At 43.8% G+C, this 115,343-nt stretch carries 88 protein-coding genes and 4 pseudogenes (1 of these 92 running past the window's edge); 49 read left to right on the plus strand and 43 right to left on the minus strand.

Annotated features, from left to right (window positions below; genetic code table 11):
* Positions 1-29 precede the first annotated feature (29 nt).
* Positions 30-2,855 carry a serine protease gene (locus AM228_RS04445; protein ID WP_054464910.1) on the minus strand — a complete coding sequence of 942 codons (2,826 nt, stop codon included), beginning with the start codon at positions 2,853-2,855 and terminating at the stop codon, positions 30-32.
* A gap of 190 nt (positions 2,856-3,045) precedes the next feature.
* Positions 3,046-3,579: a COP23 domain-containing protein gene (locus AM228_RS04450; RefSeq protein WP_054464911.1), complete on the minus strand. Its 534-nt coding sequence runs from the start codon at positions 3,577-3,579 to the stop codon at positions 3,046-3,048.
* 84 nt (positions 3,580-3,663) lie between these two features.
* On the opposite strand from AM228_RS04450, the gene AM228_RS04455 reads away from it, so the two are divergent.
* Positions 3,664-3,816 (plus strand): hypothetical protein, encoded by a 153-nt coding sequence (locus AM228_RS04455; RefSeq protein ID WP_156331531.1) that lies wholly within the window; start codon positions 3,664-3,666, stop codon positions 3,814-3,816.
* Between the two features lie 858 nt (positions 3,817-4,674).
* On the opposite strand, the gene AM228_RS04460 is transcribed toward AM228_RS04455, so the two are convergent.
* The 5 genes from AM228_RS04460 to AM228_RS04480 form a co-directional block, all read right to left on the minus strand.
* Positions 4,675-5,808 carry a trypsin-like peptidase domain-containing protein gene (locus tag AM228_RS04460; protein WP_054464913.1) on the minus strand — a complete coding sequence of 378 codons (1,134 nt, stop codon included), beginning with the start codon at positions 5,806-5,808 and terminating at the stop codon, positions 4,675-4,677.
* An 84-nt stretch (positions 5,809-5,892) separates the two neighbouring features.
* Positions 5,893-7,023 (minus strand): nicotinate mononucleotide-dependent phosphoribosyltransferase CobT, encoded by a 1,131-nt coding sequence (cobT, locus tag AM228_RS04465; RefSeq protein ID WP_054464914.1) that lies wholly within the window; start codon positions 7,021-7,023, stop codon positions 5,893-5,895.
* 327 nt (positions 7,024-7,350) lie between these two features.
* A complete protein-coding gene (locus AM228_RS04470) occupies positions 7,351-8,133 on the minus strand; it encodes a DUF2232 domain-containing protein (protein ID WP_054464915.1) in 783 nt (260 codons plus the stop codon).
* A 172-nt stretch (positions 8,134-8,305) separates the two neighbouring features.
* The gene (locus AM228_RS04475) at positions 8,306-8,797 is read right to left on the minus strand and encodes a universal stress protein (RefSeq protein ID WP_054464916.1); all 492 of its coding nucleotides are present in this window, start codon (positions 8,795-8,797) and stop codon (positions 8,306-8,308) included.
* A gap of 506 nt (positions 8,798-9,303) precedes the next feature.
* Positions 9,304-10,014 (minus strand): Crp/Fnr family transcriptional regulator, encoded by a 711-nt coding sequence (locus AM228_RS04480; protein ID WP_054464917.1) that lies wholly within the window; start codon positions 10,012-10,014, stop codon positions 9,304-9,306.
* A gap of 101 nt (positions 10,015-10,115) precedes the next feature.
* On the opposite strand from AM228_RS04480, the gene AM228_RS31825 reads away from it, so the two are divergent.
* The 5 genes from AM228_RS31825 (at position 10,116) to pgsA (ending at position 16,389) form a co-directional block, all read left to right on the plus strand.
* A complete protein-coding gene (locus AM228_RS31825; protein WP_156331532.1) occupies positions 10,116-10,373 on the plus strand; it encodes a hypothetical protein in 258 nt (85 codons plus the stop codon).
* Positions 10,349-10,483: a hypothetical protein gene (locus AM228_RS36010; RefSeq protein WP_255353149.1), complete on the plus strand. Its 135-nt coding sequence runs from the start codon at positions 10,349-10,351 to the stop codon at positions 10,481-10,483. Before AM228_RS31825 ends, AM228_RS36010 begins: the two co-directional genes overlap by 25 nt.
* Before the next feature lie 410 nt (positions 10,484-10,893).
* Positions 10,894-14,238, plus strand: coding sequence for a hypothetical protein (locus AM228_RS04490; RefSeq protein WP_054464919.1), 3,345 nt, complete (start codon positions 10,894-10,896; stop codon positions 14,236-14,238).
* Positions 14,239-15,074: 836 nt separating this feature from the next.
* Positions 15,075-15,692 carry a sugar transferase gene (locus AM228_RS04495; protein WP_231636627.1) on the plus strand — a complete coding sequence of 206 codons (618 nt, stop codon included), beginning with the start codon at positions 15,075-15,077 and terminating at the stop codon, positions 15,690-15,692.
* Between the two features lie 163 nt (positions 15,693-15,855).
* Positions 15,856-16,389 (plus strand): CDP-diacylglycerol--glycerol-3-phosphate 3-phosphatidyltransferase, encoded by a 534-nt coding sequence (pgsA, locus tag AM228_RS04500; protein ID WP_054465048.1) that lies wholly within the window; start codon positions 15,856-15,858, stop codon positions 16,387-16,389.
* A gap of 85 nt (positions 16,390-16,474) precedes the next feature.
* Here the strand turns inward: pgsA and AM228_RS04505 are convergent, their stop codons facing one another.
* The 3 genes from AM228_RS04505 to AM228_RS04515 form a co-directional block, all read right to left on the minus strand.
* The gene (locus AM228_RS04505) at positions 16,475-17,413 is read right to left on the minus strand and encodes an NAD-dependent epimerase/dehydratase family protein (RefSeq protein ID WP_054464921.1); all 939 of its coding nucleotides are present in this window, start codon (positions 17,411-17,413) and stop codon (positions 16,475-16,477) included.
* A gap of 205 nt (positions 17,414-17,618) precedes the next feature.
* The gene (locus tag AM228_RS04510; RefSeq protein WP_054464922.1) at positions 17,619-18,053 is read right to left on the minus strand and encodes a hypothetical protein; all 435 of its coding nucleotides are present in this window, start codon (positions 18,051-18,053) and stop codon (positions 17,619-17,621) included.
* Complete coding sequence (locus tag AM228_RS04515) at positions 18,050-19,219, minus strand: AAA family ATPase (RefSeq protein WP_054464923.1); 1,170 nt, start codon at positions 19,217-19,219, stop codon at positions 18,050-18,052. The genes AM228_RS04510 and AM228_RS04515 overlap by 4 nt, the downstream gene beginning before the upstream one ends.
* 412 nt (positions 19,220-19,631) lie before the next feature.
* Here AM228_RS04515 and AM228_RS04525 point away from each other — a divergent pair, with 412 nt between their 5' ends.
* The 5 genes from AM228_RS04525 (at position 19,632) to AM228_RS04545 (ending at position 25,145) form a co-directional block, all read left to right on the plus strand.
* Complete coding sequence (locus tag AM228_RS04525) at positions 19,632-20,300, plus strand: hypothetical protein (RefSeq protein ID WP_054464925.1); 669 nt, start codon at positions 19,632-19,634, stop codon at positions 20,298-20,300.
* Positions 20,301-20,718: 418 nt separating this feature from the next.
* Positions 20,719-21,021, plus strand: coding sequence for a hypothetical protein (locus AM228_RS04530; RefSeq protein ID WP_072160652.1), 303 nt, complete (start codon positions 20,719-20,721; stop codon positions 21,019-21,021).
* A 544-nt stretch (positions 21,022-21,565) separates the two neighbouring features.
* Entirely contained in the window at positions 21,566-22,141 is a 576-nt protein-coding gene (locus tag AM228_RS04535; RefSeq protein WP_199317283.1) for a metal ABC transporter ATPase, read from the plus strand.
* Between the two features lie 63 nt (positions 22,142-22,204).
* Positions 22,205-24,568, plus strand: a complete 2,364-nt coding sequence (locus AM228_RS04540) for an HAD-IC family P-type ATPase (protein WP_054464926.1) — start codon at positions 22,205-22,207, stop codon at positions 24,566-24,568.
* Between the two features lie 241 nt (positions 24,569-24,809).
* Positions 24,810-25,145, plus strand: coding sequence for a DUF5132 domain-containing protein (locus tag AM228_RS04545; RefSeq protein ID WP_231636612.1), 336 nt, complete (start codon positions 24,810-24,812; stop codon positions 25,143-25,145).
* A gap of 80 nt (positions 25,146-25,225) precedes the next feature.
* On the opposite strand, the gene AM228_RS04550 is transcribed toward AM228_RS04545, so the two are convergent.
* Positions 25,226-25,450, minus strand: coding sequence for a FeoC-like transcriptional regulator (locus AM228_RS04550; protein WP_054464927.1), 225 nt, complete (start codon positions 25,448-25,450; stop codon positions 25,226-25,228).
* Positions 25,451-25,811: 361 nt separating this feature from the next.
* Between AM228_RS04550 and AM228_RS04555 the strand changes: the two genes are divergently transcribed.
* A complete protein-coding gene (locus AM228_RS04555) occupies positions 25,812-27,371 on the plus strand; it encodes a sodium:proton antiporter (protein ID WP_054464928.1) in 1,560 nt (519 codons plus the stop codon).
* A 4-nt stretch (positions 27,372-27,375) separates the two neighbouring features.
* Here AM228_RS04555 and AM228_RS04560 read toward each other — a convergent pair whose 3' ends face one another.
* On the minus strand, positions 27,376-28,065 hold the full coding sequence (locus AM228_RS04560) for a TrkA family potassium uptake protein (RefSeq protein WP_054464929.1): 690 nt from the start codon (positions 28,063-28,065) through the stop codon (positions 27,376-27,378).
* Positions 28,066-28,110: 45 nt separating this feature from the next.
* Between AM228_RS04560 and AM228_RS04565 the strand changes: the two genes are divergently transcribed.
* Entirely contained in the window at positions 28,111-28,668 is a 558-nt protein-coding gene (locus tag AM228_RS04565) for a DUF3124 domain-containing protein (protein ID WP_054464930.1), read from the plus strand.
* Between the two features lie 299 nt (positions 28,669-28,967).
* Here the strand turns inward: AM228_RS04565 and feoB are convergent, their stop codons facing one another.
* From feoB to AM228_RS31830, 3 genes are all read right to left on the minus strand, one after another.
* Positions 28,968-31,301 (minus strand): Fe(2+) transporter permease subunit FeoB, encoded by a 2,334-nt coding sequence (feoB, locus tag AM228_RS04570; RefSeq protein WP_054465051.1) that lies wholly within the window; start codon positions 31,299-31,301, stop codon positions 28,968-28,970.
* 68 nt (positions 31,302-31,369) lie between these two features.
* Complete coding sequence (locus AM228_RS04575) at positions 31,370-32,179, minus strand: FeoA family protein (protein ID WP_054464931.1); 810 nt, start codon at positions 32,177-32,179, stop codon at positions 31,370-31,372.
* Positions 32,180-32,879: 700 nt separating this feature from the next.
* Complete coding sequence (locus AM228_RS31830) at positions 32,880-33,032, minus strand: hypothetical protein (protein WP_156331533.1); 153 nt, start codon at positions 33,030-33,032, stop codon at positions 32,880-32,882.
* A gap of 436 nt (positions 33,033-33,468) precedes the next feature.
* Between AM228_RS31830 and AM228_RS04580 the strand changes: the two genes are divergently transcribed.
* The gene (locus AM228_RS04580; protein WP_054464932.1) at positions 33,469-34,224 is read left to right on the plus strand and encodes a phycobilisome rod-core linker polypeptide; all 756 of its coding nucleotides are present in this window, start codon (positions 33,469-33,471) and stop codon (positions 34,222-34,224) included.
* A 234-nt stretch (positions 34,225-34,458) separates the two neighbouring features.
* Here the strand turns inward: AM228_RS04580 and AM228_RS04585 are convergent, their stop codons facing one another.
* From AM228_RS04585 to AM228_RS04625, 10 genes are all read right to left on the minus strand, one after another.
* Positions 34,459-35,406: an RluA family pseudouridine synthase gene (locus AM228_RS04585; protein ID WP_054465052.1), complete on the minus strand. Its 948-nt coding sequence runs from the start codon at positions 35,404-35,406 to the stop codon at positions 34,459-34,461.
* A gap of 250 nt (positions 35,407-35,656) precedes the next feature.
* Positions 35,657-36,850 (minus strand): ATP-binding protein, encoded by a 1,194-nt coding sequence (locus AM228_RS04590; protein ID WP_054464933.1) that lies wholly within the window; start codon positions 36,848-36,850, stop codon positions 35,657-35,659.
* 170 nt (positions 36,851-37,020) lie between these two features.
* Positions 37,021-38,127 carry a glutamate 5-kinase gene (gene proB / locus AM228_RS04595; RefSeq protein WP_054465053.1) on the minus strand — a complete coding sequence of 369 codons (1,107 nt, stop codon included), beginning with the start codon at positions 38,125-38,127 and terminating at the stop codon, positions 37,021-37,023.
* A 63-nt stretch (positions 38,128-38,190) separates the two neighbouring features.
* On the minus strand, positions 38,191-43,752 hold the full coding sequence (locus AM228_RS04600; protein WP_054464934.1) for an AAA family ATPase: 5,562 nt from the start codon (positions 43,750-43,752) through the stop codon (positions 38,191-38,193).
* A 328-nt stretch (positions 43,753-44,080) separates the two neighbouring features.
* A complete protein-coding gene (locus AM228_RS04605; RefSeq protein ID WP_054465054.1) occupies positions 44,081-45,760 on the minus strand; it encodes an AarF/ABC1/UbiB kinase family protein in 1,680 nt (559 codons plus the stop codon).
* A 213-nt stretch (positions 45,761-45,973) separates the two neighbouring features.
* A complete protein-coding gene (locus AM228_RS04610; protein ID WP_190877660.1) occupies positions 45,974-48,028 on the minus strand; it encodes a GAF domain-containing sensor histidine kinase in 2,055 nt (684 codons plus the stop codon).
* Complete coding sequence (locus AM228_RS36015; RefSeq protein WP_255353150.1) at positions 48,028-48,159, minus strand: hypothetical protein; 132 nt, start codon at positions 48,157-48,159, stop codon at positions 48,028-48,030. The genes AM228_RS04610 and AM228_RS36015 overlap by 1 nt, the downstream gene beginning before the upstream one ends.
* 397 nt (positions 48,160-48,556) lie before the next feature.
* Entirely contained in the window at positions 48,557-49,339 is a 783-nt protein-coding gene (locus tag AM228_RS04615; RefSeq protein WP_054464936.1) for an MBL fold metallo-hydrolase, read from the minus strand.
* A gap of 172 nt (positions 49,340-49,511) precedes the next feature.
* Complete coding sequence (locus AM228_RS04620) at positions 49,512-51,767, minus strand: CHASE2 domain-containing protein (protein ID WP_054464937.1); 2,256 nt, start codon at positions 51,765-51,767, stop codon at positions 49,512-49,514.
* Between the two features lie 25 nt (positions 51,768-51,792).
* The gene (locus tag AM228_RS04625; protein WP_054464938.1) at positions 51,793-52,578 is read right to left on the minus strand and encodes a DUF928 domain-containing protein; all 786 of its coding nucleotides are present in this window, start codon (positions 52,576-52,578) and stop codon (positions 51,793-51,795) included.
* A 113-nt stretch (positions 52,579-52,691) separates the two neighbouring features.
* On the opposite strand from AM228_RS04625, the gene AM228_RS33975 reads away from it, so the two are divergent.
* Positions 52,692-52,934, plus strand: a complete 243-nt coding sequence (locus AM228_RS33975) for a hypothetical protein (protein WP_190877664.1) — start codon at positions 52,692-52,694, stop codon at positions 52,932-52,934.
* Positions 52,935-53,349: 415 nt separating this feature from the next.
* Here the strand turns inward: AM228_RS33975 and aguB are convergent, their stop codons facing one another.
* Positions 53,350-54,210 carry an N-carbamoylputrescine amidase gene (gene aguB, locus AM228_RS04630; RefSeq protein WP_054464939.1) on the minus strand — a complete coding sequence of 287 codons (861 nt, stop codon included), beginning with the start codon at positions 54,208-54,210 and terminating at the stop codon, positions 53,350-53,352.
* A 99-nt stretch (positions 54,211-54,309) separates the two neighbouring features.
* Between aguB and AM228_RS04635 the strand changes: the two genes are divergently transcribed.
* A complete protein-coding gene (locus AM228_RS04635) occupies positions 54,310-57,753 on the plus strand; it encodes a DEAD/DEAH box helicase (protein ID WP_054464940.1) in 3,444 nt (1,147 codons plus the stop codon).
* A gap of 8 nt (positions 57,754-57,761) precedes the next feature.
* Complete coding sequence (locus AM228_RS04640; RefSeq protein ID WP_054464941.1) at positions 57,762-61,508, plus strand: ATP-dependent helicase; 3,747 nt, start codon at positions 57,762-57,764, stop codon at positions 61,506-61,508.
* A 201-nt stretch (positions 61,509-61,709) separates the two neighbouring features.
* Here the strand turns inward: AM228_RS04640 and AM228_RS04645 are convergent, their stop codons facing one another.
* The 3 genes from AM228_RS04645 to AM228_RS04655 all read right to left on the minus strand — a co-directional run bounded on the left by AM228_RS04645 (position 61,710) and on the right by AM228_RS04655 (position 63,843).
* A complete protein-coding gene (locus tag AM228_RS04645; protein ID WP_054464942.1) occupies positions 61,710-62,588 on the minus strand; it encodes a class I SAM-dependent methyltransferase in 879 nt (292 codons plus the stop codon).
* 3 nt (positions 62,589-62,591) lie between these two features.
* Positions 62,592-63,464 (minus strand): HEXXH motif-containing putative peptide modification protein, encoded by an 873-nt coding sequence (locus tag AM228_RS04650; protein ID WP_054464943.1) that lies wholly within the window; start codon positions 63,462-63,464, stop codon positions 62,592-62,594.
* 196 nt (positions 63,465-63,660) lie between these two features.
* Positions 63,661-63,843, minus strand: a complete 183-nt coding sequence (locus AM228_RS04655) for a hypothetical protein (protein WP_156331535.1) — start codon at positions 63,841-63,843, stop codon at positions 63,661-63,663.
* A gap of 193 nt (positions 63,844-64,036) precedes the next feature.
* Here AM228_RS04655 and AM228_RS04660 point away from each other — a divergent pair, with 193 nt between their 5' ends.
* Complete coding sequence (locus tag AM228_RS04660; protein ID WP_054464945.1) at positions 64,037-65,407, plus strand: NB-ARC domain-containing protein; 1,371 nt, start codon at positions 64,037-64,039, stop codon at positions 65,405-65,407.
* 520 nt (positions 65,408-65,927) lie between these two features.
* Here AM228_RS04660 and AM228_RS34895 read toward each other — a convergent pair.
* The 4 genes and pseudogenes from AM228_RS34895 to AM228_RS04675 all read right to left on the minus strand — a co-directional run.
* Positions 65,928-66,110, minus strand: a pseudogene (locus tag AM228_RS34895) (DNA-binding protein); the annotation flags it as partial.
* A gap of 110 nt (positions 66,111-66,220) precedes the next feature.
* On the minus strand, positions 66,221-66,649 hold the full coding sequence (locus tag AM228_RS04665) for a putative toxin-antitoxin system toxin component, PIN family (RefSeq protein ID WP_197285219.1): 429 nt from the start codon (positions 66,647-66,649) through the stop codon (positions 66,221-66,223).
* Complete coding sequence (locus AM228_RS04670) at positions 66,636-66,857, minus strand: hypothetical protein (RefSeq protein ID WP_054464947.1); 222 nt, start codon at positions 66,855-66,857, stop codon at positions 66,636-66,638. Before AM228_RS04670 ends, AM228_RS04665 begins: the two co-directional genes overlap by 14 nt.
* A 603-nt stretch (positions 66,858-67,460) precedes the next feature.
* Positions 67,461-67,658 carry a hypothetical protein gene (locus AM228_RS04675; protein ID WP_054464948.1) on the minus strand — a complete coding sequence of 66 codons (198 nt, stop codon included), beginning with the start codon at positions 67,656-67,658 and terminating at the stop codon, positions 67,461-67,463.
* A gap of 46 nt (positions 67,659-67,704) precedes the next feature.
* Between AM228_RS04675 and AM228_RS31840 the strand changes: the two genes are divergently transcribed.
* Positions 67,705-67,869, plus strand: a complete 165-nt coding sequence (locus tag AM228_RS31840) for a hypothetical protein (protein ID WP_156331536.1) — start codon at positions 67,705-67,707, stop codon at positions 67,867-67,869.
* 355 nt (positions 67,870-68,224) lie between these two features.
* Here the strand turns inward: AM228_RS31840 and AM228_RS04685 are convergent, their stop codons facing one another.
* From AM228_RS04685 to AM228_RS04695, 3 genes are all read right to left on the minus strand, one after another.
* The gene (locus AM228_RS04685) at positions 68,225-69,631 is read right to left on the minus strand and encodes an NAD(P)(+) transhydrogenase (Re/Si-specific) subunit beta (RefSeq protein WP_054464950.1); all 1,407 of its coding nucleotides are present in this window, start codon (positions 69,629-69,631) and stop codon (positions 68,225-68,227) included.
* 5 nt (positions 69,632-69,636) lie between these two features.
* Complete coding sequence (locus AM228_RS04690; RefSeq protein WP_054464951.1) at positions 69,637-69,930, minus strand: NAD(P) transhydrogenase subunit alpha; 294 nt, start codon at positions 69,928-69,930, stop codon at positions 69,637-69,639.
* Between the two features lie 139 nt (positions 69,931-70,069).
* Entirely contained in the window at positions 70,070-71,215 is a 1,146-nt protein-coding gene (locus AM228_RS04695; protein WP_054464952.1) for a Re/Si-specific NAD(P)(+) transhydrogenase subunit alpha, read from the minus strand.
* An 876-nt stretch (positions 71,216-72,091) separates the two neighbouring features.
* On the opposite strand from AM228_RS04695, the gene AM228_RS36020 reads away from it, so the two are divergent.
* The 16 genes from AM228_RS36020 to AM228_RS04760 all read left to right on the plus strand — a co-directional run bounded on the left by AM228_RS36020 (position 72,092) and on the right by AM228_RS04760 (position 86,220).
* Positions 72,092-72,226, plus strand: a complete 135-nt coding sequence (locus AM228_RS36020; protein ID WP_255353151.1) for a hypothetical protein — start codon at positions 72,092-72,094, stop codon at positions 72,224-72,226.
* A gap of 19 nt (positions 72,227-72,245) precedes the next feature.
* Positions 72,246-72,818 carry a DUF2808 domain-containing protein gene (locus AM228_RS04700; RefSeq protein ID WP_054464953.1) on the plus strand — a complete coding sequence of 191 codons (573 nt, stop codon included), beginning with the start codon at positions 72,246-72,248 and terminating at the stop codon, positions 72,816-72,818.
* Between the two features lie 115 nt (positions 72,819-72,933).
* Positions 72,934-73,071: a 50S ribosomal protein L34 gene (rpmH, locus tag AM228_RS29175; protein WP_072160654.1), complete on the plus strand. Its 138-nt coding sequence runs from the start codon at positions 72,934-72,936 to the stop codon at positions 73,069-73,071.
* An 84-nt stretch (positions 73,072-73,155) separates the two neighbouring features.
* Positions 73,156-73,566, plus strand: coding sequence for a ribonuclease P protein component (rnpA, locus tag AM228_RS04705; RefSeq protein WP_054465055.1), 411 nt, complete (start codon positions 73,156-73,158; stop codon positions 73,564-73,566).
* A complete protein-coding gene (locus AM228_RS04710; protein ID WP_054464954.1) occupies positions 73,556-73,948 on the plus strand; it encodes a PH domain-containing protein in 393 nt (130 codons plus the stop codon). Before rnpA ends, AM228_RS04710 begins: the two co-directional genes overlap by 11 nt.
* 347 nt (positions 73,949-74,295) lie before the next feature.
* Positions 74,296-75,441: a membrane protein insertase YidC gene (gene yidC, locus AM228_RS04715; protein ID WP_054464955.1), complete on the plus strand. Its 1,146-nt coding sequence runs from the start codon at positions 74,296-74,298 to the stop codon at positions 75,439-75,441.
* An 8-nt stretch (positions 75,442-75,449) separates the two neighbouring features.
* Positions 75,450-75,923: a R3H domain-containing nucleic acid-binding protein gene (locus tag AM228_RS04720; RefSeq protein ID WP_054464956.1), complete on the plus strand. Its 474-nt coding sequence runs from the start codon at positions 75,450-75,452 to the stop codon at positions 75,921-75,923.
* A gap of 129 nt (positions 75,924-76,052) precedes the next feature.
* Complete coding sequence (locus tag AM228_RS04725) at positions 76,053-76,565, plus strand: DUF177 domain-containing protein (RefSeq protein WP_054464957.1); 513 nt, start codon at positions 76,053-76,055, stop codon at positions 76,563-76,565.
* A gap of 171 nt (positions 76,566-76,736) precedes the next feature.
* Positions 76,737-78,251 (plus strand): AAA family ATPase, encoded by a 1,515-nt coding sequence (locus AM228_RS04730; protein ID WP_054464958.1) that lies wholly within the window; start codon positions 76,737-76,739, stop codon positions 78,249-78,251.
* 22 nt (positions 78,252-78,273) lie between these two features.
* Positions 78,274-78,729: an SH3 domain-containing protein gene (locus AM228_RS04735; RefSeq protein WP_054464959.1), complete on the plus strand. Its 456-nt coding sequence runs from the start codon at positions 78,274-78,276 to the stop codon at positions 78,727-78,729.
* Positions 78,730-79,158: 429 nt separating this feature from the next.
* Positions 79,159-80,121 carry a MoxR family ATPase gene (locus tag AM228_RS04740; protein WP_054464960.1) on the plus strand — a complete coding sequence of 321 codons (963 nt, stop codon included), beginning with the start codon at positions 79,159-79,161 and terminating at the stop codon, positions 80,119-80,121.
* Positions 80,122-80,427: 306 nt separating this feature from the next.
* Complete coding sequence (locus AM228_RS04745) at positions 80,428-80,748, plus strand: CVNH domain-containing protein (RefSeq protein ID WP_054464961.1); 321 nt, start codon at positions 80,428-80,430, stop codon at positions 80,746-80,748.
* Between the two features lie 256 nt (positions 80,749-81,004).
* Complete coding sequence (locus AM228_RS04750) at positions 81,005-82,357, plus strand: DUF58 domain-containing protein (protein WP_054464962.1); 1,353 nt, start codon at positions 81,005-81,007, stop codon at positions 82,355-82,357.
* Positions 82,354-84,414 carry a transglutaminase domain-containing protein gene (locus tag AM228_RS04755; protein ID WP_054464963.1) on the plus strand — a complete coding sequence of 687 codons (2,061 nt, stop codon included), beginning with the start codon at positions 82,354-82,356 and terminating at the stop codon, positions 84,412-84,414. The genes AM228_RS04750 and AM228_RS04755 overlap by 4 nt, the downstream gene beginning before the upstream one ends.
* Before the next feature lie 245 nt (positions 84,415-84,659).
* Complete coding sequence (locus tag AM228_RS33980) at positions 84,660-84,833, plus strand: hypothetical protein (protein ID WP_190877677.1); 174 nt, start codon at positions 84,660-84,662, stop codon at positions 84,831-84,833.
* Positions 84,834-85,074: 241 nt separating this feature from the next.
* Positions 85,075-86,220: a peptidoglycan-binding protein gene (locus AM228_RS04760; protein ID WP_054464964.1), complete on the plus strand. Its 1,146-nt coding sequence runs from the start codon at positions 85,075-85,077 to the stop codon at positions 86,218-86,220.
* 109 nt (positions 86,221-86,329) lie between these two features.
* Here the strand turns inward: AM228_RS04760 and AM228_RS04765 are convergent, their stop codons facing one another.
* The 4 genes from AM228_RS04765 to AM228_RS04780 form a co-directional block, all read right to left on the minus strand.
* Entirely contained in the window at positions 86,330-86,785 is a 456-nt protein-coding gene (locus AM228_RS04765) for a Fur family transcriptional regulator (protein ID WP_054464965.1), read from the minus strand.
* A 253-nt stretch (positions 86,786-87,038) separates the two neighbouring features.
* Positions 87,039-88,283 carry an RNA polymerase sigma factor SigC gene (gene sigC, locus AM228_RS04770; protein WP_054464966.1) on the minus strand — a complete coding sequence of 415 codons (1,245 nt, stop codon included), beginning with the start codon at positions 88,281-88,283 and terminating at the stop codon, positions 87,039-87,041.
* A gap of 584 nt (positions 88,284-88,867) precedes the next feature.
* Positions 88,868-89,860, minus strand: coding sequence for an SPFH domain-containing protein (locus AM228_RS04775; protein WP_054464967.1), 993 nt, complete (start codon positions 89,858-89,860; stop codon positions 88,868-88,870).
* A gap of 154 nt (positions 89,861-90,014) precedes the next feature.
* On the minus strand, positions 90,015-90,443 hold the full coding sequence (locus AM228_RS04780; RefSeq protein WP_231636614.1) for an NfeD family protein: 429 nt from the start codon (positions 90,441-90,443) through the stop codon (positions 90,015-90,017).
* Between the two features lie 342 nt (positions 90,444-90,785).
* Between AM228_RS04780 and AM228_RS04785 the strand changes: the two genes are divergently transcribed.
* The 8 genes and pseudogenes from AM228_RS04785 to AM228_RS34900 all read left to right on the plus strand — a co-directional run.
* Positions 90,786-92,765, plus strand: a complete 1,980-nt coding sequence (locus AM228_RS04785; protein WP_054464969.1) for a protein phosphatase 2C domain-containing protein — start codon at positions 90,786-90,788, stop codon at positions 92,763-92,765.
* Between the two features lie 47 nt (positions 92,766-92,812).
* Entirely contained in the window at positions 92,813-93,289 is a 477-nt protein-coding gene (locus AM228_RS04790) for a hypothetical protein (protein WP_054464970.1), read from the plus strand.
* Positions 93,290-93,960: 671 nt separating this feature from the next.
* Positions 93,961-94,179, plus strand: coding sequence for a gas vesicle structural protein GvpA (gene gvpA, locus AM228_RS04795; protein ID WP_054464971.1), 219 nt, complete (start codon positions 93,961-93,963; stop codon positions 94,177-94,179).
* 119 nt (positions 94,180-94,298) lie between these two features.
* Positions 94,299-95,567, plus strand: coding sequence for a hypothetical protein (locus AM228_RS04800; RefSeq protein WP_054464972.1), 1,269 nt, complete (start codon positions 94,299-94,301; stop codon positions 95,565-95,567).
* A gap of 283 nt (positions 95,568-95,850) precedes the next feature.
* Complete coding sequence (gene gvpN / locus AM228_RS04805) at positions 95,851-97,296, plus strand: gas vesicle protein GvpN (protein ID WP_054464973.1); 1,446 nt, start codon at positions 95,851-95,853, stop codon at positions 97,294-97,296.
* 2 nt (positions 97,297-97,298) lie between these two features.
* A pseudogene (locus AM228_RS04810) lies at positions 97,299-97,535 on the plus strand (gas vesicle protein); the annotation flags it as partial.
* Between the two features lie 1,210 nt (positions 97,536-98,745).
* Positions 98,746-100,206, plus strand: a pseudogene (locus AM228_RS04820) (IS66 family transposase).
* Between the two features lie 782 nt (positions 100,207-100,988).
* Positions 100,989-101,208: pseudogene (locus AM228_RS34900) on the plus strand (hypothetical protein); the annotation flags it as partial.
* Positions 101,209-101,489: 281 nt separating this feature from the next.
* Here the strand turns inward: AM228_RS34900 and AM228_RS04825 are convergent.
* On the minus strand, positions 101,490-101,813 hold the full coding sequence (locus AM228_RS04825) for a hypothetical protein (RefSeq protein ID WP_054464974.1): 324 nt from the start codon (positions 101,811-101,813) through the stop codon (positions 101,490-101,492).
* 663 nt (positions 101,814-102,476) lie between these two features.
* Here AM228_RS04825 and AM228_RS31850 point away from each other — a divergent pair.
* The 6 genes from AM228_RS31850 to recF all read left to right on the plus strand — a co-directional run bounded on the left by AM228_RS31850 (position 102,477) and on the right by recF (position 109,980).
* On the plus strand, positions 102,477-102,782 hold the full coding sequence (locus AM228_RS31850; protein WP_156331538.1) for a hypothetical protein: 306 nt from the start codon (positions 102,477-102,479) through the stop codon (positions 102,780-102,782).
* 419 nt (positions 102,783-103,201) lie between these two features.
* Complete coding sequence (locus AM228_RS04835; protein ID WP_054464976.1) at positions 103,202-103,492, plus strand: hypothetical protein; 291 nt, start codon at positions 103,202-103,204, stop codon at positions 103,490-103,492.
* Between the two features lie 1,176 nt (positions 103,493-104,668).
* Positions 104,669-104,887 (plus strand): hypothetical protein, encoded by a 219-nt coding sequence (locus tag AM228_RS31855; protein WP_156331539.1) that lies wholly within the window; start codon positions 104,669-104,671, stop codon positions 104,885-104,887.
* Between the two features lie 536 nt (positions 104,888-105,423).
* A complete protein-coding gene (locus AM228_RS31860) occupies positions 105,424-105,588 on the plus strand; it encodes a hypothetical protein (protein ID WP_156331540.1) in 165 nt (54 codons plus the stop codon).
* Positions 105,589-105,786: 198 nt separating this feature from the next.
* Positions 105,787-108,621 (plus strand): cation-translocating P-type ATPase, encoded by a 2,835-nt coding sequence (locus AM228_RS04855; protein WP_054464980.1) that lies wholly within the window; start codon positions 105,787-105,789, stop codon positions 108,619-108,621.
* Positions 108,622-108,846: 225 nt separating this feature from the next.
* On the plus strand, positions 108,847-109,980 hold the full coding sequence (recF, locus tag AM228_RS04860) for a DNA replication/repair protein RecF (protein WP_054464981.1): 1,134 nt from the start codon (positions 108,847-108,849) through the stop codon (positions 109,978-109,980).
* Between the two features lie 486 nt (positions 109,981-110,466).
* On the opposite strand, the gene AM228_RS04865 is transcribed toward recF, so the two are convergent.
* Both AM228_RS04865 and AM228_RS04870 read right to left on the minus strand, forming a co-directional pair.
* Entirely contained in the window at positions 110,467-111,777 is a 1,311-nt protein-coding gene (locus AM228_RS04865) for a response regulator (RefSeq protein ID WP_054464982.1), read from the minus strand.
* A gap of 3 nt (positions 111,778-111,780) precedes the next feature.
* On the minus strand, positions 111,781-115,343 hold the 3' portion of the coding sequence (locus AM228_RS04870) for a PAS domain S-box protein (protein ID WP_082348744.1). 2,020 nt of this gene lie beyond the right edge of the window; 3,563 of the gene's 5,583 nt are visible here — the last part of the coding sequence; the start codon falls outside the window, past its right edge — the gene reads right to left on this strand; the stop codon is at positions 111,781-111,783.

Consider the following 115,343-nt stretch of genomic DNA (forward strand, 5'->3'; position numbering starts at 1 on the left):
ATCAACAAACAACAATCAACCAACAACAATTACTCTAATTCCCGAATTCTTGCTAAAGCATCTTGATAATCTTCTTGTTTGCCCTGTTGCCGATACAATTCAGCAGCTTGACGAAAACTCTCCAGGGCTTGACGTTTATTTCCCTGTTGGCTATAAATAACACCTCGATTATAGTAAGCATTGGCATCTTCAGGATTAATCCTAATCGCTTGGTTATAATCCGCGATCGCCGAGTCTAATTTTCCTTGGTTGGCGTAGGCAACACCTCGGTTGTTGTAAGCTTCGGCATATTCAGGATTAATCTTAATCGCTTGGTTATAATCCGCGATCGCAGAGTCTAATTTTCCTTGGTCGGCGTAGGCAGCACCTCGGTTGTTGTAAGCATCGGCATCTTCAGGATTAATTCTAATCGCTTGGTTATAATCCGCGATCGCAGAGTCTAATTTTCCTTGGTCGGCGTAGGCAACACCTCGGTTGAGGTAAGCTGAGGCTAATTCAGGATTAATCTTAATTGCTTGGTTATAATCCGCGATCGCAGAGTCTAATTTTCCTTGTTTGTAGTAGGCAAGACCTCGACCGACGTAAGCATCGGCATATTCAGGATTAATCTTAATCGCTTGGTTATAATCCGCGATCGCCTGGTCTAACTTTCCTTGGTCGGAGTAGGCAGCACCTCGACCGACGTAAGCATTGGCATATTCAGGATTAATCTTAATCGCTTGGTTAAAATCCGCGATCGCCTGGTCTAATTTTCCTTGGTTGTAGTAGGCAAGACCTCGGTTGAGGTAAGCAAAAGGGTGAGGTTTGATTTCAATTGCCTGGGTATAAGCGGCAATAGCCTCCTCATACCGCTTTAAATTCCACAAATACAGACCTTTATCCCAATAAAGTACCGCATTCGGGCTTCCCTGCTGGGTACTAATAGCAATAGCCCGGTCTATGGCGGTGACAGCTTCGGAGAATTTCTTTAAAAATGACAATACTCTAGCTTTTTGCTGCCATGCGGGATAAAAGTCGGCTCGATGTTTAATCGCCTGCTCAAAAGAAGCAATAGCCTCTGGATACTTCCTTAAATCTCTCAAAGCCAAACCGCGAGCATACCAAGCTTGGTAAAAATCTGGTTTTCGCTGCACTGCTTGGTCAAAAGCCTGCACTGCCCGTTCATATTCAAATATCCGCCAGAGTTGATTGCCATAATTTACCCAGTCTCCCTCGTCCGCATCTCCCGAAGGCACCGTCGTCGCAAACAAATTCTGCCGGACTTCAGCATCTTCCGGCTGACTCAGCACTGCTACTGGGGTAGTTTCTACCTGCAACCACTTCTCCTGCATTCCCAAACCCTTCGCCAACCCCACAAAGGTACTCACCGGCACGCCGAAACTATAACCCAGCAGCACCTCCGCCAACGCATCTCCATCCGCAGCCGCATGAAAGCCAGTCACTCGTCCTTGACTATCCAACACCGGCCCGCCACTCATTCCTTTATAAGTAATATTGGTATAGACCAACTCATACCCTTGATTCTCTGGATTTGCCTGACTTTGGGCTAAAGACTCGTCATATCTTTCTAATACCGCCCCCATGTCCTTACTCCAAGTAATTCCCCCAGTCAATAACCGGCGATTTTCTTGATTAGCAGGCCATCCCGACACAAACACCCAACGCCGTTCTTCTGTGGGTATGCGATAATTTGCCAGAGTTGCCACCGTATATGCTTGGGGACTGGTAAACTGCACCACTGCCAAGTCCATTGCTTCGCGAGTCTTCACCTCTGTCACCGGATACCGCACCCCGTCCGGTGTCACCACTTGGTAGCTACCTGGTCCACTTACTACATGGGCTGCCGTTGCCACATAATAAGTATTCCCATCTCTAGCCACAATAACTCCCGACCCCGGACCCTTTGCCCCTTCAATTCGCACCGTAATCTTAGCGGCAATAGCATCTACCCTTGCCACCACCCCAGTAAAAGCCCTCTGTTCTGGGGCAACCACGGGGGGATTCTCTTCCGGGGCAGGCACGGGGGCACTGCCCCTACCGCCACTCCCCTGCCCCTCTGCCCCTCCGCTCCCCTGCTCCCCTGCTCCCCTGCTCCCCTGCTCCCCTGCCAGTCCCAAAGCCAACTGCACCGGAATGGCCCAACTTAACCGCCGCATTTCCTCTCGTTGAGCGGCATTAGGTTGCGACCCATCCATAAATGTATAAGCATCGTCCAAAATCGGATAAGCACTCAAACCATTAATCCCAACTACCTCACCCTGTTGGTTTAGCAACGGCCCGCCACTCATACCGGGAATCACCTCATTGCTATATCCCAACTGATAGCCATCAATCAAAGCGCGAGCCGAAAACAGAGACAACTGTCCCTGTGTCACCAAAAAATTCCCCGTCTCTTCAGGAAAACCCGCAGCCCACACCGGCTGTCCCACGGATATATTAGTATTAGCTAACCTAGCCACGGCATAACTCTTGCTACTGCGAAACTGCAACAAAGCCGCATCCAAGCCAACCACACTAGACACCAAAGCCTCTTGCGCTTCATAAACCTCACCGTCGGGGGTTTCCACTCGATACGGCGCCCCCGCAGTCAGCACATGGGCATTAGTCAACACCGTATAAACCCCGTTTTCCTGGGCAATTAAAACCCCCGACCCTCGATTATCCTTAACCAAAACCCGCACCGTAATTGCCCTAGCTGCTTGATAAACCGGGTGATTGGAATTAGTCAAAGGCGCTATTTTGTTAGTAGTTCTATCAGTGACTTGGGCTACCACTGGCTGAGGGGAACTCAACCCCATACCACCGGGCAGAATTAACAAGCCAGCAATAGAAGCGAGGATAGGAAAAAATTTCATAACATTCGTTGTTGGTGGTTGGTTGTTGGTGGTTGGTTGGTTGTTGGTTGTCTTCCTTTGTGTCCCTTCGTGCCTTTGTGGTAAAAATATCTTTTAAACCACAAAGACACAAAGGAACACGAAGGAAATAACAACAGAAACCCCTTTGTGTCCCTTCGTGTCTTTGTGGTAAAAATATCTCTGACCAGAATTACTCCACAGGGGCAGTCCGCAAAAACCGCTCAATATCCACTTGGATATAAACTTGGTCTTCTTGCCCACTTTGGCGAAGCGTTGCCCCAGCGCGACCTTTGAGAACATCGTTAAGCTGACGCAATACCGCCATAGCGTTATCTTCAGGCCGTAAAGTCAGTAACAAATCTTGACAACTCCCTCCTTCTTGTCTGGCAGTGCAAATCGCCCGTTGGCCATTCACCGTGCCATTGGTCAGATAGCGAATACTGCCATTTTCATAAGCCGTCTGAAATCGCGGCGATACCTCTTGACAACGCCGTTCTGGAGTCCATGCGCCATTCCCCAGAGTAGAAGTCCAACGAACAACGGCAATTTTGCCCCGTTCAGTCCAAGCGTAGGTGGTCGGAATTTTTTGATTTGTCGCTTGGTCAAAAGCCTCGCGGCAAATAAACTGTGTTTCGTTAGAACCACTTTGACCCATAGCCGCGCTGCTAGTAACTACCAAAGTGGCAGCCGCAGCGATCGTTGCAGCGAATAGTTTAATCTTCATGGCTATTTTTTTGTGATAAGTATTTTTCTTATTATATATCGATTTTTTGTTGGTTGTTGGTTGTTGATTGTTGGTGGTTGGTTGTTGATTGTTGGTTGTTGGTGGGAACCCAGAAACCGGGTTTCTTTGGTGAATCAAACAGTTAACGGTGGCAAGCAAGCCAGAAACCCGGTTTCTCAGCCCCCACAGCCAACCCAGAAACAACCCAGAAACCGGGTTTCTGTGGTGGATATGTAGGGGCGAATGGCCATTCGCCCCTACTGTTTATTGCGAATAAGAAACCCGGTTTCTGGGGGTTTGGGGGTTGCCTGTGGGGGTAGAGAAACCGGGTTTCTGTGGTGAATATGTAGGGGCGAATGGCCATTCGCCCCTACTGTTTATTGCGAGAAAGAAACCCGGTTTCTTAATCCCAACAACATGCATAATCCCTACCCATCAACAAACAACAAACAACCATCAACAAACAACAAACAACCATCAACAAACAACAAGCAACAATTAGTCAAGAATTCAAGATATTGTTAAGATTTACTACAATTTTATTGATAATTTTCGCAAAAAGCTTGACGAATTTATGGGGGTTGTGTTAAATTAAAAATAGCAAAGTTCGGGGGGATAGTGTGCCTATACGCCAAAAAAACGGCCAAAACCCCGATTATACGGTAATTAAAGCTCTTTTTTGCCCTAATTCTCAGCCTAATGTTTGACAAATTTTAGGCTAAGGCTGGATTGCCTTTTTTTGCACCCCTTGACAAATTTGCTGATTTATGCTTTGGGGTATTTGCATTACAAAGACATATTTGAACCACAAAGACACAAAGGAACACAAAGGAAAGAGAATTGTTGGTTGTTGGTTGTTGGTTGTTGGTTGTTCGTTGTTCGTTGCCCGATTCCCTGGTTCCCAGGGAGACCCTGGGAACCCCAGTAAGCGAGGCAGAGCCTCGTGTGTGTGTCAATCATCAACAAGTAACAGGAGGCAGTAGGGGCGAATGGCCATTCGCCCCTACGAAAGCATTCCCAGGCAGAGCCTGGGAACGAGAGGACTCTGCTCCCCTGCTCCCCTGCTCCTCTGCCCCTCTGCCCCCCTGCCCTTTCTTACTGAGCCGTAGCCCTGATGGTATAACTGCCGCTTTCCCCCGGTTCAAAGGCATTGGCAATTACGGTGTAAGCCCCACTTTCGGGCAAGGTGATGGTAATTCGAGCATTAAAATTACTGGCAGAAATATCATCATTTTGTTCCAATTTACTGCCGTCCGGTTTGAGTAAGAATAAGGTGGAGTCAATTTCTTGACTATTCATTTCTATGGTTACTCGTTGACCGGCTTTGCCCTCAAATCCATAGACTTTATAGTAGCTATTGTCCGGTAAGGTGTTGTCCCCCTGCCCTAAGCGTCCGCTAATCGCTTGCCCGTTCAAAGGTAAGCCTTGAGTTTGATTGTTGGGTCGCGGTTCTTGTCTCTGGCTAGAACGAGGAGCATTGCCTTGATTTAAGGCAACTAAAAACGGCTGGAGTCGGTCGATCGCGATCGCAAAACTAATCCCAATATTGCCCTGACTCCGCCCAATTACACCCTGGTCATTCCTGACTTCTGGAGTAATAATAGAAGTATTCACCCCAATTACTTGCCCTTGAGAATTCAACAATGGCCCCCCAGAATTTCCCGGATTAATGGCAGCATCATGTTGAATTAATCCCCGTCGAGCATCATATCGACTGACTACCCCAGCGGTAAAACTATTGCGATATTCTGCACCGAAAGGAGTACCGATCGCATAAACGGACTGTCCGACGGTAATCGATCCAGAACTAGCTAAAGGCAAGGTCGGTAAATTACTAGCCCCGCGAATTTTCACCGCTGCCAAATCCAAACCATTAGCAGCAAATCCCACAATATCCCCTTGCACTTTTTGTTCATTAGCCAAAACAATTGTCACTGGGGAGGTAGCATTTTGCACCACATGAGCATTGGTAATAATTAACCCATCGCTGCTCACAATAAAACCGCTACCGGAACCGCGATTAGTTTGAATCATTACTACAGCGGGACTCGCTTGTTCATAGATTCTAATTCGTTCTTGTTCGGCGCTATTTTGGGCTAGATTTTGTGCTATAATATCCGTTGGCAAATGATTGGCTTTTGCTACATTTTTATCCGCATTAATAACGGTAAAAGTTAACCCGAAATAGGGTAAAGTTGCTATTATTAATAGACTAATTTTGTGCCACATAATTTTAGTGATTGGTAATTGCCGTAGGGACACGGGCGTTACGCCCATGTCCCTACGATTATGATTACAATTATGCCAATGCAATTAATCCCTGACACAGCGATCGAGCAAGTTTTCGATTAAGTCCAGCATATAAGCTTGATCCCAGTTTTGCCAAAGATGGGCTGCGATCGCACAAGAACCTGCTGCCACCCCTTCCTTAACAAATCCCCGTTCATAAGCTTGCAATTGGGGATAACGAGACTGGGCAAAACTCAAAGTAGTCGCCAATAACGGCACATTGCCCACCAACGAAGCCAAGCCGACCGTATCTCCTGTGGGGTCTTCGGCGACCCACCGGGTCGTCCCCACCACAATATTTTCTGGTCGCCAAGACAGATGATAAGTATGCGCGATCGCCTCAGCCAAGGCATAAACCGCCAGCATTTGCGTCCCCCCGGCCAACATCACTCCCCCATAACGACTAGCCGCGATCGCCATTCCTGCCACAGCCACTTGCATGGGATCGCCCACTGCGGCCACCACCCGCAATGGATCGGCTGCACCCCTGCCCAAAAAAATTCGCTTAGATTCGCTTAGACCTGACCGTTGCCAACCTTGCTCAACAACTTGTAACTTCTGACCATGATTGCAACGGGGATGACTACTATTCACCTTACCCGCAGCAGCAAAGCCCAATCCCAGCAACACCGCCAAAGCCGTAGTAGTACCGCCAACCACGCATTCGCCCAAAATCACATAGTGATGGCCTTCTGCACCTATAGAATCACTCAGTTGCTTGCCCCACTTCAGACCCTGACTCAATAAATGATTCACCGTAGCCAAAGACAAAGCGTTGCCGGTGGTCACACAAGCGGCAGGAGTCCCACCGAGGTCAATATGCGGCACTGGTGGGGCTAATGGTAAACCGGCATTAAAAATATAAACAGGCATTTGCGTGGCTGCCACCACAGCGCGAGAAATCACCACGGGAGAGGCCCCGGCATCTAGGGGTGGCAAGGGATACTTAGGATTAGCCTGTGACCCGTGATATAAAAACTCCGCATCAGCGATCGCGGTAAAGCGGCGATCGGCGGGAGTTGCCCCTGCAGCGGAAATTCCGGGCTGCAACCCCGTCTCCGTAAAGCCCAACACGCAAGCCAAAACCGGGGGACAATGACGATAAACCTCCAACCATTTTTTGGCTTTTTTTCTCTCGGTATAAATTCTAATCATCAGTTCATTTGGTTTATTTATCTAAATATCGGAACACAATTAATGGCACTTTTCGTTTCCCGATGTAAATTCTCGGATTCCCGCATATAGGGAGGAAAGAGAAGGGAGGAAAGAGAAGGGAGGAAAGAGAAGGGAGGAAAGAGAAGGGAGAATATAATTCCCTCTTCCCTCTTCCCTCTTCCCTCTTCCCTCTTCCCTCTTCCCTCTTCCCTCTTCCCTCTTCCCTCTTTTCTCTTTTCTCTTTTCTCTTCCCTCTTCCCTCTTCCCTCTTCCCTCTTCCCTCTTCCCTCTTCCCTCTTCCCTCTTCCCTCTTTTCTCTTTTATCGCCTATTCTTCATCCAGCAAAACTTGCACCCAATTTGGTGGAGGAGGAATTGGATTGCCCAACTTTTCCAATAGCAACGATGCCGTTAAATGAACCGCAAACAGATAAATCAAATTATTCAGAATCACCATAAACACCGCCAAAGCTTGAATAATATATAAACTTGGCTGTGCCAGTAAACCCAAGCGCAGAAAAATCCAATCAACCAATTGGGTCATTTGGGTAGTCAAATACACCCATAAATCTTCACCCAATAATACAGAGAGCAACCAAACCCGAAAAAAGAAGCCAAAAGAACCCACCAAAGTACCCATCCAAATAGAAGCTTCCCAGGTGGCAGCCCGTCGCCACAACCAACCCAGCAAAACCCCTAATAATCCATAAGGCATCACAAATAAAATACTGCGGGTTGGTCCCATCAACACAGAGAGTAACAGTCCAGAAACCAAAGCGGACATCCAGGCCGATCGCTGACCCCAGCGCAAATAAACCAAAGCAATGGGAATGGGGAAAAAGATCCGCAACAGCGGGCCCAAAGGAAAATAGTAATTAATCAGCCAAATTAAACTAGAGGTACTGGCCAAAAAAGCGGTTTCCACCATGCTTAAAGGGGCTTGACCTTTTCGCCGTGACCGAGGGACGGAGTTGCCAGGGTCAATAGAAAGCCCACCAACGCTACCCGGATTAGACTGAGGAGCATTAGTGGGATTAGAGTTAAAGAGATTTTCCCGTTCTGGGGAATTGGCATCACCAGAGGTTGTGCCATCTTCAGGATAATTAATCATGCAAAAAAACAGCCATCAATTAAAGCAGAAAATTAAGTAAAACAAAAAATCAACAGAAATTCGTCAGATCGCCGACCAGACTAATGTATCAAAAATTCCTCAGCGACGGTCAAAACCAACCTAGAAATATGAACCAGACATTTCTATTCCCATATATTCCCAATCCTTGAGACTATGCAGAGAGTTTAGTAGGTTCAATCACCAGAACAGCACATTGGGCATGATGGATCACATAGTTACTGACGCTGCCGATCAAGGCTTCTACCAAGGCACTATGACCTTTTCTGCCAATAATAATCATCGACGCTGACCATTCTTGAGCGGTTTCACAAATAGAGTAACCGGGTTCGCCAATTTTGTATCGATATGAAATATTCAGTTCGTGATTTGTAGCCTGTTCGCACCGATATTTGAGTTTTTCCAGAGTTTCTTGAGTGCTTTGAATCACACGGTCTTGTTGTTGTCGGTAGTTGTAATTAATGTCTTCAATACCTAATCCCATTTCATAAGGAACGGAATTAATTACTTGGACATCATTATGGGGAATACAACGAAATAACATCAATTCAGCTTGATGAATTTTCGCGATTTCTAAGCCTTGTTTTAAGATATATTCGCTGAATTTAGAATCATCGATCGCCAGCACAATTTTTTGAAAAGACATGGGTAAATCTCCTGATGCTTGAAGTTTTTTTGTCAGTTGTAATCAGCAAGTTCAGAGAGAATCCAGTAGAATTTTTAACTAAAATTAACTAGAATTAACTAGGATTAACTAGAATTAACTAGGATTAACTAAAATTAACTAGGATTAACTAGGATTAACTAGAGTTAACTAGAGTTAACTAGAGTTAACTAGAGTTAACTAGAAAAAAATAAAACAACCTCACCCCTGGATCTCTTTAAGCGATGAGCAGGCGGAGGATAACTAAGCATATCTGTTAAAAATTCTTCAGGAATGATTCACACTAATAACTTAACTCAATTACAGCGCCAATAGAGATTTTCGCAGCAAAACTTGACAATTCCTTGGGGCTTCCAGTCAGAAGCCCGGTTCGCTGTAGCTGCTCCTTGAAACCGATGAAATGTCCCACCCGTTCTGGGGGTGGGTGTTTCGGCTGCCGAGCCAGATCGGGAAATAAGGCTGATTGGAAAGAAAATAATTGGCGTGGATTAAACCAGCAAGCGTTCTAAAGCATTTAAATCGGGAATGCAAAGGATGTCGCGATCGCGCTGAATCAAGCCGCGTTTTTCCAGCTTACTCAAAACTCTGGTCACAGTTTCTCGTGCCAGTCCACTCAAACTACTTAACTCCCGGTGAGGTAAATTGGGAATTTCGATCCCGGAATCCGATTGTTGTCCTTGACCATCGGCTAAAAACAATAAAATATCTGCCACTCGTGAGGTACTATCGGACTCTCGCAAGCGCAAGCGACGGTTGACTTGTCGCAATCTTCGTCCCATTAACTGAGCCAAGCGAATTCCGGCCAAAGGTTCCGTATGAATTAATTGGACAAAATCCTGGGCAGGCATATTGCCAATGGTAGTTGGAGCCAAAGTAATCACATCCGTAGAACGGGGTACTTCATCCAATGCCGCCATTTCGCCAAAGAGTTCTCCCGGCCCCAAAATATTCAGGGTTATTTCTTTACCATCTAAATTATAAGTGCGAATTTTCACCCAACCATCTAAAACGAAATACACCGAACCGCCCCAGTCATTTTCCAGCAATATCACCTGGTTGGGGGGATGAGTCCTACTGACAATATGAATGGTTGCTCTTTCGACAATCGGCTCTGGTAAGCCGGTAAAAAAAGGCGTTGCCCGAATTAATTTATCGATCTTGGGATCGATATCTCGCAAACTGCTATATTGATTGTCCATGAAGTCATCCTAAGAGTTAACACACTGGGATAAGTAAATTTGTTTTATAGATAGCAAACCACTCGGCTGGCGAAGTGCCGGAGGCAATCACGGAGGCAGAGATGTCATGGGAGATGTTCATTACTGACTCCTCTGCTCGTCGCCACGGAACAACCATAAGGAGCAATAGTCATCCCCCTGAGAGCAAAAGAGTGGAACATCAAATGGTAATCAAACAGGGATGTTCGATTTTTGCTGACTCTTTCATGGCTGCAATCAAGAACGAAATCACCAATAACGAAATCACAATCAACTACAATGAGCGAGCGATCGCGATTTCTCAAGTACCAAGTTTATGGCAAATTCCTGTCCAATCCTAGAGCCAGTTGAACCCAAGTTTCTGTACCTGAGCGATCGCCGAATTATGCGATCGACCCTGGTTTTCTCCGGGACGCTAACGCGATCGGGCATTCAAGGAGCTAATCGATAATTCGCCAAGGAATCAGAAGATGCTTTTTGCTGCATCTCCCACCGTAATCATAGTAGTCTATAGCTATAGTTAGTCTGTGTATGTTGAATTTCTATACTGCGATCATCAAGATATCCGTACCTGCTATGTACTGGAAACGGCAGATAGATGTGGCACAGAATGATTTATTTTCTCGGGCGGTGGGTTTGGCTTGGTAGGGTTTGCCCTCAACATAGATAATTTTTTAGGACTACCCTTAAATGAATGTGTCAGGGTAGGATAGTGAAGATCAGGGATTTTGGCCTTCACCAGAATCCACCGTTTATCACCCATCTTATAGCCCATCCCAACTAGGCCAAGAGAAAAATCGTGATTTTCTGAATGCTTAGGCTGGGTTCTCTCCATGAACTTTCTAGCAAGAGGTTCTTCCCATGAATTCCGAGCGCGACCAACTCCAAGCACTGATTACCGACATTGATGGAGTCCTAAGAAAAATGAGTTCCCGTATGGCATGGTGGATGTCAGGAGATACTCGACAAATTTTAGAGCGAGTGCGAAATTTTCTGGTCAACTTGGAGCAAAAAAACCAGGTTAATGCCACCTCGTCTCAGGATTCAGCCGCAGCAGGATCCATAGTGGTTCCCGCAGATGCCAACTCTGCGGTGTCTATGACCGGACAAAATCAGGCTACCGCCGCTTGGCAAGCCTTGGCGGGGGAAATGTTTACCCTGCGGACTCAGCTAATGCAGCCAATGGTCGCGGATTTGACGGCGTTGCAAGAGCAAAGGGACAGTCTGCTCAAAGAAATCCAAGAGCTAGAACTGCGCCGACACCATGATTATTCTCTGGCGCAACAACAGGCGAATCAACAAAAAATTATTTCAGAATTTTTGCACGTGCTGATGGGTCGATTACAGGAGAACTTGACCCAATCAGTGACTCAGTTTCTCTCTCATATCGAGTCCCAGGCATTAGCTTATGAGTCGAGAGATCGCGTTGGCAGAGGCACGCTCCCCGGAGATCCTCGCTCATCAATGGGAGAGCGACTTTTGGATCCCCAAGAGCGTCTGGAACACCTGAGAATGCTACAATCGCAGTCCGATCAGTTACTCATTTCTTTGGATAAAAATCTCCGAGTTATTTTTGAGGCCGTGCAAAGAAATGTTCATGCGTATCAAGATTCTTTGTTACAAGAGTTAGAAAAAATGCACCGTTTAGGGCAGCGCAACGAAGTGATTTTGAGCCAATTGGTGTATCAACTTGCTGAACAACTTGGTCAAGAATCTTCCACATCTTCTACATATTTACAACCCTCTCTGAAGTTAACTGAGGAAAAAGAAGCGACAAAATCCCCGGAAGCCGAATCAACAAAAAATCCTCCAGCGTCTCTGCTTTCCCCCAGCAAACCAGAAATTTTCTCGGAACTTATCTCCACTTCTGCGCCAAATAATTTAGGCGATCGGGAAACATATGATTTGCTAGAAGATACTCAAAACAGGGATAGCGATCGCCGCGATATCGACCTGAGTGTTTTTGAGAATTATGATGAGCTTAATTCAGAAGATGATAATATTGATTCAACTGATATTGATTCAGATGATATTAATCTGAATGTTTCTGATAATTCACAGGTCATCGATTCAACAGTTCGAGAGTCTTTGGCATCCCCAGAAGTAGTCCGTTCTCTGCAAAATATCAGCGAAATAATCTCGGAAATAGATTTAGCGGAAGAATTTTCTTCTGAATCATTTGTGAGCAAAGATTTATCAGAATTAACTTCAGAATTAACCTCTGAATTAACTTCAGAATTAACCTCAGACTTGAGCATTCAAGATAGCTATGTCTCATCGCCTCAAGAAAATTTATTAGGCACCGAAGAACCACTGAAGGAAAAGTCAACAACAGAATTGGCAATTGATACCAATATTATACAACAATTAAGTGAGGATTTGCTGAATTTACAAATCCAAGAAGATGAGAAGCTTGACTCAAATTTCGATGCAGCGGATTCAGTAGAATTAACCAGCCCCACTGGGGAAAACTGGGGTTGGGGAGAAGATATTTCCGAACCATCTATGGGCGAAGGCGATCGCATCACATTATCCCCAGAAATAGATTCTCCGGTCACTCCCCCTTCCAAGCAACCACCGACACCAGCCGCAACGACACCAACCGCAGCCCCAGCCGTAGCCCCAGTCAAAATCATCCGCCTCGAAGCTGTATCCCCGGCAACAGCGGCGGAACCAGCGGCGGATCAAGTGGCGGATCAAGTGGCCGATCAAGAGGATATTTTTGCTGACTTCATCAGCGAAGAACCCACTCCTTACCCCAGCCAAGCCGTCACCCTGCCACCCCAAAAAAATATTGAACTAGCAACAGCGGTGGATCAAGCGGCGGATCAAGTGGGCGATCAAGATCAAGTGGCCGATCAAGTGGCCGATCAAGTGGTCGATCAAGAGGATATTTTTGCTGACTTTATCACCGAAGAACCCACTCCCCCTTCCAAGCAACCACCGACACCAGCCGCAACGACACCAACCGCAGCCCCAGCCGTAGCCCCAGTCAAAATCATCCGCCTCGAAGCTGTATCCCCGGCAACAGCGGCGGAACCAGCGGCGGATCAAGTGGCCGATCAAGTGGCCGATCAAGAGGATATTTTTGCTGACTTCATCAGCGAAGAACCCACTCCTTACCCCAGCCAAGCCGTCACCCTGCCACCCCAAAAAAATATTGAACTAGCAACAGCGGTGGATCAAGCGGCGGATCAAGTGGGCGATCAAGATCAAGTGGCCGATCAAGTGGCCGATCAAGTGGTCGATCAAGAGGATATTTTTGCTGACTTTATCACCGAAGAACCCACTCCCACCTCCAAGCAACCACCGACACCAGCCGTAACGACACCAGCCGTAGCCCAAGCCGTAGCCCCAGTCAAAATCATCCGCCTCGAAGCTGTATCCCCGGCAACAGCGGCGGAACCAGCGGCGGATCAAGTGGCGGATCAAGTGGCCGATCAAGAGGATATTTTTGCTGACTTCATCAGCGAAGAACCCACTCCTTACCCCAGCCAAGCCGTCACCCTGCCACCCCAAAAAAATATTGAACTAGCAACAGCGGTGGATCAAGCGGCGGATCAAGTGGCCGATCAAGTGGCGGATCAAGAGGATATTTTTGCTGACTTTATCACCGAAGAACCCACTGCTTTACCTCAACCCACTACTCCACCTCAACCCACTGCTTTACCTCAAAACAAAACACAGCCGATTAAAACGCCGAATGTCAATCGGACAAAACCCCCAGCGGTCATTTCCGGTCAGGCGGTCAAGACGGTTCAAAAGGTTTCCAGTCCTCCAGTTTCTTTACCAGAGTCATCAATTAATGACCTGACCCTCGATGAGGTTTTTACCCAGTTGATCGCCGCTAGTCCAGCGCCGACCACATCCTCCGATTCAGAGGATTGGCTAGAAATCGGCGATGTTAACCCATCACCCTCAGCGATCGCTCCGGCACAACCCGAACCCGTCGATGAGATCAATTCCAGTATTGATAATTTCTTTGCCGGATTGGATCTTTCCACAGAAACTTCACAGAATGAAACATTGAATGATTCTGGGAATCAGGATTTCTCAGATATTGACCGTTGGATCTCGGAGCCAAATTCTGAGCTTAATCTCGAATCAGACGAATCCTCCAAATCAAACCTAGATGACTTTTTTGCCCAATTGAGCGATCTCACTTCGATGACTTCAATTCCTTCTGATGAAGACTTGTTTGGGTAAAACCACCTGGTGGGGACATTTTGTTCCCGAACATTTGACCAGAGGCTAGTCATCCGTATGACTACGGAGTAGCTGAAGATGATTGCGAATTTCCATCATAAATTTTTGTAAAATTCTGCCAATTTGGCAACATTCCCACTGGCAATTGCGGTTTGATCTAGTCAAGTCAAGTCATCCTGGAGACCCTCGCGGTTAGGCGTTGACTTTTGTCTTGCTTTTGTCTCAGTATTTACGCTGATTTATACGGAGATTTTTTGGCCATCTCATTGGTGCCATATGCGAGAATTTGCGGATGGCTAGGATGATATTAAGTTTTTGTACGGATTAAATATTGTTTGGTCTTTCTTGATTAACGGGTTTTAAATCTCCGGCAGAAGAGTCAAAAAAGACAAAGGAAACAAATTTTTGCGATCGGATGGGAAGCCTGAAAATTCTCATAATTCTTCAGATTCCTTATGGATGTCATTAATTATCTAGGTTTCCATAGAAAAAACCGATCTGACCTAGGAGGCATAAACAATCTTGATAATTTTACTTATTTTTTGGTAAAAAAAGAAAAACAAAAACTTACGAATATAACACAAGTAATCAAAAAAAATACTAGCCATCAGACAAGTTCTTAAAAAATTTAAAAAACTTCCGTGGATTTATAAAGATTCAGTAAAATGTCTGCAAAAACAGGGTGAAATCCGAAAAAATACGGATATATTGGCAACAACCAGGAACAAGAATATCTAAAGGATTGGGTTTTAGCCGTGATTACAAGTTCAAAAATACTTACTCCGGTATCTCTAAAGTCATTTCTTTTTGACAAAGGACTTCCGTGCGATCCGGCAATCGGCGAGGTGCATCAGTCAGTGAATAGTCAAATCAAGCGTTTCATCGATATTGTCGGCGCTTTGGTGGGTCTAACTATTACCGCAATTATACTGATACCTTTGGCGATCGCCATCCAAATCGACGATCCAGGCCCGATTCTTTACAGTCAAGTCCGTTGTGGCTATAAAGGTCGCCGTTTCCGAGTGTGGAAATTCCGGTCAATGGTCGTCAATGCTGATAAACTCAAGCATGTAGTAGAAAATCAAGCCAAAGGACTCATCTTTAAAAATACTGATGACCCTAGAATTACCAAGGTGGGTCGTTTTCTGCGTCGCACTAGCTTAGATGAGTTCCCACAGTTCTGGAATGTACTGATGGGTGATATGAGTTTGGTGGGAACTCGTCCCCCGACTCTGGATGAAGTGAGTCAATATCAACCCCATCATTGGCGACGTTTGGATGTGAAACCAGGAATCACTGGTGAGTGGCAAACCCACGGACGTTCTTCGGTAAAAGATTTTGAAGAGGTGGTCAGAATGGATCTGGACTACCAGCACAAATGGTCGGTGTTCTACGATATTGGGCTAATTGTCAAAACTCTAGTGGTGGTTTTAAATAAAGACGGGGCTTACTAAAATCGTCCCTACTTATTCAAGCAAAGATTTATCTCTAAAGATTTATTTCTAAAAATTTCATCGTTGAGAAAAAGTGATAACGTAGGGGCTGTTCTTCGGGCTTGCCCCTTAATTTTTTGTTTTTGTTGTTTTTGATTAATTTCTTTATTTTTGCCAAGTGTCTATTAATCTGCCGAACACCATTTCTTTTTCCCGTCTTTTGGCGGTGCCTTTTTTGCTTTACGGTTTGCACGATCCCACCCCCACGTCTCAATGGATCTGTCTGGGAATTTTTCTGGTGGCTGCCGGGACGGACTGGTTGGATGGTTATTTGGCACGAAAGCTCAACCAAGTCACTGAGTTGGGTAAATTTTTAGATCCGTTGGTGGATAAGTTGTTGGTGTTAGCACCACTGCTGGTATTTATTGAATGGAATGATTTGCCCGCTTGGGGGGTGTTTGTGATTTTGGCGCGGGAGTTGACGATCGCCGGTTGGCGGGTTAACTCCAGTCTCAGCGGCCCGATCGCCGGGGCGAATTTTTGGGGCAAGTTGAAAACGGTTTCTCAAATCGTGGCGATCACCTTATTAATGATTCCCATTGACTCTTGGAATTCTATCGGCGCGATCGCCTTCTGGGTATCCGTCGGACTTACCCTAATTTCCGGTCTGATCTATTTATGGCCACAAAAAAGCCCATCTACTTCATCAGTTAATTGATAATTGATAATTGATAATTATCAATTATCAATTATCAATTAATGCCAACCAACAACCAACAACCAACAACCAACAACAAATATAATTACTTAACGGCTGCCAGAATTTGATCGTCAAGGCTGAAATCTATTTCCGCTTTGTCTTGACCTTTTGCCAGATAATCTGTTTCCAAAGAGTCTCGCAGACCGGAAACTAAATCAAATTCAGGTTGCCAGTTGAGTTCTTGCTTGGCTTTGTGAATGTCGGTAAAAAAGTGCTGCACCCGCATGGGGAAAGCTTTCTGTTTGCCAAAGTCAAATTGTTTTGGATCGTAATGGACAATTTGAATCGAGTCAGGAGATTTTCCTGCCGCCGCCGCACAAGCACGGGCTAGTCCGTCAAAGGTGACACAGCGATCGCCAGAGATGTTATAAATTTGACCGATCGCTTGGGAGTTACCCAGAACTGCTGCCATTGCATTGGCAAGGTCTTGGCAGTGACCGAGTTGGGTGATGTGCATTCCGTTGCCGGGAATAGGGATGGGGCGATCGCGCATAATGCGGTCAAAAAACCAGGCTTCTAGAGGGTTATAGTTTTGCGGGCCGTAAATATAAACTGGGCGAATGGAAGTAAACGGAAGTCCTTGTTTTTCCAGATAACTTTCCGTTTCAAATTTGCCCTTGTGACGACTTTTTGGATCGACCGCATCCCCTTCCACATGGGGCATTTGATCGGATTTAAGATAAACTCCCGCCGAACTGACATAGACAAAATGTTTCACCTTGCCTTGGAAAATTTCTGCTAAGGGTTGGGTATCGCTGAGTTCGCGGCCATTGTTATCAAAAATCGCATCAAAACTTTCATGGGCTAATTTGGTTTTGATCTGTTCTGGGTCGGTGCGATCTCCGTGAATTTGCTGCACCCCTTCCACCGGGGCGGGTTTTTTGCCGCGATTAAATAACACAACTTCATGGCCTTTTTCTACCAAGATTTTTGTTAAATAAACCCCAATAAATCGGGTGCCACCCATAATTAGAATTCGCATAAAACTTTCTCCCAATACTCCAAATAATTAGATGATTTCCGGGTCATTTGCCGATGACTACAAACTTATCATCTTACAGTAATTTTGCAACCAGACCCGATATTTGATGCCTAGGATGTTTCAATGATTTAGTTTGGTTGACGGTTATGGGTGATTCGTGAGTTGTCGTCGCTTTTATGACAAATGCGTAATAAGTAACAAAAAATTAAGATAGAGTAAGTTGTCCAATCACCTTAATCCCTGATTTAGCTAACTTCCTTGCTTGAGAACTGTTTGGTAATATGTGGTTGCCACTAGAGGCAACCCAGTGAAAACTCTTTGGTTCTTGATTTAATTGAGGAGCATCTTGACTCAAAAAATTTTTTAACCAATGAAGCTTATTCAGAACTGACTGAACTTCACTGGTATCCGCAGGATGTACTTCGATAAAATGGGTTTTACCGTCATATCCAATTGCATAGTCCCAGCGGGGTTCGTTGGGATATTTTGATTGAAGTGCCATATCAATATCGACGCGGCCTTCACATTTTTTAGTATCTTCAGGTTTGACTTTACTGCTATTAGAACCTAGAGCTTTTAATCCACTTTTTAAGTAATTTGCTAACAGAGGATTATTCTTGATAGCTTCTGTAAAACTCATGCTTTCTCCTGAATTGCTTGTGACACCACATCAGAGACTTGACTACTAAAGCTGGTCAAGCCACCCCAATTCGCGATCGCCGAGTCATTGGCGAAAGGATCTAACGATGAAATATCTCTCACAAAAACCCCGGTTTTTTCCTGTTGAAAATAGTAAGTAAAAAACTGCTTGTTTTTAACGATATCATCAAATAATATCGTCAACTCTAAAGACTCGTTTACATCAAACAGTTTATAAAAATATTCACTCTGATAATTTTCTTCCTGGAAGCAGCGAATTGCCCAAACTGCTTCCAATAAAATCGGAGAGTGAGTCGAAACGATCACCCGATATCCTCGATGTAGCAGTTCCAAGCACATCATAATTACCGATAAAATTGCTTCGGGATGCAACTCCATTTCTGGTTCTTCTATCACCACCCAATCGATGTTGGATTTTTTCCACGGCGGTGATTTCGGCATCAGCCAGTAAAAGCCCAAAAGTAACGGCATAAATTCTCGTTGTCCAGCCGACCATGCCATGAAAGATAGAGTATTACCTTGCAGATTAAGTAGAATGCGTTTACGCATTCTAATCGTAGTAATTTTTACCTGAGCACCGTGAAAAATACTCCGATCTAAGGCTTCACTCAGATATTGTTTTAATAGACCTTTTTGGGGAAAAATAGGACTGCCTTGATTTCCCCAATCTTTTTGCATCAATAGCCGGAGATGCTCGCTAAAATTTCTCACCACATAAGGATCGCCAATTTCAAAGCTAAGAAACGATCTAGGCCATCCATTGTCCAGGGTGAGTACCCGCTGTGCTGGCATATAAAACAGCTTTTCTTTTGGCTCAATTTTACTTTTTAATAAATCCGCAATATTAATAGATTGTCGATCTAAACAACAATTAGTCTCTCTGCCCCAAATACTACGCATTCCTTCGCCAAAATAAAAGTCAATAAAATTGCCAATATTTTCATGGTTATTTCCGGTATCTGATTCCCATTCATATCCATTTGCTTTGATGTTATTAACAATATATCCACTATCGATCGCTAGTTTTATGGATTGTAATAAAATACTTTTGCCCGTAGCTTGTGGCCCGACCAACAGGGTGAGATACCCAAAGGTGATATCGGCTTTTTTGATTTGGCCTAGATTGGTTATAGAAAATTGCTGCATATTTCTTATGTTTTAAGATTAATTATTTAAATTAATACCAAAAAAAGTAAAAATAAGACTATTGTTATTTTTGACGATCTATTATTCCATTGCTATTGCTAAGGTTATCGCCATAACTGCGTCATATTTTACATAAAAATCATAATTTTTTTGCCTAAAAAATAACTTTAGATATTATTCTAGTATTTTTTTAAGTTTATTGAAATTAAAACTTGAGTTTAATATAGTTTTTTATTATAGCTTTTTTTGAAATAATTTTTGAAAAATTTCTGATTTCGTAATCGATCCCTCCCTGACCCTCTGAACCGCTCCGACCCGATCGCACCTGTGGCTCCTCTCGTTTGATCGATAAAAAAGTTAAAAAATCTGTCAAAACCGCTACAATAAAAAGAACGGGATTCAACATTGGGCCATGAATCAAAAACTTACAGCATCCCCAGTAGCCCGATCGATCGTCGCAGTGGAACCACTGTCTCACGATGGCCGAGAACTAGACTGGGAAGAAGTCAAGGATATCTGGCCAGAATTGCCCCTTCCTTATCGGTTAGTCGATCGCGTCCGGGTCTTGATCGAACGCCGAGAAGCCTTACCCGTCGCGAGAAAAGGCCAAAAACCCAGTTTGGCGATTCCCTTTGCGGATCTGCTGCGCGGAATGGCCGCAATTGCACAGGTAGGATTAGTGGGGGCGATGATATCCAGTATCATTTGGGTTAATGACCGGAAAGAGGCGATCGCCAATCGAATTGCTCATCCCCCACCGTCTAAGACTCGGATCATCTTGTCCAATGATTATGGCAACTACTTTGTTGTTTTTAATCGTCAAGAACGTCCCCACCTCTACTACCGCGTGACCTTGCAAAACCCCCCCAAAGATAAGAAATTATCACTCAGTTGTGATTGGATTGACCCCACAGGTCAAGTCGTACATCAAAACCTCTATCAAACAAAACTGATTAATCATAATGTTTGGATAAGTGCTTGTTCTTACCAATTGGGCGAGAAGGCAAAACCAGGGACTTGGCAGGTGAAAATGTCTTTGGGCGTTCGCCTGCTGACTCAGACTGAATTTATTGTTGAATGAGACAAACCGATTAGCAGATCGACTCCATCATAGCCGAAAAAAATTGATGAATCATCATTATTTTTTGACGGAAATGGCTCTCGTCTGGCTGCTGCAAAAATTTGATAGAATTTGTTTTTTTAGGCAATACCAAGTGATCGTGTATTGCCCATCCGCTAAAAAATAACTCATCAAGGAGTTTTTACCTTTTACTTAACCATAAAAAAAGTTTACCGATTTATTGGTTCAGATTCAGTTTACAGCGCAAATCTGCTGCGAGTAAACCACAGCCCCCTGTAGAGGCGATTCGCGATTCGCCTCTACATAAATATTTTACATAAGTTGTCTGTGGTTTATGAATTTCAAAACCGCTGTAAAATACTCAGTAAATCTGAACCGATCTAAACGCCAAGCACGCCAAATATGGAGGTCATTACAAATGTCATTGGTTCATTTGGATAAGTCGGTTTTGAGTTTTCATCTCAGAGAAATTGTGGAAGATCCACCGGGAAATAATAATTCTGCTGCCTTGTTCGGACTAGGTGCGATCGCCTTTGGCACTGTGGCTTTGCCAGCCATGATTAAATTTGGCCGACCTGTGCTGAAAAACTTAATTAAACCATTTTTAGCTGCTTCACAGTCATCAGATTTTCCCTATTCAAAAATCGAGGCCAAGTTTCCTCCTTCTTGGTCTGAAACTCAAACCGGAGTGCCGCATATTTCCTCAGAGATATCCCCATAGAGGTCGGCATTAACCCAATCATACAAATCTATTGGGTGCAAATTCTTTCTGAGAGATAGAGTCAGAATAAAAAACCTGAGAAACCGGATTTCTTCAAGAAACCCGGTTTGTTTTTATGGCAAATTGGGGTTTTCTCTTCTGAGCAATTAGTCAATAAATCCATTTTGTTGAGATTGAGAGAAATTGTCATTTAAAAAATGCTTGCTGATTTTTATTAATAGGAGTATAATGACAAAATCAAAGGGTAAAATCTTCTCTCTGCAAATCATCGGTCTTTATTCTAGAAAGCCATTTGCCGACTAATGACAATGGCAGAGTCCGATAGCCTACCTAGCGTCCCAGAGTTAATTCGTCTAGCGTCCCGGAGAGAATCATCCAGTTCGTTGCATAATTTAGACGGAGGCTGTCCTCAGTTGTCTAGTTTTGTAATTTAAATTTCGCGCTCTGGGTAGAAAAATTAAGCATTTAGCTGATTAATTTCCTAATAAGACCCATAGTGAAATCAAAATTACCTTCATGGAGACAACCAGCACAGAAACGAGAAATGACCAATGCTATTTACACAAATGGTGCCACCCCTGGGGTCGGTACTAACCAGACTTCTGAAGCCACAACCGATCTCAAAATTAGTGAGTTTTTGGCAGAACATGGGGAAATAGAAATGATTCTCCCAGTTGTGCTGGGATTGATGATTACGAGTCGTTTTCAACTGCGAGGGGCACAAGCGCTGCTGGTGAACTTACTCGTGGCAAGTATTAGCCGCCAGATTTTGTTTAAGCTGAAAAATCCCGAAGCAGATTTGATCGCCGCAACACAACAATTCAGCAGAGAACCCAGCACTCCTACCACTTGGGGCGGCTATGAGGTGATTCATTCGATTCCCGGTCGGGTGCGGCTAAAAATTCCCCAAGACTCGATGAAGGGGACTAAAAAAGATGCTGAATTCGCCAAACGTTTATTACAAGTGCTCAATGATGATGAGTATGTGATTAGTGCGCGGATTAACTACGCTGCCTCTTGTTTGGTGATTAATTACCAAGCGGGGCAACTGGCTGATTGGGAGTTGGGTTTGCGTTTAATGAATTTAATTAAGACCGCTGAAACCGAAGTTCCCGCCTAAATCCCCCTGTAAAATTAGCAAGCCGCCTCAGTTAACTGGGGCGATCTGTAGGAAAAACTGGCCATGACCGATTGTTCTGTACTCCATGTAAGTTCTTTGGTTGGTGGGGTACAAGTGATTCATGCGATTCCGGGACGCATTCGTTTGCGAATGCCTGCTTTATGGAATTCCCAGCCGACGAAAGAACTGACCGATCGCCTCAAAGCCGATCCCCGGATTATCAGCGTGCGGATTAATCAGGCTTGTGCCTCGATCGCCATCCAATATCGCCCGGAAAGTATTGCCGCGATCGCTGCCCCAGATTATTTTTTGCGCTTCTTTGACAACCCATTAATACCGAGAGATTGCTCCGCAAAGCTGCCCGGAACCAATTCTGAACCAGAATGTAACGCCGAATCAGACACCGAAGACGAAGATGAGGGCTGGTCAAGCCTGCGCTTACCGATTCTGGCGACTTTGTTGGCGGTTGCCAGTCAACGCTGGCCCTACCCATTGCTGAAAGTTGCCGCCGCTGGAGTGTTGGGGGCTTGTGTCTTGCCCGTCGTCCAACGAGCCAGCAATAGCGTTTTTGTTGAGCATCGATTGAATATCGACTGCTTAGACTTAATGGCAATTTCCTTAAGTACCATTCAAGGGAAATTAATCACTCCCGCATTGATGATGACCCTTCACGGAATCGGCGATGTCCTGCGGGAACAAACCGCCCGTTCTACGGCGATGCAAACTGCTGACCTGTTGGATACTATTGGTCATTTTGCTTGGGTGGTACGGGAGGATAGAATTGTCAAAATTAAGAGCGACCAGGTACAAGTCGGAGAAATCGTCCAGGTTTACCCAGGGGAACAAATTCCCGTAGATGGCACCGTGCAAGCCGGTGAAGCAACCGTTGACCAACAAAAATTAACCGGGGAATCCATGCCAATTGTGGCGGGAGTGGGGACTTATGTCTATGCTTCTACTTTGGTGCGATCGGGTAAATTAAGGCTGATCGCCGAAAAAGTGGGCAATCAAACCCGGGCGGCAGCATCTCTTGCCCTATTAAGTCAAGCCCCAGTCCATGACACCCGCATGGCGAACTATGCAGAGAAAATCGCCGATCGCCTGATTCTGCCCGTTTTGGTCTTGGGCACAGTGGTCTTGATGACTACCCGCGATCCGGCACGAGTGGCGGCAATTTTTACCCTGGATTTTGTCACCGGAATTCGCGTGTCCATTCCCACCGCTTTCTTAGGGGCATTGAACCATACCACCCGACATGGGATTTTAGTCCGCAGTGGTCGCACCTTGGAACAGTTGGCGGAAGTAGATACGATGGTGTTTGATAAGACCGGAACCCTGACCCAAGGAGATATCCAACTGTCAAACGTGATTTCCGTTGCTGACGGCTTTTCCTCAGACCGAGTGTTAGAGTTGGCAGCAGCAGCAGAACAACGCATTACTCATCCTGTGGCTGAGGCCATTGTCCGGGCTGCCAGCGATCGCGGTCTGACCATCCCCCAACGCCAAGACTGGCATTATGAAGTCGGTAGCGGCGTGCGTACCGAAATCGACGGTCAAACGGTCTTGGTAGGCAACCAGAAACTTTTAGCCGAAGCGGGGATTAATTTGCCAGCCTTAACGGGGATCTCTTGTGCGGGGGTGCAGGGGAGCAGAGGAGCAGAGGAGCCGCCAACGAGCAGAGGTGCAGAGGTGCAGGGGAGCAGAGGTGCAGGGGAGCAGAGGTGCAGAGGTGCAGAGGTGCAGGGGTGCGAGAACCAACCAACAACCACCAACCACCAACCAACAACCACCAACCACCAACCACCAACCAACAACAATCAACAATCAACAATTTATGTTGCCTGTGATGGACAACTGATAGGCCAGATTTCTTATACCGATCCCCTGCGTCCAGAAAGTGCCCCCCTGGTTCGTCGCTTGCGGGACTTGGGCATAGAAGTGCATTTGCTGACCGGCGATTCTCAGATGCGGGCTCAGGCAGTGGGTGAGCAGTTGGGCATTAGTCCCGGTCACGTCCATGCGGAAGCTTTTCCCGAAGAAAAAGCGCGAATTGTGCGAGATTTACACCGGGCAGGCAAAACCGTGGCTTTTGTGGGAGATGGGTTGAATGATTCCGTCGCCTTAGCTTATGCGGATGTCTCGGTGTCCTTCGAGGATGGTTCCCATGTCGCCAGGGAAACCGCTGATGTGGTGCTGATGAATAATGATTTGGAGGCATTGTTAGAGGCGATCGCGATCGCCCAAGATACCCAACGGGTGATTTCCGAAAATACCGTTTTAGTCGTCGGGCCAAACTTACTGGCATTGGGTTTAGCCACTACTGTGGGACTCAATCCCCTCGTCGCCACGATGATTCACAATGGTTCGGCGATCGCTGCTGGTCTGAATAGCCTCCGTCCGTTGATTCAGCATCAGTTAACCGGCTAAATGGCAGAGGGGCAGAGGAGCGGAGGAGCGGGGGAAGAGAGGGTGTAGGGGAAGAAAGTGATGCATTCGTAGGGGCGAATGGCCATTCGCCCGTACAAGTGAAAAGTTATGCATAAATATCACTATTCACTATTCACTATTCACTATTCACTTTTCACTTTTCACTTTTCACTTTCCCCCACACCCCACTCCCCACTCCCCAACCAACAACCAACAACCAACAACTCTCAGGAGAAAAACAATGGAAAACCCCAATCAATATCAAGATCAACTGAATCAACTGAATCAAATACCCCTGGTCAATTCTATGACCAATTTCTACAAAGCCAACCCAACGCGAGCTATTCTGCTGGGTCTTGGGGTGGTGGTGTTGGCACCTACGGTGGTGCCATTGCTCAAACCTATTGCCAAAGCCACCATTAAAACAGGTGTGTCACTTTATCAAAAATCCGTAAGCGCGATCGCGGAAACCGGGGAAGTGATTGGCGATTTAGTCGCCGAAGCCAAAGCCGAGGTACAAGCGGAACAAGAACAAGCGGCTACTATGATCGCGGCAAATTCTACCAATAGAAACTGATCTTTCCCGTCATCACAAAACCCGGTTTCTTCAAAGAAACCGGGTTTTTTCCGGGTTTTTTCCGGGTTTTTTATTTAGCCTTACTCTTTTCCCAACCACTGATAAAATTCGAGACAATCCGGCGCACAGTCGTTACAGTGGCCGCATTTTTGATTCATTTCCAGCTTTTTCACTCGTCCCTTATGGATTAACTTTTGTAACATTCCTCTCAGGGCATTTGCATCTAAGTGAAAATGATTCTCCAAGTCAATCAGGGCAACTTGGTGATGTTCGGCAAGATAGGTTTGAATATCAGTTAAAATCATCAGTTTAAACCTTGTAAATTTGTTCGTAAACTATTGAGGCATGATCAACAATAATTCTATAAACACGATATCAGGAACTTTTTGATCAAAATTTCTTCCTTATTTCTTCCTTTTTGAATCGGATAGCTAGTCCGGGAGTAGTAGGGATTAACGGCTGTTCAACCCTACGAAAATTGTAGAATATCCACTGTCAATCCCAGATTTGCAGAAATACAGCAATTGTCAGAGTTATGAAGTACAAAAAACCCTGTCATTCCCGCGCGGGAATCCAGAAAACCTCTGTACTTCCCGAACGATAATAACCGCTATATTCTTCTAAAATCATTATCCAATATATTAACGATCTAGCATACTAATCAGCATGGATTTTTCCTCCTTAGTCATAATCTTAGTCATTCTTTTATTGGTCGCAACCAGTGTCGCACTTCTATCTCGTTGGATTCGAGTTCCTTATGTCACAGGTTTAGTTGTAGCTGGTTTAGCCATCACCGAAATACTGCCTAGACCCATCGGCTTTAATGATTCCTTAATTTTCAACGTTTTTCTGCCTATTCTGGTCTTTGAAGCGGCAATCAATACAGATATTAGTCGCCTACGCAGTACCATTAAACCGATCGCCATGCTGGCGGGTCCTGGTGTTATTCTATCATCTCTTATCACTGCCTTAATCTTGAAATTAGGCTTAGGATTTAATTGGACTTCTGCACTATTAGCCGGGGTCATCTTAGCCATCACCGATACAGTTTCGATCATCGCCGTATTTAAAGAAATCTCCGTACCCTCTCGACTTTCCACCATTGTACAAGGAGAAAGTTTAATGAATGATGGGGTTGCCCTGGTCTTATTTAGCCTGATTTTGCAAGTACATCAAACAGGTCAATTCACCGTATTAGGGGGTCTGCAACAACTATTTGTGGTCATTGTCGGCGGGACGTTAGTTGGCTTAGGAATTGGTTATTTAAGTACCATTTTATTTGTGAAATCTGACGATCCACTTAGTAGCAGCTTACTCACGATCGCCGTCGCCTTGGGAGCTTTTCAAATTAGTCAATTCTTAGGAGTTTCGGGAGTTGTTGCGGTGCTGGTAGCCGGGTTAATTGTGGGAACCATCGGACTTTCTCAAAGAGTTTCTCCGTCAACTCGTTTAACCTTGTGTAGTTTTTGGGAAACTGTAACTTTTATTATTAATAGCTTTCTATTTCTGCTCATCGGTTTAGAAGTTGACTTAATTACTTTTTTTCAAACACTTCCGGCGATTTTTCTGGCAATTTTTGCCTATCAAGTCGCTCGATTGCTATCGGTTTATCCTCTCTTAGCGATCGTTCGTCTATTCGATCGCCCCATCCCTCTACGCTGGCAACATGTTTTATTTTTAGGCAATATTAAAGGTACGTTGTCAATGGCCATCCCCCTAACTTTACCTGCCAGCTTCGTCGGCAGAGAACAACTAATTGCCTTGATCTTTGGCACCGTGCTACTATCGATATTGGGACAAGGATTGAGCTTGCCTTGGTTCGTCAAAAAATTAAAATTATCCCAGGGTTCACTCCCCTTACAAAATATTGAAGAATGGCAAGCACAACTAATGACCGCCAAAGCTGCTCAAGATGAACTCGATAGTTTACTGAAATCTGGAGTTTTGCCGAAATCGATTTATGAAGAAATGCGTTCCAATTATCAAGTACAGATTGCTAAAGCAGAAAAGTTACTGCGAGACTTTTATAACAACCGATCCGATCTGGATCGGGATGAGATATCGGTGAAAAAGGATCACAAAATAGATGCGATTCGTCGCCGGTTGCTGCTGGCAGAAAAAGGCGCACTGGATGAAGCCAGACGTAAACGAATTCTCTCAGAAGAAATTGTCCAAGAACGCTTAAATAAAATCGATCAAAACTTAATCGAATTAGACGATGATTAAGGCTTTATTTTTTTGGCGATTCTGAACCTTGCATAAAGTCAATAATTGGACGTAAAAGTCCTGGTTTTGTGGCAATTAAGACCGTTGAACCAGACTCTAGCATGGTGCTGCCATTGGGAATCATTAAATCTTCATTGGGGTGTGGTTGATAGCCTATAATCAGAGAACCTTTGGGAAACTTTCCGTCTTGAGCAATTTGGGCCAAAGTCCGACCGGCAACATAGGAATTATCCGCGATCGAGAGTTTTAAAACTTCAATTTGTCCTTGTTCAAAGTGCATCATTGACTCGACTTGGGGATATTCAATGGCATTCACCATTGTGGAAACCGATAAATCTACGGTACTAATGATATGACTAGCCCCAGACAACCGAAGCGGTTGAGCAAAATCAGGATGCCGCAATCGACTGAGAATTTGTGAGACGCCATAATGTTTAGCCAGGGTTACTAGGGCTAAATTCAAGGCATCACTTCTGAGGACAGCAGCTAAAGCATTGGCTTTGCGAATTCCTGCTTCTAATAAAACATCGGTACTAACCGCACTGCCTTCAAAGGCCATCACCCCAATTTGTTCTCGGGCATAGCGGCAAGCATTGGGATCGCTATCAATCATCCCCACTGTATGACCTAATTCTACCAGTTTTTGAGCTAAACTGATCCCAACTAAGCCAGCACCACAAATCAATATGTACATAATTCTTTAGACTGTCTTGTAATTACTTTTAGGAATGGGTAAATTATGAAATTTTCGGTTTATCTGTATTCGGCCATACTTGCCTTATTTTTGATGTCTTGTACATCACTAAGTTTGCCTAAATCACAACCGACAACACCTCAGAGTATAGATGGTTTATCCTCACTGCGATCGCTGGCAGAGGTTGACTTGAGTCAGGCGGTGATGAGTCAAACGATTTATGTTCCTACTTATTCATACATTTATTATGAAAACGATCAAAGAAGCATCAACTTAACCACCACCCTGAGTATTCGTAACACCGATCTAACTCATCCCATTATTATTACTTCAGTTCGTTACTATAATACCAAAGGTGAATTAATTTCGCAATATTTAGCCCAACCAGCACAACTAGACCCCCTCGCTTCGGTGGCATTTGTGATTGATAGAACAAATATTACTGCTGGTTTAGGGGCTAGTTTTATTGTGGAATGGATGGCCAAGAATGTTGTAACCGAACCGATTGTTGAGGCGGTGATGATTGGCACTGATTTCAGTCAAGGAATTTCTTTTGTTAGTCCAGGAAAAGTTATCAAAAGTTATCAAAAACCTAGTCCTTAGAATTAATGTTGTTTGTTGTTTGTTGTTTGTTGTTTGTTGTTTGTTGTTGGGTAGGGATTCTTTGGGTAGGGATTCTTTTGTTGGTTGTTGGGTAGGGATTCTTTTGTTGGAGAATGCGTAGGGTGTGTTAGGCGGCAAAAACCTGATTTTCACCCATATTTTATGAATCAAGCCGCCGTAACGCTTAATTTAATCGAGCATAAAGAAGACCCAAAAAACCAGGTTTATAGAGATGACGCAAGAAACCCGGTTTCTTGAAGAAACCGGGTTTCTACCCCCACCCCAGAAGACCAAAACGGTTAATTATTCTGCGATCGCGATGTTGCGGAGGAACGCGATCGCACATTTTTCATCACCAGAAAAGTACCACCCATTGCGGTTAATAATCCCAAAATCCAAGCGAGAGAAGATATCGGATGTTGGGCAAAAGTTGCCACTTGATAAAATAGCGTAGCCGACCAGTAGGCAAGTCCCGTCGTCCATCCAATCACGAACATCGTCCAACCGAGGTTAGTTTCCCGATAAACTGTGGCCACTGCTGCCACACAAGGACAGTACAACAGGATAAACAGCATATAAGCAAAAGCCGCAGCGGATGTCTGAAAGCGCATCGCCATTTGGCCAAAAGCCCCGCGTCCTAACCCTGATGCAGCATTGGCGGTATTCTCACCACTGGCGTCATCCACCGCCGAAAGTCCCAGAGGGTCGAGTAATGCCCCCGGAATTGTGGCCAAATTTGCGGGAATGGTGGCAAAGGCTTCGCCAATTCTGGATAGAAACCGGGTTTCTTCAAGCAACCCGCTTTCTGAGGTTTGTGAGGTTTGTGAGGTTTGGGCTAACTGACTATACATCGAGTCCAGAGTCCCCACGGTGGCTTCTTTGGCAAATATGCCGGTAAAAATTCCCACGGTCGCGGGCCAGTTATCTTGCTGAATGCCCATCGGCCTTAATATTGGGGTAATAGCTTGAGAAGTCGCTACTAAGACAGATTTGGAATTACTTTGATTGCCAAAAGATCCGTCAGTGCCCACAGAATTTAACAACCCCAAGACCATCACCATTAATAAAATCACTTGACCGGCGCGAATGATAAACCCTTGGAGGCGATCCCACGTCCGCAATAACATACTTTTGACGCTGGGCAGATGATAGGTGGGCAACTCCATGACAAAGGGGGTGGGTTTTCCGGGCAATAAGGTATTTTTCAACACCAGACCCGTGAATACGGCGGCCAAAATGCCAATTAAATAAAGACCAAAGACTACATTCTGTCCGCCAATGGGAAAAAAGGCGGCGGCAAAGATGGCATAAACTGGCAACCGGGCAGTACAGGACATAAACGGGGTCATTACAATGCTCATTAGCCGATCGCGCGGATGTTCCAATGTCCGGGTAGACATCAGCGCGGGGACATTGCAACCAAAGCCGACAATCATGGCGACAAAGGACTTTCCGGGCAGACCAATCATCCGCATCAGTCGATCCATCATAAAAGCAGCCCGCGCCATATAGCCAGAGTCTTCCAAAAACGAAAGACATAAGAACATTAAGCCGATGACAGGGATAAAGGTGGCCACGGTTTGCACCCCACCTCCGGCGCCGTCTGCCAGCAAGACCACTAACCATTCGGGAGTGCCAACGGTTCTCAGGAGATGTCCGAAACCATCCACAAATATGGTTTGGGCTAAGATATCGAAAAAGTCAATAAATACGCTGCTGAGATTGATGCTGATGAGAAACATCAGATACATGATGAAGGCAAAGATGGGAATTCCCAGCCAACGGTTGAGGAGGATGCGATCGATTTTGTCCGATAGCTTGACGCTGACTTCTCCCTCTCTTTCCGCAGCCCCTTGCAGCAATTTATGAATACTGCCATAGCGACTATCCGCCACAATAATATCGATGTCTTCACTTAAGACCTGATGAATTTTTCGGCGGTGCTTGACTACGATGCGATCTAATTCTGGGCTTTGGATTTCCGGGGCGACGCGATCTTCATATTCCAGGAGTTGAACCGCTTTCCAGCGGCGATCGATCGCCGCATCCGGGTTTTTTTCCTGAAGTAAAGCCACCACAGCAGCGATCGCCTCTTCCATCACTGGGGGATAAGCCACATAAGACTTGGGGCGGGGCGGCTGTTGCAACCCTTGAGACATGGCTTCGAGCAACTGGGGCAGTCCTTCCTTGCGGATAGCGCTGATGGGAATTACCGGACAACCTAGGCGATCGGCCAACGCATCCACATCAATTCGCAATCCCTGGTCGCGGGCCAAATCCATCATATTCAAAGCCAGGATAATCGGCACGCCCATTTCCATAACCTGCGTGGTCAGGTAGAGATTGCGCTCTAGGTTAGAGGCATCAATAATATTGACAATTAAATTCGCCTCTGCGGATAGCAGATAATCTCGCGCTACCAACTCATCAAGCCCAGTTTCTCCATCTTCCGCATCCAGAGAATAGACTCCGGGCAGATCAACCAGAGTGATTTTGGTGCCGTTGTAGACATATTCCCCTTCTTTGCGCTCAACGGTGACACCGGGCCAGTTGCCGACCCGTTGGTTTGCCCCGGTTAAGGCATTAAATAAGCAAGTTTTGCCGCAGTTGGGGTTGCCCACGATGCCAATAATCGCAGTCTGCGTCCCCTGTATCGTTGACCGAGTTCGATCGTTTGTGGTTGAGGCAGTCGATCGCTGATTCACTCGCAGACCTCCTCGACCAGTAGGGCTGCCGCTTCCGATTGACGCAAACTCAGGCTAAAACCACGGACGCGAATTTCTACAGGGTCGCCCAGGGGTGCATAGCGGGTAATCGCAAATTCTGTCCCCGGAGTCAGACCCATTGCTAACAATTTGCCTTTATAGCCACGAGTAACTTCTTGGTAGCCTAAAACCCGTCCTTTGGCACCTTGGGTCAAGTCTCCCAAGCAGATATTTTTGATTGACGATGGTTTTTGGTTTTGCAAGTCAGAGGGTTTGACTTGAGTGCGTTCGATTTTCGTGGGTTGGGAATTCATTAAAATTACCTTTGTCACCATAATTTGCTGCGCTTGAGTTGCCCCAAGACCAAGGGAGCGACCGCCTAATGCCACAATCACCGAACCCGTATCCGTCACGCTGACCAACTGAATTTCCTTGCCCAGACATAATCCCATATCCATCAGGTTGTGTTCGGTTTCCGGGGATCCGTTGATTTGCACAATCAATAGGCGATCTCCAGGATGTGCGATCGCGTAGCGTTGCGGATGCAACATCGCCAGAGGAAAAAAGGCCAAACCCTTTTCTATATCTTGGTTTGACTCTTGCTGTAACCGATCCAGGGAAAACGACTCGCTGGAGTTCTCGCAATTCAAATTCTTCAGGGAATCTTTTAACCCATGCGGGGTTTCCCCATAAAACGTAAACCCCCAAGTCTTTTCTGGCTGGTTCTTTGGCGACGGCTGACTCACCGGATTTAGACTGAGCCACTTCCAGAGTCGGTTATTCATAATAATTGTCAATAAACTCATACAAAGATTCCCTCTTCTCTTTTAGTCGTTAGGTATTCAGAACGATCGCAGTCAAAACTTATTCAATTCTAGGTTTTCCAGCTTCGCGGCTAGATGATGCATACATTTAAATTGCTAAATTTTTAGTCACTTACTCATCTCACCCACTCATCAGCAGTTTGTCGCACCGAGGGCGATGATGTTTATTCAGGACAGACTCAGGAAAGGCTGCTGTACTTGCAGTCCAATTCATTCCCCAGATTCATATTGCTGCGTCGCCATTGGTGTGGATTAATTTTAGGGTTTTGGGTTGATTTCATTGTTTGAAGGGGATAGATGGGCGATTCGCTGACACGATAGCTTCGCTTGACGCGCTTTTATTTAATTAAATATCTTGCCGGACTTAATAAAAATTATTTGCAATAGTCAGATCTATTTCTTAGATATAACAGATTCTCACTAGCAGGGCTAGGCTTGTTATAAATGTTTACATTTTGCCAGGGGTCAGGGAAACGGTCGGCTGCAAGTTCTGTCAATGGTCTTGGGTTGATTATTTTTAAACAAGAACTTCCCCACTTGGATTATACCCCTGTGACGACTTAATCTTTATAAAGTTATATACCATATTAAAAGAATATATAGAGCAATTGCGAATATTAGTTTTTCTGGGAGGCTGCCCTTTAATCTATAGAAAATTATTTATACTACTTCAAACAATTGCTTATTTTGTATTCGTGACTCGTGATATATTTTCATCCGCCCCTTCGGGGTGTAGGGTGTAGTGAAGAGTGAATAGTGAATAGTAAATAGTAAATAGTGAATATTGAATAGTGAATATTGATATTTCTTTTAACTTGTAGGGGCGAATGGCCATTCGCCCCTACAACTTTTCAATACATAACTTTTCACTTTCCCCCGCTCCCCCGGTCGGTGAGCGAAGCCTGTCCTGAGCGCAGCCGAAGGGCCGAACCGCCGCTCCCCACACCGATGGCGGCCCCACACCCAGGAGGGGCAGAAAACTGAAAGAAATATTACAGATTGTTGCATTTGCTAAGAAAAATGACGCGCTGAGGACTGAAATCCCCTAATCTTATTGATGACGGTTGTTTATTTATCCAGGTAGACCCTCATCTTCGGCAAAAATCAAGAAGACATTTGTGAGAGTTATCAAGCAGATTACTGAGAAAGTAAGATTACTGGGTTGGCAACTTAAGCTTAGTCATTTCTTGAATTTCTCGACGAAGACTGTAGGCGATCGCCAACAACGGATAATATACGGATAACATACTTGATATAACGGAGAGTCTGACGTGTCACTTCCTTTGCTAGAGTATTCCTACACATCCCAAAATCAGCGGGTTGTGGGATATGAGGTTGCCAGTGAAGAGCAACCCATGATCTATACCACTGAAAATACTCCCAGTTCTACTGAAATGGATGAGTTGATTTGGGCAGCTTATCGCCAAATTTTCAGCGAACACCAAATTTTATCGACTACTCGTCAAAAATTCCTGGAATCTCAGCTAAGAAATTGTCAGATTACAGTGCGCGATTTCATTCGTGGCCTGCTGTTGTCGGATTCTTTCCGTCGGCTGAACTATGAAACCAATAGCAACTATCGCTTTGTCCAAATCTGTGTGCAGCGGGTTTTGGGTCGCGATGTTTACAATGAGCGCGAGAAAATCGCGTGGTCGATCGTGGTAGCCCAAAAAGGCATTCAAGGATTTGTGGATGCTTTGCTGGGTAGCGATGAATACCTGAGTAACTTTGGCTTTGATACGGTGCCTTACCAACGGCGGCGGATTTTGCCACAACGTGCTACTGGTGAAACTCCCTTTAACCTCGATACTCCTCGCTATGGCGAATACCATCGCGGACAACTGGGTTTCCCCCAAATCGTTTGGCAAAACGTGGTGCGTCGGTTTATCCCCCAAGAACAGCAGCCGAAAGCTGGAAATCCCTCCTTGTATCTCGGTATGGCTCGCGAAGTGGCTCCACGGGAAGTCACTACCCCAAGAGTGTCCACCAGCAATATGAATTACTTGGCGTTGGTGCCTCGTAAGTAAGCGATTTTTACGCTAATTATTACCGATCAATCAGGAACGAGGGCTGAGGAATTGGGAGGAATCTCTCAATTTTTGATCCCTGGTTCCTGATTTTTATGTTTGTCGGGTTTTTCTGCTGAATAATTTACCCCTGTAGGGGCGAAGCATTTTGGCCACAATGCTGGGAAAAATGCCCAAATTTTGACCAAAATGCTTCGCCCTTACGGATATTTTTTGATCCCAGGTTTCTGATTTTTATGGTTGTCTGTTGCGGAGGACTTGCAGCAGGGTTTGGAAGGGTTTTGGCAAGGGGGCACAGACTTCGATCGCTTCTCCGGTAATGGGATGTTGCAAGGTGAGTCGCCATGCGTGTAAAGCTTGACCGGGGAGGTTGACGCCAACCGATCGCCCTTTGCCATAGATGGTATCGCCAACAATGGGATGCCCAATATGGGCGCTATGCACCCGGATTTGATGGGTGCGTCCGGTTTCCAGTTGAAAATGGATGAGGGTGTAGTTGCCCAGACGTTCTTGGATTTGCCAGTGGGTGATGGCGACTCGACCACCTTTTTCGACGGGGACGATCGCCTGTTTTTTGCGATCGATGGGATGACGACCAATGGGTAAGTTGATGGTGCCACTTGCTTCGCGGGGGGTGCCGTAGACGACGCCCAAGTATTCCCGACGGGCAGTTTTGGCTTGAATTTGTCCTTGCAGGTGAATATGGGCCTGGTCGGTTTTGGCGATCGCGATCGCGCCAGTAGTTTCTTTGTCCAAACGATGCACAATCCCCGGACGTTGGACTCCCCCAATTCCGGCTAAAGAATCGGGACAATGGGCAAGTAAGGCATTGACTAGGGTGCCTCCGTGATGACCGGGGGCTGGATGCACCACCATGCCTGCTGGTTTATTAATAATTAATAAGTGATCGTCTTCATAAAGAATGTCCAGGGGAATTTCCTCGGACGCTAATTCTAAGGGTTGCGCTGGGGGAATGGTAATGGCTAGGCGATCGCCCGGTTTAAGTTGGCTTTTTTTTAACTGACAGACCTCTCCATTCACCCGCACACCACCGTCTTGAATAATTTTTTGTACGCGGTTCCGGGAGATATCCGGTAGTTGTTCCGATACCCAAATATCCAGGCGATCGCTGGTAGCATCATGGGGCACTTCTAGATAAATTTCTAACTCAGAATTGGTCAAGGTTTTTAACTGTCTCCTTTCAGTATCAGCTATTCTTACAGCGGTTTTTAGATGAATAAACCACATTAACCCCGCCTGGGAATCGTCTTCCCGCCTGTAGGGGTCAACGGCCGTTGACCCCTACAGTCGGTTAAAACCGACTGAAATTACCATAAATACAAGCATGATTAGTCGGTTTTAACCGACTTGCGCTATGAGGCGGGGATTTTAATCCCCGCCGGATCGCGGAGTAAACTAAAATTTTAAATATTTAACTGGAGTTTGATGAAGCCGGGAGGGTAAAATAAAAGGTACTGCCACAGCCTAATTCTGATTCTACCCAAATTTTCCCGCCATGCCGCTCGATAATTTTTTTACAAATAGAAAGACCCAGACCTGTACCGGGATAATTTTTCACCGTTTCTATTCGTTGAAATACTTGAAAAATTCGGTCAAAATTGGCTGGATCGATGCCAATACCATTGTCATGGATAGAAAATATTAATTCACCATTGGAATCCGGTTGGCAGGTTATTTGGATTTGCGGCGGAATGTTGGGGCGGGCAAATTTAATGGCATTTTCAATTAAGTTTTGAAATACTTGTTCCAGTTGCACAGCATTGCCCATAACCTTGGGCAAAATAGTGGACTGACTTTGACTTGACCCTGGGTTAGAACCAATACAAATTACTGCACCAGTTTCGGTGATCGCCCCCTGTAAATTATGTAAAACTTGGGCGATCGCCGCTTGACAGTCAACCATTTCTAATTCTGGTTTAATATTTTCAATTCTGGAATAAGTCAGCAAATATGAAATAAAATCATGCATCTGCTCGCTGGCTTGGGCAATATAGTTGAGATATTTTTTAGTTGTATTATCAAAGCATTCAGATTGGGCTGAAACTAATCCCATAAAACCAATTATGGTTTGTAAAGGCGATTGCAATTCGTGATATAAAAATAATGAAAATTCGGCTAATTCTTCATTAGATTGGCGCAATTGTTGATTCAGATAATTTAGTTGTTTTTGCTGCTGCTTCAGGGTGAGTTGATGTTCAATCCGTAAAAGCACCTCTTGAATGTAAAAAGGCTTAGTGACATAATCATCGCCTCCGACTTTAAATGCCTGAATTTTTTCTGGTAAATCCGTAGACGCCGTCAAGAAAATAATGGGAATATCGGCTGTCTTGGGATTAGATTTGAGTCGCTGACAGACTTCATATCCGGATATTTCTGGCATAATAATATCCAGCAAAATTACATCGGGCATGGCTAATTTTACTTGATTTAAAGCAATTTTCCCACTTAGGGCATTGATCACTTCATAGCCACGATCTTGCAACATTTGGGACAAGAGGCGTAAGCAGCTGGGGATATCGTCAACAATCAAAACTTTTCCTTTGGATTTCGCCGCATCTGATGCTTGGCTGGACGGCGGTTGGTTCGGCGGATTTTGGCGGATCATAAGCGGTTATTTCCTCGGCAATCTAATGAAATATTTAGGGATATTTACCCTAAAATAGCGGCTATTTCTCGCCAAAAAAATAGCGCCATTTTAGCTAATCACCGCCGACCCATGCGGATCCTGATTGCCACGAGGAAGAATTACCCGTGATTGGTCGATTGGAGGGAAAGTTAAATCAAGACTAAGTTATCGCGGTGAATGATGGTTTCTGCACCCACATACCCTAAAATCTCCGGAATTGCTTCTGATTTACAGCCCCGAATTTTTTGGAGTTCAACACTACTATAGTTAACCAGTCCTCTGGCGACTTCTTTTCCTTCTGCTTCACATAGTACCACAGCATCGGATGCTTGAAAATCTCCTTCAATTTGAGTAATTCCAGCGGCTAACAAAGATTTACCGCGATCGCAAATTGCTTTAATTGCCCCGGAATCTAAATACAATTTGCCATTGGGAATTAATCCATAAGCAATCCAGCGTTTGCGAGCATTATTGGTATGCAGTTGGGGGGCAAATTGAGTGCCAATGCTTTCTCCGGCTAAGACTTTGGAGATATTGCCGGGAACCGCAGAGGACATAATCACGGTGCGGACTCCAGCACTGGTGGCAATGCGGGCGGCTTGAATTTTCGTGGCCATACCGCCCGTGCCCCAGTTACTCCCAGCCCCCCCAGTTTCCACTTGTAATTCTTTGAGTTCGTCGAGACTTTGCACCAGGGAGATCGGTTGGGCGTTGGGGTTGCTGCGCGGGTCTGCGGAGTAGAGTTGATCTACATCGGTCAATAAAAATAGCCAATCGGCTTCAACTAAACTGGCGACCATTGCGGAAAGGGTGTCATTGTCGCCAAATTTGAGTTCTTCAACGGCTACGGTGTCATTTTCGTTGACCACGGGAATGACTTCGAGACGCAGCAGTTCTTTGAGGGTATTGGAAGCGTTGAGATAGCGGCGCCGTTGTACCAGGTCGTTACGGGTGAGGAGAATTTGCGCGATCGCCTGTTGTTGCAATGTGAACAAATCATCATAAACTCGCATCAGTCGCCCTTGTCCCACCGCAGCGATCGCTTGTTTGCCGACAATGGTTTTCGGTCTTTCCCGCAGACCCAAGCGGGCACAACCAATGCCCACGGCCCCAGAAGAGACTAAAATCACCCGGTGTCCCTGCCGACGTAAAGCGCTTAAAGTATCGACCAAACTGGCAATGGTAGCGATCGCCAGGTGACCGCTATCCGTAGTCAGACTAGAGGTGCCAATTTTCACTACAATCGTTTGATGCAATCCGTTCAAGCCCTTAAACTCCTTACCTTGCAAATCTTGAAAAAGCTATAACGCCAAAACCCGCTACAAATTAGATTGACAACGTTCCAGATAAACCCGAATCGCCCGATCCTTCGGACATTGGCGTAAACAATCTTGAAATAACTTTTCCGCTTCCTGATAAGCCTTACGATAATACAGCATCAATGCCTCTTCAAATAAACTGGATGTCATCAACTTTTGTTCGCGCAATTCGGGTTCATCACCATCAAACACCTCAAACACAGCTACTTCATGGGACTTGCCTTTAACTTTTAACCGCTCAATAATCCGAATATTATAATTCGTGGCATTAGACAAACGTAAAAAAGTCTGATGGGAAATTAACAACGACACCCCATAGATTTTTGTTAAACCTTCTAAACGAGAAGCTAAATTAACCGCATCACTAATCACCGTACTATCCATGCGGGAATTGCCCCCCACGGTGCCCAACATCAAATCCCCGGTATTGATACCGATGCCAATTTCAATCGGTACATAACCAGCCCTTTCTCGTCCTTGATTATATTCCCAAAGGCGTCTGAGCATAGAAATTGCTGCTTCCACGGAATCATCGGCTCCACCAGGGAACAAGGCCATAATCGCATCGCCAATATATTTATCAATAAACCCGTTATTCTCCACGATCGCGGGTTCCATACTACTTAAATAAGAATTAATAAACTTAAAATTTTCTGCGGGGGTTAAACTTTCCGAAAGGGTGGTAAAAGCCCGAATATCAGAAAATAACACCGACATCTCCTGTTGGACATTATCCCCTAACTGAACATCTACGATACTTTTCTTTTTTAAGAAATGGAGAAACTGACGGGGAACAAAGCGTTCATAAGCTTTATTTAATGCCGCCATCTCCGTATAGTAGCGAGAATTTTCAATAGAAATCGCCGCTTGACTGGAAAGCAAATTTAACATTTCCAGGCGATCGGGAGTAAAAGCCCCTGGCGTCAAATTATTTTCCATATAGATAATGCCATAAAGTTCTCCTTTACTCATCAAAGGCGCACAGAGAATTGACTTGGTCTGATATTTTTGTAGATAAGGATCATTGATAAATTGTCGGTACAGATCCGTAATGGATGAAGACTCTTCTAAGGCAGAAAATTCTTTGCCCAATTGAGTGGCATCACGCAAAACCACATTTTCTTTAGTCCGGGCTACATAGTTAACAATTGCCATTGGTATCTTCGCGGCTTCTGGGTCACTTTCTTCGATAGAAATTGACTGCAACACCTGAATCGTGAGGTCAGGAATGCTGGATTCTTTTAGGGTATCTGTCACCATAGTTCCTGCCGCTTCAATCAGCAGTTTACCTTGACTTTCCAAAATGAGAAAGCCTTTCTGCGCCCCGGCATTTTCCATCAGAATTTTCATTAATTTTTCTAGCAATTTGTCCAAAACAATTTCCTCGGAAATCGCTTGGGATGCTTTCATCACCGTTGCCAAATCCAGAATTGCCACCTCGCTATTCGATGACATATAAGTGGTGGTACGGGATAGGGTACTCACTAAAGGACTAGACAAGGTACTAGAGGGTTTGATTTGATCGATCACCTTGGCTTTCTCTGCCGGGTTCATCGGCAAGAATGCGGCATATTTTGACTCTAAGTCCTCTACCTTCCGTTTGGCACCCCAAATTTGGTAACAAGCGCGAGCTTTTTCTAGATACAGGGTGGCAAAAGCTTCTTTTTTTTGTTCTAGCCAAAACTTAGCGGCGAGTTCATCTGCCAAAGCTCTGATTTGGATATATTCATGGCCTTGAACTAATTGAATCGCATAATCGTAGGAATTCATCGCCTCAACTATATTTCCGTTGATTCGAGCTATTTCGGCTTTGACTAATAAAAATTTGGCGCGAAAATTATCTGGACAGTTTTGCTCCCATTTTTTTAGGATCTTCTGGTAATTGACTAACCGCATTAAAAAGTTTACTTTTTGGTCGTCAGAAACTTTTTTATATAAACTGGATAAAATCAGTGAGTAATAGAAAATATACTCAAATTTAGCAATAGTACCTCGTAAATAATTAATAAATTTTTCTAAATTTTCAGCTAATTTTAATGCGTTTTTGTAATCTTCATACAAGTATAAAATCTGCATTTTATACAGTTTATACAAAGACACTCCGGCTAAATCTTGGTGGTAATTTTCCGAGTTTAAATATTCATCTTCACTATATTTCCTGGTGGCAAAGGTGAATTGATCGCTGGTTTGTCCGGTTAAGTTTGCGATCGCCATCTCACTGGCTAAAATGGACTCGGTAGTCCACCGGCTAGAACCACTATAATTCAATTCAAGACAGTGATTTAAATCGGCCATCAAGTGAGCCAAAAATTTTCCTTGATAGAAATAGTTCACACATTGATTCATCAAGAAATCTCGTGCTAATCCTAAATCTCTCGCTTCGCGGGCAATTTCATATCCCTGAGTATTAATAGAATTGGCAAAACTGATGGGCTTAAACCAAATACTGATGGCATTCGCATACAAATTGTAGGTTAAGCATTGGCATATGGGATCGTGCAGCTTTTTGCTCAAGCTAAACGCCAGTTCCCCAAACTCATGGCTGGAGCGATCATCGTCAAATACCGCCGCTAAAATCACGCTATAAGCCGCATAAGCATAAGCAGATTCTGGGAGATGACCATATTGCACACTCAAATGCACCGATAGGACGATCAGCAAGTCAAATAAGTTTTGACTGATGGGTTTCGCGGCTAAAGACAAGGTAGTCAATAATTTAATTAGCATTTGTTTGGCTAAATTAATTGGCGGATCTTGACTAATCAAATTTTCAATCGACCGACTGGATAAATACTTATTTATCCGGTGAACTTCCTCAGTAATTTGCTGGCAAATATCTTCTTCTGAATTGGGGATTTCTATTCCCAACCATTTCAAAGCTTTTCTGCCTAAAAGAATCGCTTGTTTATGTTTAGACACTTGCCAGTAATGTTGGATGATCTGGTAAGCTATTTCTGATTTTTCTATGGGATACTTTAATTTTTCAATCAGCAAATAGAGATGATCTTCAGCTTGATCAAATCGGTCGGTGGCTAATTCCACTTCGGCGAACATTTTATAGAGATCGATCGCCAACTCATAATGATTTTCCCAGCAGTTGTCCGGGTTCAAGAAAAACCGGGCATTGGTTAAGTATTCTCTGGCGAGATCATAATCGTTCTGGGCTTGGCTGGATTTAGCTGCTTTTAAATTTAACTCGGCTAACTCAATTTGATCGCTTCGATCGACAATCAAATCTTTGGCATTATTTAAATTTTCTACAATTTGAAACAACTGCTTTTTAGAGTTAATTAAATTTTGAGATTTGAGAAAATTGCCAATTTTTAAATTAATTTTTTTCTGAATTTCCTCGTTTTCAATCATTTCCGAAGCAGCTTGTTGGACTCGATGAGAACAAAATTTAAATTCCTCAAACAACAAAAAAGTATCATGGGCTTCTATCTCGATGGTTTCCAGTTCTGACTGAGGCAAAATAAACCCTTCTTGAATTCCCGGCCAAAGAACCTCAAAAGTTTCTCGAATAGGTTTTTCATAAAGCCGCGATAAAGTCTGTAAATCAAACGAATTACCCAAACAAGCGGCTAAATGTAACACTTGTTGAGTGGCTTCTGGTAATTTCCTCAACTGATAAACGGGCAATTCCGATATTGCATTGGCAAGTTCTATGGATTTTACTTGTTCAATGTCCCATGTCCAGCGCGGCTTTTGTACAGTTTTCCCTGGGGATTTGTGATATTCAAATTTCAGTAATTTTTCTTCATACAAGGTTTTGAGAAATTGCCGGACTAAACAAGGGATTCCCGCTGTTTTCCAGAAGACAATTCCGGCCAAAGACTTGACCGAATCATCGTGTTGCTGCAAGGTTTCGGCCATCAAATTGATAATTTGCTCATAAGTTAAGGGATTAAGTCTGAGGTAATCAATTCTAATCTGTGCTTGCTGAAGGGTTTCTAAATATTGATGGAAACCATCCAGGGGCATTTCACGGGTTTCTACGGTTTCATACTCTCGATAAGCCAAGATCAGCAAAAGATGCTCGATTTCGGGATCGAGCATAATCATCTCCAGCAGTTTCAAAATTCCTGAGTCAGCCCAGTGGATCTCGTCCAGAAAAATCACCAGGGGATGCGTTTGATGGCAAAATACCCGAATAAAATTTAACCAGACTCGATCCATCTGCTCCCGATACAGATTGCCCGTGAGATCACCTTCAATTTCCGGGGAATCGGTAAGGTAATTGGGGTCAATGGTGAGAGGATTCTCTGGCTGATTCAGCATCAGTTTTAATTCGGGAATGATCTCCATGATGATTTGGACTTGATCGGCCAAAACTTCCCTGAGTTTAGTTTGCCAGTGGTTCAGTTGGGCTTGACTTTCGGTCAGGAGTTGCCGAATTAACCCAGCAAAAGCTTGGGGAATTCCCTGGAGGGATCTTCCGGGGGGTCTGGCACTGTCTGACCGTTCCGGCTGATTGGCAGCGAATTTGCCGGTCAGTAAATAACCTTGCTTTTGGGTAATTGATTGATAAATTTCTTGCACCAATGATGACTTGCCAATTCCGGTTTCTCCAGAAAGGATCACCAGGGATTTTTCTCCCTGAACCACTCGGTCAAATGCATTAAGCAGGGTTTTAATTTCTAATTCTCGGCCATAGAGTTTTTGGGGTAGATGAAACTGTTCTGAAATATCTTGGGTTCCCAAAGTAAACTCGGCGATCGCCCCAGAATTTTCTATTTCTCTTAAACAGCGGGCTAAATCTTCTCGCAGACCCCACGCACTTTGATATCTTTCTTCAGGGGTTTTCGCCAATAATTTGAGGATAATATCTGACACCGATTTCGGGATATCTGGATTAATTTTGTGGGCAGGCACTGGCTGTTTAGCAATATGACAATGTACCAACTCGATATGATCCGTGAGGTCGGTGATTTGAAAAGGCAATTGCCCAGTCAGCATTTCATAAAAAGTCATCCCCAGAGAATAAAAATCGGTGCGATAGTCCACACTTCGATTCATCCGTCCGGTTTGCTCTGGAGACATATAGATGATCGTCCCCTCTAAAGTTGTTGCGGTTGGTTTACTGCCATTGGTCGGTTCAGCAATTCTGCTAGAAATGCCAAAGTCAATAATTTTGATTTCATTGGTAGCTTGATTCCAGACAATATTGGAAGGATTAAGATCCTTATGAATTACATGAGCCCCATGAATTTCCCCGATAGTTTCAGTAATTTTGATTGCTAATGGGAAAAATTGTTCTAGGGTAAAATGTTGTGTTTGCAAGTAATCACTCAAGGAAATCCCGCCAAAGTCCTCCAAAACAATCACTAAAGTATTTTGATAGGATTTGAGGGCGTAGGCTTGGACAACACTGTCGATATTTAAATTATATAGAATCTCAAATTCTTGTTGATATCTACTGATATCCTTTGGGGTGGGATAATCTTGTTTGAGTAATTTCAGGATCACAGGCTGACTGTCTTCATCGCGGCAGCCTTTGTACACGCGAGACTTGTGACTGTCGTAAATTTGCTCAAGAATCTGATAACCGGGTAGATTTAGCATGAGTGGGTTCTGGTGATTTAAGGGTTATATCGATAAGATGGTTGCGGTAGTGGCGAGGCCGAGAGCAAAGCAATGATGAAACAGCGATCAAACAGTGATCAAACAGCTATCAAACAGTGAGAAATTTATGAGAAGCACCCTAAATCCGACCGGATATATATTACAAAGTTTAACATTTTTCGGTGAACAACAATTGGTGGGTCTGCTTTGAGCCTGGGCGATTCCCTCGCCTGAGCAAGGTGCGTGCGATCGCTGAAAGCTGCCCATCCACTCAGACCGATGATTTTTCCCCGGAAACACCGAAAAAATCGCCCCCTGGGAAATCTGGCTATTTTTCTATCATTTGATCGAGTTTTTCCCGCAAAGCTAAAGCGCTTAAAGAGCGTAACAGCAACAAGAAACATAGAGCACAAAGTGTAAAGGCAAAAATTGCCCAAGATTTAAAATTACCTACCACTAATACAGCACCCCCTAAGAAGCTAAATCCGGTTAAACAAGCATAAATCAGGGTTTTTATTCCCAGACTAATTCGTCTGAGGACGCGATCGCTCTCCATAGAGCGGACTTGTAGCTCCAGTTCTCCCTGGGCGATCCGCTCTTCTAAGCGGCGGATCACCCGTTCAGTGGCATTGGGTTGTTGTAATTTATACTGAATAAAATTACGAGTTTGCTTCGTCAGTTCTTGAATCAGATTACTCCGTCCCTGGGATGCCGTAATACTCTTGACAAACGGTTGAGCCGCTGCCACTAAATTATATTGTGGATCTAAAGACCGTGCCAGCCCATCCAGGGTGGTTAAGGCTTTTAAAATAAAAGTCATCTGGGCAGGCAGGCGAAATGGCTGCTGTTCAAACATCGCATAAAGCTCCCCTTTAATCTCGCCAAATGCCTGAAAATCAATCGGTTTTTCTGTAAACTTATCTAATAAAAAAGTAATCATGCGACGGACTGGCCTCATATCCGAAACCCGCTCAATTAGTCCCATATTAATCAGGGTGGTAATCACCTCATCCGTATCTTTTCTGAGAACGGCAAAAAATGTTTTAATCATCTCTTCTTTATTCAGAGCGTTGACTTCCGACATCATGCCGAAGTCGTAAAAAATGATTTGTCCTTGGGGGGTTAAGGCCATGTTGCCCGGATGAGGATCCGCTTGAAAGAAGCCATCAATCAAGATTTGTTTCAGGTAGCAACAAATGCCAATCTGATTAATTTTTTGGGGATTTAAGCCAAATTTTTCAATCGTTTCCCGGTCATCAATTTTAATCCCTGGGAGATATTCAATAGTTAAAATTTTCGTATTGGTTCTTTCCCAGTAAATTTTAGGCACAATAATTTCGGGATAGTCTTTAAAATTAATAGCAAATTTTTCGGCATTTTTTGCTTCTTGTACATAGTCAATTTCTAGATACAGAATATTAAAAAATTCATCATAAATTGCTTCTAAGTTATAGATTCTTGTCCAAGGCAACCAGCGACGACAAAACCGCAAGAGTTTGCCCAAGGCTTGAAAATCTAATTGAAAGAGTTCTTGTAATCCCGGACGTTGGACTTTGACCACCACATCTTGTCCGGTGTGGAGTTGGGCGAGGTGAACCTGTCCTAAACTGGCAGCGGCGATCGGACGGTCCTTAAAATCCCGATATAGGGAATAAATGGAACTGCCGAATTCTGATTCGATCAGGGCGATCGCCTCATTGCCACTGAATTCCGGGACTTTATCTTGCAGGGAACTCAAGGCTCGCACATATTCCAAGGGCAGGATATCGGCGCGAGTGGACAAAGCTTGGCCAATTTTAATAAATGTCGGACCTAAATCTAAAAGCTTTTGAACTAACCACTGAGCACGCTTTTGTCTAATTTGCGGGGAATTTCTGCCCAGTTTTTTATCCAACCACAAACAAAAGAGAAAATATCCGGCAGCGCTAAAGACTTCTCGTTGCCGATCTAAGGGAGAATATTGAGTTTTTTGCCAGCGGAAGGTTTTTGGAGTAGAATTTGTGAGCATTCTTTGGGCTTGGGAAATCACAGCACCACGGGGACATTCAGTAGTTTGCCATAGTCAGGCAACCAAAAGCGAGTCAGCTAACTTCTAACTCGCTAAAATTGATGGGGTTTGGTGATGCTGAATGTCCAAGCCAACCATTGCCCGAACCATTGCCCGAACCATTGCCTGAAGCATTGCCCGAACCATTGCCCGAACCATTGCCTGAAAGTTCCCTTAGAGTTCTGGTCGTTTAAGTTGCTGGGGCAAAGTGACGGTAAAGCAGGTTTCCCAAGGCACCGAATCATCATCGGCATTTTCCGGGGGCTGTAAGGACTCACTGGTGACGGTGATGGTGCCATTTAAGTGAGAAATCAATGACTTGACCAAGGCTAAACCTAATCCGGTGCCGGCTACCGCTTTTTGGGTCATCCCTTGACCGCGCCGAAACTTGTCGAAAATATTAGGTAGATCCGCTGGAAAGATCCCGGCGCCAATATTGGTGACTTTAATCACAACCGAGCCTGTTTCTATGTGCTGCATGACCTGCAAATCAACATTGGTTGCGGGATCTGAGTATTTCCCGGCGTTGGTAAGCAGTTCCACGATCGCGTGTTCCAGATTTTTGGGATCGGTTTGAATTTTCAGGGGTTTTTTTTCTAAGCGTAAAGAGAGGGTTAATTCTTTATCAGACCAGGTTTGCCGGAAATTATCTGCTAAACCGCGCAAAAATGGTTGCAAATCGAGCATTTCTAGTTGGATAGTAGAGTTGCGAAACTCTAATTCCCGCAACTTGAGTAAGTCATTGACCAATTTGGTTTCCCGATTTAATTGGGATTGCATCATGTCCAAATACATGGCTTGGCGTTCGGGGGAAATCCCGGGACGGCGTAAATTTTCGATCGCCATCCGCATGGTCGCCAGGGGAGTTTTTAACTCATGGTTGAGAGTATCAAGAAATTCATCTTTCACCTCATTTAAGCGTCGCAGTTGGTCAAGTTGTTGGCGGGTCAGTTCGTAAAGTTTGGCTTGCACTTCCATCGCTCGCTTCAGTTGAGCATTGCGGTCTTCTACTAAGGCTTGAACTTGGTGCAAAGTTTGATTTTGTAAAATCGCATTGCCTAGTTGAGTGCCGACTAATTCTAAAATTTTTAACTCTTCCGCAGACCACGGGCGATCGCTGGAATTTTGCAACACTAAAAACCCTAAAATCGTATTACCGCTACCCCCACTACTCAGGGCGATAATCGGCACATTAATACCCGATCGCATCCGCTCTAGATCAAAAATTTTGAACATCGTTTTCGGGTAATTTTCCCGGTCAGCAGACTCCTCGGTGAGATTGGGTAGATTGATCGGCTCTGGGGCGTTGAGAAAAGCTTGTTGGCACCAGGGACAATCAGACAGCCAAAAAGACTCATTGACTAAAGACTCATTGACTATAGAATCAGGGACAAAAGATCGATCCTTTTCCGCTTCATCTGTTTCTTTAACAACAGCCAAACCACTTTGACAAACCACTACCACTTTCGCTCTAGGGACTCGTTTGCTGCGTCCTTTCTGTTTAGCACCCTGACTTATGTTACGGCTTTTATATAGAGGATCTTGATATTTAAGGAGTAAAATCAACCCTTTTTCAACTGCTAACGAGTCCACCAGTTTATCAATCGCCATAAGTAGAATTTGATCTAAGTCACTCCAGTGATGAATCGCCATTGTCATCTGATGGATTAAGTTTTGTTGCTGACGAATGGATGTCACTTTTTCTTTGTAAGAACTAATTGTCCTCTGTTGATCCAAATTGGCAATGGCGATCGCCACTTGGCTTGACACTTCGTTAAGCTGTTGCATCTTTGTTTCCGTCCATAATAATGGTTGCATAGCGATCAGCACCAAGCCTCCAACCACAGGTCGATTGGGGGGAGCCGCGATCGCGATCAATGACCCTTCAAGCTGCGATAACCAGTTGGATACCCCCAACTCAGAAAACACTGCCTGAGCTTGAGAAATCAAAACTCCATCGGGTTCTGCCACTATTGCATCCCACAAAGGCTGCAAATCAAGTTGCAAATCATCCTCACACGGCAAAGATGCTACTTCTGAGCCAAACCGTTCTTGAATTTGTGATGACGTGCTGACATACCAGTCAATCTTTGATGGGATCGGTTCCTCAAAGCTCCTCTCTACTGCCATCAAGCAGCAGTCTACATTAAAGGTATTTCTGATTAGTTCAACAATTGACGACGCCCGGTTCAAATCATTAGGTTGATTCAACAGGATTTGAGCCATCATCAAGCTAAAATTCTGGTCAGGGGATTCCCCGTAGGCTGGACTAGATATATCTGTGCCAAAGTCAGTAAACATTCAGTAAACATAGAGATAAATTTTGTTTCCACGATCGCCAGACGGATCTGCCGATCCATATTGCCCTAACCTGAGTGGATTGGGAGAATTTCCTTTGAATTTAACATCCCATTGGCCGATTTGCCGTAGCCAGTAAGTGCCACGATCTAGCCAGAAACCCGGTTTCTATGGTTTCTGTAAATTGTTTCCCAGACGCTGCTATTCATCTATCTATCAGCTTACCCCTGAAAGCAATATAATTACATCAGTGATTTTGCCAGCTTTTTTGCTGGGTTAATCTGAGTAATTTTACTGGGTCGTTCAGTAATTCCACTGAGAGATGCCGCCCCAGCATTTGTCAGAGAGAAAAAAATTCCCCCGGCAGCAAGATACTCGGAGGAAATGGGGGGATCCCTGGCGATCGCCAGGGATCCCCAGGGATCAATTCATCAAATCACCCAAACCGATCGCTTATAATCACCGAATCAAAGCCTCGGATAATTCAAAACTTTGTCCCCGTTTGACAAAGCCCAAAAATCCCCCTTCTGTGGCATCGGGTAATGGGCCTGGTTGATATCCATACAACCACATTTTCTGTTTGATTTCGGCGGGTAACTTCACCAAATCATTATAATGGGCATGAACGGGAGTGGGGAATTTGGAGGTTTCGCAATCGTGGAAAATCAGATCGGCGCGATCGTAATACTCCTGCATTTTTTCCACCTGTAATTGGGTATCGGTGGTTAAAAATATCTTCAGCCCATTCACTGCAAAAAATAAGCCATAGCTAGGCATCAGATAATAGCCATTATCAATATGGATTACTTGCACCAAGTCAAATTGAATTCCTTGCCAAGTAAAATGGCCATTCTTGCTTACTTTATGCACGGCAAACAGACTATCTAAATCATTAATATCCCCTTGCACTGATGTTAACCCACCGGATAAAGTATTTTGCCAGAGGGGACCTGCAATATCTTTACTGATGTACAAATTGGGTTTCTGGCAGCGGGGATCAAACTTGGTAGTAAAAGCCATATATTCCAAACCCCCGGCATGATCCGAATGTAAATGGCTGATATAAATATCAGTAATATCTAAATAAGAAAACCCTTCGGCATACAGGGAAAAGCGAATATCTGACCCACAATCAATCAAAAGTTTATTACCTTGTTCGTCGATCAGTAGCATATTTGATTGATAATTATCGGCTCCCACAGTAAAAGCCGATCCAGTCCCTAAGAAAAGTATTTTAATCATGTTGTCACTCTCTGATTTCTGAATTGGTTAGATTTTTTGATATACAGAAAAAACGAGACGAAGCTGGGACTAACAATTCAGCAGTCCCATATGAACATTTCTTGAGTTAATCACTCCCCGCCATCTAGATGTAGGAAAAAAATTATAAAATTCGGCGATCGCCGCATCCGATTTAAACAGTGAGGGATTTATACAGGGCGCTCAATTTGGCTTCAACCCCTGGAGGTTTGGAGGTAAACTGAATATAAAAACAGCCCAAATCCGCTGGTTTTTCCAAAACTTTCCCATAAATATCTTCACTGAATTCTGCCTCGGTTTCTGGGGAAAGTAAATTTAATTTGAGATTTGTTAAGGGGATGGGTTGGACATGATCTGGCGATGGATCGGGGATTTGCAATAAAGCGGCTTTGGGGGATAGATGAATCAAATTGGCGGAAAACTTGGTATCGCCAATATTTTTGCCATCTAAAACCGTGTATTGCAAAGGCAATGGTTCCTTGAGGGGGAAGAAAACTTCTTCTTTTTTTTGCAGAGATAAATGATATTTTCCCTGAATGCCACCCACATCATAGATGGTGATGGGTTCTTTTACCCCTTTGGGTGTCACCTGTTTTGTGCCGTTGATTTGAACTAACTGTTCACCGGCATCTTTTAAGGTGGTTTCGGAGATGAGAATCTGTCCCCCAGTGGTGTAGGATTCAATCCGATAAGTTAAGTTGACTTGACTGCCAACGATCCCGTATTTGGTGCGTTTCTCGGAGCCAATATTGCCGACCACCACTTCCCCAGTGTTGATGCCGATGCCCATTTCTAGTTCCGACAAGCCCCACTCTCTCATTTTTTGGTTGACGGTATCCATTGCCAACTGCATGGCGATCGCACAGGCGATCGCTCGTTCCGGGTCATCCGGTCTAGCGGTCGGTGCCCCAAACAGCACCAAAATCCCATCTCCCATAAACTCATCAATTGTCCCTTGGTAGGATGTAATCACATCCGCCATTTTGCTGAGATAGAAGTTAAGAATTTTCACCACTTCTTCGGGAGAGAGTCTTTCCGATAAAGCGGTAAAACCTCTTAAATCGGAAGTAAAAATGGTAATTTTGCGCCGTTCTCCCCCCATTTTTAAACCTTCGGGGTTTTCTAATAAGTTAGACACCACTTCCGAGGTGAGATAACGGCCAAAGGTTTTTCTAATTTCAGCGGCACTACGAGCAATATAAGCGGTGACGGCGATCGCGGAACCGGCTAAGGCTAAACCCGCAGGGACTACGGGCAGCCACAAACCTTGTAACATGGCCACATAAGTGCTGCCAAATAAGGCCACTCCCGCACTGACTAGGGCGACGGTTTTTTGCCAGGAAAAGGTTTTCTCGCTACCCGTGGATCGCCATGCCCAAGTGAAGGACGCGCCAATGGTACTCCAAAATAAAATCCACAGCCATTCATAATATTCTGGCCAACTTCTAATTAAGGGGCGATCGTTGAGGACGCTGCTTAAAATTTGGCTGATCGCATTGGCATGAATTTCTACTCCCGCCATCCGTTCTGGCAGGGTCAGCAGACCACTACTATAGGGGGTAAAAAATAAGTCGTTAGAACTGTCACTGACCGCCCCAATTAAAATGATGCGATCGCGCCCCCAATCTGGCGGCACCTTATTGTCCAAAATATCTCGCATCGGCACCGTCTCGAAATGCTGACTCCCAGCGCGATAGTTCAGCATCACCTGATAGCCCGCCACATCTGCCCGCACATAGCCGCCATCATTGGCTTCTAAAGGCGGAAACTCAGTCTGACCAAACCGCCAAATTCCTGTGTCTGGATCTTGTTCTGGGCTAATGCCGTCAGCATTTAAATAAGCACCCGCCAACAACATCCCAAAACTGAAGTAGGTTTGCTCCGGATCCGGTTGCACATAAAGAAAACTACGGCGCACCTTGTTATCCGCATCAACAATTAAATCATTTGCGCCAACTTGAAAAAAGTTGCCCGCCAAAGCGGGGGGGCCAGCGACCAGTTCCCTGGGACTATTCCCCACCACTTTCTGAATAGCCACGAGATTTGGGGTGGATTTAAACACTTCGACCAACTCTTGATGACCGGGTTCTATGGGTAAATCCCGATAAATATCCAAACCAATGGCTCTCGGTTCCATAGCCTTGAGTTTGCGGAGCAAATCCGCATAAACCCCATCAGGAATGATCGCCTGACCAATTTTTTGCAGATCCTGATCGTCAATCCCGACAATCGCAATTCGGCGATCCTGGGTTGCTTCAGGACGCAGCCGAAGGGACTGATCGAAAACTGCCCATTCCCAGGCTTGCAACAATCCACCCCAGCGCACCAGGATGACTAGGACTGCCATACTAGGGGCTGTTAGCCATACCCCACGCCATTGCCATATCAACTTTTTCCAGGTTGACCACATCTTGAGACACCCCTCTAGTTGTTTTTTAGTTGTTTTGCACGGCACATTGGGCGATCGTATCAGTCCCTACTTGTGCTTCCAAACCCATCCAATTTAACAACTCTTGCCATTCATTTTGATAATCACAACGATTCTGAGCCAATAAACTCACCAGTTCATTGTAAATCCCGGCATTTAGATAGACTTCTGCTTGTTTCCAACTATCTTCACCGGCTTGTTTCAGATTCGTTTGTAGTTGATTCAGTTGGTCTGCTTCCAGGTCTAAGGATTCCACCCAACCTTCCAGATAAACATCTCCACTTCGGCGTTGGGGATTGCAAACGATTGACAACTGCCAGGTATAGACTTCACCTGTTTCTAAAGAAACATCTGGGGGGAGATTTTCTTCGATAATTGTCCCAGTTTTCACCTGACTCAGATCGAGCATTTTACTATAAACTTCTTCACCATTTTGATCCAAAACTACAAATTCTGCGGTTTTGGCTTTAGTGGAAGGAACATACCAGAAAAATTTGGGGCGATCGGAAAGAGTCGTCCAGACATTATTGGTAGGAATTAATGCACTGGGTTTGGGCAAATCCTCAGAAATGCAACCATCCCCGCGAGTACCTCCGCCAATGGTTCTGGCTGGAGCCCCACGATATGCTGGTTGAGGCCAGCCCCCACCACCCCCGCCGCCCCATTGACTAATTTGAAAATCGACTGGCTCCGATTTTGCTGCTTGATACGGCAACAAGCCAAAACAATTGATTAAGGCTGGATAGAGGAATAAGCCAGCCAATTTTTTTAAACCATTTTTTCGTTGACTCATTTGAACACCTCGTAAATATCCTTCATTGACTTCAGTTTATTTAAATCTATCTCAGCCAGCCATCTCAGCCAGCCATAATTTAGCTGTTTCCCCATCGGGTAAAATTTACACAATTGCCAATTTTTAGGTATCTGAGTGAAGATTTATCAAGTCTTGTCTGTTTAATCCATGAAGATGTGAGATTAGGTTGGCACATACAGATCCATTATATTCTCTACCGCAGCGGTTTGCCGGAAAAAATCGGAGTTTTTGGGGACAAATTCACCCAGAATTGGCAGAAAAATGTGAATAATTCCGATTTCTCCGATCGCTGCCCCGATTGGCGGGTCAAACATCCAGGAAATGATGACTTTTGACAGGGGCTTACAGCAGCGATCGATGTTTTTTTCCCTCCCCGGTCAATGGTCGAATTTCCCGGAATTTTTCGAGCGCTGGCTCAAGTTTATAAATGTTTACAAAACTTGACTAATTTTAAACTTACCCAACCATCACCTAGACCATCAATTAGGCAAAAATATGCCAATAATTGAAACAAAAATACTCCATAGATATCGTATAGATATCGTATAAATATCATCCAGATATCGTCTAGATGCGTGGCTGGGGTTTAAGGTTCCCATTCCGGCGAATTATATCAAGTCCGTGTATTCGTTGATTATCTACAAAGCCCTGTCATTCCAGCCGATGGCGGCTTTCGCGGGGGTAAACTCCTGCGGGAATCCATCTTAATGAGAGAGGATTGTTTTTGTAAGCGATCGAACCGACTTGATATTAGATGCCATCAACACTACTGAGAAGACCGTAAAGTTCGGGACGGCGATCGCGGAAAAAGCCAAAAGCCGCCCTTGTCCGGGTAATTTCGGCGCGATCGAAGGTGGCGTAAATAATCCCCTCTTCGTCGGCACCTAATTCTGCCACTTTATCCCCGAAGTGATTGGCAATAAAAGAATGACCGTAAAAAGTTTGTCCTTCTTCGGTGCCGATCCGGTTTGCAGCCACCACCGGGACAATATTCGCCACCGCATGACCAATCATCACCCGTTGCCAAGGGTCTTTAGTATTTAAATCCGCCTGTTGGGGTTCGCTGCCGATCGCCGTGGGATAAAGTAAGATATCTGCTCCCATGAGCACCATTGCTCTGGCACATTCGGGAAACCATTGATCCCAACAAATTCCTACCCCAATGGTGCCAAATCGGGTTGACCAAGCCCGAAATCCGGTATTTCCCGGTCGGAAATAAAATTTTTCTTCATATCCTGGGCCATCGGGAATATGACTTTTGCGGTAAATCCCTAATAAAGACCCATCCGCATTCACGATCGCCACACTATTGTAATAAGACTGGCCGGCTTTTTCAAAAAAAGAAACCGGCACGACGACCCCTAATTCGGCGGCAATTTTCTGGAAATGATGAATGGTGGGATGTCCTTCGACGGGATGCGCCCAGTCAAAAAATTTCTCGTGTTCTTCTTTACAAAAATAATGTCCTTCAAATAATTCTGAAGGTAAGATGACTTGAGCGCCTTTAGCTGCCGCTTCTCGGACTAATTCACTGATTTTTTTGACGTTGCGGTTGTGTTCTTCGGAATAGGATGTTTGAATGGCCGCTGTTTTGATGAGTTGAGGGTGCATAGATGTGTTTTTTGACTTGAGCAAAACTTATTCTAGCAAAACAATTGGTGGGCGATCGCATGGTAAACTAACAAAATAGCGATCACCAAGATATTACCAATGGATAAACAAAAACGGTATCAGGCCATCGAAGTGAGGAGATGGGATCTACTGCGAGAAAACGGCTACGGATTTTTGGTGGCAGAGGGGGGACAAAAAAAAGTGATTTTATCCCCTAAAAAATATCGAACATCAACTGAAGCTGGTGAAAAAATTTTTTTCCATTTTACTAACTTACCGCCAGAAATTCGACATTGGTTTGCTCGTGATTATTTTGGAGAACCATTATTACCGACGGTTTCTTTTACCATTGGTCAAACAGACAAAGGAGAGGTAGCGGAAAACATTCGCTTAGAACCGCATCTCAATCGAGAAGTAATTTGGCGGCACAACGGTCAATTATTATCCCTGCAATTGGGGCGATCTGTGGAAAATTGGCCTGACGCTGATGCATCGGTTTTGGCAACCAGCGATTTTTGGATTTGTGAAGTCTTTAAAATTCTACCTGGTTGTGAATCAGGGGACGGTTATATCGCTCGCATCCAGCAAAAATTTGTTTTGGGTGAGGACAAAATTACAGAGAAAGTTCATCCGTCATTGGCGGAAGATTTACAGTCCTATCTGATGAGTCAATTTAAGGATGGAATGCCTCAGATTTTTAATCAAGAATCTCTAGCCGATTTGGGCGATCGCCTACACCAACTGCACCATAGTTTTGCATTTCAGTTGCCTGTCACAGAGCGACATGTTTTGATTGACCGCTTAACCAAAATTTATGCAGATATTTTAACCGATGAACTGGTCAATCGACTTGCCCCATATTTGCCCGGTTTAGTAGATCTAATCTGGCAGCCAAAAAGCCAAAAATTGCCTTTATTGGCTCTAGATTTAGAGTCAAATGGAGAGACAATATGGGAATTTGCCCTAGTGGGACAAACCGGGGAATTATCTAATTTAACAAATCCTAGTGATCAGCAATTAAACAGCGAGCTTACTAAAATAAAACCGGGGCAAATTCTGGTTGGGCATAAGATTAAAGACTGGGATTTATCGATTTTACGCAAAAAAGGCTGTGAAGTTGACCATTTTGAGGTGATGGACACCCTGGAAGAAGAAATGCAGCTAAATCCGTTGCGTTTATCCTATGCCCTAGATACTGCCCATACAGCGGTCAAAGATGCCCAGAAAACTCTGGCACTAGCCCGGAACCAATATCTGCGAAAATCAGGGCTGTCCGAAGTTCAAAAAAGCGCCAACCAAGAGGCGGATAGCTTTTTCTTGCGTTTTCCTGAAAACCATTGGCAAAAAGCGATTCCTTCATTGCTAAAAAGCGAAGGTAAGACTTTAATTATTGGCCCTGATGAGTATGCTTATTTTCTCATGCTACCTCCAGTAGCTCAGGTGATTCAGCCTACGGCAAAACCCTGTAATTTTCACGGCAATGGTCAGAAACTTTTTGAACGTTATGTGACAGAAATAGAAAAATTAGGCTATGGGGCGATCGCTGAACTAGCCCCTGGAATTTTGAGGCATCAATGGGAACTCAGCCAGGAAAAATCGGTGCCGGATATTCCACTAACAGTCAAAATTGTTTACTGTTCTGTTAAGAATTATCTGCAACCAGATATTATCAGCAAAATTAATCACTGGCAACCAGAAAACATCCATCTACTGTTCCCAGAAAGTTTTCCTTTACAGTCCCGGCAGTATATCCGCACTTTGAGCCAATATGAAGTAGAAGAAAAAATCCACAAAACAGGTGGTTGGACGCGGTTTGCCGTGGGGCGTAGCTATGTTTCCTTGGAGAGTTTGGGCTTACAAATAGCAGATTTAGTCGATCGAAGTGACAATACTTACGGGTTAACTCGGTTCTGGTTAGAAAAAACCGTCCAGGGAGAAATTCAACTATGGGGATGCTGGAACGATCGGGATTTTGCCCAGCATTTAGGCCGGCATTTTGAGCGGACAATTATCCGTCATTCTATTGATCATCAACCCCAGACTACTTGGCTGTTGCCAATTATCGGCGATCGTGAAACTGAACCATTAAGCGACTTTCGACTGACTCCAGAAACCCCCTACCGGGCAGATTATTGGGCTGCCCTATTGCCACTGATTGACTATTACTCTCAGCAGGGCGATCGGATAATTTTAGCCGTGAATGAATCCGCAGAAATTCCTCAAATAGAAAATTTCTTGCTAGACCTCTGTAGCGGCGGTAAATTAAAGTTTGAAAGTATTGAAAATTTAGCAAATAATCAAGATAACCTGCGGATCAAAATTAGGCAGTTAATTCGGCAAGAAAACATCATCTTAATCATCCCCATGCAGCGATTAGAAGCCAGCATCCGGGAATTACAAGTAGAAAATTTAACTGCCAACGCACCCAGAAACTTTGACTGGCGTAAACTCACGATTATTTTAGAGTCTTTGCCGGTTAACCTCATTCCAGTATGGCAATTAAAATCATCAGATTGGTCTCTCGAAAGTTATCGAGAAGAATTAGAAGATTCTATGGAGAATGAGCAGAACCCGGACGGAGAATTTGATGATGAAGCATTAGAGGATGAAGAGCAAACAACTGAAAAAGAAGCAGAAGCGAATAGTGACCAAGAAAGCGATCGCCTTTTTTGTTTAGAAGATAAAGTCGCAGGTTGCATTTCAGTGCTGCAAAAAATTGGCTTCTGGCTTTCTGACAGTTGCCCCATCCGTTTAGTTTGCCTCGACCCTCGGTTAAAAGCGGCAAATTTTACAGCGACTAAAGACTGGTTAAAACGAGATAGTATTACTCAACTACAAACAATTGATGGAGTGACAGAAACAGCCAAACGTTATTTTCACCAGCCAGGAAAGTTGAAGTTTTCTCAACTGGATGAAAACCAATGGAAAGAGGCGATCGCTCAAGCATTTTTGTTCGGTTCTACCCTCAGAGATGAGCAAGTTGAATACTTGAAAAATATCATGCCCCGTGAACTTGACCATCAATTTATTAGTTTGCCCACCGGTGGGGGGAAGTCGATTATTTTTCAAGCCCCGGCACTTTATCGAGGCTATTCTACTCACCGTTTAACCGTGGTGATTTCACCGTTGAAAGCCCTGATTAAAGACCAAGAGCGATCGCTTTGGGAAAAAGGATTTATTAGCACTGTTATTGGGCTAACTGGGGATATGACCCGCGAAGAAATAGAAGATAGTTATCGGCAAATTCGAGGCGGAGAATGCTTACTATTATACACTGCGCCAGAGCGGTTTAGAAGTAAAAGATTTCGGGCAGTTTTAGCCGAACGTTTTAACCGTGACAACTCTGGGCCAGAATATTGGGTTTTTGACGAAGCCCACTGTCTTTCTATGTGGGGGCTTGATTTTCGCCCGGACTATTTCTATGCCGCCAAGTTTGTTACACAGCAAAGGGAAAACGGCATAAATTCGCCGATTTTACTCCTATCTGCTACTCTCAACGAACAGGTAATTGGTGATTTGCAAACAACTCTTAACCTCAAGTAAAATTAGATATGAAAATGAATCCATATATTCCCGTTCAAGATTATCACTCTCTGGAATTTCACAAAATTCCCGAAGAGCAAAACCACGATTCCTATGCTCTAGAAAAAATTCGCGATATTCTAATGGCTGAGATGAATCCTCAACTCAGTCGTGGGATTATTTTTCTGAATAATCGCCGGAAATGTGAGGAATACGCGGAGGAATTGGATCGGGCATTTGCTAAACTAGGACGAGATGATTTGGGCGTGGGGTTTTACCATGCTGGTATGGCCGCAGAAGACCGTTCGCTCACCGAGGCAGACTTCCGAAATGGCGAAATAGTAGTGATTTTTGCTACGAAAGCATTTGGCATGGGAGTTGATATTCCCAATATCCATTTTGTGTTTCATCAACGTCCACCGAGTAATCTAGAAAATTACTTGCAAGAAATTGGTCGAGCGGGCAGAGATGCCACCAGTCGCCAAGAAGCTGGTATAGAAAAAGTTCGCTGCGTTTTATTTTATAATGCGGACAGTTTTGCTAAGGCGAAAACCACTATGCAAAAGCATCGCTTACACTGGAGTGATATCGAGTCCATGCGGGTGGCGATCGCCCAATATCGCCAACAACAAGCCAACCCCAATGATTTTATTATTCCGGTGGATTTGATTAAAGAATCCAACGAACTGAAAGAGAAAAAAAATCCCCAAAACACCCAACGGATGCTTTTACATTGGTTGGAAAAATTGGGCAAAATTACCCTGGGCGATCGCGTAGTTTCTCATCTTAATCTTTCCCTAGGTGCAGCTTCTAATTTATCCTCTCCTTTAGCTAAACTGGTACAAGAAAAAGGGGGCACCCGCGAAAAAACGGTCAGCATTCTGATTTCCCAAATTCAGGAAACTTTACACCTAAACAGTACCAGTCAGGTTTTGACCGCTGTACTCCAAGCACACAAACAAGGAGAAATCCGATTTCAGCGTAACCTCCGCATTAAAATGACCAAATTTGGCATTGAGGAGGCAGAAAACAAGTCTTATAAATTGTATTACCTTGCCCATATAGAACTCAAGAAATTATCCTTACATTGGCAGGATAAACAGAAAGTATCCGCCAATAACTTATCTTTTACGAACCAAGGCGATCGCCTGGGAAAATCATGGCCAAAAATGGTGCGGTTGCTGAACCGATTAAACGGAATTCGCCTCAAAAGCAAGTCTGGGGGAGTTCACGAAATTAGCATCCGGGGGAAAAACTCAGAAAGTTGGCGGTATGAATTAGAGGCAATCCAGGAACTATGCCCGAAAATTTTATCAGCCATTCAAGAAAAACACGAACAACAAGAAACGATTAACTTAGGGGATTTGATGGCTTTGAGTACCATAGAAAACTCCGATTTATTAAAAGCTGCCCTGAGTTGGTTGCGGGATTTGGGCTATATCAGATATGAGCAGGATTTTATTCCGACTTCTTTGGAACTGCATATCAATGATGAGCAATTTATGTCAGCGATTGTTGACCCATCGATAAGTGGATTAGATCGAAAAGTTCAACAAGAATTTGAAAATTACCACCTTTTGAATGAATGGCGGTTAAATGCCTTAGTTGCCTTAACAGAAATTACCGATTTTGCCCAACAAACCAGTTTTATTCAGGAATATTTTGCTTGCAAAAATGTTGAGGCAATTGAAGACTTGATTTTGAATAAATTGCCGGGTAACAGTTGGGTTGCCAGTCAACTGCGCCTTGAGGCTTTTGACCAAAAAATGAATCAGCTTAACCCTGAACAAAGGCAAATGGTTGAAGCTTGCGTGAAGAAATCTTTGATTGTTGCCGCCGGACCGGGGACGGGCAAAACTCGGACTTTATTGCTATGCGTGGCTAATTTAATTGTGCAGCACAGGGAAAATCCTGATGATATTTTGGTGCTGGCTTATAATACGGCGGTGGTGGCCGAATTGCGATCGGGTCTTAACCGTTTACTGCGGGATTTGGGATATGCCAGTTCATACAATAGTCTGCATATTTATACCTTTCATGGTTATGTTCGCCGTACCTTGGGCGATCGCCTCCCCAAAAAATGCGAGTTGGAAAAATATCCCGCAGAATATTTAACTATTACCAAAGTTAATAAAAGCCTACTCAGACCCAATGGACGGGAGGCACCCCACTATATTTTCATTGACGAGTATCAAGATATTAACGACCAACGTTATCAAATGCTGCTGCGGATTAAAGGTGACAATACTCACCTAATTGCGATCGGTGACGATGACCAAAGCATCTACGGTTATGAGCGGAAAAATACCGGAGAACCAATGTCATCTGCTCCTTATTTTAAGCGGTTTGAAACCGACTTTCAAGCCCAGTGGCACAATTTGACTATCAACTATCGTTCGGGAACTGAAATATTAAATAAAGCCGAACGATATATCCGAAGAAATAGCGATCGCTTGCGACAAGCGCCCTTAAAACCTGGGCGAGCAAACTCAGTCGGAGAATTCATCATATCCAAACTCAACCAAGAGAACTTTCTGGAACAGATTATAGACATTACAGACCATATCTTGAATCAGCATACATTTTCTTCCATCGCGATTTTGTTCCGCACCAATGCCGAACTTTACCGGATTTTAGGAGCATTTAAAAAGCACTTTGAAAACAAAGCACAAATTCGGGTTCAAGGGGGAAAAGAGAAATTTGCCACTTTACGTCAAATAGCCTTTGTGCTAGATAAACTTCAGAACGAATCAGAACGCTTAATTGCTTCTTTCAAGGGATATTTCTTGAAATATATTCGTAAACTTGCCCACAAGTGCTATATTCAGTCAAACAGAACTTGGAACGATAATTGTTACTATTGGCTGGCCGCCGCCGCTTGGTATTTTGAGACTAACGCTTCTCGTAATAGCACCGTGGCTGAATTTATCGAATATATTCAGGATATGCGCGATATCAGCGAATTGCTTCTCTTGTATAAGCAATATCAAGAGTGGCGTTTTAGCTTAGGAGAAGTAAAACAATTCAAACCTAATATTACTCTTACCACAATTCATAAAATAATAATCCTTTCCACAATTCATAAAATCAAAGGATTAGAATTTGATGCTGTGGTAATTCCCGCAGCAGATTGCAACCAGAACATTTTCGGCCAAGATAAGATAGAAGAAGAACGGCGACTGCGGTATGTTGGGATGAGCCGCGCCCGAGACTATTTGCATCTAATTGTCGGATCGCGGGAAGAAAAGTTATACAGAGGAGAGAATATTCGCGAACAAGAAAACCCGAAAATCGGCTTAAAGTTTGATTCAGGGTATGGCTATGCTACAAATAATAACGAGGGGGGCAAAGGAATGTTCACTCTGTTCAAATTTGCTGAAGATAAGTATGCCCAGCAATACACCAATTATATTCTGACTCAGGGAACGGCTAAAAGATTGCAGGATCTTATTTTGTGGAATATCGGGGATGGCGATGAACTGGAATTACATTGGCAGGAATCTGGTTCTCATTATCATCTTTATTATCCAAAATTAAAAACCAACATTGGCGGCGTAACGTCCGCTAACTCTAGGCATATTCGCAAATGGTTTGAAAGTAAAGGATTGCCGTTCAATTCTTTGGTCGGTATTCGTGTCACCAATATATCACGGTTTCCGGTTGCTGAACCAGGAGAAAAAGGGTATGAATTCAACGATAAGCTTTGTGAATTTGTGAAGCAACAAGGATACTATTACATTGTGGACTGTGCCGGATATTTGCAACCAAGCCATTAATCTGAAAATGAATACATACCTTTTTAATCCTGATATTAAAACTGATTTTTTGCTCGAATAAATACGTCAAGCATTAAAAGGTTTATTTTTCAGGTTGGCTCGCTTATGCCAACTAAAATCAGGACACGGCATTGCCGTGTCCCTAGGTTTATGTTAATTTAGGAATTGCGTTTTTATGATTCAATGGTATCCCTAAAAAATTTACTCTGACTTAAAGCCGCTGAATATAAATGTATTGAGAAACCCGGTAGAATAATAATTATGATTCTGGATTTCAGAGACGATCAATTCAGCGAGAAATTTGGCAGATTCGAGTCCTTCAGCAATAATCTGGTCATTACCTCCCCCAGCCATAATCATTTCAGCGGTTTCTGGCTTCCTATATTCCATGAGGATATCTTCAACACTAATCGAGTCATCACTTTTTGAATCATAAACTCGATCATTTTGATAAACGGCTATTTTTTCTAAGCCAACCTGCTGAAATAGAGCCGGTAAATAAGCACCTATATTATGATCTCCTTTGCCTTTTGCTCTGATTCCTTGATGAAAGTATGACCAAAACTGAAAAAGAGAAGTTTGATGTTCAACCGATAAGCTGTTGATCAAGGAACTAAATTCTAAGCGATTAAGTAAATTTATGGGTTCCACTGCTAAGATTAGTCCACCTGGTTTAGCAATCCGTTTCATTTCTGCTAAGACTTTTTTCGGATCGTAGCAGTGCATCAGTAATGTTTGACAAGTTACTAAATCAAAACTATTACTGGGTAAGCTGAGGTTATGGGCATCATCTTGAATAAAATGTAATTCAGAAAACTCCACTTCTTTTTGGATGTTCTTAAAAGTTTCTTTCGCTTTTTCAATCCAAAAATATTCAATATCAACCCCCACAAAACGTAAGGGTTGAGAGAGAAATGGAATTAAGAGGCGTGACCAATGCGCCAACCCTATACCTATATCCGCAATACTATTAATTTGGGATAGATTGAACCTTTTAGCCAAAAGTTCCAGAAAATCTGGATTCCACCATTCAAAGCGATAGTCCTGAAGATACTGATAAGAATGTATTTTTTCGCTCATACCCTAAACAGCAACAACTGTCTTTAGTGATTTCTCTAATTGACGTAAAGATACTTCGATATTGGCTAAAATTTCGTAAAATCTTGGTTGCACCAAGTTGCTGTTATCAATCACAGCCTTGATACTATTAATAGTCGCTAAAGATGCCGAAAGCATTTGCTCAGAAGGCGGATGAACAAGAGGAGTGCTTGGTTCTCCGGCTTCTTGGCGATAATGCAGTACCTCATGGGAAACTACCAGACTATGAAATGCTTTATCCAGAGGACGTTGTTTATTTAAAATGCTTGATTTGGCATAGTGCTTTTTGTCACCCAACTGTACCATATCAGTATAGTGTTGATAACATAATTCATCTAAAAATACAAGATTATGAGTCAGTTCATGCACTAAAAATTCGGCAATATCCATATCTGTCCAGTTGCGTTTGATTGCACACCAGATAACTCCAGGTGCGTCTGATACTGAACCACCTCCTGCATTAGGCGATCGCACATAAAATAAAGTATGAATCACTAGATCAAATATTGTGCCTAGAGAAGGATTGACTTGATTTAAAAGGATCTGACCCTTTTTCACATAACTTAATGCCTCCTCCATTGATGCAATAGGGGTATTCAAATCAATTTTTGTTTTTAAATCGGTTAATATTCCATCTTCTTGATATTTTACCGCGATTTTTTTGATTCGCTCTATATCAAAACAAAATTGGTCTAAGTTAGCTTCAGTGGGAATCGGAGTTTCTGAAAAATGTTGATTTAAAAAACAAATATATTGATTTTTTAATTCCTCAAGGCTGTTAATCTTCTGTTCTTGGTTACTACAGGCCAAAAGAAAAACTGTTTTTATACAATTTTTATATCCATCCAGATAAAACATTCTGACTCTCCGTGTTTCTATTCATCTAATGTTTACCTTTGAGTAATAAATTCATGCGTCAAATTTTTGTTTGCCTTCAAAACAGAAAGACTATTGATACATTTTTTACTGTAAGATGCTAAATGTAGGGGCGATTGGCGAATCGCCCCTACATTTAGAGACGAGCTAAATTTTTGCTAAATTTCAATGAAATTAATTAAAACATTTCCGCTTCTAAGTCATGGGCAATCATAACCAGGTTAACGACAGTATTTTCCCCGTTTTCGGTGTACATACTGCGAACTTTAGTCGCAACTACTTTTGTCTGTTTAATTTCATCAGTCGATACGGTGTTGGCCAGATTTGCAATTAAATCCTGAACGTTATTTTGCATGAGCATAATTGCGGAAATCCTATTTAGGTAATTTAGTTCCTTTCCAATATTGAAAATAAAATCAGTTCTAGCCATACTAAAATGTCCTATTTTATCCTGATTTTGGTTAAGAAATATTTCAAGCAAAATCGTGAAATATCGTGCGATGCCGTGTCGGAGTGAGTTATAATGGCGGAAACCCTTACCCCATCTTAGCTGTATGATTATTACAGAAGTGTTACAATTTGCCGATCGCCTCGTCTTTGCCGAAACGGGAAAACACTTAGATGACATTCAAAAGGCTGTGGTAAAAGGGGTTTGGCAAGGGGAAAGTTATGAAAAAATTGCCCAAGAATGTCATCGCAGTGAGAGTCGGGTTAGGGATGTGGGCTATAAGCTGTGGCAAATTTTGTCAGAACGGTTATCAGAAGAGATAAATAAATCTAATTTTCGGGCAACAATTGAAAGGTTGCATATCCCAATTAATTCGTCTCAGTTAGTTGGATTAGGAATTTATAGCCACTTTACTTTATGTCCAGAAACATCAGATAAACAGCAGAAAAATTCTTCTTCAAGCACTCAAGCTGGTGTAAAATATTCTATAGATTTAGCACTAGCCCCAAAGATTACTCACTTTGAAGGACGCAGGGAAGAACTGGAAAAACTTTCTGAGTATATTTTGAATCAACCCACTCGTCTTATGGCAGTGTTGGGATTAAGTGGTATTGGCAAAACAACGCTGGTGAAGCGATTTATTGACCTACATTCGCCACAGTTTGATGCAGTCATTTGGAAAAGTCTGAAATTTCCGAAAGCCCTAACTCATCTGCTGCATGATATTTTGGCAACTTTCAACCAAGAAACGGAAAAGAGTCTAGGGCTTGATGAACAGATTAATCAAGTATTTGAACTGTTATCCGATCGCCGATGTTTGCTGGTTTTTGATGATGTACAAAATCTGTTTATCCCTGGACAATTCGCGGGACAGTATAAACCTGAATATACAGACTATAAAACGTTTTTCAAAATGATGGCTGAGATTGCACATCAAAGTTGTTTAATCCTGATGAGTCAAGAAAAATCGCCAGAGATGATATCTTTGGATGCTGAGTTATATCCGAAGAAATCTTTAGAACTAGGAGGGTTAGATGCTGACGGTGGAAACTTTCTCCAATATCAGGGATTACCTCGTCAAGAAAATTTACTTGAGTTAAGCAACCTTTATCAAGGAAATCCTTTATATTTGCAATCTATCTCTAGTTTGATTAAAGAAGTTTTCTCAGGTCGCGTCGATGAGTTGATGGCTGAGGATAGTTTAATTTTTCCCGAAGATATGAAACTGCTTTGGGATACCTTGTGGATGAGGCTATCTCCGGTGGAACAAGAAATCAGTTTAGAGATGAGTCGGGCAAAAGCCCCGATTTCCAGAGATGATTTAAGAAAATCTTTAAACTTGTCTTCTTTGGAACTTGTCAATGGGTTACAGTCTTTGAGTAGACGATATCTATTAAGTCAAGTCGATTCAGATGAAATATTATTCACTTTGTTGCCAGTATTTGAAGAATATATAAAAAATTTCCATTTTTCTTAACCTAGCAAGTTTAATTCAGGTCTGGTAAATCGCGATCGAGTTATGAAATCCCACATTTGATCTCAGAGGCAATCTTGGATATTCTGATTTCTTTCGCCTCAACCAAGTCAATCAGGTATAACCCCATTGACTTGGTTGGTATCGAGGGTATTGATGTATAGTAGTGGATTTAGAAAAAATCAAAGCACTTACTATGACATTAGTATCAATGACAATTCGTTTAGTCTTCATCATTGAGAATAGAGTCTAAAATTTCTACCGTCAACACCCGTTACCGAAGCCAGCTAACGGTCAAGCTTACCCGCTGCTAGAAATTTTGCGGTTTAATCGGATAATCCTGCGGTCGGGTGCAGCTTATTGTTAGACCTGCGTTTGATAGGAATTCTTACAAGTCTATCTTGATGAACTAGCTCCTTTTGTTTCAAGTCATTGAAAATAGCTCTTAAATCATAATGAAACGAGCGAGCGTATTCTTCCCTGTGTCTGTAAATTTCATCAAGAATTTCATTTTTGTACATAACTAAACCTCTGAATTATACCCGATTAGCTCATAGGGAGTGCAAATTACAGGCAGTACATAACCCAGATCGGAACTGATGTTAGCTAGTTTCCGCTGAATTTGAGCATTTGCCATGTGTTTGCAGTTCCACGTTAACAGATAATCTAAGCTATAGACAGTTGCTAGTGCGATGTGTAAAGCATCGTTGGGCTACCCTATCGCTAACCGAACCTATTGATCAATTTGAGATTGAAAATCAAGAATTATTGAAGAAAATAATCAGTTTGACAAATCGGAAATTTGTGGGGTTAATCTCATGGCTGTAATTCTCCAATAACCTCTAAAAATTGGCGTGGGGTTAAAATAGAAATACCTCGAAACGGGTGCAATTCTAATAAGTCTCCATCTCCCGTGATAATATGAGTGGCATTTCCATTAACTGCAACTTCTAAAAATTTATTGTCTTTTGAATCTCGACAAACCTCAATTTTTTCATCAATTTTTATGATTTCTGCTTCCGTAAATAAGCTCGCTAGAAAATCTTCACGAATTTCTCTGGATAGATAACGGTCAAATTTTTGACGGCTCAATACATCAATGAGTTCCGAAAAAATATCATCAGAAATTAGAAGCACTCCCTTTTCTTTTGCTACCCTAAAAACTTGCATAGTAGTAGATTTTGAAAAAATTAAAGCACTTACTATTACATTAGTATCAATAACAATTCGTTTAGTCTTCATCATTGAGAATAGATTCTAAAATTTCTGGAGTTATTCCATTAGCGATCGCTTGTTGACTGACATCTTCCATAATTTCTATCAATGGTCTTTTATTGAGTGTTTTTTTGAGCATGACATTGAGAAACATGGCAATTTTTTGCTGTTTTTCCGGGTCAGCTTCTCGGTAAGCTTTGGCAATTGCTGGGTCAACTGGAATAGTAATTGTTTCCATCGTTGGTTAAGATTTAGATCAAGAATATTTTTAATTGTACCAAGTTGATTTATACAGCAGATTAATATACAATCCGCTGTAATTATCTTTTCATTGCATCTTTCAATCGATTTTGATGAGAGCGAAAAGACTATTTCAAAGCCGGTATCCTCCAATCAGATGCGGTTGGTAGCAATAAAACCCACTTGCCATAATTTTATGAACTAAATTTTTCATAAGATAAACCTCCTGGCGATCAAAGTTATAGGCATTTGATGATTTGATCCTCAATTTGACTTGATTGGGCTGCTGACTACCATTTAACGCCAATTCAATTATAGCAGTAGCCTAAGATATTGACAACAACTTTCACGATTATTTTTTCACGATTATTTCACCTTTGTGGCAATTTTTCGACTGGTTTTAGCCTCAATTTATAATTCTTATTCGGTATATAGCAGTCCTAAATCACTTGTGGTAATTTTAGGGGTAGGGTTTCTCTGTCCTGACGACAAATCAGGCGAAACCGCAGGCGACACGACATCCCGTGGAGACGTATAGTATTGCCAGGGGTAGAGGGGTAGAAAATGCGCGATCGCCCGAAATCATCCTCAATAAGTCAAATTAAATCATCTGAGAGTCGCTGTGTGGATTCAGCCATTGTTTGCCAGCGACGCAAAACTCCATCACCAAAGATTCATTGATCAAACTATCCTTGCCATTTTGTGTATAGTCTTGGATGTGATCGATACATTCTAAAATATGCTGGATTTTGTAGTTTACCCAATAGAAAATTGCTGTATTATCTAGTAGGTAAACCATCAAAAAGTTTCTCTTTCTGCTGGTTCTGACTATAGATGTCGGACGAATGTTTTATCCTGAATACAGCCATAAAAGCGATCGCATCCCATCCGCTGCCAATCCGCATCCCATCCGCTGCCAATCCGCATCCCATCCGCTGCCAATCCGCGATCACATCCACTATCCCATCCGCGATCGCACTTCTAATTTACAGCGGTTTTCAGATTACTGAACCACGGTAGGGCGAAGCATTCCGTAGGGGTCCGCGCATTTCGGCAGTCCATTTAGTGTTATAAGCAGTAGGGGCGAATGGCCATTCGCCCCTACACTGCCGAAATGCGCGGGTCCGTACAATATTCTAAGTAATAAATTATCTGCCGGAATGCTTTGCCCCTACAGGTGTTTGTGGTAGATTCAATAGAAAATTGCTGTAATTTGAAACATTTAAAAAATTTTGATTCTACTCATATCTTTAATTAAGCTAATGCCAATAGAAAGCTCTGCCTCCTGTTGCTGTTAGCTGTGAGCGATTAGCTACAGGAGGCAGAGCCTAGAAACCAGAATCAATTAAAGTTGATGCTATATAATTAAAGCTGCTTCACCTCACTAACAATTTTGGCCACCATATCCTTGGCGCTGCCAAACAGCATCATCGTCTTATCCTTGTAAAACAACTCATTCTCAATCCCGGCAAAGCCCGTATTCATACTGCGCTTAATCACGATCGTATGGGCAGCCTTATCCACATCTAAAATCGGCATCCCATAAATCGGGCTACTGGGATTTTCCCGTGCCGCTGGGTTGACCACATCATTAGCCCCAATTACCAACGCCACATCAGTGCGATCGAACTCGGAGTTAATATCTTCCATATCGTACAACTGCTCATAAGGCACATTCGCCTCTGCCAGCAGCACGTTCATGTGTCCGGGCATCCGACCGGCCACCGGGTGAATGGCATATTTTACCTCTACCCCCAGGCGTTCCAACTGGTCAGCCAACTCCCGAACCGTATGCTGTGCTTGAGCCACCGCCATGCCATATCCAGGCACAATCACCACAGACCGGGCATAACCCAACATCATGGCGCTTTCTTCGGGGTCGATACTGTGAACCGTCATATCCGCTGTAGCACTTGTACTGGCAGCCGCACCGCCACCTTCCCCAGTACCAAATCCAGCAAATAACACATTGGTCAGCGATCGGTTCATGGCCTTACACATAATCACCGTGAGGATAATCCCCGAAGCGCCCACCAAGGCACCGGCAATGATCAGCATATTGTTCATCACCACGAAACCAGCGGCAGATCCCGCTAACCCAGAGAAGGAGTTAAGCAGAGAAATCACCACGGGCATATCCCCGCCACCAATAGGGATCACGAACATCACCCCTAACATAAGGGAGATGACGGTCAACGTGAGAAATACGGGAGTATTCAAGGGATGAATGCAGATGTAGATACTACCAACCACAAATCCGCCTAATAGTAAGCCGTTAACGACTTGTTGGGCAGGGAACAGAATGGGAGAACCACTCATAATCCCTTGCAGTTTGGCAAAGGCAATCAGAGAACCCGTGAAAGTGACGCCACCGATTAACACACCCAGTAAAGCGGTGATGGTGGTATCCAGGGGTGGATTATCAAAGCTGCTGTAATACTTCCAAAATTCTCCCACCGCCACCAGGGAGGAGGCAGCACCCCCAAAGCCGTTTAACAGACCGACCATTTGGGGCATTTCCGTCATGGCCACTTTCTGCGCGATGATCGCCCCGATCGCCGAACCAATAGCGATCGCAATCAGAATCATCTGATAGTTGAGTACCTGCCTATCTAATAGTGTTGCCACGATCGCCAGCAACATTCCCACCGATGCCAACAAATTACCATTCCGAGCCGTAGCCGGAGAACCTAGTTGTTTTAATCCGAAGAAAAACAATGACGTAGCCACCAAATAGGTTATCTGTATTCCAGTTGGCACAAATGCTGTCATACTGTTCATGCCTTCACCTCTTTTTTCTTAAACATTTGCAACATCCGGTCAGTCACCAGGAAACCACCCACCACGTTAATGGTGGCAAACACTACCCCAATCAATCCCAAAATCACGGTGACACTCCAATCTTTGTCACCAGCGATAATGATCGCCCCCAGCACGGAAATGCCAGAGATGGCATTAGATCCAGACATTAGGGGAGTGTGTAATGTCGGTGGCACTTTGGTAATCACCTCAAATCCCGCAAACGTTGCCAGCACAAACACAAATAAAGCGGATATCAAGGCTTCAGCCATAAATTCAGAAAACTCCTTTAATTGTTGATTGTTGGTTGTTGAGCGTCGCTCGATCGCTACCGATTTTCGTTGACGATCAAACAGTTAGAATCCCCCCTGCCCCCCTTGAGAAGGGGGGAGTCGGATAAGCGATCGCATTTCAAACCTTAGCTTTCAGAGATTCCAGGGCATCGCGGACTCGTTGATTGCGAATCTCCCCAGCGTGGGTCACACAAGTGGCATCGATAATATCGTCTTCAAAATTCAGCTTAAATTCGCCCTTGTCCAGCATCAGTTCTATCAACGTGGATATATTCTTGGCATACATTTGACTGGCGTGAACGGGCATCGATGCGGGTAAATTAATCGGCCCAATGATAGTCACACCGTTATGAACCACATCTTTACCCGCTTGGGTCAGGTCACAGTTGCCCCCTTGTTCCGCCGCCAAATCAACAATCACCGCCCCTGGTTTCATTTTGGCCACCATGTCTGCCGTCACCAAAACCGGCGCTTTTCGGCCTGGAACCTGGGCGGTGGTAATCACCACATCCGCAGCGGCCACGGTATCAGCCACCAACGCTTGAGTCCGTTTCTTGGACTCCTCGGAAATTTCCTTAGCGTAGCCACCTTCCGCCACCGTATCTTCTTCCAGCTTAATTTCCACAAATCTGGCGCCCAAGCTTTGCACTTCTTCTTTCACTGCCGGACGAATATCAAACGCTTCCACCACGGCACCCAGACGGCGGGCGGTGGCGATCGCCTGTAACCCAGCCACCCCTGCGCCCATCACAAACACCTTAGCTGGGCGAATAGTCCCCGCAGCGGTGGTCAACATAGGGAAAAACTTCGGAGCAGCGGCGGCGGCAATTAACGTCGCTTTATATCCTGCCACCCCGGCTTGAGAAGACAGCGCATCCATACTTTGAGCGCGGCTAGTCCGGGGAATCAGTTCCATACTAAATGAGGTCACGCCTTTAGCCGCTAATTTTTCCACGATTTCTGGCTGACCCAAAGGATTTAAGAACCCGACCACCGCCGAACCCGATCGCATCATAGTAACTTCTGACTCTTTTGGCGGCGCCACTTTCAAAATCGCATCAGCTTCAGCCCAAAGTTGGTTGGGGTCAGAGACAATTTTCGCCCCCACAGCGGTATAGGCATCATCGCTAAAGAATGACCCCTCACCTGCCCCACTGGCCACCAATACCTCAATGCCTTTTTTGACCAATCGAGCGACCACATCAGGAACTAGAGCAACCCGGCGTTCGCCCACTTCAATTTCTTTAGCCACAGCTATTTTCATCAATTTCTCCAGATATCTGAGATTTACGAGGCTGACAAATTCTCATTAGTCACCTTAATTTTCCTACCCAAATCATTTTTTTGCTGGGGAATTTATTGGTCAAACCAATAAACTTTTTGACCAACTAATCAGCAAATCTTAATTATTGCTTCATCTTGCTCAACTTACTCAACCGTATATATGATTGTTTGGGTCATTGGCGAATCCCCCGTTTTTTTTATAGCAACATTCTAGAATATTTTCAATTCAACCAAATAAAATTTTTGATGATTTAGCCATATTTTGGCAGGTTTTTCTAGGTATTTTGTGGTATTACTGCCTAGCTTTTAGACAATCCCTAATAATTTGATCGCCCCTATTGGTCCTCGCAAAACTGTTTGATTAATTTGATTTTCCGTAATTTCACGTAAAATTGTGATAATTGTGATAATTTTGCTGTAATGTTTTTTTGTCAAACGCCAAAAAGTCAAGATATCTTAACATAATCTCTGAGCAAGTGGCTACTCAATAAGCTACTCAATAATCTAAACGATCCGGGCATATTTCTGGCCATTTTCTTAGAAAATCTTTACTATTGGTGACTTTTAGGATGTTCAAGAAACAAAAGACAACCCCAGGAGGTTTGCCTCTGCCTGAGTGAGAGAAACCGCAGCGGCATCTTAGTCGTCATCTTAGTCGTCATCTTAGTTGTCATCTTAGTCGTCTCTGATAAGCATCCGCAGCAAGGAGGAGCGTTAAAGGGACAAAAATTAATCAGAGTTCCACAGGTTTGTGTTAAGGTTTGTTAAAATTTAACTGAGATCCAGGAAATCGATCGCCAAAACATGACTAGCTAGTCAAAAACCTGAGAATCCCCGATGATGCAAACCTGGTTTGATGCAAATTTTCTCAGTGGCTATGTGCAGTGGTGGATTTAACTATCCCGATCGCGCATATCCCGATCGCGGAACATCAGGTCATGGCGATGGAGCGGACGTAGCAACACGAAAGTACGATTTCTATTATTTATAAGTGGTTTGAAGGAGAATCTATGAAACGGCTATTATCTGTATTCGCGATTGTCGGTTGTGCGTGGGTGGGGATGCCAGAACTGACCTTAGCCCAGACTACCGGAGGATTTACCTTATTTGGCGGCCCCCAGAGAGGATATGAACTGGATTATTATCTAGCCCGGGGCAAGGCTGATGTGCGCGATCGCTACGAATTAAAAATTCCCGGTAATAAACTCAATGCCCCGGTCACCCAGATTAGCATTGACTATCCCAATCACTACCGAGGGCAATTCAACACCAACCGAGTGCAAGTGGTTGTAGGCAATGAAGAGAAAACCTTGCAATGTCAAGAAAAATCCGCCACCACTCAAGTCAATCCCTCAGATAACAGATCCGCTGCTCCCTGCTTGGTCAGTTGGGATCCGGAAAGTCGGTCAATTCAAATCCAGTTTACCGAGCCAGTTGCCCCTAGAAGCAATGTCGAATTAGTGTTTGACCGGGTAAAGAATCCGGTGTTTGGCGGGATGTTTAACTTTAACTGTCGGGTGTCTACCCTGACGGGGGCAGAGTTTCCCCAATACATCGGCACATGGGTCGTGGCAATTGATTAAACCAGATTCAAAGAGTGCTAAATCAAAATAAATGACGCAGATTCACAATTTTCAATGATACAATTGAAAATTGTGAATTTTTAATCCTTAAGTAAGTAAACCCGGAGAAACTGCGATGACAAAGCGTACCTTGGGCGGTACTAGCCGTAAAAGAAAAAGAGTTTCTGGCTTTAGAGCTCGGATGCGTACCAAAAATGGTCAAAAAGTGATCAAAGCTCGCCGAAGCAAGGGACGGGTTCGGCTGGCTGTTTAGTCTGTCCCTCTCACTGTCCATTGGCCCGCGATCGGGTTGCCGATCCAAAGCGAAATCAACCCAAGCAACTTATCTAGCATCCAAGTGTTGCCCAAAGTCAATCGACTGAAGCATCGGCACGATTTTACTGCCGTGTACAAATCTGGGACTCGTCGGTCAGACGGAACCCTGACATTGATCGCCAAAAAGCGTACCAATGGATTTACCAAAGATGTCCCGTCCTCTAGCCCGAATTTATCCAACGGATCCTATATCTGCGTAGTACCGACCCGCATTGGCATTTCCGTGAGCCAAAAAGTCAGCAAAACAGCGGTGGTTCGCAATCGGATCAAGCGGCAAATTCGGGCAGCTTGGCGATCGCTCTTATCCCAAGTAGCAGAGGGTTGGGATATCGTCGTCGTGGTGCAGCCACCGGCAAGACAGTGCAATTATCGACAATTTCTGCAAAAATTAAAGCAGTTAATGGCACAAGTGGAGGGACTCAATGGGAATTAAAGAGGAATTGTACTTTGAAGGACGCCCCCATATTGGGGATCTGATCGTCAACATTTTGTTTGGGTTGACGATTGTGGGCTTGCCGCTGACCATTGGGGCTATTGTCAGAGCGCTGTGGTTGCGTTATCGGATTACCAATCGTCGGGTGACGGTGATTGGTGGCTGGATGGGCCGAGATCGCTCTGACGTGGTGTACTCAGAAATTAGCAAAATCGTCATCGTACCTCGTGGCTTTGGCATCTGGGGTGATATGGTGATTACACTTAATGATGGTTCTCGTCTGGAAATGCGGGCCTTGCCTAAGTTTCGAGAGGTTTACGATTATATGAATGATAAATTGTCTGCCTCTGCCCGTGCAGCCAGTGGTGCGATCGGTAAATAACTCGCTGATTCACCTGAATGGGCTTCAAGCGGCGGAGGTTAACACCAAAACTCGGAAGACTCTAAATTGACTTCAGATTTAGAACCCCAACAATCACGCAATTATCTTCTTTGAAGAAACTTTTTCAGGAGATGTGATTACAGCCAATCATTCACAGAAGAAAACAAGTTTTTTCCATCGACGAACAGTCCAACTTAAGTGATTAAGTCGAGTCCCAAGGGTTTTTCTAGAAACCCAGTTATCTCAAGCCCCCCTATTGCGGCTGAAGATAGCGAATATTTAACTCGGTTATAGTCTGAAAACAGATAGTCTGAAAACAATAATTGTATTAGGTTGATATAGACAGAATGGACTTTGGAGTAGGGTTTCTTTCCAACAACGTCATGCTACCGATCCTAGATTTATTCTTTGGGATCGTTCCCAGCTATGGTCTGGCGATCGTCGCTTTGACGTTAGTCATTCGCTTTGCGCTTTATCCCTTAAGTGCGGGATCAATTCGCAGTATGCGCCGAATGCGCGTCGCCCAGCCACTCATGCAGAAACGAGTCAAAGAAGTTCAAGAGCGGTACAAAGACAATCCGACTAAACAGCAGGAGGAAATGAGCAAAATTTACCAGGAATATGGCAATCCTCTTTCTGGTTGTTTGCCAGTCCTCCTGCAAATGCCCGTGCTGTTTGCCTTGTTCGCCACTCTGAGAGGATCGCCATTTTCTGACGTGAATTACTCCGTCAATCTGCAAATCTTTCCCTCAGAACAAATTGAACGAATTCAACCTCAGTCTTTTGCCACCCCATCCCAAAATATTTATGTAGCCGGTAGCGTCCATGCGCCAGTCGCCGCTTTGCTGCCCAGTGGCAATAAGTTAGCAGTGGGTGACAAAACCAAAATTGAATTTCAAACCGTAGAGGGTAAACCTTTCCAACAGTTGTTAGCGGAGTATCCAGACAGCGACATTGCCCCGACCTGGCAAGTGATCAAAGGTCAAGAACGAGTCAAGGTGTCTGAAGATGGCACCATTGAAGCCCTGCAACCGGGAGATGTGACGATTCAAGGGACGATTCCTGGATTAGCATCTAAGCAAGGGTTCCTGTTTATTGAGGCTCTCGGTCGGGTTGGGGCCACGGCGGAAGATGGCACAATTCATTGGGACATTGTGGGCATGGTGCTATTTTTTGGCATTAGCTTGTATGTCAACCAAATTCTATCCGGTCAAGGACAAAGTTCAAGCGATAACTCTCAGCAAGCAACGGTGAATAAACTCACTCCGGTGATCTTTTCCGGGATGTTTTTGTTCTTCCCTCTGCCTGCGGGAGTTTTGATGTATATGGTGATTGCCAATATCTTCCAAACCGCACAAACTTTTATTCTGTCTCGCGAACCTCTGCCAGAAAATCTCCAGAAAATCGTGGATGCAGAAGCCAAATCCGCTGCGGTTAAAGATGGACGACAATCACTGCCTTTTGAACCCGGTCGTTCTAAGAAAAAAGCTTAAGGTAAATTATGAGCGATCGCCCCATTGACCGAGGTCAACAGTGGCTCAAGCAACTGTTAACCCTTGCGGCTTGTCCCACGGAAGTTCACGCGGAAGAAAAACCCGATTGCTACTGGCTGACCATTGATCACACCAACCTGACCCCAGAGCAAATTGACATCCTGATCGGAGCCAAGGGTTCTGTCCTGGATAGTATTCAATATCTAGCGAATACAATTTTGAATCTGGGACAAACCCCGGATCAACAAGCCGCTTATACCATTGAATTGAATAACTATCGATCTCACCGCCAAGCGGAACTCGAAGCTATTGCTCTCAATGCAGTCGCTCATGTTCGGGAAACAGGGGAGGAGTTTGAAATTAAATCACTCTCCTCCGCCGAACGTCGCCAACTTCATAACTTATTGAAAGAATACGACGATTTGGAAACCTACAGTCGCGGACAAGAACCCGATCGCCGTTTGGTCGTTTACCGACGGTAGGGGCGCTACTTCCAAGCGCCCCATCATTCAATGATGCCTCTAAAATCCTGGATAAATAGTTGAGTGGAGAGTTGAGAGTCAATTAATCTCTCAAATCTCAACTCACAGAAAAAATTCTTCAACAGCCCTATGGAGCCTATTTATATTCCTCAACTGACCACCGCACCTGAGCGAACTGAGGAAATTCAGTTTGAGGAGTTTTTCTCAGAGTTTGAAACTTTGACTCCCGTCAAAGGCACCCTCGTCGTGAAGCATCAAGGAAACTATTTGGAAGTTTTCGCTCAAGCGGAAACCATTGTCACCCTGACTTGCAATCGGTGTCTGCAACAGTATAATCACCGATTAACCGTAGATACGTCTGAATTAATCTGGCTCGATGAAGCCGCCGATCAACCAGACACAGGCCCCCTGGAACGGGAAACAGCCCTGGAAGATTTGGTAGAAACTTTGTCCCCTCACGGATATTTTGAATGTACAGAATGGGTTTATGAACAACTTTGTTTAGCCTTGCCACCGCGCCAACTTTGTGATGCCAATTGTTTAGGAATTCAAACAGATAGTTATTTACCGCCGACTGCACCGCCTGCAATCGATCACCGTTGGGCATCTCTGGCAGAATTAAAAAAACTATTTCCCAACTAAGCAGTCTCCCTAAAAACAGACAATAGATCCATATCTCCAGAATTTGCCGGAAATTTATAGGCAAATATTTGGGTATTTGGGGGCAAATATTCAGAGAATTAAATCCGGCTACAATGCTCAATAATTCTAAAGTTTGATTAAGTTTGAAGTGTTGATTAGGGGTGAAATTCAATGACATTTAGTGATGAGTTTGAACTGCTTTTGCGAGCCAGATATCCGTTGATTTATATTCCCACTCGCGAAGAAGAAAGAGTCGAAAAAACCATTACTCAAATTGCCAAAAACCAAGGCAATCGAGGGGTATATATCTGGGATTTTGTGGATGGCTATACGGGCAATCCCAATGACACGGGTTTTGGCAAGCGCAATCCGTTACAAGCTTTAGAATTGGTGGAAAAATTGCCAAGCAACGCCCCAGCAATTTTTATTTTGCGAGATTTTCACCGTTTTTTAGAGGATGTGGCGATTTCTCGCAAATTACGCAATTTAGCGAAACTGCTGAAATCTCAGCCGAAAAATTTGGTGCTGATTTCTTCAGAAGTAGCGATTCCCGAAGAGTTAAGCGAAGTTTTGACGGTTTTGGAATTTCCCTTGCCGAATCAAGCAGAAATTGCCGCAGAAGTGCAAAGACTTTTGGGGGCGACGGGAGAATCTTTGTCCCGGAATACCCTCGATGAAATCGTCAGATGTTGTCAGGGACTTTCCATTGAACGAGTGCGTCGGGTATTGGCGAAGGCGATCGCCACTCATGGCAAGTTAGAAGTAGATGATCTGGAATTAATTCTGCAAGAAAAACGCACAATTATTCGCCAAACCCAAATTTTAGAATTCTATCCAGCCACGGAACAAATTTCTGATATTGGTGGTTTGGATAATCTGAAAGAATGGTTGCTGCGACGAGGCAGCGCTTTCTCGGAACAAGCAAGACAATATGGTCTGCCTCATCCCAGAGGTTTGCTGTTGGTGGGGATTCAAGGAACGGGCAAATCTTTGACCGCAAAGGCGATCGCCCACCATTGGCATTTACCGTTACTACGTCTGGATGTCGGTCGGCTATTTGGCGGTTTAGTCGGTGAATCAGAATCCAGAACTCGACAAATGATTCAACTGGCTGAAGCCTTAGCCCCCTGCATCTTATGGATTGATGAGATTGACAAAGCCTTTGCGGGGTTTGAGAGTAAAGGGGATGCAGGCACCACCAGTCGAGTCTTTGGTACATTTATTACCTGGTTGGCGGAAAAAACTTCTCCGGTTTTCGTGGTGGCTACAGCCAATAATATTCAAGCATTGCCCCCGGAAATCTTACGCAAAGGCCGTTTTGATGAAATATTTTTTGTGGGTTTGCCCCATCAAGACGAGCGCCGTGCTATCTTCGAGGTGCATTTATCCCGCTTGCGCCCTCATAATTTAAAAAATTATGATTTGGATCGACTTGCCTATGAAACTCCTGATTTTTCAGGGGCAGAAATTGAGCAATCCCTGATTGAAGCCATGCACATTGGATTTAGTCAAAACCGTGATTTTACCAATGATGATATTTTAGAAGCGGTGAGTCAGATTATTCCCTTGGCGCGAACTGCCGCTGAACAAATCGAATTTTTGCAAGCTTGGGCAGCTTCTGGCAAAGCTCGTCTGGCTTCTCGATCCAGTGGTTTATCTTCTCGCATCCAAAGTCAACGAAAATAGCCTAATTTTAAATAGCATAGCGATGAGCATTTTCTCTGGTTTGATCAAATTTTTGATTGGTTTTATATTGGCACTGGCGATCCTTGCCGGTGGTAGTGTTGCTGCTGGCCTTTATTTTGTGACTCGCTTAACCGAATTGCCCCCAAGACCAGTTTTTGACAATGAGCAACCCGTTAAGCCAAAACCTAGTTCACCGACTCCTGCCGCTAAACAAAATACGCCAGCAAATTCTAGCAGCAATTCCAGCGCCAATTCCACAACTTTGGCACCGGGAACTTACCGGGCTCGCGTGATTTGGCAAGATGGGTTAATTTTGCGCGATCGCCCTAGCTTTGATGCCAAGTCAATTGGCGGGGTTGATTTTAATAAAAACGTCATTGTATTGGAAACCACTTCTGATAAAGAATGGGAAAGAGTGCGTGTAGAAGGTGCTAATCAAGAAGGCTGGGTCAAAGGCGGTAATACAGAGAAAATTTAATCACTGTGCAGCCAAATTTATTACGCAATTTTTAAAATTTTCTTCCCAGCAGCATACCCAAAAAATTACCCAAAAATACTCCAAAATTTAATTAACTCTGAAATTTAATTAAAATTCGTCTACCTCATCGGTTTTTTAATCGGAAAAAGCGATGATTTTCTACGGTTTCAGACAGTCTGGTATCGGCAAAAAACCCAGACTGATTGAATCTGTTGATCGCCATGCATCACCAGGGCATTTTTACAGAAAATAGCGATGATGACTTTCTCTTGTTATATTGTTATAACGTTTTCAAGCAGAGAACAGTAGGGGCGCAATGCTTGCGCCCAAATTAACCTCGTAATTGTAGAAATAATTTTTGAAATTGGTATTAGGATTAAAATCGCAAAATTTTTTAATATAATCACAGAGGGTATTTTAATACATAAAATGGCTGAAACACAAGTAGATAATTATCAGTTTTATGGCCAAGCAATTTATCAAAAAATTACTGCCAACATTGGCCAAGTCATCAAAGGACAATCCGCTGCTATTAGAAAGTTACTGTCAGCGTTTGCTAGTGGTGGTCATGTGCTCTTAGAAGACTACCCAGGAACGGGAAAAACTACCTTGGCAAAAGCCCTAGCTTTTTCCGTAGATGTCAGCTTCAAACGGATTCAATTTACCCCCGACCTTTTACCCTCAGATATTTTGGGGGTTTCCATGCTCGATCCCAATGAGCGGACTTTTTATTTCCATGAAGGGCCAATTTTTGCCAATATTGTCTTAGCCGATGAAATTAATCGCGCTTCTCCACGAACTCAATCGGCATTATTAGAAGCAATGGCAGAATCCCAAGTTAGTATTGATGGCACTTTGCGAAAGCTTAACGATCCTTTTTTTGTGATTGCTACTCAAAATCCCGTAGAATCTCGCGGCACTTACCCACTGCCAGAAGCCCAAATGGATCGGTTTGCGTTGCAATTTTCTTTGGGATATATTTCTCCAGAAGATGAAGTGAGTCTGCTCTCGGATCAAATTCAGCAACTGCCGATCGCCTCCCTTAAACCTTGTGTTTCGATCCAGGAGATTATGGCGTTGAAACAGCAAGTTAGAGCCGTGAGAATTAGTGAAACTTTAAAACGCTATGTGGTGGATATTGTGAATGGGACGCGATCGGCCCAAGGGGTACAATTAGGAGCGAGTCCCAGAGCTTCTATTGCCTTGATGAAAATTGCTCAAGCCTTAGCCTTATTTGATGGCTATGAGTTTGTCACTCCCGAACATATCCAAGAGTTAGCCGTAGATGCGATCGCTCATCGGTTAGTGATGGAACCCCAAGCCCGTTTTTCTGGCATAACTGCCCCTGGGGTTGTCCAAGAGATTCTTGATTCTATCCCGGTTCCCCGCTAAAATATGAAACGGTTTATTTATCAGATTTTTCGGGAGTCTTCGGCGTTTGAGCGATCGCGCCAAAGACGATTAACCCCCAAGGGTTTAGTTGTTTTAATCTGCCTGATTTGCTCTGGGGTTTTGAGTCTCGACCCACTCCCCAGGGGTTAGGGAAAAATATATTGACTAGAAAGGATACTTATGGTATCTATGTAAATATCAGTAAGACCAATAATTAATAAGCCAATTTAAATTTTAATCTAAAAAGTATAAAATTAACTTATTAATTATTTAATTTGAAATACAAAGATAATTTGGAAGAAAACAATGAGTTGTAATTATCAATTGACTTGCACAAACATCACCATTGATGGAAATGTATTGTCGGCGATTTGTAATAGAAGAGATGGCTCTCCCAACTATACCTCTTTGGTTCTGAAGGGAATTGAGAACATTGACGGCACCTTAACCGTCACAGATCCCGAAGCAGAAGCTAATTTTCACCTGAGTTCTCAGAATATTTCTATTGAGGATGACGTTTTATCAGCCGAGTGCGAAACAATGAGTGGTGATTGGGTTTTCAGCCAAATTACTCTGAATGGTATTGAGAATATTGATGGGGAATTGACTTACACGGGTAGTCCCTAATCTGAGCCAGGGTTGCCAGTAATTGTATTTCTCTCCTGGAGCCTTTTTCCTAGTAGAGAAAGATACTAAGTATTCAAGACTATTTTTTGTAAATTGTAACGTTTAACCCCTCGCTTTATTTGTGTTTAGCGGGGGGTTTTTAAACCTCTATTATCCTTGGGGAAATCTAGGGAATGGAAACTAATGACTACCGTTGGGGTTGTGCAAGAGGTGCTTGATTCTGTCCCAGTTCCCCGTTAAAATATGAAGCTAAAAGATGAAACGGTTTCTTTATCAGATTTTTCGGGAGTCTTCGGCGTTTGAGCGATCGCGTCAAAGACGATTAACCCCCAAGGGTTTAGTTGTTTTCATCTGCCTGATTTGCTCTGGGGTTTTGAGTGTCGATACCAATCAGAGTATGGCGGCGCAAATCTTTACGTTTTTGTTATCGCTTTTTATCATAGCGATCGTTTCTAGTCGGCTGTTTCGCTTTCGCTTTCACGCAGTGCGGATGCTGCCTAAATTTGCTACAGTTGGCGTTACAATCAAATATCGTCTGGTAATTCATAACCGCACGAACAAAACCCAAAAATGTTTGAAACTTTTAGAAAATTTTGCTGACCCCAGACCGAATTTTTCAGAATTTTTAACCACTCCTGAACCGAATGAAAATATCCATAATGTTGTGGATCGCTACCTGGGATATTATCGCTGGCTGTGGTTAGTGAAAAGGAAACAAGGTGCAACGGCAAAATCCGTCGATTTACCGCCACTTTTGCCGGAAAGTAAAACCGAAGCGATCGGCGAAATTACACCATTATATAGAGGAGTGATTCGGTTAGTCGGTTTGACGGTCTTTCGCCCGGATCCGTTTAATCTTTTCAATGCTGCTGTGACGATTTCTTTACCCCAATCTTTGTTAGTTTTACCAAAATTATATCAAATCCCACCGATTCAACTTCCGGGTTTCAGGAGATATCAATCCGGTGGAGTTGCCTTAGCTTCTTCCGTGGGAGATGCGGAGGAATTTCGGTCTTTGCGGGAATATCGTCCCGGTGATTCTCTGCGAAAAATTCACTGGAAAAGTTGGGCAAAAGTGGGCAAACCAATTGTTAAAGAAGAACAAGATGAGTTTTTTGTCCGCCATGCTTTGATTTTAGATACGTTTCAATCGATGAAATATAGCGAGGTGTTGGAAGAAGCGATCGCGATCGCTGCTTCTTTTGCTTGTGAAGTGCAAACCCAAGAATCTTTACTAGATTTAATGTTTGTCGGTCACGAAGCCTATTGTTTTACCTTTGGTCGCTCCCTCAGCCATACAGATAAAATGCTGGAAATTCTCGCCTCAGTTGTGGCTTGTCAGGATAAATCTTTTAGTGCTTTGACTCCAGTTTTGCTGGAAAGAGTTTCCCTCCTCAGTGGTTGTATTTGTATTTTTATTTCATGGGATGATGAACGGCAACAGTTAGTCAATTATCTCAAAAGTATCGGTTTAAATACCTTAATTTTAATTATATCAGAAACCGCAACCAAATTACCGAATTCTGAGATTAACTCTATTAGAGATAATTTAACCCAATGCCAGGTTTTACGCTTGGGCAAAATTCAAGAGGATTTAATGCAACTATGAAAACACCCATTTTTCTCCTCGGTGCAGCGGTACTTTTCTGGGGTTGGCACAGTGGAATGTTGATTTTTGCGATCGCGATTTCCACGGTATTAGAAGCCTCTCGCTGGGTAAATTGGCGCTGGGATTTATCCGCAAAATATTTTCGACGGATTGCTAATTTATGCATAATTTTGGTGATGGTTTTAATTATTTACCTGTTGGCTAAAGATGCTTCAGCTTCAATTTATTTTATTTATAATTTTTTACAGCTACTTCCTCTGGTATTTTTCCCCATCTTAGCGGCTCAAGCTTACTCGGTGACAGAAAAAGTCGATCTGAGGACACTGTTTCTGTTCTTCGATCAAACTATGGAGGCAGACGACCCTAGTAAATTTACCGTAGATTTAAGCTATTTTTATTTAATCCTCTGTCTTTTGTCTGCCAGTGCCGTAAATCTGGAAAATTTTGCTAATTTCGCATTTTATGGGGGTATATTTATCCTCTCAGCGATCGCCCTTTGGTCGGTGCGTTCTCAGCGATTTGCCCCAGGGGTTTGGTTGAGTTTACTCTTGCTGGCAGGAATCCTCGGTTTTGTTGGCTATCTGGGCTTATATCAACTTCATTTAACCGTAGAAGACCGGCTAGTTAATTGGTATTATAATACTTATGAACGCGAAAGTGATGCTTTCCAAAAAACAACCAATCTGGGCACACTTGGGGAACTAAAAGGGTCAAATGCCATTGATTTTAGAGTTGCCCTTGACTTTCATAAGCCGGAGCGATTTTTGCTCAGAGAATCAACTTATGATAAATATCAGTCTTCTACTTGGCTGGCATCTGAGGCGAATTTTACCCCAGTAAAGGCGGAGGAAAATGGGACAAGCTGGCAATTAAGCGGTCAACCGGATTCAGATAAAACAATTACCGTCTTTTCCTCATTGTCTGGGGGTCAGGGATTATTAAAATTGCCAGAAGGAACATGGCAAATTAATCGTTTACCCGTCAGCCAAATGGAAAAAAATCAATATGGGACGATTAAGGTGACGGGTAAGGATGGCCCGATCGCCTACCAAGTCCAATTTAATCCTAATTTTCCTAATTTATCTGAAGATAGCCCACCAACGGACAATGACTTACATATCCCACCGGCAGAAAAAGCCGCGATCGCGCAAATTTTGCCCCAACTAAATCTGCAAGGGAAATCCCCCGCCGAAATATTACCAGAATTAGACAAATTTTTTCAAAGAAATTTCACTTATTCCCTGGCTTTGACTGGTCAAAATAATTCCATGACCCCTGTAGCAAACTTTTTGCTAAAAAATCGGTCGGGTCATTGCGAATATTTTGCCACCGCCACCAATTTACTGTTGCGATCGCTAGGAATACCAACCCGTTATGCGGTTGGCTACTCCGTTCACGAATTTAGCCAATTAGAAAATCAATATATTGTCAGAAGTCGCCATGCTCATGCTTGGACTTTAGTGTATTTAGACGGAAAATGGCAAACTTTTGATACCACTCCCGCCAATTGGACAAGTTTTGAGGATGCCCGGATGTCCCAATGGGCAATTATTGGAGATTTTTGGTCATTTTTTATATTTAAATTTTCTCTTTGGTTCCAATGGGTGATGGGGCATCCTACCTTAAAGTATGGCTTGCCGATTTTCGGCTTATTAATTGTTATATTTATGCGGAGATTTTCCCCCAAAAAATTGGCGTTGCGGTTGGCGAAAAAGTCCAAATTGCGCCAATCTAAACCCCAGTTATTTGCCCAAGTCACAGAATTTGATTTAATTGAGCAAGCTTTGGCGGATTTAGGCTATATGCGTCATCCCTCAGAGTCGTTAAAAAAATGGATTACCCGTTTAGAAAATGAGCTTCCCGATTCCAGTTGCTTAGAAAATTTGCGGCGGATTGTTGAGCTTTATTATCGCGATCGCTTCGATCCCAACGGAATTAATCTCCCTGAACGAGAACAATTAAAATCCTTAATCAAATCTTGGTTACAGGAATATCCCCAGGCGATCTCCACTCAAAAAACACTCGATTCTCTGGGTTCTTCATCACCTAAAATTTAAGTTGAGTAAAGAAATATTAACAAATATTGGAAAATATTAAGAAATATTGGCAAGAAATATTGGCAATGGGCTTTTGCCCAGCCTAGTTATGAGCGGATTTAGTAACAAAACTTAGCCTCTTATGTTAAGAAAATTCTCAAAATTTAAAGGTTAATTGCAAAATCGGGTTTAGTAGTTTTGCCAAAAAAAATTCGGTGCTAGGATGTGCCAATTAAAATCACTTTCCTCAACCCTGGATGAAAAATATGTACAACAAAAATTCTCAAGGAGATTTACTCACCGCTGCGGTGACTGCTGGTTTAGGTGCTGGAGTTGTCACTTCTTTTGCCGTATTCAGTGGGCAAAATCCGCTGATTGCTTTGGGGATTACGGGATTTTCCGTGGTGGCGGCTTTATTGTTGGATTCTTTGATGCGTTAGCGGTGATGGATCGTACCAGGGGAATTAACCAGCAGCAAAAAGCCACGAATGATTGCTAACAATGATTGCTAATTCCCCAACCGGGTTTTTTTGGCCGTTCGCGAAGCGTGCCCGATGGCATTACTGAATTCTGATTTTTAGACTAAACTAAAATCTAACACCCCCAACTATGGGTTTTTCTCTTCGCTCTCTGGTTGGGGGAGTGTGAATTTTAGTTTTGGGGCTAAAAGGTCTAAAAGATATGGAAAACTTTGCTTATTTCTGTTTGGCTAATGCATATAAGGCAACGGCAGAAGATGATCTGGTTGATCCGTCTTTCAGCGAATCTGTCGATCGCTTGTTTCAGGACTTGTTTCAGGGCTTGTTTCAGGGCTTGTTTGCGAGATTAAATGGGTGCAGACTTTCCAGTTTGACCTATATTCGTTTTGCGTCCCTGGGGGTAATGTTGTTGGTGCTGAGTATCACCAGCAACTCCTGGGCCATGAGTCGGGGCGATCGCGGTTCGTCTGTTTCCTACTTACAACAAGATTTGCGATCACTTGGTTGTTTTGATGGGTTGATCACTGGGGTTTACGATCGCACCACGGAAGCGGGAGTGCGTCGTTGTCAGGATGCCTTGGGACTGCCTGCCAATGGGGTAGCTGATTTGACCACCCAGCAGGTATTGCAGCAACGACTGGGACAAGTCCGCGCCCAGACATTGATTCCCAGGCAAACAGAAACGAGATTAGCACGGGGCGATCGCGGGGAGCAAGTAACATTTGTGCAACAAACTTTGCTGAATCGGGGATACTTCAGCGGGCCGGTGACGGGTTTTTATGGGGAGTTAACGGAAGTCGCCGTGCGGAATTTTCAAGCAGCCAATGGACTCTCAGTCTCTGGGCAAGTGGATGCCGCCACCTATCAAAGATTGCAACAATTGCAAGCAGCACAAGTCGCATCCTTTTCGGTTCCCAGTCAGGGATTCAATACCGTTGCTGGCAGTCAGGCGTTAAAGCGAGGCGATCGCGGCATTCAAGTGAGAAACCTGCAAAAAAGACTCATTGTCGCCGGTTATCCCAACGTGGTAGTCGATAGTATTTATGGGGCGGAAACGGAAGCTGCCGTCAAACAATTTCAAATTGGTTATGGATTTGTCCCTGATGGGATAGCTGATGCCAACACCCAAAAAGTTCTCAATGAGAAACTATATGTCGTGGTGATTCCCAAAAGAAGTAACATCACTCTGGCTCAAGTCCAGCAAATTTTCCCCACCGCATTTGAGGCTCCTTCTCAATTAGGCACCTATATTCACGCAGGTTCTTATCCCAATTACGACATTGCCAAAACACGAGTGAAATTTTTACAACAAAGCGGGATCATTGACGCTCGGGTTGCTTATCTTTAAAATCTGCAAACCAATCGATAATTGATAATGGACAATGGACAATGGACAATGGACAATGGATAATTTCCTACTCATCAACCATCAATTATCAATTATCCATTATCAATTATCAAAGAGGCATTAAAGCTCTCTGACAAGTGGGACAAATCGCATGAATCGTTAATTGACAATCTAATAAGTGATATCCTTCTTTTTTTGCCGTTTTGCTGCCGACTTTTAAAATAGAATCACTTTTGAACTCAATAGTTTTATTACAGCGGACACAAATCAGGTGATGGTGATGATAAGGATAAGGTTGATTGAGTTCATAATGCTTATGTCCTTCTGCCAGTTCGAGTTCCCGCAGAATTCCCATCCGTGCCATTAACTTGAGGGTTCGGTAAATCGTCGATAAACTAATATGCTGATTTTCACTCTGGAGTAGCCGGTATAAATCCTCAGCACTGAGATGATGACCCTTGTTCAAGTTCTGAAAGACCTGTAAAATCTGTTCTCGCTGTGGAGTCATTCTCCATCCGCGCTCGTTGAGTTCAGCTTTCAGGGAACTTGCTGTATAAAAAGACATAGTAACGCTCTCAAGTTCTCAATAAAATATATTTATTGAGAATAATACCTGTTTATTTGTAAAGTTGCAACAATTTCCGCTTATTGACGGGTAAATTTCCCCGTCTGACGAGGCGAAATCGCCGATAATATCCCTAAAGAATTGTCAAAAAGTCCAAGAAACCGGGTGTTTTCGGATTGTTTTCCCAGAAGATTGGCCAAACATCAATGGATTTACCCGGTTTCTCCAGCCCCTGAATGGTTGTTGCCCGGATTCAAGTTAATGACTCCAGATAGTCCCGAACGCGATTTCGCCGCTTCGGTTGGCGTAATTTTTGTAATGCCTTGGCTTCAATTTGACGCACCCGCTCGCGAGATAATTCTAAAGCCTTGCCTACATCCGAGAGAGAATAGGGATGACCATCTAACAACCCAAATCTCATTTCAATGACCTCTCGCTCGCGAATGCTTAAATCCGCTAAGAGTTCTTTTAAGTCCCGCTGTAAAGATTCTCGGACGAGGAGGTCTTCGGGAGAAATTTCATCGGTTTCTAGTAAATCTCCTAGTTCGGTGTCTTTTTCTTTACCCACTTTCGTTTCCAAAGAAACCGACCGAGGAACACGCAACAAGACTTCCCTCACTTCTGAGGGCTTGTTGCCTAATTCGCGAGCAATGTCATCAATACTGGGAGTTCGGCCTTTTTCTTGAGAAAGTTTCCTTTGCGCTTTTTTAATTTTGTTGAGTTTTTCCGTAATGTGAACGGGTAGTCTAATCGTTCGGCTTTGGGTGGCGATCGCTCTAGTAATCCCTTGACGAATCCACCAGTAAGCATAGGTGCTAAATCGATATCCTTTGGTCGGGTCAAACTTGTCTACGGAGCGTTCTAAGCCCAAGGTGCCTTCCTGAACTAAATCGAGCAGTTCTAAGCCGCGATTTTGATACTTTTTGGCTACGGACACCACTAAACGCAGGTTGGCCTTGATCATGTGCTCTTTCGCCCGAATGCCTTGGGTTTGGATCCGATCCAGTTCCTCTACGGTTAAATCGGCAATTTTTGCCCAAGCTGCTTTGCCTACGGCAATTAGCTTTTTCAGTTCTGCTTCCTGAAGCTTGGCATCCCTAGCCCATCTCGCTAAAGGCGGTTGATGCCCTAATTTGGCGGCAAGGCGATCGCGCAAATCCATCAACTCCACATATTGACGCATGATGCCGTCTTTTGTCTGCGCTGCTTGGGTCCGCAACTCCAGCAACTGCATATAACGTTGCACTCTTTGGGCTTCGGCAACTTCTTCATCTCGACTCAACAGGGGAACCCGACCAATTTCCTGTAGATATAAGCGAACTAAATCCTGGCTCCGAGAACGAACTGCCGGTTGCAAGGTATTGCTACTGACATCTTGTTCTAACTCCGTTGAGTTTTCGTCAAATTCCAGAGATAAACTATCGATATCTTCCACCTCAACATTGGCGGCATCTCGTTGCTCGTCATCTTCTCCAGAATAAAAAGAGGTGTTTTGCATAAGCTAAGTATCAATTACTCCCGGTGACAAAGATGGTCGGTTGGCAGATGCTTCTTTTGATTATCCCCACTATCGATTGAGTAAATGGACATTTCTCGGTATTCTGTTACAGAACTTTACTCTCTCAGTATGAAGCAAAATTTCTCGCAGTTGTGGCAATCAATTGCCCAGGTAAAAGAGATGACCGCTCTTTTTAGCGCATCTGCGTGACAGAGAAATGCTGATGAACCATCAGCACCTATCGTTAGTATAGAGATTGATGCTTCCTAGATAAGTGACCTAGGTCAAGGGATCTATTAATATTCATCACCCGCGAAACCTCCTGCGATCGTTGGCATTGAGCGTTTATAGTGATACAAATCTTGCGGCACACAATTCATCCCTGGGCGGAAAATCGCTCAAAATTTAAGGGATTAATCTCGTCTTCGGGGCAATAGATCGATTACCTCGAAGACGAGTGGCGATCGCATCCATCCTCATCCCTTTAGACACCAATCATTAGACCGCTAAAGGCTGACTGGATATTTCAGCCGTAAATCGGCGTTTGCCTGAACCCGAAATCTCGATCGATAGTTAAATTCTAGCTAACGATTTCCCAGTTTTTTAAAGATTTCCGTTTCACTGTCAGAAGGTTCTTCGCTAACAATCGATCGCAGTCCTTCAAAGGTGGCGGGAATACTTCGGGGATCCATAAACATCACCTTACTACTATCGCTGCTGCCAATTTTCATCCCCATTTCTAGATATTGTTGCGCCAGTAAAAACTGAAGCGACTCCCGGGCATTGGGTTCATTTTCCAGTTTTTGCGCCACAATTTGTAAGGCTTCCGCCGTGGCTTTAGCTTTGAGAATTTGTTGCTGCCGTTCCGCTTCGGCTTTCAAAATGAGTGCCTGTTGTTCCGCTTCAGCGGCTAAAATTGCGGCTTTTTTACGAGATTCGGCTTCTAGAACTTGGGCTTCGGCTTTTCCTTTCGCCGAGTTAATCGCGGAATCCCGTTCCCCCTCAGAAGTGAGAATCGCTGCCCGACGTTTGCGTTCGGCGGTCATCTGCAATTCCATCGAGTCTTGTACCGCTTTGGAGGGAAAAATATCCCGCAGTTCCACGCGAGTGACTTTTATTCCCCAAGGATCAGTCGCTAAATCCAATTCTCGCAGTAAGGTTTCATTGACTTCAGAACGCGCAGTAAAGGTTTCATCTAATTCTAGTTTACCCATTTCGGCGCGAATTTGAGTTAAAACTAAATTCTGCATAGCCAGCAGCAAATTTTCTACTTTGTAATAGGCTCTCGCCATATCCACAATTCGCCAATAAACTACTGCATCTACGCTGATGGAAACGTTATCGCGGGTGATACAAGTTTGTTTGGGGATATCTAATACTTTTTCCCGGATGGTTTCCGTATAAACAATTTTATCGAAAAAAGGGTTAATCCAGTGCATCCCAGGAGTGAGTTTGCTTTTATACTTGCCTAAGCTTTGCACCAGAGATTCATTCCCTTGATCGATAAATTTCAAACCCCGAAACAGAAACGTGCCGCTAAAAATGACGAAGGCCAAAAAAATTGGTGCTATATCCATATTAAACCTCTCAAGTCATTATTTTGAAAAAACATCAGAAACAATTGATTCAATTCAATTCAATTTAATTTAATTTAACCCAGAATAAATCAAGGATAAATTAAGGATAAATTAAGGACTAGACCAGAAAGAGAGATACCATATGCCATTGAGGTTAAGAATTCAAAAGGTGTTCTGGCATCACGATCAAGGTAGTGCCTTCTCGACTAATGACATAAACTTTTTGATTCGGCGCGATCGCCTGATGGTCATCGGCACATCGTGCTTGCCAAGAATTGCCTTCAAACAACACTCGACCCACTTTGCCTGGGGGAATTTCCGTTAAAGTTTCCGCCTCATTTGCGTCAGCCAGCAAATCGAATTTCTGCCGAGACATGAAGAATTGACGACCTCGGAACACCAAGACCCCAGATAAACCCATCCAGACCAACACTTGTAAGCCCAAGTTTGGCAACACCAACGCCAACCCAGCCATGATCAAGGCACTGACACCCATCATCATAGACACAAAGGCATTGGGCAACATCAACTCAAACCCACACAAAATTAAGCCAACAATTAACCAAATGACACTAGGACTCATAGCCAGTAAGGGAAAATTCATGGCGAGAAACTACAATGGATCATAAATTACTTGCATTACTTGCATATTTATCTCTGAATCACTCTCATTGTCCAATCTTAACCAAAAGATGCCGAATTCATTGATTAGAGCATCTAAAGGCTAAAATTATCTTGAATCTTCCTCTATTTTACAGAGCAGCGATTTTTTTGGGGTTCTACATATGCCAAATTCGTTGATTTTCCTGAACTCTTCTGCACAAAATAGAGAAGGCTACCACCAGTTTAAGCTGGCTGTGAGCAATGAGTGCCTCCGGGTTTATGTGATGCGTCTTAATTTTACTGTGATTACTTTTTGCTGCTTATGACCAGTTCCAGCCGCCCGCAAATTGATTGTCCCAATCCTGCTTGTACCCACCCAGCTAACGATTTGGGGCAAAAGTATTGTGCATCTTGTCAAAATCCCTTGACTTATCGGTATTTGTGGGCGGTGGGTTCCCAGGCAGCCCAATTCCCCCCAGCTTCACCGATTGGCGATCGCTACTATGTGGTCAGCCCGCAAATTTGGTTAGATACCACCCCTGGGAAACCCCCGACATTGCCCCAAGAGATTCCCGAGGCGATCTTACCTTACCTAAAATTGTATCGGCATTCCTTGCATATTCCTCAAGTCTATGGGTTTTGTCCTGTCAAAGAGCAGGATTGGCAAGTGCTACTTCTGGAAAATGTGCCGGTAGATCCGAAAACAGGCCAACTCTACCCCACCATGATCGAATCATTTGCCAATGCTGCCCCAGTGCGTCACGTTTATTGGTTTTGGCAAATACTGCAACTCTGGACGCCTTTATTGGAGTTGGGTTTGACTACCAGTTTGTTTCAACCGAAAAACATTCGCGTCCAAGGTTGGCGCGTCTGGCTATTGGAACTCTATGGGGATCAGTCCTCGGTGACTAAACCAGATTTACAGGATTTGGGCTATCACTGGTTGACTTGGACCGGGAAAATTTCCCTTTCCGACGGCCAAAACTTTACGGGCAATTATGTTGACCGTCTCAAGGAAATAGGCAAACTGATGCGGGCTCCCCATGCTGAAGTTAATGGGATTCGTCGTCAACTGAATCAACTGTTGCTAGAATTAGCCGGTCAATTGCCTTTAAGATTGCGATCGGCAGGCGCCACTGACTCCGGACCAGAGCGATCGCACAATGAAGATGCCTACTATCCCACTAGGGCTGATTTACCCAAACCGGGGACGAAGCCCAACCCAAATTCTCTGGTGTCTAACCTGGTGATGGTTTGTGACGGGGTAGGTGGCCATGACGGGGGTGAGGTCGCCAGTCAATTAGCGGTTAATTCATTGAAATTAGCCCTCCCAACTTTGCTCAAAGAAATTTCCGCCCAACCTGATATTAGCCCGCCCAATTTAGTCTCTGAAGAAATGGCGGCTTTGATCCGCGTGGTAAATAATACCATTGCCAGCCAAAATGATGCTCAGGGTCGGGCTTACCGACAAAGGATGGGAACGACTTTGGTGATGGGATTGCAGTTAGGCCAAAAAGTACCCAGGGCAGATGGGTCAGAATTCGCGAATAGCCATGAATTATATGTGGTGAATGTGGGGGATTCTCGCGCTTATTGGATTACGGAAAATTACTGCCAGCAACTCACGGTGGATGATGATTTGACCACCAGAGAAGTTTGCCTGGGGCGCGGTTTTTATCGACAAATTAAACAACGTCGAGATGCGGGTGCTTTGATTCAAGCACTGGGCACGAAAGATGGTAATTTAATTAAGCCGAATATTCAACGATTTATTATTGAAGAAGATGGCTTGTTGATGCTCTGTTCTGATGGTTTGAGTGATAATGGTTGGGTTGAAAAATCTTGGCCAGAATATGCCACCCCCATATTAGATGAGCGGGTATCGATTGAAGATGGTCTGAAAGCTTGGATTGATTTTGCGAATCAAAAAAATGGCCATGATAATACTTCGATTGTGGTGATGCGTTGTCGGATTTCTCCAGAAAAACTGGTGCTTTTTGAGACGAATAAATTACCGAATAAAACGGTGGTAGAAGGCGAAATGTCTGATGCTTCTAAGGTTTTGCTTTATGATACGGAGGCAGCAGAGGTAAATCCTGCCTCGACTGTGAGCCAAGCCCAGCGCAATGGTTCTAATCTTTGGTTGGCGATCGCCACTTTCTTTTTGATCGTCTTGGTGGGATGCGGCATTGCTTTGGTGGGATTTTGGCAATTAAATCCCGAAGTCTTTAAGGATTGGCAACAAAAACTATTTCCATCATCTCAACCAGAAGAAACACCGGCTGAAAATTCAGATTATTAAATAATTTACCCAAGCAATTTACAGCGAACATAAACGGAGAAATTTCTATGGTTTTAATGCCAGTTAAATCCATCGTCAAAATCATCATTAGTATGGTTTTAGTTGGCTGGCTTTCTGCTTGTAATATTCAAATCAGCCTGGGGGGATTTCAACCGACCAGATTAATTGTGCAACAAGCAATTACAATGCAATTAAATCTCACTAAAGCTGAACTGGATGAGCATCTCAAACAACACAATCTTGACCGGAAGCAGCACCCGGATTATGAGATTAATCGCGTGGTGATTCTGAATGAAGAACCTGTGGTGATTCAAGATTTAATTGCCTATCATATTCGCGGCACTTATAATTTGACCTTTAAGTTGCCCGATGGTCGCATCACTGACCGGGGTAATCCTTTTGATATTTATTTGCAATTGCAAAAAGAGGCGAAAAGTTGGCGTCTGGCGATCCAAAAATCCAGCGGCAAGAACGATCAACCCATTTGGGGGACTTATTTGATTAAACCCAAAGGTTATGTTTAAGATGCCCTAGGCGATCAATGGTTAAATTTTTGGTTAAATTTTTGGGAAATTTATTAGGGGTCGATAGGAGAGTCACCTCTCCTACCTCCAATTCAGAACGGAACGTGCCACTTTCACAGCCCTGCCGCTCCTACCTACGCTGACCTACGCTGACTCAATTGGCTCTTCGGGGATTCCCTATCTGGTTAAGAGTTACCACCAATAAGCCCGCTTCACACTGTAGATAGTGAGTCTCCGGGTGGAGCTACTGCCTAACTAGCCCTGGGGTTGTTCCCAGGAAATCCGGGTAATTGTCCTCCTTGATGGACAACTTTCACCACAGTTATTCGGGCTGGGGCTAATGGAACCCCTGAAACCCTTACCCCTGCCACACTTCAGCCTATTGGCCTCTGCTTTTGCGCTCTTCCGAATCTCACGCATATATATATAGTGTATCTATCCTCCGAGAGCGAGTATATCCCCAGAGTTAGTTCCACTAACAAAGATTTTGCTCGGAGCGTGCAAACCCTGGGGATATTTCGTCTAAACTGGTCTTCAGTGAAAAACTCAAAACTGATCTGAAGCTTTAAAGATCGCCAACGAATCACGGCTTTACCAGTCAGTTGGTCTTCACTGCTGAGTCAATTCAGCCAAATCAACCCTCAAAATTTGATTATTTAGGAGATAACATCATGGCTGTTGAAAAAATGAATTCTTCCTCAAGCTTGGCAGAAGTTGTTGATCGCATCCTTGATAAAGGGGTGGTGGTCGATGCTTGGGTACGGGTATTTCTCGTCGGTATCGAGTTGTTATCGATCGAAGCACGGGTTGTCATCGCTTCCGTCGAAACTTACTTGAAGTATGCTGAGGCAGTGGGTTTGACGTCTCAATCTGCCGTTCCAGCCAACTAACGGCAATTTTTTGCTTATTTGGTCATTTGTCCTTAGTCATTGCTTATTGCTGACAAAAGACAAAGAACCAAGAACAAGAGACTTTCGGACCCAGGACAAATCATTATGAGGCGGGAATTATGGCTCTTTTTAATGAATGGCAAGCCCAAAGACAGCAGCGTCAGCAAGAGTTACGGGCTCGCCAAAAACAAGTGAGTGAGGATTTGGCAGTTTGGCGAGAAAACCGGGTCAATATGAGTCGAGAAATGCGCCAATCCCTCAGTGATTATTACAGCCAGATCCAGGTGCAAACGGAACAATTTTTAAACAATTGTCGAGAGCAGCGCTATCAAAATAGTCAGCGATTTATGCAGGCATTAGATGAGTTTGCCAATATTTTGGCGGCAGAAACTAGGCAGTTTCTCAGTAATATAGCCCAAGAACGCTCGACAATGGCTCAAGACCAAACAAAAGTATTGCAGGCTTTTCACTATCATCTCAACCGTTATGCGATCCAGTTTCTCCAAGAATGTCATTATCAGCGAATGGATATGAAAGCTGAATTGACTGAATATTTGGAGCAGTTTATGCACCAACTGTCGTCAGATGTGGCCGCTTATTTGCAAGAGTTTGATTGGCAACAACAACAAGTTGCCCAAGAGTTACAGGAAACTTTCCTGGCCGAGCGTCAGCAGCGATCGCAAACTCTGCAAACTTTATACGATAGCTTTGCTAATTTACGTTGGCAGCGGCAACAAGAAATCGCCACTTTACAAGCGGAAATGTGGGGCAATGTTAAAGAATATCGCGTCAATTTGTCTAATCAGGTTTGGGGCTATATGCCGACACCAACCCAGGTACAATCTCCAGGGGGCGATCCTGGGGGCGACCACAGAGGGGACGCCCCTACGAAATCGATCCCGTTTGCTCAACCCGTCCCTAGTCGAGTTACTGCGCCTACTGCACCAGCGATCGCCTCTGCACCCGTGACGAAACCTCCATCAGCAGTGTCCCCAACCCCCAGGACACAAACCCCACAACCAGAGACCCCACCAAAAGACCCAGAAACGGTCCCACCAAAGGCAGACTGGCCACCGATCGCCCCTCCGGAGACCCCACAAACGGACTCACCAAAGGTGATCGCGCCACCGATCTCCCTTTCTGCGGCGCCCCCGGCCGCCGGACTATTGGCAACCCCCGCGCCATCCGTTGCCACCCCAAGTACGACCGCGATCGCCGACCCTATGCAGCAAGCAGTCTATGATTACCTGAAGCAAGTAAAATCGGCGCGAATTAAAGATATTGAAGAACGGTTACAGATCAACCGCATTCAAACCGTTGATATCCTCCAATCCCTGATCGATCAAGGATTAATTACCCAAAATAATCGGGACTATCTGATTGTGTAAACTTGTGTAAACTCAAGGGGGAAAAATTTATTCAATTATGTAGGGTGGGCAATGCCCACCAAATTTTATGGATATCTATAACCCTTAGATAACACTTAAATTTGCCCAAATCATTCGGTTATTGATTGATTGCTCCTGAGACGCGGGGTGAGAAAAAATCAACCGTCAAAAGTAGCAAACAATAAAACAGTTAATTCACAGATTACTAGCAAAAATTGATTCACTAATTACTGTAAACTGTCAACCAATAACAGTTAACCAATCATCACCGTTCGGAACCAAAATGGCTACTGTCATCCAAGCACGTCCAAGACAATTTGTTAATACACCAGCGGTTGAACGCCTTGCCAAGCGAACCCTGAGATATTTAAACTCCGGCTTTTCCATCCACCTACGCGGCCCAGCGGGGACGGGTAAAACTACTCTGGCGCTGCATTTAGCCAACTTAGTAGGGCGTCCCATGATGATCATTTTTGGCGATCGCGAGTTAAACTATTCGGATTTAATTGGCAATAAAAATGGTTATAATCGCCGAAAAGTGGTGGATAATTTTATTCATAGCGTGGTCAAGATTGAAGATGAATTAACACAAAATTGGAATGAGGAGCGGTTGACTTTAGCCTGTAAAGAAGGGTTTACTTTAGTTTATGACGAATTTAACCGATCTCGCCCGGAAGTGAATAATGTTTTTCTCTCGGCATTAGAAGAAAAACTGTTAATTTTGCCTTCGGGGGAAGGGCAATCAGAATATATTCGGGTTAATCCCCATTTTCGGGCAATTTTTACCTCTAACCCCGAAGAATCTTGCGGAGTGCATGGCACTCAAGACGCGCTATTAGACCGATTGGTGACGATTAATATGCCTGATCCGGATGATCAGACCCAACAAGCAATTTTGGTACAAAAAACCAAGATCGATCCGGAGTCTGCCCTGCGAATTGTGCAAATTGTCAAAGCATTTCGGGACACGGTGAAACAAAGTCTCCCGGAAACATCTCATCACGCAAAAAGGGCTAAACATTCTTCGCCTTTACGTTCTTGTTTGATGATTGCAAAAGTCAGCAAAGAACATAATCTGATGGTGCAGGAAAATAACCCGGATTTTCGAGAGGTTTGTACTGATGTGCTGCTGTCACGGACTAATTTAGAGTGGGCAAAAGCCCAGGCAATTTTGGATCAGTTTTTCGAGTCTCGAATTACCCCGGTTTCTCTAGCCAAAGTTAATAATTTGCCCCTGAGAGATGGCTTGCCTAATCAGCGAGTTGAGAACCCGTCAACAACGCCAAACCCGGCTGAGGTGAATCCCTCAGAACCTTTAATTGTTGAAGCACCGAATTATGATGAGAATGGTCATAAATTACACATTTCCCTGGGTTCGGAAAGTTTTAAAAATGGCAAAGCACTGCTGAATGGAAAGTCCAATTCCCCGCAGTCAGAAAATTCCGCTTTCGGCAAGCGATCGCTTGCCGAAACAGGATTAAATCCTGCACAAGCCGCACAAGCTGCACAAGCTGCACAAGCTGCACAAGCTGCACAAGCTGAACAAGCTGAACAAAAAGTCTATCACTATTTGCAGAAATCTGAAGGAATGCGCGTTTCGCAAATTTCTCAAGCCCTGGGATTGAATCGATTTCAAACTATTGATGCCCTGCGATCGCTGCTGAAAAAGGGTCTGCTCATTCAACGAGACGATCGCCTCTATGTTGCTTCACAGGATAAATTATCTTAACGATGACACAAAGTTCTATTAACAGTCCAAAACGCGATCAAATTACCACATCAACCCCCGGAAGTACCTTGGCAGATATTCTCGAACGGGTGTTAGATAAAGGAATTGTGATTGCTGGTGATATTTCCGTATCTGTGGGTTCAACGGAATTGCTAACGAGTCGGATCCGTTTGTTAATTGCTTCCGTGGATAAAGCCAAAGAAATTGGGATTAACTGGTGGGAAAGCGATCCTTATTTACAGCGTTTTTCAAATTAGTGAACCACAATCATGTATAATATAATGAATTTTTAAGCTCCCTATCTATTTCTGATCATGCCAGCCGCATATTCTACCGATTTACGCAGTCGATTCCGAGATGCTTACCAAAATCAATTAGGGTCTCAACGTGAGATGGCGAGGAGATTTGACGTAAGTTTAACTTTTGTGAGAAATTTATTACGACACTATAGAATAACCGGAACAATCACCCCCAAACAATATACTAGGGGTCGTTCACCCAAAATCCCTGAGTATATCGGGGATTTAATATTATCAAAAATTGAGAAACAACGAGATATACTGATTAAAGAGTTGTGCGATTATGTGGAGTAAAAAACAGGAATTAAAGTTAGTCAATCTACCATGTATCGGTTCTTAATAAAAAATCGCTTAACTCGCAAAAAAAAGTCTTTACGCCTCGGATCAAGAAAGAGGCGATATTCAATAGGACTGTTATGATTATCGAAAATGGCTAGACAAGCAAGATAGATATTAATAATATGGTATTTGTGGATGAATCGGCAGTAAATTTAGGGATGACTCGTTTGTATGGACGAGGAAAAATTGGGGACTGGGTGGTTGAACTATGTCCAAGAAATAAAGGGAAAAATATTAGCGTAATCGGTGCAGTAAGTGAAGAAATGGTTTAATTGCTTCAATGACTATAGAAAGGAGTACAGATTCGGCAGTGTTTCAAACATATTTTGAGTCAGTATTAGTGCCTAATTTATTGCCAGGAGCGTTGGTGTTAATGGATAATTGTTTATGAAAATGTCAAAGTCAGAAAAGCTATAGAATTGGCGAGAAGCTTGTATTTTTACCTATTCTCCAGATTTATCCCCGATAGAATTATGTTGGTCTTTAAAGAATTTCTTCGTTCTAGTAAAGCTAGAACTAAAGAAGCTTTAGATATAGCAATTAATGAAGCTTTCAGTAAAATTACGGAATCTGATGTTTTTAATTGGTTTGAGCATTGTGGTTTATTCATTTGAAAACCGCTGTAAGTAGCCAAGCGGTTTCTTTGATAGAATCCAATCAAAGGTTACTCTAACAAGTGAAGAATTTGCAAGAAGAAGTGCAAAGTTTGAAGGCGATCGCGGCTATAGTTAATTCAAAGGTGCGATTCGTTGGAGCGTAAGGATTCAGGTCAGGGGCTTGACAGGAGGGGATTTTGGGGTAAAGTGTTGATATGAATCTAGATAATGTGCCACAGCTACCAGACAGGAAAACTCTTGAACAGTTGCCCCAGAGACAACTGGTAGATATGCTATTGGCACAGCAAAAAGTAATAGAGGGGTTGATCGAAGAAGTTAAACGCCTTAAAACCTCTCTAGGGCTAGACAGTAAGACATCATCGAAGCCTCCCTCTACAGACGTTCTCAAGAAATCCGAAAAACCCAAAAAACAATCCAACGCAGAAACCAACCCAGAGCCAAAACGTTTTCCGGGGGGGCAACCAGGCCATAAAGGTTCGACTCGGAAAGGATTTAATAGAATTGACCGCATAGAGGAACTGATTCCACAGCATTGTCACCACTGTGGCAGCAATAGTTTTGCGGACGAGCCAGTAGGGGTCAAAGTTCAACAAGTGGCTCAACTGGTAGAGCGCCCCATCGAAGTAGTCGAGTATCGTCAGAGATGGTGTCGATGCAATAGCTGTGGGCAAGAAAGTGCTGGAGCATGGCCGACGAGGGTTATTCCCGGTCAAGACTTGGATGCCGGTTTACAAGCATTACTCGGATGGCTCGGTTGCTATGGACAGATGTCCTATGAAAAACAAGCCGAACTGGTGCGAGAACTGGGTCAAATCGAGGTGGGCGTAGGAACTCTGGTTAAAACCAACGAGCGAATTGCCACCACAATCACCAATGCGGTCAATGAACTCGTGGAAGCGCTACCACAGCAGTCATACCTCCATGTCGATGAAACCCCCTGGATCGTTAAAGGGGTTAAAGAGTGGTTATGGGTAGCTACCAATCCGCATTTTTGTCTGTTTCATGCAGCCGATACCCGAGGCCGAGTCGAACTGGAAACCAAATAGCGGGAAACACTTCGACGGCGTACTGGTGAGTGATGATTTCAAGGTGTATAACGGGTATCCGGTGGCGGCTCAACAGAAATGTCTGGCACATCTGAGACGCCATATCCAGAAATTGATTAAATTTGGCAGTCCGGTTCAAGTCACCATTGGGGAGACAAACATTCCTTGGTAGATGAGGCATTTCGGCAGCATCATCAGTGGCGCGAACATGGGGATAATTCTTCATACCAGACCTGGGCGACGCAGTTTCGGTATCGGGTGGAGGTAGCGCTCAAAGAATGGTTCCCCAAAGCGGGTTACGAGGCGGGAAAGTTGCTGCGGAATTTAAAAGAAAAAGCCGAACAATGGTGGTACTTCCTAGAACACCCCGAAGTTCCTCCAGATAATAATCTAGCAGAAAGAGCTTTACGATTAGCGGTGACTAAACGTAAAGTTAGTGGGGGTTCTCGCTCTATGGAAAGATTTGAGAACACAGCTAAATTATTGAGTGTGGCTCAAACCTGTCGATTTCAGGGACGCTCACTGATGCAGTTTTTCCAAGAAGCACTTTCGGCTGATGCTCACTCAGGATTACCTCACCCCACGCTCATTTCTCCGGTGCCGACGTAGGTTATCCGGGGTATGAATGTTATTTAACACTCGTCCATGAAGCTAAGTTTTTATCCTGATTGTCCCGATGATAACTTCGGGTTGTTTTCGTTTGACTTAATTAATTGATAACGGTAGAGAACCCTAATTTTTCATCTCTGCTGACCCTCGCTCGCTCTGTCTCATAGACGACGCATTTTTTGACCTGAATCCTTACGTTGGAGCAATCCACTTTTGTCATCGACATCGACATCAGCCCCACGGAACGGAATAGCTATCAATCTTGTGAAGCGAGCTCTCCCGAAGCCGATAAGACCTAAGCAGATGGTCAAAAAAGTCGGCATCTGAGTCAATTGCTCATGGATAGAGTTATGGGAACCATCGTCTTGAATCCTCCTAATAACTAAGTGGCGAAACTGCTTGATACGCCGCGCACAAAAAGTGACTGGAGAAATCCTAGGAATTCACTAGGAAAAAGACGGAGAAATAATTGATTCATCCGTTACGAAGTCCCAAAAGTATCCGGATAGATGGACAGCCTAAAAGCAAAATAACCTTCTCTTGGCGACGAAGTAACCCCACGTTGGCTCTCCAGCAATGGAGTATTGATTTAAGTGTAAGAATAGCCTTCGTGGGGGTAGGTTAAATCTGAAGGTTATGCCGAACAGGAAGACTAACAGCTTTCTGATTAGGATGTGAGATTAAAGCAAGGCGCTGCTAGGAGCGGCTGGGCTGTGAAAGTGGCACGTTCCGTTCTGAATGGGAGGTAGGGGAAGCGATTCCCCTATCGACCCTACCTATAAATGAATCGTGTTGAAGGGGAAAATACAAGATTAAGACATTACTTAGATCGATTACATAGAGATCGATTACATAGAAAAAATTTTTGTTATTCTAAGTTATTCTAAATCTCGCTTAATGTTGAAACTATCAGTAAGATTAGTTATTTATTATGTAAGGCATAAAACTGTACCTATTCCATTGACTAACTCTGGCGAGCCACTGGAAACCCTGTCTCCATAGCATACCAACAATGTGCAACGCCTAATTTTTTAAGTTTTTTTAATGTTTAAGGATCAATTCCTAACCCCTAGCAGGATTAATGCCGGATCAATCATCGGCATTTTGGCGATGACCGTTGAACCTAGAAAAAGCGAGGGATATGAAATGCCATCACCGATGGATGAGACCGATGAATGAAGCGGGGAGAGACATTCAACCATTGGACAATCGACTCGACTTTTTCCGAATTTTTCCGATTTTTTATAACTTTTTATAACTTTTTATAACTTTTTATGACTTTTTTATCCGACTAACACAGGTTGAGGTTGACGCCAGACTACTTTTTCTACTTGATCTGGGGAAATTTTCAGATCATCAAGCATCTGAAAAGCGCCTCTAACTAGACTGGCATTATTGGTGGTGGCATAATTTTGAAATAATCTTAACTCTTCGTGCTGCGTCAACCCTCTAAGGTTCACGCTATAAGCCATTTCAATATCCACAAACTCGCCAAATTCGTCATAAACTTCCACAAACTCTTCAGGGTTTTCGCTATCCGTAGGAACTCCTTGGGGAAAGAGTTCTTGCAGTTCAGGATTTTTGTCGTTGAGAATTAGGTAATACATTTTTAGCCTCCAGGGTTGAACCTCAAGTTTCAGCGATCGCTAATGACTTTGTATTACATCTGGTCACGAGTCAGGTCAGGACAGAACTAGATATTTTAGTCTCTTTTCATCTCTTTTTTTGGAGATATCCTGAATCGGTCTATCAGAGCGACCTCAGACTCGGGTCTACTTCTGAATCACAGATGTTATCATGCAGTCGAACAGATTGCCAACTATTTTTGCCAACTCTTTGATCCAAACTGGCATCCAGCACCTGGGTGAGTGGCGTATGACTTTCTATTACTTTTAGGTATAGCGATGATCTCTGAGGATGTCTGGTGCTGGTGGACAGTTTCAGAATCGCACCTATGATCCGGGTCACATTGTTGCCACACTACAGAAAAGTGTTGGAATTTTTTGCTACTGATTGCTCCTAAGTACAGATTTCCGTCGTTCAGTTTGCCCGGTTGGAACCATCTATAAGTCCAATAGGGGCTGTAAATTTTGGCAGCGGGCGAATGGGAGAGGTCGGTAATGGTGTGAGATCGCCCACACTCATCAAAATATTTGTATTGGGGCGCTAACCATCCTTTTTTGTCCCGCTTGCCATTGAACTTTTTGCAAACTAGCTGTTCTTTTTGTTGCCATTTTAGTTGCTGGATCATCTCCAGACGCGGAGAAGCTGTGTGGCGGCCACCGGCATTTTTTTCTGTAGTGCCGGAAAAGTCCAGTGTGAGTCGCTTTGGGCTGCCTGACGGCGGGGTTGCGAATCGGGGCATTAAGAAGCATCCGGCAACACAGCGACTTGCGCGACCTGGACAATCGCAGGATTTGTTCTGTGATGATTGCATCATAGCATTTCTTGCCACAGATAGCCAGAAATTTCCCGCGATCGCTGTTCATCATCCCAGACCAAAACCGCCTAAAAAAGCACCATTTTTGCGATTAATTAAATTTGCTTATTTATCAATAAAACGGGTATTTTATTAAAAATTGAAGTAGCAAGTTACTCCCGATATTCCAACAATTTTAGATGCATAAATGGCGAACCTATAAGGGGTATGTGCGGGATTTTATCCCAACCAATACCTAACCATTCTTTGACTTATCGCGGCTTTGAAACATGGGCTAGGGCGCCGTAGCTTTTCCTGCGAGTTTCTTAGTTCTATTCTCCGAATTGTTGTGATTTCCCTCGCTTTTGCAGAGGGCAGGAGTTTCTATGTCCGAATTTTCCGACAGCAAGGTTGACATGGCCGCATTCAAGGCTTGTGAATGCACAATTTTAGGCCAAAAAGAGTGTATTCCATTAATTCAACCATCACTTAATCTCGCGAAGTTGCGGTAATTCTAAAAACTGGGTTCCGAAAAATCACTATCAAAACAAGATTTTAGATTATTACAATTTTACGGTGAAAAAGTGGTGTGGCAGCCCAGAGGCGATTAAAGAGAAGCAGGAACAAGAAGAAAAAGACAAACTCATGCCGGAGATAAAAAGCCAAATGGGAGCAAAGCTATCAAAAGAAGATATGGCTCAAATTGAGGAAATTGTCCGAGGAAAAGCAAAAGAGACAAAAGTTAAAAATCCTACGTCTAACCAAGCCAAGAAGAAGTGGCAGCGGTTAATAAATTCTCGCGTCGCTGCGAAGTGCGTTGAAATGCTGTGGCAAGCTTTGGTGGATGAGATTTATCCCAAGGCATAGTCTGCTATTCTGAGAAAGAACGGATCCTTTTTTAAGGTGCTTGTCAGCCTAAACAGAGGATCCGTTCTTTTTTTTGGTTTTTTGACCCTAAACAAACAAGACCGCAAATAGATTGGGGGATGCTTGGTGGGATGCTTGGTGAGATGCTTGGTGGTTACGTGCAATAGCTTCGGTTAATTTGTTCATAAACCAAGCGCGATTGGGCAAGCAAGTCAGGGGATGGTGGAAAGCCATATATAAAAGTTCTTCTTGGGCTTTTTCCCGCTGGATAATTTCTTGTTTTAGCTGCTGCTGTGCCAGGTTGATTTGTCTATTTAAATCCAGGGATTCCTGAAGTTTATATTCGAGTTCAGCGGTTTTTGCTGCGAGTTTTTGTTCTATTTTTATAGTTAGGCAATGGTTTTGTTATTGTAAATATTTTAAGTTTAATTTATGCTTTAAAATTAAAATAATAAAATATCGCAGTAAAACATATTTTATGATAAAAATATTTACTTAGTAAATATTTTTATCTAATCAGCTATTTAATCTTATATAATAATAAAAAATACTGGGATATTGCCTTGGAGTTTTTTTTTATTTTTCACAAAGGACATAGCCAGACATTTCTGGCCTTTTGATATAAAATTAGATGAGTTTGCTTGGGTTGAATTAGAGGCGCTGGCAGGATTGATGGCTTGATAAAATATCCTGAAAAATTTGAGAATTTTACAGGCTATCATCAACGATTAAAATCTCTGCTTTCATAGGTTTTTTTATGGCTATAAATTGGGATAAATTGAATTTTCTTTTTTTAACGGTTAATCAAGGGAGCGCATCTAATGTTTTTAAGATTTTGGCACAACACTTGGCACAACAGTCAGAGCCAAGCGCCGCCACTATGTTGAATGATGGACATTCTAAACCGATGGATGGCACTTAGAGGATTGGCGGTGCAAAGATGAAGAGACAGCGGTTTGAGATCCCGTGGGTGATGGCACCCAGCCCCAGATATCAGATTTCAATCTAGAAAATGCGGTGTAGGGGCGCTTCGGGAAGTAGGGGCGCTTCGGGAAGCACCCCATGAAAAAAATTTTAATTTGCAGATAGTTGGATCGCTAGATTTAAATTTTAACGGTATCAGGCATTTCTGGGATCATCGGTCTAGATATCCCTCTAGAGCGGGGATTCTAAGCGGTGACGATCGCGGCTGCAATTCCTGCAATTTCTACTTTATGTGTTTATGTGGAATGGCGATCGCTTCCAGGGGACTGGAGTCGGCGAAAACCGATGCCGTTGCTCGGACTGTTGCGATCGCCCCTGACCAATAGCCGAACCCCGCGAATGTTAACCCCCACATCTGTCAAAGATTTTTTCCTAGGCCAATGGGCTTTGAATAGTTTAATAAAAATATAGACATCCATAGACAGGCATTTGACAAATATTGAAAAATGTTATCCTACGGAGGTAGGTAGGTGATGAACAATGGAACGTCATAAAGAGAAAACAAGATGCAGCTAGTCGAAAGACACCATTACAAGAAGACTCATAAGTATTGGCAAGAGTGTGATACCTTGTGCTTTAAAGCCAAGAATCTTTACAATCTCTGTAACTACTATATGAGGCAGCGATTCTTTAAGACGGGCAAGGTCTGGTCTAACGCCAAATTGTATCACTTAGTAGCTGATAATGATGCCTATAAACAAATGCCTTAGACCAAAATAGCTTGCTCTTTAATTAGGCAGGTTTGCCAAGCTTGGACTGGGTACTTTAAAGCCCACAAGGACTGGGAAATTCACCCTGATAAGTATATATCCGAACCAAAAATACCCAAGTACATAGACAACTTGAAGGGACGTTATTCCGTTCTCTATAAAGGGTCTGATGCCATCTACAAAAGACCTCTAGCCGAGGTAATTTGTCACCTATCTCAGAGTGGCATCAAGATAAAAATGTACCAAGCTAAAAAACCAATTCAAGCTAGAATCGCCCCGAAAAATGGCGGCTATTTGATTGAAGCGGTGTATGAGGTCGAAGAGCCTTCAAAAAAAGAAAGCAATGAAATAATTGCGGGGATTGACTTAGGGGTAGATAACTTAGTGGCTTTAAGCTGTTAAAATGATCGCCTAAAATAATCGCCAGAAAAGTAATGCGATCGTCAAGCCCAACAATTTCAGATTGATCAATGTTTTCGGAGACTTCAGAGCATTCTCTGACTAAATAAATCAGCATCACCCTTGAAAGTCGTGATAACGTGATGGCGATATCGCTGTTTAACCCGTTGTGGATTCACCAAATTGTACTCACCAGATTGTATGAATGACCATTCTCAGCTAGATTCTCAATTTGCTTGGCATACTTTGGCAGTGCCTCAGACGCTTGAACGTTTAGAAACCAATGCCCAGATCGGTTTAACTTTACAGCAGGTATCCGCCAGACAAGCTCAATTCGGCCCTAATGAAATTCAAGAAACCGGTGGTCGCACCCCTTTAGAAATTTTAATTGACCAGTTCACTAACGTGATGCTATTAATGCTGATCGCGGTGGCATTTGTGTCAGGAATTTTAGATATCCAAGATGGGGACTTTCCCAAAGACGCGATCGCCATATTCCTAATCGTCATCCTCAATGGCGTACTGGGTTATCTGCAAGAAAGCCGTGCGGAAAAAGCCTTAGCCGCTTTAAAAAACATGGCCTCGCCCTTAGTGGTCACGATCCGCGACGGCAAAACTGTGGAAATATCCGCCAAAGAGTTGGTGCCCGGAGATGTGATACTTCTAGAAGCTGGGGTGCAGGTGAGTGCCGATAGTCGGGTGATCGAAGCCTCGAACCTGCAAGTCCGGGAAGCCGCCCTCACCGGGGAAGCCCAAGGGGTGACGAAACAGCCAAATGTCACCCTGCCAGAAAATATCAGCTTAGGCGATCGCCTCAACCTAGTTTATCAAGGCACCGAGGTAGTCTTTGGTCGGGGGAAAGCGGTGGTGATCAATACCGGCATGAACACCGAACTCGGACGCATTGCCGCGATGATCCAGGGGGTAGAAAGTGAGCCCACCCCCCTACAACAGCGGATGACCCAACTGGGGAATGTTCTGGTCACAGGTTCTTTGATTTTAGTGGCCTTGGTGGTGGTCGGCGGCACCATTGCCAACCAAAGTGCTTTTCGGGACTTATTAGAAATCTCCCTAAGTATGGCCGTGGCGGTGGTTCCCGAAGGCTTGCCCGCTGTGATTACCGTAACCTTGGCCTTGGGCACCCAAAGAATGGTCAAGCGCAATGCCTTAATTCGCAAACTTCCCGCTGTGGAAACCCTGGGCTCGGTGACGACCATTTGTTCCGACAAAACCGGCACCTTGACCCAAAATAAAATGGTGGTGCAAAAGGTGCAAACCGCCAGTTATAGCTTATTTGTCACCGGGGATGGCTATGAACCTTTAGGGGAATTTAAACTGGAAAATTCCTCTAGCAATGGTCGCGTCCCAGCAATGGCCAGCGAACAGCTACAAAACGATCCAGAAGTGCGATCGCTTCTCCTCAGTTGCGTCCTTTGTAACGATGCTCAGTTACAGGAAGAAAAGCAGCAATGGACGATTCTCGGCGACCCCACCGAAGGCGCCCTCTTAGCTCTGGCTGCCAAAGCCCAATTAGATCGACAAAAATTAAGCCGTCAAATGCCCAGGGTCAATGAATTTCCCTTTTCCTCAGAAACCAAGCGCATGAGCACCATTTGTAAGCAGCCATCTGCCGTTGGCGAAGCCTGCCGGATGGCATTAGGTGCTTATGCCATGTACACCAAAGGCTCCCCAGAGTTGACCTTAGACCGCTGTACCCAAATTCAACAAGGAGAGGAAATTCAACCCCTGACGGCGGAAAAACGAAAGGAAATTTTAGATCAGAATAATCTGATGGCGGCTCAAGGCTTGCGGGTCTTGGGATTTGCCTATAAGCCCCTCACCGACGTATTTCCCGCTGACACCAGCCAAGATCAAGCGGAAAAACAGTTAGTCTGGCTGGGCTTAGTCGGGATGCTCGATGCCCCCCGTCCCGAAGTCCGCACCGCTGTCGCCAAATGTCGCCAAGCGGGAATTCGTCCGGTGATGATTACCGGAGATCACCCCCTGACCGCTAAGGCGATCGCCTCTGACCTGGGCATTGCCCAAAGCGGCGATCGCGTCCTAATTGGTCAAGAATTAGAACAACTCAGTCAACCGGAACTAGAACAGCAAGTTGAGCGAGTCAGCGTCTATGCGCGAGTATCCCCAGAACATAAACTACGCATTGTCAAAGCCCTGCAAAGTCGCGGTCAATTCGTGGCCATGACCGGGGATGGGGTCAACGACGCCCCCGCCTTGAAACAAGCAGATATTGGTATTGCGATGGGCATCACGGGCACCGATGTCAGCAAAGAAGCCAGTGATATGGTGCTCCTGGATGATAACTTTGCCACCATTGTGGCCGCTACCGAAGAAGGGCGAGTAGTCTACAGCAACATTCGCCGATTCATTAAATATATTCTCGGTTCCAATATTGGCGAAGTGCTCACCATTGCCTCTGCCCCCTTATTGCTACCCGTGGCGGATGTCCCCCTGACTCCATTGCAAATTCTCTGGATGAACTTAGTCACCGACGGCTTTCCCGCCCTTGCCCTCGCCGTGGAACCCCCCGAACCGGATGTAATGAAAACTCCACCGAATAGTCCCCGGGAGAGTATCTTTGCCAGAGGATTGGGACTCTATATGGTGCGAATTGGGATTATTTTTGCTATTTTGACCATTACCCTAATGGGTTGGTCTTATGACCATGCCACCAAGAATTACAATGAGATTCTTCAGCCGGATCGGTGGAAAACAATGGTCTTTACAACTCTGTGTATTGCCCAAATGGGACACGCGATCGCGGTTCGTTCTAAAACTCGCTTAACCATCGAAGTCAACCCCTTTTCTAATCCTTATGTATTGGGGGCGGTGGTGATTACCACCATTCTTCAATTAATGCTAATTTATGTCGAACCCTTGCGGAATTTCTTTGGCACTCAAGTGATCGATGGATTAGAGTTACTCGTTTGCCTCGGATTTAGTGTTTTAATGTTTGTCTGGATTGAGTTGGAAAAACTCTTTGTCCGCTGGTATAAATCCCGGAAAAAGGCTTAGGATAAATCTCAGCAAAATTAATTATGTAGCAGGGTGGGCAAAATTTGGACTGAAAAATTTTTTGTAATTATGTAGGGTGGGCAATTTTTTGCCCACCTTACGCAAAAGTAAAACTGATACAGGTAGGGTGGGCAATTTTTTGCCCACCTTACGCAAAAGTAAAACTGATACAGGTAGGGTGGGCAATTTTTTGCCCACCCTACGCAAAAGCTACTATTTTCAAGAATGTATATTAAAAATATCTACTTAAAACATTTTCGCAACTATCAAGAACAACCCTTAGAATTTTCTTCCGTAAAAAATATTTTACTGGGAGAAAATGCCCAAGGAAAAACAAATTTACTCGAAGCGGTAGGGTTGCTCTCTACCTTAAAAACCAACCGGGCTAGACGCGATCGCGACCTGATTTTGCACGGAGAAAATATCAGCCAAATTGCCAGCACCATTAACCGGGAAACCGCCCCCATTGAATTAGCCATCACCCTACGCCATAGCGGACAACGCACCTGTACCATTAATGGCGAAGGTTCGCGCAGGCAGATGGATTTTATCGGCCTATTAAATATTGTCCAATTTTCCAGCTTAGACTTAGATTTAGTCCGGGGAGGCCCGGAACAACGGCGCAATTGGTTGGATGAATTATTAATCCAACTTGAACCAATTTACGCCCATATTTTACAACAATATAATAAAGTCTTGCGCCAAAGAAATGCCCTGTTAAAAGAATTAAAAAAACAAGAGCATATCTTAAACTCCCAAAAATCACAATTGGCTTTATGGGATGCCCAATTAGCCACCCTAGGCGCCCGAGTCACCGTCAGGCGATCGCGGGCTTTACAGCGACTCGCCCCCATTGCCGAAACCGGACATCATGCCATCAGCGGTCACAGCGAAACCTTAGAAATTAAATATTTACCCAACATCGAAGCCATGCAAGACCCCACAGTCCGGGAGTCTGCCCAAAAAGCTGAACTGGCTTTCTTGGCAAAAATCCAAAGTCGGGCGATCGCCGAACAACACCAAGGCACCAGCTTAGTCGGGCCACACCGTGACGAAATTGCCTTTTTTCTCAACCAGCAACCTGTCCGGCAATTTGCCTCCCACGGACAACAACGCACCCTAGTCTTATCTCTCAAACTCGCCGAACTCAAACTCATCGAAGAAGTCGTCGGCGAACCCCCGGTACTCCTCCTGGATGATGTCCTCGCCGAACTCGACCCCAAAAGGCAAAACCAACTATTTCATACCCTTGGCGATCGCTTTCAAACCCTGATCACCACCACCCACCTTGACCAATTCGCCCAACAGTGGATCGACGCCGCCCAAATTTTCACCGTCAAAAGCGGTCAAATTTTCTGATAATTTCAATTATCTGTTGGTTGTTATTTGTTGGTTGTTATTTGTTGGTTGTTATTTGTTGGTTGTTATTTGTTGGGTAGGGATTCTTTGGGTAGGGATTCTTTGTTTGTTGTTTGTTATCCGTTAGACAAGAATGCTTTGCTTTCATTATAAAAAGCCTCATCCGTTGCCACATTCGGGGCAACCACCGCAAAAAAAAGGAATTGCCCCTACCATCCTCACACTAATCCGCTTACTATTGCGATGTAGTTAATGGGTGGGTTACGGACGGATGGAATTAAGGTTAATTGTTTTTCCCTCAAATTTCCGCGAACACACCCTACATTTACTATTACGATGTAGTTAATGGGTGGGTTACGGCTGGAATTAAGGTTAATTTTTTTTCCCTCAAATTTCCGCGAACACACCCTACGTTTACTACATTTACTACTGGTGCGTTACGGCTGGAATTAAGGTTAATTGTTTTTCCCTCAAATAATTGCCAACCTAACACACCCTACGTTTACTAATTTCTGATTCGGGTAGCATGGGTAATGTAAAATAAAAAGTTGTGCCGACATCGACTTCAGATTTTAGCCAAATTTTTCCCCCGTGACGTTCCACAATTTTCTTACAAATCGTCAAACCAATCCCTGTACCGGGATATTCGCGATCGGTATGTAAACGTTGAAAGATCTGAAAAATATGTTCAAACTCTCTATCTGGGATGCCGATGCCATTATCTTCAATGGCAATCAGCCATTCACTCCCTTGAGTCCGATCCGGTTTACGTTCTGTCATCTGCATCAACCATTTCGCAGCCGATGAAACCGTTGGCTGATGACTATTAGCAGTCGGTTTGAACCCGTTTTTACTTTCTAGTCCATTGGGGAAAATCTCTGCAGAGACTTTAATTTTTGGCTGAATCCCCGGATGTTGAAATTTAATCGCATTAATCAACAAGTTTTGCCAAAGTTGTTGTAATTGGGTTCGATCACCCATCACTGTGGGTAGTGGTTGCTGGCATATAATTTCTGCCTCAGTTTTTTTAATCGACCATTCTAAGGAACATAAAACTTCTTGAAAAGCTGAGTTTAAATCAATCGGTTCAAAGGATTTAGCCTGAGTTTGAATCCGAGAATATTCCAACAAATCCTTAATCAGATGGTTCATCCGATTCGACCCCTCGACAATGCGATCAATATAATGGCTGGCTTTTTCATCAAGCATCGATTCGTATTTTTTGCCTAATAAGCGAGCAAACCCCATCGTCGTTTGCAACGGAGACTGTAAATCGTGAGAAACAATATAAGCAAATTGTTCCAATTCTTGATTAGATTCCGCCAGCTTGCTATTTAAATCCGCCAAGTTTTTATTTTGCTCCGTCAATTGCAGATTTTGTGCGGCAATAATCTTGCGTTGCCGTTGAATGATCAGTTGATGTTCAACGCGGGCTAAAACCTCCTTCACATGAAAAGGTTTAGTAATATAGTCTACTCCTCCCAACTCAAAGGCTTTAACCTTATCGATTTCCCCATCCAAAGCACTTAAAAAAATAATGGGTATTTGGGCGGTTTTTTCTGATTCTTTGAGTTGCCTACAGACTTCATAGCCATCCATTTCCGGCATCATAATATCCAGGAGAATTATGTCAGGGGGATCGTAATAGGCAGCATTAAGTGCTTGTTTACCGTTGATGACCTGACGCACTTCATAGCCATTTTCCGTGAGAATACTAAACAACAGTGCGGCATTTTCTAAGCGATCGTCAACAACTAAAATATCTCCATTTTTTTGAAAAAATTGCTCTGTATTCATGGTTTATTCATTCTTACTTAAAAAAACGAGTGTATCAAAATCAAGATTGTCAAATAACTCCGTTAAACCCTGAATCAGCCATTGATTTTCCGGGGGTATTTTTTGAATCAATTGTTGAATGATTTTACCTCGGGCACTGAGGGCAGCAAAATGGAGTTGGGAAATCCACTCACTCGGCATGACCGCCAAATCTTCAGGGGTCATTTTTATTTGAGGAATTGCTGGTGCATCTGCGGAAATTGAACATGATTCCTGATATATATACTTTACACCGAGATAAAAAGAAATTTTCTCAAGGAGCAAATTTTCTGGAAAGGGTTTCGGCAGAAAGTCATTACATCCCGCTGAGATGATGGCAGCCCGTTCCGACTCAAAAGCACTAGCCGTTAAAGCAATAATGATGGGTGCTTCACCATTAACTGATGCCCGAATTTCTTTAGTAGCTTGATACCCATCCATCACCGGCATCCGAATATCCATAAAAATTAAGTGCGGCTGCCAACTATGCCACAGAGACACCGCTTCTTCTCCATGACTGGCTTGCTGTACCTCAAAGCCAATTTGTTCTAACAATTTCACCAAAAGTTTACGGGAAGCCCAAATATCTTCAACCACTAAAATGCGGTAATGAGGTTGATTTGGTGCCAGCCCAATCACCATCGATCGGGCGGTAGACACTTCAATTTCACTCTGGGCGAGTAAGTCTTCCAACTCATCCGCTGCTACAGGTTGAAACTGTATGTCAAATTTAAAAACACTTCCCTTTCCTAGGGTACTCTCAACCGCGATCTGCCCACCCATTAACTTAACAAATTGTTGACTAATGGCCAAACCCAGACCGGTTCCTTCATTGGATTGTTTGCCGCTTTGACTTTGAAAAAAGGCATCAAACAAGCTTTGCAGTTCTTCTCGGGCAATTCCCGGTCCCGTATCGGTTACGGCAAAAATTAACCGATCGCGGTGTAGTGGGTCTGAGGGCTTTGCATTGAATTGATTCGCTTTAGCGATCCGCTGTGCGAAATCGCTCTGGTAATCTTCCGGGCTGTGGATCGCTGAGGATTTTGAAGATGTTGTTACTTCCAGGGTGACGCTGCCAGACTTGGTAAATTTAATGGCATTACTCAGGAGATTAATTAATATTTGACGCAGTTTATTTTGATCTGCTTTAATATATTTAGGAAGCTGCTTACTTCGGATAATATTGAACTTCAAACCTTTGATTTCAGATCGGATCTCTAGCATATCATAAAGATTATCAAGCATCCGATCTAAATTAAAAATTTCCACATTCTGGGTAATCCGACCAGCTTCAATTTTGGAAAGATCCAATATCTCATTGATCAAGGCAAGTAGATGCTCTCCCGATCGCAGAATAATTTCTAACTGTTCTCGCTGTTCTGATTTTATTTGCGAATTTCGTACCAGCAGTTGAGTAAAACCCAGAATTGCATTCAGGGGAGTTCTTAGTTCATGGCTCATATTGGCTAAAAAGATACTTTTCGCCCGGTTAGCGGCATCGGCCGCTTCTTTAGCTTCTTGTAAGGCAGCTTCCACTTGTTTTTGAGTGGTAATATCCCGGGAAGAACCTTGAATTTTGATAACTTTTCCCGTGCTATCGGCAATGGGAACTAAGGTGGTGAGGAGGTGGCGATTTCCCTGGGGTAGATCAATGGTTTCCTCATAGTTAATCGGTTTTTGAGTATTCAGACATTCCTGAAATTTTTGCCTAAAATTGGTGGTGTATTGCGGCGATCCCACTGCCGACAAGCTCTTGCCGACCACAGCCAATCGACTCATATGAAATAACTGTTCATTTGTGGGATTAATCGTTTTATAAATTAACTCTCCATTGTCTTGGATATCCAGCAGAAAAATACTCTCCGCCGAATGATCGAAAATCCCTGCATACAGGGCTTCCGAGTCTCGGAGTTCTGCTTCCATTTGCAAGCGAGAAAAATAACTATAAATCATTTCTCCTACCAGGCGCAACATTTGAGCATCTTCATTAGACCAATCCTGATTCATTTCATAACTATGCAGGTCAATGCTGCCCCATAAATTACCCACGGAATCGACCGGGAAAAGGCGATCGCGATCGGCTTCAGGGTTTTCCCCGCTGTGACTCAGATCGTGGTTAAAAATTGGCACAGCTAACACAGACCTCACGTTCCTAGATTGAAAATATTGTCTTTCAATGTTCGCGTTGACTGGCAAACTATCAATATGAGAAACGATAATATTTTGATTGGCATTTAACTGCTGCATCCACCAAGGAAAATTTTCGGCGGCTAAATATTTAACTGCCGGAAAATTCTCAAATCGCTCCCCAAATCCATCGCCGTTGTGCCATTCAGCAATCACCGCTATCTTCCTACAGTTTTCCGTAAAATAGTTAACAAAAACCCGATTCGCTCCCACCGCCAGACCAATGGTTTTTAACACTTCCTTAATCTCGCGACTCTGGCTGGTGACTAACTGTCGAGAAACTTGGGCAACAGCGCTTTCCACTGCGAGGCGGTATTGCAATTTAATCTCAGTAGTTTTGCGTTCTTGGATATCCTCCACAATACCAATTAGGTATTTGGGTTTTTCCTCCGCTTCATAAACCACAGACACCACAATTTTCACCCAGTGAATTTGACCATGCTTTCTAATATATCTTTCTTCTAGTTCATAAGTTCTTATTTGATTATTTATAACTTGATTTAAATAATTCAAATGCTTATCTAAATCTTCTGGATGGATATAATTTTGAAATTTTTGATTTAATAATTCAGCTTCATCGTATCCTAATATTTCACAAAACTTTTGATTTAATTGCAGAAATTTCCCATAAATACTTCTTCTAAATATCCCCACGGCTGCTTGTTGAAAAATAACTCTGAATCTTTCTTCGCTATTGATTAAGGCTATTTCCGATCGTTTGCGATCGCTAATATCTTCTACCGCATAAATAAAATACTTGGGTTGATTCAGTGGATTCGCTGACGGGTTAGCGAAGCTATCGCGCATCAAAGACACCATCACATTCACCCAAACAATTTCGCCCTTTTTAGAGATATAGCGTTTTTCCATTGAATAGTGAGAAATCGTCCCACGTAACAACTGACTGATATACTCTTCACTTTCGCGCCGATCTTTGACAATAGTAAGATTTTGAAACGTTCGTTCTAAGAGTTCTTCACGAGCATAACCAACAATATCACATAACTTTTGATTTACCCGGAAAAATTGGCCATTTAAAGTACAAATACTCATGCCCACCGCTGCTTGTTCAAAAATGGCGCGAAAGCGTTCTTCACTTTCTTTCAAGGCTAATTCTGCCCGGTGGCGATCGCTCACATCTAACACGAAGGAAAACAGCGACAAAAACTCCCCTTGATTATTTAACAAAATCGAGTTATACCACTGACAATATAAATGAGTGCCATTTTTCGTAAAATTAATCGTTTCAAAAATCATTCGAGGTTGTTTTTTATTTTTCATCCGATCCAGAACTTCGGCAAAATTTTCCCAGGATTCCTCGTAAATAAATCCCCAGTCGTCGTAACGTTTACCGATCGCCT

It is taken from the genome of Planktothricoides sp. SR001 (assembly GCF_001276715.1).
Lineage (GTDB): Bacteria > Cyanobacteriota > Cyanobacteriia > Cyanobacteriales > Laspinemataceae > Planktothricoides > Planktothricoides raciborskii.

Coding starts and splice junctions, on each gene's coding strand:
- AM228_RS04445 (WP_054464910.1), bottom strand. CDS start 2,855: ATGAAATTTTTTCCTATCCTCGCTTCTATTGCTGGCTTGTTAATTCTG.
- AM228_RS04450 (WP_054464911.1), bottom strand. CDS start 3,579: ATGAAGATTAAACTATTCGCTGCAACGATCGCTGCGGCTGCCACTTTG.
- AM228_RS04460 (WP_054464913.1), bottom strand. CDS start 5,808: ATGTGGCACAAAATTAGTCTATTAATAATAGCAACTTTACCCTATTTC.
- cobT (WP_054464914.1), bottom strand. CDS start 7,023: ATGATTAGAATTTATACCGAGAGAAAAAAAGCCAAAAAATGGTTGGAG.
- AM228_RS04470 (WP_054464915.1), bottom strand. CDS start 8,133: ATGATTAATTATCCTGAAGATGGCACAACCTCTGGTGATGCCAATTCC.
- AM228_RS04475 (WP_054464916.1), bottom strand. CDS start 8,797: ATGTCTTTTCAAAAAATTGTGCTGGCGATCGATGATTCTAAATTCAGC.
- AM228_RS04480 (WP_054464917.1), bottom strand. CDS start 10,014: ATGGACAATCAATATAGCAGTTTGCGAGATATCGATCCCAAGATCGAT.
- AM228_RS31825 (WP_156331532.1), top strand. CDS start 10,116: ATGTCATGGGAGATGTTCATTACTGACTCCTCTGCTCGTCGCCACGGA.
- AM228_RS36010 (WP_255353149.1), top strand. CDS start 10,349: ATGGCAAATTCCTGTCCAATCCTAGAGCCAGTTGAACCCAAGTTTCTG.
- AM228_RS04490 (WP_054464919.1), top strand. CDS start 10,894: ATGAATTCCGAGCGCGACCAACTCCAAGCACTGATTACCGACATTGAT.
- AM228_RS04505 (WP_054464921.1), bottom strand. CDS start 17,413: ATGCGAATTCTAATTATGGGTGGCACCCGATTTATTGGGGTTTATTTA.
- AM228_RS04510 (WP_054464922.1), bottom strand. CDS start 18,053: ATGAGTTTTACAGAAGCTATCAAGAATAATCCTCTGTTAGCAAATTAC.
- AM228_RS04515 (WP_054464923.1), bottom strand. CDS start 19,219: ATGCAGCAATTTTCTATAACCAATCTAGGCCAAATCAAAAAAGCCGAT.
- AM228_RS04525 (WP_054464925.1), top strand. CDS start 19,632: ATGAATCAAAAACTTACAGCATCCCCAGTAGCCCGATCGATCGTCGCA.
- AM228_RS04530 (WP_072160652.1), top strand. CDS start 20,719: ATGTCATTGGTTCATTTGGATAAGTCGGTTTTGAGTTTTCATCTCAGA.
- AM228_RS04535 (WP_199317283.1), top strand. CDS start 21,566: ATGACCAATGCTATTTACACAAATGGTGCCACCCCTGGGGTCGGTACT.
- AM228_RS04540 (WP_054464926.1), top strand. CDS start 22,205: ATGACCGATTGTTCTGTACTCCATGTAAGTTCTTTGGTTGGTGGGGTA.
- AM228_RS04545 (WP_231636612.1), top strand. CDS start 24,810: ATGGAAAACCCCAATCAATATCAAGATCAACTGAATCAACTGAATCAA.
- AM228_RS04550 (WP_054464927.1), bottom strand. CDS start 25,450: ATGATTTTAACTGATATTCAAACCTATCTTGCCGAACATCACCAAGTT.
- AM228_RS04555 (WP_054464928.1), top strand. CDS start 25,812: ATGGATTTTTCCTCCTTAGTCATAATCTTAGTCATTCTTTTATTGGTC.
- AM228_RS04560 (WP_054464929.1), bottom strand. CDS start 28,065: ATGTACATATTGATTTGTGGTGCTGGCTTAGTTGGGATCAGTTTAGCT.
- AM228_RS04565 (WP_054464930.1), top strand. CDS start 28,111: ATGAAATTTTCGGTTTATCTGTATTCGGCCATACTTGCCTTATTTTTG.
- AM228_RS04575 (WP_054464931.1), bottom strand. CDS start 32,179: ATGAGTTTATTGACAATTATTATGAATAACCGACTCTGGAAGTGGCTC.
- AM228_RS31830 (WP_156331533.1), bottom strand. CDS start 33,032: ATGGCCATTCGCCCCTACAAGTTAAAAGAAATATCAATATTCACTATT.
- AM228_RS04590 (WP_054464933.1), bottom strand. CDS start 36,850: ATGATCCGCCAAAATCCGCCGAACCAACCGCCGTCCAGCCAAGCATCA.
- AM228_RS04600 (WP_054464934.1), bottom strand. CDS start 43,752: ATGCTAAATCTACCCGGTTATCAGATTCTTGAGCAAATTTACGACAGT.
- AM228_RS04605 (WP_054465054.1), bottom strand. CDS start 45,760: ATGCTCACAAATTCTACTCCAAAAACCTTCCGCTGGCAAAAAACTCAA.
- AM228_RS04610 (WP_190877660.1), bottom strand. CDS start 48,028: ATGATGGCTCAAATCCTGTTGAATCAACCTAATGATTTGAACCGGGCG.
- AM228_RS36015 (WP_255353150.1), bottom strand. CDS start 48,159: ATGGATCGGCAGATCCGTCTGGCGATCGTGGAAACAAAATTTATCTCT.
- AM228_RS04615 (WP_054464936.1), bottom strand. CDS start 49,339: ATGATTAAAATACTTTTCTTAGGGACTGGATCGGCTTTTACTGTGGGA.
- AM228_RS04620 (WP_054464937.1), bottom strand. CDS start 51,767: ATGTGGTCAACCTGGAAAAAGTTGATATGGCAATGGCGTGGGGTATGG.
- AM228_RS04625 (WP_054464938.1), bottom strand. CDS start 52,578: ATGAGTCAACGAAAAAATGGTTTAAAAAAATTGGCTGGCTTATTCCTC.
- aguB (WP_054464939.1), bottom strand. CDS start 54,210: ATGCACCCTCAACTCATCAAAACAGCGGCCATTCAAACATCCTATTCC.
- AM228_RS04635 (WP_054464940.1), top strand. CDS start 54,310: ATGGATAAACAAAAACGGTATCAGGCCATCGAAGTGAGGAGATGGGAT.
- AM228_RS04640 (WP_054464941.1), top strand. CDS start 57,762: ATGAAAATGAATCCATATATTCCCGTTCAAGATTATCACTCTCTGGAA.
- AM228_RS04645 (WP_054464942.1), bottom strand. CDS start 62,588: ATGAGCGAAAAAATACATTCTTATCAGTATCTTCAGGACTATCGCTTT.
- AM228_RS04650 (WP_054464943.1), bottom strand. CDS start 63,464: ATGTTTTATCTGGATGGATATAAAAATTGTATAAAAACAGTTTTTCTT.
- AM228_RS04655 (WP_156331535.1), bottom strand. CDS start 63,843: ATGCTCATGCAAAATAACGTTCAGGATTTAATTGCAAATCTGGCCAAC.
- AM228_RS04660 (WP_054464945.1), top strand. CDS start 64,037: ATGATTATTACAGAAGTGTTACAATTTGCCGATCGCCTCGTCTTTGCC.
- AM228_RS04665 (WP_197285219.1), bottom strand. CDS start 66,649: ATGATGAAGACTAAACGAATTGTTATTGATACTAATGTAATAGTAAGT.
- AM228_RS04670 (WP_054464947.1), bottom strand. CDS start 66,857: ATGGAAACAATTACTATTCCAGTTGACCCAGCAATTGCCAAAGCTTAC.
- AM228_RS04675 (WP_054464948.1), bottom strand. CDS start 67,658: ATGGTTTACCTACTAGATAATACAGCAATTTTCTATTGGGTAAACTAC.
- AM228_RS31840 (WP_156331536.1), top strand. CDS start 67,705: ATGTTTTATCCTGAATACAGCCATAAAAGCGATCGCATCCCATCCGCT.
- AM228_RS04685 (WP_054464950.1), bottom strand. CDS start 69,631: ATGACAGCATTTGTGCCAACTGGAATACAGATAACCTATTTGGTGGCT.
- AM228_RS04690 (WP_054464951.1), bottom strand. CDS start 69,930: ATGGCTGAAGCCTTGATATCCGCTTTATTTGTGTTTGTGCTGGCAACG.
- AM228_RS04695 (WP_054464952.1), bottom strand. CDS start 71,215: ATGAAAATAGCTGTGGCTAAAGAAATTGAAGTGGGCGAACGCCGGGTT.
- AM228_RS36020 (WP_255353151.1), top strand. CDS start 72,092: ATGCAAATTTTCTCAGTGGCTATGTGCAGTGGTGGATTTAACTATCCC.
- AM228_RS04700 (WP_054464953.1), top strand. CDS start 72,246: ATGAAACGGCTATTATCTGTATTCGCGATTGTCGGTTGTGCGTGGGTG.
- rpmH (WP_072160654.1), top strand. CDS start 72,934: ATGACAAAGCGTACCTTGGGCGGTACTAGCCGTAAAAGAAAAAGAGTT.
- AM228_RS04710 (WP_054464954.1), top strand. CDS start 73,556: ATGGGAATTAAAGAGGAATTGTACTTTGAAGGACGCCCCCATATTGGG.
- yidC (WP_054464955.1), top strand. CDS start 74,296: ATGGACTTTGGAGTAGGGTTTCTTTCCAACAACGTCATGCTACCGATC.
- AM228_RS04720 (WP_054464956.1), top strand. CDS start 75,450: ATGAGCGATCGCCCCATTGACCGAGGTCAACAGTGGCTCAAGCAACTG.
- AM228_RS04725 (WP_054464957.1), top strand. CDS start 76,053: ATGGAGCCTATTTATATTCCTCAACTGACCACCGCACCTGAGCGAACT.
- AM228_RS04730 (WP_054464958.1), top strand. CDS start 76,737: ATGACATTTAGTGATGAGTTTGAACTGCTTTTGCGAGCCAGATATCCG.
- AM228_RS04735 (WP_054464959.1), top strand. CDS start 78,274: ATGAGCATTTTCTCTGGTTTGATCAAATTTTTGATTGGTTTTATATTG.
- AM228_RS04740 (WP_054464960.1), top strand. CDS start 79,159: ATGGCTGAAACACAAGTAGATAATTATCAGTTTTATGGCCAAGCAATT.
- AM228_RS04745 (WP_054464961.1), top strand. CDS start 80,428: ATGAGTTGTAATTATCAATTGACTTGCACAAACATCACCATTGATGGA.
- AM228_RS04750 (WP_054464962.1), top strand. CDS start 81,005: ATGAAACGGTTTCTTTATCAGATTTTTCGGGAGTCTTCGGCGTTTGAG.
- AM228_RS04755 (WP_054464963.1), top strand. CDS start 82,354: ATGAAAACACCCATTTTTCTCCTCGGTGCAGCGGTACTTTTCTGGGGT.
- AM228_RS33980 (WP_190877677.1), top strand. CDS start 84,660: ATGTACAACAAAAATTCTCAAGGAGATTTACTCACCGCTGCGGTGACT.
- AM228_RS04760 (WP_054464964.1), top strand. CDS start 85,075: ATGGAAAACTTTGCTTATTTCTGTTTGGCTAATGCATATAAGGCAACG.
- AM228_RS04765 (WP_054464965.1), bottom strand. CDS start 86,785: ATGTCTTTTTATACAGCAAGTTCCCTGAAAGCTGAACTCAACGAGCGC.
- sigC (WP_054464966.1), bottom strand. CDS start 88,283: ATGCAAAACACCTCTTTTTATTCTGGAGAAGATGACGAGCAACGAGAT.
- AM228_RS04775 (WP_054464967.1), bottom strand. CDS start 89,860: ATGGATATAGCACCAATTTTTTTGGCCTTCGTCATTTTTAGCGGCACG.
- AM228_RS04780 (WP_231636614.1), bottom strand. CDS start 90,443: ATGAGTCCTAGTGTCATTTGGTTAATTGTTGGCTTAATTTTGTGTGGG.
- AM228_RS04785 (WP_054464969.1), top strand. CDS start 90,786: ATGACCAGTTCCAGCCGCCCGCAAATTGATTGTCCCAATCCTGCTTGT.
- AM228_RS04790 (WP_054464970.1), top strand. CDS start 92,813: ATGGTTTTAATGCCAGTTAAATCCATCGTCAAAATCATCATTAGTATG.
- gvpA (WP_054464971.1), top strand. CDS start 93,961: ATGGCTGTTGAAAAAATGAATTCTTCCTCAAGCTTGGCAGAAGTTGTT.
- AM228_RS04800 (WP_054464972.1), top strand. CDS start 94,299: ATGGCTCTTTTTAATGAATGGCAAGCCCAAAGACAGCAGCGTCAGCAA.
- gvpN (WP_054464973.1), top strand. CDS start 95,851: ATGGCTACTGTCATCCAAGCACGTCCAAGACAATTTGTTAATACACCA.
- AM228_RS04825 (WP_054464974.1), bottom strand. CDS start 101,813: ATGTATTACCTAATTCTCAACGACAAAAATCCTGAACTGCAAGAACTC.
- AM228_RS31860 (WP_156331540.1), top strand. CDS start 105,424: ATGTACCAAGCTAAAAAACCAATTCAAGCTAGAATCGCCCCGAAAAAT.
- AM228_RS04855 (WP_054464980.1), top strand. CDS start 105,787: ATGAATGACCATTCTCAGCTAGATTCTCAATTTGCTTGGCATACTTTG.
- recF (WP_054464981.1), top strand. CDS start 108,847: ATGTATATTAAAAATATCTACTTAAAACATTTTCGCAACTATCAAGAA.
- AM228_RS04865 (WP_054464982.1), bottom strand. CDS start 111,777: ATGAATACAGAGCAATTTTTTCAAAAAAATGGAGATATTTTAGTTGTT.